General features: G+C 64.7%; 102 protein-coding genes and 1 pseudogene. 54 read left to right on the top strand and 49 right to left on the bottom strand.

Annotation, left to right across the window (positions count from 1 at the left end; all coding sequences use genetic code 11):
- A pseudogene (locus EV641_RS25565) lies at positions 1-143 on the bottom strand (glucose-6-phosphate dehydrogenase (coenzyme-F420)); the annotation flags it as partial.
- A gap of 292 nt (positions 144-435) precedes the next feature.
- On the opposite strand from EV641_RS25565, the gene EV641_RS25560 reads away from it, so the two are divergent.
- Entirely contained in the window at positions 436-1,206 is a 771-nt protein-coding gene (locus tag EV641_RS25560) for a DeoR/GlpR family DNA-binding transcription regulator (protein WP_054717590.1), read from the top strand.
- Here the strand turns inward: EV641_RS25560 and ugpC are convergent.
- The 11 genes from ugpC to EV641_RS25505 all read right to left on the bottom strand — a co-directional run bounded on the left by ugpC (position 1,201) and on the right by EV641_RS25505 (position 13,006).
- The gene (gene ugpC, locus EV641_RS25555; RefSeq protein WP_132475658.1) at positions 1,201-2,280 is read right to left on the bottom strand and encodes a sn-glycerol-3-phosphate ABC transporter ATP-binding protein UgpC; all 1,080 of its coding nucleotides are present in this window, start codon (positions 2,278-2,280) and stop codon (positions 1,201-1,203) included. The two genes, EV641_RS25560 and ugpC, sit on opposite strands and share 6 nt — an antisense overlap.
- Positions 2,281-2,312: 32 nt before the next feature.
- Positions 2,313-3,641 carry an ABC transporter substrate-binding protein gene (locus EV641_RS25550; RefSeq protein ID WP_132475685.1) on the bottom strand — a complete coding sequence of 443 codons (1,329 nt, stop codon included), beginning with the start codon at positions 3,639-3,641 and terminating at the stop codon, positions 2,313-2,315.
- A gap of 30 nt (positions 3,642-3,671) precedes the next feature.
- Positions 3,672-4,517 carry a carbohydrate ABC transporter permease gene (locus EV641_RS25545; RefSeq protein WP_241997469.1) on the bottom strand — a complete coding sequence of 282 codons (846 nt, stop codon included), beginning with the start codon at positions 4,515-4,517 and terminating at the stop codon, positions 3,672-3,674.
- A gap of 44 nt (positions 4,518-4,561) precedes the next feature.
- Positions 4,562-5,488, bottom strand: a complete 927-nt coding sequence (locus EV641_RS25540; RefSeq protein WP_054717596.1) for a sugar ABC transporter permease — start codon at positions 5,486-5,488, stop codon at positions 4,562-4,564.
- A gap of 142 nt (positions 5,489-5,630) precedes the next feature.
- Positions 5,631-6,557 carry an Ig-like domain-containing protein gene (locus EV641_RS25535; RefSeq protein ID WP_241997463.1) on the bottom strand — a complete coding sequence of 309 codons (927 nt, stop codon included), beginning with the start codon at positions 6,555-6,557 and terminating at the stop codon, positions 5,631-5,633.
- 204 nt (positions 6,558-6,761) lie between these two features.
- A complete protein-coding gene (locus tag EV641_RS25530) occupies positions 6,762-8,441 on the bottom strand; it encodes an FAD-dependent oxidoreductase (protein ID WP_132475655.1) in 1,680 nt (559 codons plus the stop codon).
- Between the two features lie 123 nt (positions 8,442-8,564).
- Positions 8,565-8,789: a dodecin gene (locus EV641_RS25525; RefSeq protein ID WP_054712891.1), complete on the bottom strand. Its 225-nt coding sequence runs from the start codon at positions 8,787-8,789 to the stop codon at positions 8,565-8,567.
- A 118-nt stretch (positions 8,790-8,907) separates the two neighbouring features.
- The gene (locus EV641_RS25520) at positions 8,908-10,131 is read right to left on the bottom strand and encodes a serine hydrolase domain-containing protein (RefSeq protein ID WP_132475652.1); all 1,224 of its coding nucleotides are present in this window, start codon (positions 10,129-10,131) and stop codon (positions 8,908-8,910) included.
- Positions 10,132-10,244: 113 nt separating this feature from the next.
- Entirely contained in the window at positions 10,245-10,766 is a 522-nt protein-coding gene (locus tag EV641_RS25515) for a DUF6764 family protein (protein ID WP_241997462.1), read from the bottom strand.
- Positions 10,767-10,865: 99 nt separating this feature from the next.
- Positions 10,866-11,939 carry a DNA polymerase domain-containing protein gene (locus EV641_RS25510; RefSeq protein WP_054712877.1) on the bottom strand — a complete coding sequence of 358 codons (1,074 nt, stop codon included), beginning with the start codon at positions 11,937-11,939 and terminating at the stop codon, positions 10,866-10,868.
- Positions 11,940-11,941: 2 nt separating this feature from the next.
- On the bottom strand, positions 11,942-13,006 hold the full coding sequence (locus EV641_RS25505) for an ATP-dependent DNA ligase (protein WP_132475649.1): 1,065 nt from the start codon (positions 13,004-13,006) through the stop codon (positions 11,942-11,944).
- Positions 13,007-13,198: 192 nt separating this feature from the next.
- On the opposite strand from EV641_RS25505, the gene EV641_RS25500 reads away from it, so the two are divergent.
- On the top strand, positions 13,199-13,804 hold the full coding sequence (locus EV641_RS25500; RefSeq protein WP_054712885.1) for a hypothetical protein: 606 nt from the start codon (positions 13,199-13,201) through the stop codon (positions 13,802-13,804).
- 135 nt (positions 13,805-13,939) lie between these two features.
- The gene (locus EV641_RS25495) at positions 13,940-14,722 is read left to right on the top strand and encodes a 3'-5' exonuclease (RefSeq protein WP_132475646.1); all 783 of its coding nucleotides are present in this window, start codon (positions 13,940-13,942) and stop codon (positions 14,720-14,722) included.
- Between the two features lie 10 nt (positions 14,723-14,732).
- On the opposite strand, the gene EV641_RS25490 is transcribed toward EV641_RS25495, so the two are convergent.
- Positions 14,733-16,097, bottom strand: coding sequence for an FAD-linked oxidase C-terminal domain-containing protein (locus EV641_RS25490; protein ID WP_054712874.1), 1,365 nt, complete (start codon positions 16,095-16,097; stop codon positions 14,733-14,735).
- Between the two features lie 100 nt (positions 16,098-16,197).
- Here EV641_RS25490 and EV641_RS25485 point away from each other — a divergent pair, with 100 nt between their 5' ends.
- Positions 16,198-16,881 (top strand): GntR family transcriptional regulator, encoded by a 684-nt coding sequence (locus EV641_RS25485; RefSeq protein ID WP_054712883.1) that lies wholly within the window; start codon positions 16,198-16,200, stop codon positions 16,879-16,881.
- Between the two features lie 31 nt (positions 16,882-16,912).
- Here EV641_RS25485 and EV641_RS25480 read toward each other — a convergent pair whose 3' ends face one another.
- Entirely contained in the window at positions 16,913-17,791 is an 879-nt protein-coding gene (locus EV641_RS25480) for a LuxR C-terminal-related transcriptional regulator (protein WP_132475643.1), read from the bottom strand.
- 116 nt (positions 17,792-17,907) lie between these two features.
- On the opposite strand from EV641_RS25480, the gene EV641_RS25475 reads away from it, so the two are divergent.
- The 11 genes from EV641_RS25475 to EV641_RS25425 all read left to right on the top strand — a co-directional run bounded on the left by EV641_RS25475 (position 17,908) and on the right by EV641_RS25425 (position 30,201).
- Positions 17,908-19,548, top strand: a complete 1,641-nt coding sequence (locus tag EV641_RS25475; protein WP_054712871.1) for an acyl--CoA ligase family protein — start codon at positions 17,908-17,910, stop codon at positions 19,546-19,548.
- A 36-nt stretch (positions 19,549-19,584) separates the two neighbouring features.
- The gene (locus EV641_RS25470) at positions 19,585-20,304 is read left to right on the top strand and encodes a TetR family transcriptional regulator (RefSeq protein WP_054712868.1); all 720 of its coding nucleotides are present in this window, start codon (positions 19,585-19,587) and stop codon (positions 20,302-20,304) included.
- A 160-nt stretch (positions 20,305-20,464) separates the two neighbouring features.
- Positions 20,465-21,622, top strand: a complete 1,158-nt coding sequence (locus tag EV641_RS25465; protein ID WP_132475676.1) for an acyl-CoA dehydrogenase — start codon at positions 20,465-20,467, stop codon at positions 21,620-21,622.
- A gap of 63 nt (positions 21,623-21,685) precedes the next feature.
- Complete coding sequence (locus EV641_RS25460) at positions 21,686-22,534, top strand: 3-hydroxybutyryl-CoA dehydrogenase (protein WP_054712865.1); 849 nt, start codon at positions 21,686-21,688, stop codon at positions 22,532-22,534.
- 238 nt (positions 22,535-22,772) lie between these two features.
- The gene (locus tag EV641_RS25455; protein WP_241997461.1) at positions 22,773-23,072 is read left to right on the top strand and encodes a hypothetical protein; all 300 of its coding nucleotides are present in this window, start codon (positions 22,773-22,775) and stop codon (positions 23,070-23,072) included.
- The gene (locus tag EV641_RS25450) at positions 23,069-24,061 is read left to right on the top strand and encodes a hypothetical protein (protein ID WP_132475640.1); all 993 of its coding nucleotides are present in this window, start codon (positions 23,069-23,071) and stop codon (positions 24,059-24,061) included. The genes EV641_RS25455 and EV641_RS25450 overlap by 4 nt, the downstream gene beginning before the upstream one ends.
- 45 nt (positions 24,062-24,106) lie before the next feature.
- On the top strand, positions 24,107-25,039 hold the full coding sequence (locus EV641_RS25445; protein WP_132475637.1) for a hypothetical protein: 933 nt from the start codon (positions 24,107-24,109) through the stop codon (positions 25,037-25,039).
- Positions 25,040-25,571: 532 nt separating this feature from the next.
- Positions 25,572-26,078 (top strand): hypothetical protein, encoded by a 507-nt coding sequence (locus EV641_RS25440; protein WP_132475634.1) that lies wholly within the window; start codon positions 25,572-25,574, stop codon positions 26,076-26,078.
- The gene (locus EV641_RS25435; protein WP_132475632.1) at positions 26,075-26,632 is read left to right on the top strand and encodes an LpqN/LpqT family lipoprotein; all 558 of its coding nucleotides are present in this window, start codon (positions 26,075-26,077) and stop codon (positions 26,630-26,632) included. The genes EV641_RS25440 and EV641_RS25435 overlap by 4 nt, the downstream gene beginning before the upstream one ends.
- Positions 26,633-27,547, top strand: coding sequence for a hypothetical protein (locus EV641_RS25430; RefSeq protein WP_054712850.1), 915 nt, complete (start codon positions 26,633-26,635; stop codon positions 27,545-27,547).
- 182 nt (positions 27,548-27,729) lie between these two features.
- The gene (locus tag EV641_RS25425) at positions 27,730-30,201 is read left to right on the top strand and encodes an ATP-dependent Clp protease ATP-binding subunit (RefSeq protein WP_132475629.1); all 2,472 of its coding nucleotides are present in this window, start codon (positions 27,730-27,732) and stop codon (positions 30,199-30,201) included.
- On the opposite strand, the gene EV641_RS25420 is transcribed toward EV641_RS25425, so the two are convergent.
- The 3 genes from EV641_RS25420 to EV641_RS25410 are packed head-to-tail and all read right to left on the bottom strand — an operon-like array spanning position 30,202 to position 33,254.
- Positions 30,202-30,903, bottom strand: a complete 702-nt coding sequence (locus EV641_RS25420) for a GTP pyrophosphokinase family protein (protein WP_054712848.1) — start codon at positions 30,901-30,903, stop codon at positions 30,202-30,204.
- Entirely contained in the window at positions 30,878-32,218 is a 1,341-nt protein-coding gene (locus EV641_RS25415; RefSeq protein ID WP_132475626.1) for an MFS transporter, read from the bottom strand. The genes EV641_RS25420 and EV641_RS25415 overlap by 26 nt, the downstream gene beginning before the upstream one ends.
- Positions 32,219-32,258: 40 nt before the next feature.
- On the bottom strand, positions 32,259-33,254 hold the full coding sequence (locus EV641_RS25410) for an aldo/keto reductase (RefSeq protein WP_132475623.1): 996 nt from the start codon (positions 33,252-33,254) through the stop codon (positions 32,259-32,261).
- 125 nt (positions 33,255-33,379) lie between these two features.
- Here EV641_RS25410 and EV641_RS25405 point away from each other — a divergent pair, with 125 nt between their 5' ends.
- Both EV641_RS25405 and ilvD read left to right on the top strand, forming a co-directional pair.
- Positions 33,380-33,943 (top strand): TIGR03086 family metal-binding protein, encoded by a 564-nt coding sequence (locus EV641_RS25405; protein ID WP_054712842.1) that lies wholly within the window; start codon positions 33,380-33,382, stop codon positions 33,941-33,943.
- Between the two features lie 25 nt (positions 33,944-33,968).
- Positions 33,969-35,681, top strand: a complete 1,713-nt coding sequence (gene ilvD / locus EV641_RS25400) for a dihydroxy-acid dehydratase (protein ID WP_132475621.1) — start codon at positions 33,969-33,971, stop codon at positions 35,679-35,681.
- 9 nt (positions 35,682-35,690) lie between these two features.
- Here the strand turns inward: ilvD and EV641_RS25395 are convergent, their stop codons facing one another.
- Positions 35,691-36,353, bottom strand: a complete 663-nt coding sequence (locus EV641_RS25395) for a serine protease (protein ID WP_132475673.1) — start codon at positions 36,351-36,353, stop codon at positions 35,691-35,693.
- Between the two features lie 82 nt (positions 36,354-36,435).
- Entirely contained in the window at positions 36,436-37,221 is a 786-nt protein-coding gene (locus tag EV641_RS25390) for a DUF6319 family protein (protein ID WP_132475618.1), read from the bottom strand.
- A gap of 189 nt (positions 37,222-37,410) precedes the next feature.
- On the opposite strand from EV641_RS25390, the gene EV641_RS25385 reads away from it, so the two are divergent.
- The gene (locus EV641_RS25385; protein WP_132475670.1) at positions 37,411-38,415 is read left to right on the top strand and encodes an adenylate/guanylate cyclase domain-containing protein; all 1,005 of its coding nucleotides are present in this window, start codon (positions 37,411-37,413) and stop codon (positions 38,413-38,415) included.
- Positions 38,416-38,433: 18 nt separating this feature from the next.
- Here the strand turns inward: EV641_RS25385 and EV641_RS25380 are convergent, their stop codons facing one another.
- Positions 38,434-39,078 carry a TetR/AcrR family transcriptional regulator gene (locus EV641_RS25380; RefSeq protein WP_132475616.1) on the bottom strand — a complete coding sequence of 215 codons (645 nt, stop codon included), beginning with the start codon at positions 39,076-39,078 and terminating at the stop codon, positions 38,434-38,436.
- Positions 39,079-39,261: 183 nt separating this feature from the next.
- On the opposite strand from EV641_RS25380, the gene EV641_RS25375 reads away from it, so the two are divergent.
- From EV641_RS25375 to EV641_RS25340, 8 genes are all read left to right on the top strand, one after another.
- Entirely contained in the window at positions 39,262-40,740 is a 1,479-nt protein-coding gene (locus EV641_RS25375; RefSeq protein WP_054807373.1) for an MFS transporter, read from the top strand.
- A 119-nt stretch (positions 40,741-40,859) separates the two neighbouring features.
- The gene (locus tag EV641_RS25370) at positions 40,860-41,792 is read left to right on the top strand and encodes a diiron oxygenase (RefSeq protein WP_054810614.1); all 933 of its coding nucleotides are present in this window, start codon (positions 40,860-40,862) and stop codon (positions 41,790-41,792) included.
- 66 nt (positions 41,793-41,858) lie between these two features.
- Positions 41,859-42,635 carry an SDR family oxidoreductase gene (locus EV641_RS25365; protein WP_132475613.1) on the top strand — a complete coding sequence of 259 codons (777 nt, stop codon included), beginning with the start codon at positions 41,859-41,861 and terminating at the stop codon, positions 42,633-42,635.
- Positions 42,636-42,806: 171 nt separating this feature from the next.
- Complete coding sequence (locus tag EV641_RS25360; protein WP_132475610.1) at positions 42,807-43,601, top strand: enoyl-CoA hydratase-related protein; 795 nt, start codon at positions 42,807-42,809, stop codon at positions 43,599-43,601.
- Between the two features lie 32 nt (positions 43,602-43,633).
- The gene (locus EV641_RS25355; RefSeq protein WP_132475607.1) at positions 43,634-44,365 is read left to right on the top strand and encodes an SDR family oxidoreductase; all 732 of its coding nucleotides are present in this window, start codon (positions 43,634-43,636) and stop codon (positions 44,363-44,365) included.
- Positions 44,366-44,396: 31 nt separating this feature from the next.
- Positions 44,397-46,067, top strand: a complete 1,671-nt coding sequence (locus EV641_RS25350; RefSeq protein ID WP_132475604.1) for an AMP-binding protein — start codon at positions 44,397-44,399, stop codon at positions 46,065-46,067.
- Complete coding sequence (locus EV641_RS25345; protein WP_132475602.1) at positions 46,064-47,212, top strand: acyl-CoA dehydrogenase family protein; 1,149 nt, start codon at positions 46,064-46,066, stop codon at positions 47,210-47,212. The genes EV641_RS25350 and EV641_RS25345 overlap by 4 nt, the downstream gene beginning before the upstream one ends.
- Positions 47,213-47,241: 29 nt before the next feature.
- Entirely contained in the window at positions 47,242-47,904 is a 663-nt protein-coding gene (locus EV641_RS25340) for a TetR/AcrR family transcriptional regulator (RefSeq protein ID WP_054712427.1), read from the top strand.
- Here the strand turns inward: EV641_RS25340 and EV641_RS25335 are convergent.
- The gene (locus EV641_RS25335; RefSeq protein WP_241997467.1) at positions 47,883-48,653 is read right to left on the bottom strand and encodes an IclR family transcriptional regulator; all 771 of its coding nucleotides are present in this window, start codon (positions 48,651-48,653) and stop codon (positions 47,883-47,885) included. The genes EV641_RS25340 and EV641_RS25335 overlap by 22 nt on opposite strands.
- A gap of 474 nt (positions 48,654-49,127) precedes the next feature.
- On the opposite strand from EV641_RS25335, the gene EV641_RS25330 reads away from it, so the two are divergent.
- Positions 49,128-50,441 (top strand): bifunctional o-acetylhomoserine/o-acetylserine sulfhydrylase, encoded by a 1,314-nt coding sequence (locus EV641_RS25330; protein WP_132475600.1) that lies wholly within the window; start codon positions 49,128-49,130, stop codon positions 50,439-50,441.
- Between the two features lie 66 nt (positions 50,442-50,507).
- Here the strand turns inward: EV641_RS25330 and EV641_RS25325 are convergent, their stop codons facing one another.
- The 3 genes from EV641_RS25325 to EV641_RS25315 are packed head-to-tail and all read right to left on the bottom strand — an operon-like array spanning position 50,508 to position 53,878.
- The gene (locus tag EV641_RS25325; protein WP_054712424.1) at positions 50,508-51,473 is read right to left on the bottom strand and encodes a TIGR00341 family protein; all 966 of its coding nucleotides are present in this window, start codon (positions 51,471-51,473) and stop codon (positions 50,508-50,510) included.
- A 30-nt stretch (positions 51,474-51,503) separates the two neighbouring features.
- Entirely contained in the window at positions 51,504-52,208 is a 705-nt protein-coding gene (locus EV641_RS25320; RefSeq protein ID WP_054712442.1) for a GAP family protein, read from the bottom strand.
- A 2-nt stretch (positions 52,209-52,210) separates the two neighbouring features.
- Entirely contained in the window at positions 52,211-53,878 is a 1,668-nt protein-coding gene (locus tag EV641_RS25315; protein WP_158289212.1) for a SulP family inorganic anion transporter, read from the bottom strand.
- Between the two features lie 221 nt (positions 53,879-54,099).
- On the opposite strand from EV641_RS25315, the gene EV641_RS25310 reads away from it, so the two are divergent.
- On the top strand, positions 54,100-56,718 hold the full coding sequence (locus EV641_RS25310) for a LuxR C-terminal-related transcriptional regulator (RefSeq protein WP_132475598.1): 2,619 nt from the start codon (positions 54,100-54,102) through the stop codon (positions 56,716-56,718).
- A gap of 39 nt (positions 56,719-56,757) precedes the next feature.
- Here EV641_RS25310 and EV641_RS25305 read toward each other — a convergent pair whose 3' ends face one another.
- Entirely contained in the window at positions 56,758-57,156 is a 399-nt protein-coding gene (locus EV641_RS25305) for a hypothetical protein (protein ID WP_054712413.1), read from the bottom strand.
- Positions 57,157-57,335: 179 nt separating this feature from the next.
- Here EV641_RS25305 and EV641_RS25300 point away from each other — a divergent pair, with 179 nt between their 5' ends.
- From EV641_RS25300 to EV641_RS25245, 12 genes are all read left to right on the top strand, one after another.
- Complete coding sequence (locus EV641_RS25300; protein WP_054712439.1) at positions 57,336-57,563, top strand: hypothetical protein; 228 nt, start codon at positions 57,336-57,338, stop codon at positions 57,561-57,563.
- A 19-nt stretch (positions 57,564-57,582) separates the two neighbouring features.
- The gene (locus EV641_RS25295; RefSeq protein WP_054712409.1) at positions 57,583-58,035 is read left to right on the top strand and encodes a DUF6069 family protein; all 453 of its coding nucleotides are present in this window, start codon (positions 57,583-57,585) and stop codon (positions 58,033-58,035) included.
- A gap of 66 nt (positions 58,036-58,101) precedes the next feature.
- Positions 58,102-60,000 carry an alkyl sulfatase dimerization domain-containing protein gene (locus tag EV641_RS25290; RefSeq protein WP_054712406.1) on the top strand — a complete coding sequence of 633 codons (1,899 nt, stop codon included), beginning with the start codon at positions 58,102-58,104 and terminating at the stop codon, positions 59,998-60,000.
- A gap of 80 nt (positions 60,001-60,080) precedes the next feature.
- A complete protein-coding gene (locus EV641_RS25285; RefSeq protein ID WP_054712403.1) occupies positions 60,081-61,277 on the top strand; it encodes an NAD-dependent epimerase/dehydratase family protein in 1,197 nt (398 codons plus the stop codon).
- 222 nt (positions 61,278-61,499) lie between these two features.
- On the top strand, positions 61,500-63,425 hold the full coding sequence (locus EV641_RS25280; protein WP_132475597.1) for a hypothetical protein: 1,926 nt from the start codon (positions 61,500-61,502) through the stop codon (positions 63,423-63,425).
- Positions 63,422-65,296, top strand: a complete 1,875-nt coding sequence (locus tag EV641_RS25275; RefSeq protein ID WP_132475596.1) for a glycosyltransferase family 2 protein — start codon at positions 63,422-63,424, stop codon at positions 65,294-65,296. Before EV641_RS25280 ends, EV641_RS25275 begins: the two co-directional genes overlap by 4 nt.
- A gap of 36 nt (positions 65,297-65,332) precedes the next feature.
- Positions 65,333-65,755, top strand: a complete 423-nt coding sequence (locus EV641_RS25270) for a DUF6325 family protein (protein ID WP_132475595.1) — start codon at positions 65,333-65,335, stop codon at positions 65,753-65,755.
- 14 nt (positions 65,756-65,769) lie between these two features.
- Positions 65,770-66,087, top strand: coding sequence for an SHOCT domain-containing protein (locus EV641_RS25265; RefSeq protein WP_054712401.1), 318 nt, complete (start codon positions 65,770-65,772; stop codon positions 66,085-66,087).
- Positions 66,088-66,143: 56 nt separating this feature from the next.
- Positions 66,144-66,797, top strand: coding sequence for a GAP family protein (locus EV641_RS25260; RefSeq protein WP_132475592.1), 654 nt, complete (start codon positions 66,144-66,146; stop codon positions 66,795-66,797).
- Positions 66,797-68,512 carry a SulP family inorganic anion transporter gene (locus tag EV641_RS25255; RefSeq protein ID WP_241997460.1) on the top strand — a complete coding sequence of 572 codons (1,716 nt, stop codon included), beginning with the start codon at positions 66,797-66,799 and terminating at the stop codon, positions 68,510-68,512. The genes EV641_RS25260 and EV641_RS25255 overlap by 1 nt, the downstream gene beginning before the upstream one ends.
- A gap of 104 nt (positions 68,513-68,616) precedes the next feature.
- Positions 68,617-69,105: a DUF1269 domain-containing protein gene (locus EV641_RS25250; RefSeq protein ID WP_054712398.1), complete on the top strand. Its 489-nt coding sequence runs from the start codon at positions 68,617-68,619 to the stop codon at positions 69,103-69,105.
- A gap of 26 nt (positions 69,106-69,131) precedes the next feature.
- Positions 69,132-70,316, top strand: coding sequence for an AI-2E family transporter (locus tag EV641_RS25245; protein ID WP_132475589.1), 1,185 nt, complete (start codon positions 69,132-69,134; stop codon positions 70,314-70,316).
- Positions 70,317-70,336: 20 nt separating this feature from the next.
- Here EV641_RS25245 and EV641_RS25240 read toward each other — a convergent pair whose 3' ends face one another.
- From EV641_RS25240 to EV641_RS25220, 5 genes are all read right to left on the bottom strand, one after another.
- Entirely contained in the window at positions 70,337-70,705 is a 369-nt protein-coding gene (locus tag EV641_RS25240; RefSeq protein WP_054712395.1) for a hypothetical protein, read from the bottom strand.
- On the bottom strand, positions 70,702-71,406 hold the full coding sequence (locus tag EV641_RS25235; protein WP_054712392.1) for an ABC transporter ATP-binding protein: 705 nt from the start codon (positions 71,404-71,406) through the stop codon (positions 70,702-70,704). The genes EV641_RS25240 and EV641_RS25235 overlap by 4 nt, the downstream gene beginning before the upstream one ends.
- Positions 71,403-72,146, bottom strand: a complete 744-nt coding sequence (locus EV641_RS25230) for an ABC transporter ATP-binding protein (RefSeq protein WP_054712389.1) — start codon at positions 72,144-72,146, stop codon at positions 71,403-71,405. Before EV641_RS25230 ends, EV641_RS25235 begins: the two co-directional genes overlap by 4 nt.
- Positions 72,139-74,409: an ABC transporter permease gene (locus tag EV641_RS25225; RefSeq protein ID WP_054712387.1), complete on the bottom strand. Its 2,271-nt coding sequence runs from the start codon at positions 74,407-74,409 to the stop codon at positions 72,139-72,141. Before EV641_RS25225 ends, EV641_RS25230 begins: the two co-directional genes overlap by 8 nt.
- A gap of 62 nt (positions 74,410-74,471) precedes the next feature.
- Positions 74,472-75,896 carry an ABC transporter substrate-binding protein gene (locus tag EV641_RS25220; RefSeq protein ID WP_132475586.1) on the bottom strand — a complete coding sequence of 475 codons (1,425 nt, stop codon included), beginning with the start codon at positions 75,894-75,896 and terminating at the stop codon, positions 74,472-74,474.
- 261 nt (positions 75,897-76,157) lie between these two features.
- Here EV641_RS25220 and EV641_RS25215 point away from each other — a divergent pair, with 261 nt between their 5' ends.
- Positions 76,158-77,822, top strand: a complete 1,665-nt coding sequence (locus tag EV641_RS25215; protein ID WP_132475583.1) for a class I adenylate-forming enzyme family protein — start codon at positions 76,158-76,160, stop codon at positions 77,820-77,822.
- Positions 77,823-77,926: 104 nt separating this feature from the next.
- On the opposite strand, the gene EV641_RS25210 is transcribed toward EV641_RS25215, so the two are convergent.
- Positions 77,927-78,802 (bottom strand): amidohydrolase family protein, encoded by an 876-nt coding sequence (locus EV641_RS25210; protein ID WP_054712380.1) that lies wholly within the window; start codon positions 78,800-78,802, stop codon positions 77,927-77,929.
- Positions 78,803-78,986: 184 nt separating this feature from the next.
- Between EV641_RS25210 and EV641_RS25205 the strand changes: the two genes are divergently transcribed.
- The 4 genes from EV641_RS25205 to EV641_RS25190 all read left to right on the top strand — a co-directional run bounded on the left by EV641_RS25205 (position 78,987) and on the right by EV641_RS25190 (position 82,875).
- The gene (locus EV641_RS25205; RefSeq protein ID WP_132475580.1) at positions 78,987-79,991 is read left to right on the top strand and encodes an ABC transporter substrate-binding protein; all 1,005 of its coding nucleotides are present in this window, start codon (positions 78,987-78,989) and stop codon (positions 79,989-79,991) included.
- A gap of 76 nt (positions 79,992-80,067) precedes the next feature.
- The gene (locus EV641_RS25200) at positions 80,068-81,048 is read left to right on the top strand and encodes an iron chelate uptake ABC transporter family permease subunit (protein ID WP_132475577.1); all 981 of its coding nucleotides are present in this window, start codon (positions 80,068-80,070) and stop codon (positions 81,046-81,048) included.
- Positions 81,041-82,123 (top strand): iron chelate uptake ABC transporter family permease subunit, encoded by a 1,083-nt coding sequence (locus EV641_RS25195; protein ID WP_132475574.1) that lies wholly within the window; start codon positions 81,041-81,043, stop codon positions 82,121-82,123. Before EV641_RS25200 ends, EV641_RS25195 begins: the two co-directional genes overlap by 8 nt.
- Positions 82,120-82,875 (top strand): ATP-binding cassette domain-containing protein, encoded by a 756-nt coding sequence (locus EV641_RS25190; protein ID WP_132475571.1) that lies wholly within the window; start codon positions 82,120-82,122, stop codon positions 82,873-82,875. The genes EV641_RS25195 and EV641_RS25190 overlap by 4 nt, the downstream gene beginning before the upstream one ends.
- Before the next feature lie 18 nt (positions 82,876-82,893).
- On the opposite strand, the gene EV641_RS25185 is transcribed toward EV641_RS25190, so the two are convergent.
- Positions 82,894-83,418 carry a ribonuclease H gene (locus EV641_RS25185; protein ID WP_132475568.1) on the bottom strand — a complete coding sequence of 175 codons (525 nt, stop codon included), beginning with the start codon at positions 83,416-83,418 and terminating at the stop codon, positions 82,894-82,896.
- 131 nt (positions 83,419-83,549) lie between these two features.
- Between EV641_RS25185 and EV641_RS25180 the strand changes: the two genes are divergently transcribed.
- The 3 genes from EV641_RS25180 to EV641_RS25170 all read left to right on the top strand — a co-directional run bounded on the left by EV641_RS25180 (position 83,550) and on the right by EV641_RS25170 (position 85,343).
- Positions 83,550-84,416 (top strand): DNA-3-methyladenine glycosylase 2 family protein, encoded by an 867-nt coding sequence (locus EV641_RS25180; protein ID WP_241997466.1) that lies wholly within the window; start codon positions 83,550-83,552, stop codon positions 84,414-84,416.
- A gap of 58 nt (positions 84,417-84,474) precedes the next feature.
- The gene (locus EV641_RS25175) at positions 84,475-84,936 is read left to right on the top strand and encodes a MarR family winged helix-turn-helix transcriptional regulator (RefSeq protein WP_054720420.1); all 462 of its coding nucleotides are present in this window, start codon (positions 84,475-84,477) and stop codon (positions 84,934-84,936) included.
- An 80-nt stretch (positions 84,937-85,016) separates the two neighbouring features.
- Positions 85,017-85,343: a hypothetical protein gene (locus tag EV641_RS25170; RefSeq protein ID WP_132475562.1), complete on the top strand. Its 327-nt coding sequence runs from the start codon at positions 85,017-85,019 to the stop codon at positions 85,341-85,343.
- Between the two features lie 4 nt (positions 85,344-85,347).
- On the opposite strand, the gene EV641_RS25165 is transcribed toward EV641_RS25170, so the two are convergent.
- Positions 85,348-86,157: an SDR family NAD(P)-dependent oxidoreductase gene (locus tag EV641_RS25165; RefSeq protein WP_054720422.1), complete on the bottom strand. Its 810-nt coding sequence runs from the start codon at positions 86,155-86,157 to the stop codon at positions 85,348-85,350.
- Between the two features lie 93 nt (positions 86,158-86,250).
- On the opposite strand from EV641_RS25165, the gene EV641_RS25160 reads away from it, so the two are divergent.
- Positions 86,251-87,090 carry an SDR family NAD(P)-dependent oxidoreductase gene (locus tag EV641_RS25160; RefSeq protein ID WP_132475559.1) on the top strand — a complete coding sequence of 280 codons (840 nt, stop codon included), beginning with the start codon at positions 86,251-86,253 and terminating at the stop codon, positions 87,088-87,090.
- Positions 87,091-87,102: 12 nt separating this feature from the next.
- On the opposite strand, the gene EV641_RS25155 is transcribed toward EV641_RS25160, so the two are convergent.
- From EV641_RS25155 to EV641_RS25100, 12 genes are all read right to left on the bottom strand, one after another.
- Complete coding sequence (locus EV641_RS25155; RefSeq protein ID WP_132475556.1) at positions 87,103-88,254, bottom strand: acyl-CoA dehydrogenase family protein; 1,152 nt, start codon at positions 88,252-88,254, stop codon at positions 87,103-87,105.
- A 93-nt stretch (positions 88,255-88,347) separates the two neighbouring features.
- Entirely contained in the window at positions 88,348-89,862 is a 1,515-nt protein-coding gene (locus EV641_RS25150; protein WP_132475553.1) for an acyl-CoA synthetase, read from the bottom strand.
- A gap of 67 nt (positions 89,863-89,929) precedes the next feature.
- On the bottom strand, positions 89,930-90,709 hold the full coding sequence (locus EV641_RS25145) for an enoyl-CoA hydratase (RefSeq protein ID WP_241997465.1): 780 nt from the start codon (positions 90,707-90,709) through the stop codon (positions 89,930-89,932).
- A gap of 77 nt (positions 90,710-90,786) precedes the next feature.
- Positions 90,787-91,617: an NmrA family NAD(P)-binding protein gene (locus EV641_RS25140; RefSeq protein ID WP_132475547.1), complete on the bottom strand. Its 831-nt coding sequence runs from the start codon at positions 91,615-91,617 to the stop codon at positions 90,787-90,789.
- A 4-nt stretch (positions 91,618-91,621) separates the two neighbouring features.
- Positions 91,622-93,574: a hydantoinase B/oxoprolinase family protein gene (locus EV641_RS25135; protein ID WP_054713500.1), complete on the bottom strand. Its 1,953-nt coding sequence runs from the start codon at positions 93,572-93,574 to the stop codon at positions 91,622-91,624.
- Positions 93,571-95,673, bottom strand: coding sequence for a hydantoinase/oxoprolinase family protein (locus EV641_RS25130; protein ID WP_132475544.1), 2,103 nt, complete (start codon positions 95,671-95,673; stop codon positions 93,571-93,573). Before EV641_RS25130 ends, EV641_RS25135 begins: the two co-directional genes overlap by 4 nt.
- Before the next feature lie 196 nt (positions 95,674-95,869).
- Complete coding sequence (locus EV641_RS25125; RefSeq protein ID WP_054713502.1) at positions 95,870-96,526, bottom strand: carbon monoxide dehydrogenase subunit G; 657 nt, start codon at positions 96,524-96,526, stop codon at positions 95,870-95,872.
- On the bottom strand, positions 96,523-99,015 hold the full coding sequence (gene cutA, locus EV641_RS25120; RefSeq protein WP_199233386.1) for an aerobic carbon-monoxide dehydrogenase large subunit: 2,493 nt from the start codon (positions 99,013-99,015) through the stop codon (positions 96,523-96,525). The genes EV641_RS25125 and cutA overlap by 4 nt, the downstream gene beginning before the upstream one ends.
- Positions 99,012-99,686 carry a (2Fe-2S)-binding protein gene (locus EV641_RS25115; protein WP_132475542.1) on the bottom strand — a complete coding sequence of 225 codons (675 nt, stop codon included), beginning with the start codon at positions 99,684-99,686 and terminating at the stop codon, positions 99,012-99,014. Before EV641_RS25115 ends, cutA begins: the two co-directional genes overlap by 4 nt.
- Entirely contained in the window at positions 99,683-100,603 is a 921-nt protein-coding gene (locus EV641_RS25110) for an FAD binding domain-containing protein (protein WP_132475539.1), read from the bottom strand. Before EV641_RS25110 ends, EV641_RS25115 begins: the two co-directional genes overlap by 4 nt.
- 87 nt (positions 100,604-100,690) lie before the next feature.
- Positions 100,691-102,130: a solute carrier family 23 protein gene (locus tag EV641_RS25105; RefSeq protein ID WP_132475536.1), complete on the bottom strand. Its 1,440-nt coding sequence runs from the start codon at positions 102,128-102,130 to the stop codon at positions 100,691-100,693.
- A 165-nt stretch (positions 102,131-102,295) separates the two neighbouring features.
- Positions 102,296-103,957 carry a PucR family transcriptional regulator gene (locus EV641_RS25100; RefSeq protein ID WP_132475533.1) on the bottom strand — a complete coding sequence of 554 codons (1,662 nt, stop codon included), beginning with the start codon at positions 103,955-103,957 and terminating at the stop codon, positions 102,296-102,298.
- 242 nt (positions 103,958-104,199) lie between these two features.
- Here EV641_RS25100 and EV641_RS25095 point away from each other — a divergent pair, with 242 nt between their 5' ends.
- The gene (locus EV641_RS25095) at positions 104,200-105,387 is read left to right on the top strand and encodes a CoA transferase (RefSeq protein ID WP_132475530.1); all 1,188 of its coding nucleotides are present in this window, start codon (positions 104,200-104,202) and stop codon (positions 105,385-105,387) included.
- Here the strand turns inward: EV641_RS25095 and EV641_RS25090 are convergent.
- Positions 105,380-106,762 carry an amidase gene (locus EV641_RS25090; protein WP_241997464.1) on the bottom strand — a complete coding sequence of 461 codons (1,383 nt, stop codon included), beginning with the start codon at positions 106,760-106,762 and terminating at the stop codon, positions 105,380-105,382. The genes EV641_RS25095 and EV641_RS25090 overlap by 8 nt on opposite strands.
- A gap of 159 nt (positions 106,763-106,921) precedes the next feature.
- On the opposite strand from EV641_RS25090, the gene EV641_RS25085 reads away from it, so the two are divergent.
- Entirely contained in the window at positions 106,922-108,112 is a 1,191-nt protein-coding gene (locus EV641_RS25085) for an MFS transporter (protein WP_132475525.1), read from the top strand.
- On the opposite strand, the gene EV641_RS25080 is transcribed toward EV641_RS25085, so the two are convergent.
- On the bottom strand, positions 108,072-108,968 hold the full coding sequence (locus EV641_RS25080; protein ID WP_132475522.1) for an alpha/beta fold hydrolase: 897 nt from the start codon (positions 108,966-108,968) through the stop codon (positions 108,072-108,074). The genes EV641_RS25085 and EV641_RS25080 overlap by 41 nt on opposite strands.
- Positions 108,969-109,055: 87 nt before the next feature.
- Positions 109,056-110,024, bottom strand: a complete 969-nt coding sequence (locus EV641_RS25075) for an LLM class F420-dependent oxidoreductase (RefSeq protein WP_054718820.1) — start codon at positions 110,022-110,024, stop codon at positions 109,056-109,058.
- Here EV641_RS25075 and EV641_RS25070 point away from each other — a divergent pair.
- The 3 genes from EV641_RS25070 to EV641_RS25060 all read left to right on the top strand — a co-directional run bounded on the left by EV641_RS25070 (position 110,023) and on the right by EV641_RS25060 (position 111,835).
- Positions 110,023-110,817, top strand: coding sequence for an MOSC N-terminal beta barrel domain-containing protein (locus tag EV641_RS25070; protein ID WP_241997459.1), 795 nt, complete (start codon positions 110,023-110,025; stop codon positions 110,815-110,817). The genes EV641_RS25075 and EV641_RS25070 overlap by 2 nt on opposite strands.
- Positions 110,818-110,984: 167 nt before the next feature.
- Positions 110,985-111,617 (top strand): hypothetical protein, encoded by a 633-nt coding sequence (locus EV641_RS25065; protein WP_132475519.1) that lies wholly within the window; start codon positions 110,985-110,987, stop codon positions 111,615-111,617.
- Positions 111,617-111,835 (top strand): helix-turn-helix transcriptional regulator, encoded by a 219-nt coding sequence (locus tag EV641_RS25060; protein WP_054718812.1) that lies wholly within the window; start codon positions 111,617-111,619, stop codon positions 111,833-111,835. Before EV641_RS25065 ends, EV641_RS25060 begins: the two co-directional genes overlap by 1 nt.
- A gap of 61 nt (positions 111,836-111,896) precedes the next feature.
- Here the strand turns inward: EV641_RS25060 and EV641_RS25055 are convergent.
- The coding region (locus tag EV641_RS25055; RefSeq protein WP_277874526.1) for a CoA-transferase at positions 111,897-112,178 on the bottom strand (282 nt) is incomplete at its 5' end.

Here is a 112,178-nt window from a genome sequence, read left to right as displayed (position 1 = left end):
TGACCACCGTTGTGCCGCCACGGCTGGAAATGATCCGACACCGTCGCCGAATCCATCCCGTGCGCCTCGGCGAGCACCCCCAACTCCACCAGTTCGCGCGGACCGAACTGCTCGGCCGATGCCTTGTAACCCAGCTTGAGCATGTGTGTGACCTCCGAAAGACGACGTCGTATGCGGTCGACCGAGGTCCGTAAGGAACCTCGGCGGTTCCAGCGTTCTTGGCAAAACTTCTATTCTCGGCAAACTTCAGGTTTCGTGACCAACTTCGCGATCACTGCGCGAGATCGCGCACGTTCTGCTAGAAATAATGCACACTTTCGCGCATAGGTGTCAACATTTATGCGCATTCTGCGTGTCGGTGCGCTATGGTCGTCACCAATCCAGCAGTACCCCACCTCGAGCACCCCACACCGACGACCGAACCGAGGAGTATTCGTGTCCGCGAGCGCACGACGACGTGAGATCTTCACTCGGGTACTCGCCGACGGTTATGTCGACGCGAAGACGTTGTCGGCCGCGCTGGGTGTCGATACCTCCACCATCCGGCGCGACCTCGATTCGCTGGCACGGGACGGCAAGGTGGAACGCACCCACGGCGGCGCAAGAGCAATCGACGGCGCGTCGTTCGAAGTCCCGTACGCACTCAAACAGGATGTGCGCCGCGCCGAGAAATCGGCGATCGCGTCGGTCGCGGCCGCGCTCGTGTCCGACGGCGACAGTGTCGTTCTCGACAGCGGCTCCACCACATACGAGGTCGCTGTCGCGCTGCGCGAGAAGTCGTCGCTGACCGTGCTCACCAACGATCTCCGCATCGCAAAGTTCGTCGCATCGTTCCCCGATGTGCGACTGCTGGTGTCCGGGGGTGAACTGCTCGGCTCCGTTTACACGCTCATCGGCGACCATGCCGTCCGGTTCATGTCGCATTATTCGGCCGACTGGGCGTTCCTCGGGGCCGACGCGATCGACCCGGCCGCCGGCATCACCAACAACAACACCCTCGAAGTTCCCATCAAACGCGCCCTGATCGCCGCCGCCGCACACACGGTCGTCGTCGCCGACCACGCCAAGTTCGGGCAACGCGCACTCGCGAAGGTAGCTGCGCTCGACGAGGTGAGCACGATCGTCACCGACTCCGAGCTCGGTGACGACCAACGCGACCTCTACGGCGACAACTTGACGATCGCGGAGGTGCCCACCTCTTCATGACCTGATACGCAGACCGGTTTCCGACGAGAAGAAGAAGACCTCACCGGATTTCGGAATCAGGTGGATCTCTTCACCGTTCGTGATCGGAGTCCGCCGATCCCATCGCACGACGACCTTCCCCGCCCCGACGGTCAGGTCTTCCGCTACCGCGTGGACGAACGACTCGGCACCCAGTTCCTCGACGAGCACCGTCCGCAATGTCCACGACCCCTTCCGCCACGCACCGACGGGGGTCCACGATTCCGGCCGCACCCCCAGCATCACGCGGCCAGAGTCGACCGACCGGGGTGCCGGAACCTGCAGCGCACCGAGTTTCGCCGCCCCTTCCTCCACCGGGACCTCGATGAGGTTCATTCCGGGAGACCCGACAAATCCCGCTACGAAGGTGTTTACGGGATCGTCGTAGAGCGTGCGCGGCGCCGCGACCTGCTGCAGCCGCCCGCCGTCGAGCACGGCGACCCGATCGCCCATCGTCATCGCCTCGACCTGGTCGTGGGTGACGTACACCGTTGTGGTCTCCAGTCGGCGTTGCAGCTCGGCGATCTGGGCGCGGGTACTCACCCGCAGTTTCGCATCGAGATTCGACAGCGGCTCGTCCATGCAGAACACCGCCGGGTGACGAACGATGGCCCTCCCCATGGCTACTCGCTGACGCTGACCACCCGACAGCTTGCCCGGTTTGCGATCGAGCAGCTGTTCGAGTTCGAGCATTTTCGCGGCCTCGAGCACACGCTCCGTGCGCTCGGGCTTCTTCATTCCAGCGTTCTGCAGCGCGAACGCCATGTTCTCCGCCACCGTCATGTTCGGGTACAGCGCGTAGTTCTGGAACACCATCGCCACATCCCGGGCCTTGGGTGGCAACCCCGTCACGTCGCGCCCGCCGATCTCGACGCGGCCTGAATCGACCGCCTCGAGACCGGCGAGCATGCGCAGACTCGTCGATTTCCCACATCCGGACGGACCCACCAGCACCAGGAATTCGCCGTCCGTGATCTCGAGGTCGAGCGAATCGACTGCCGGGCGGTCCGAACCGGGATAGCGGTGCGTGACGTTCCGGAAACTGATCTGGGCCACTGGGTTCGTACCTCTGTCTGTGAATTGTGCGCTTACAGGTTGGGGGTGATCTGACGATCGATGATCTGCTGCAGCTGGTCCTGGATCTCCGCGAACGTCATTGCAACGTCGGCGTTCTGCAGCGCGATCTTCTCGAGTCCGGTTCCGATCACCTGGTCGGCACCCGGAACGAACACGCGGGCGTAGTCCTGCGAGCGAGTGACAGCGAGCTGGTCGACGGCGGTGCGCGCGTTGGGGTTCTCGTCGAGGTACTTCTTCATCTCGTCGTTCTCGACCGCGGACTTACGGACCGGCATGTATCCGGTGTTCTGCGAGAAGTACGCCGTGTTGTCGCCGTTGGTGACGAAGTCGACGAACTTCAGCGCATTGGCCTTGCGCTCGTCGGAAATACCTGACGGGATCGCCAGGCCGGCACCGCCGGTCGGGCAGCCGGGTCCGTCGGGTGCGGGCAGGAATGCGGTGCCGAATTCGAAGGCCGCGTTGCTGGTGATGCCGGACAGGTCACCGGTGGACGCGATCGTGGACGCGAGGAGACCGGCCGAGAAGTCGTTGGCGATGTCGTTCGAGACGGACGCGTATTTCTTGGTGTGGATCATGTCCTTCAGGAAGGCGCCGGCCTCGAGGGTCTTCGAATCCGTGAACTTCAGGTCCCAACCGTCGGAGTAAGCGCCGCCGAAGGTCCAGATCGGACCCTCGAACGTCCAGCCGAGGTAGTCCGCGGCATTGCCCCAGCCGTGCGCCCACTTTCCGCTGCCGACGACCTCCTGGATGCGAGGTCCCCACTCGTCGAACTCCGCCCACGACTCGGGGCCGCGGTCGGGCAGCCCGGCCTGGGTCCACACGTCCTTGTTGTAGTAGAACAGCGGCGTCGACCGCGCGTAGGGAAGCGCGAAATGGCTCCCCTCGTACAGATAGTCGGCGAGGAGTGAGTCGACGTAGTCGCCGGTGTCGACGCCGACAGTCGAGAACAGATCGTCGAGCGGTGCGATGGCGCCGGTGATCGCATAGTTGAACCACCACACGTCGGACAGGACGACGACGTCCGGCAGGTCGCCACCGGACAGTGCCGCGTTGAACTTCTGCGACACCTCTTCGTAGTTCTTGCCACCATCGATCAGGTTGACCGTCAACTCAGGGTTCTGCGCCTGGAAACGGCTGATCAGTTCCTTCTCGATCTCGATGGACTTGCCGGGGTGATTGGACCAGAAGTTGACAGTGGTCGCGTCACCGGCCGCCCCCGAGCCCGATGCGCTGGACGAACCACTCGAGCCGCCGCCGGTTCCCGCGCACGCGGCCAACGCCGCGCTCGTCGCGACAAGACCCGTCAGCCCCAGGAAGCCGCGCCTGTTCAAATTCCTGATGTCGATACCCATTACCAGCTCCCTGAGTGTTCAGCCCTTGACCGCACCGGAGGTGAGGCCCTTGATCATGTGTCGTTGCAGGAGAAGAAAGACCACGAGGATCGGGAGCATCGCGAGCACAGTGCCCGCCATGACCGGACCCCAATTGGTGACGCCGTCGTTGTTCTGGAGCAGCGTCAGGCCGATAGGCAGCGGCGCTACGGATGCGTCGTCCGCCATGAGGAACGGCCAGAGGTACTCGTTCCACTCGTTGACCACGGTGATGATCGCGAACGCCACCATGGTCGGGCCTGATACCGGCAGCACGACCCGCCACAGCAGCCGCAGCGGGCCGGCCCCATCCATCCTTGCGGCCTCGATGATCTCGGCCGGAATCGACAGGAAGTGGTTTCGCATCAGGAACGTTCCGAAGGCGACGCCCGCGAGTGGAACGATGATGCCCTGGAAGGTATTGCGCCATCCCCATTCCGCGACCAACGCGTAGTTGGAGATGACGGTGATCTGGTTGGGCACCATCAGAGCCGCGATGATTCCCAGGAACACGAGGTTCTTGCCGGGGAAACGCAGAAATACCAACCCGTACGCGCTGAGCACACCGAGGACGAATTTCACGCCCGCGAGAATCGATGTGATGATCACCGAGTTGCGGAGGAACGCGAAGAACTCCACGGACTGCACGGCCTCGGAGTAGTTCTGGGGATGGAACACGGCCGGCCACCAGGTCACCGGGATCGTATAGATGTCCGGGCGCTCCTTGAAGGAGGTCATGACGATCCAATACAGAGGCAGTCCCACGATGATCAGGACACACAGCATGGCGGCATAGCCGAACACCTTCACGAGACGTTCGCGGCGCGCGTGGGTGTCGGCGTCCACCGGCTCGGGTTCGACGTAGGTGGTGGGACGGTCGGCGAGAGCGGTCACTTATGATCCCCTCGATCCATGATGCGGACCTGGTAGACGGTCACCGCGAGCAGCACCAGGAACATGATGGTGGCCACGGTTGCCCCGTATCCGGCGCGGAAGTTGCGGAACGACTCGTCGTAGATCTGGAACACCATGGTGGTGGTACCGGTGCCGAGCGGTCCGCCGCGCGTCATCACATTGATGATGTCGAATACCTGGAACGAATTGAGCAACACCGTGATCGACAGGAAGTATGTGGTCGGGCGAAGCTGAGGCAGGATGACCCTGCGGAACGTGGTCCACCCGGACGCCCCGTCGATCGCTGCGGCCTCACTCAGTTCGGAGCGCAGTCCCTGCAATGCGGCGAGATAGATGACGAACGTGTAGCCGAGGTTCTTCCACAGGTAGGTCAGTGTCACCATCACCAACGCCCAGGTCGGGTCCTGGTAGAAGTTGGGCGATTCGATTCCGATCCGGGCCAGAACGTCCTGGACGAGGCCGAAGTTCGGATCGAAGACGAACTGGAAGGCGACACCGACGGCGGCGCCCGAGATGACGAACGGCGCGAACAGCGCGGAGCGGACCAGATTGCGGCCGATCAGCTTCCGATCGAGGAGCAGAGCGAGGCCGAGCCCGATCACCATCGAGCCGATGACGGCGGCCGCAGTGAAGAAGAGTGTGTTTCCGACGATCTGCCAGGTATCGGATCTTCCGAACCATTCACGATAATTGTCGAATCCGATGAACGTCGAAGTGGGACTGGAGATGTTCCACTCGAAGAACGAGAGCCGGATGTTGTCCACCAGGGGGCGATAGGTGAACAGGATCAGCAACGCGACGTTGGGTCCGACGAGCACCGCGAACAGCGCGTAGTCGGTCCACGGACGGCCGCGTAGACCGCGGCTCGTCTGCGGCAGTGTTCGTTCCGGACTCGATGGCACCGAGGCAGTCTGTCCGCCATCTACGAACAGGTGGTTACGAAAAGAAGGCGCCCCCTACCCTTCCGAGCGAATGTCTCGTTCGTCTCGGAAGATCGAACCGATTCACTCGCTCGGTCTGGTAGGGGGCGAAACTCGGCGCTCGCTAGAGGTTCCAGTCTCCGAGGCCGTCCCAGCCGTTGAGGACGCCACCGCCGGTGTTCTGCACGATCACCGGGTCGCCCTTGCGGGCATTCTCGTAGAACCACTGGCCGTCGGCGGTGCTCACATTGAGGCAGCCATGGCTGGTGTTGGTGTTGCCCTGCGCCCATTCGGACCACGGGGCGGCGTGGATGAAGATGCCGCTGTTGGACATCCGCGTCGCGTACTCGACGTAGGTGCGATAGCCCTCGGGGTCGTCGACGGGCACACCGTACGTCGACGAGTCCATGTACATGTCGCGGAACTTGTCGCCGACGATGTACGTGCCGTTCGGGGTTTCGTGGCCGGGCTTGCCGAACGAGGTCGGCATGGTCCGGACCACCTCGCCGTTTCGGGTCACGGTGATCGTCTTGGTGTTGTCGTCGGCCACGGTCACGAGGGCATCGCCGATCGTGAACGAGGAATGCGCCCCGCCGGCCCGGACGTCGACGGTGGTGTGCGCGGGCCAGAACTCGAACGGCTTCCACCGCACCTGCTGGTCCGACGCCCAGTAGAAGTGGCCATCGACGGCCGGCTCCGAAGTGATCTTGATGGCACGTTCGGCGGCAGCGCGATCGCCGACGGGTTCGTTGAACCGGATGATGATGGGCTGCGCGACGCCGACCGTTTCACCTGAGGACGGATTCAGGGCCGGATCCGAGAACGGTGCCGCCGGCTCAGGGGCCTGCGGGATCGGGAGTTGCGGTGCGCCCGGGATCGCCGGTGCGAGACCCTCGATCAGGTCTTCGACACTCGGTACCTCCGGGCCGCCCGGCCACAGCGGCGCGGCAGCCGCGGGGCCGGCCATCGCGAGTGCGACTGCGCCGGCACCCGTGAGAGCGGCGACGAAGCGGCCGACCCGGCGCGTGGCACGGTGACGACTCTTGGGCATGGACTGCTTCACAGACATCGACAAATTACCCATCGTTCGACGGTGCGTCGCGTTTTCACATCCCCGACCGCGGCGCTGGCGTACCTGGTCATTACACACACCGACCCGGCGTCGAGCAATTCGGGCAGCGGAGCGAATGTGCCGTTCACACTTGGGAAGGAGATGAACGGCACATTCATTCAGTGCGATTCGAGACCGTGCGTGTCAGGCATCGGGCCTCGACGCTGCGAGCATTTCCTCGATCGAGACGAACTTCAGGCGCGACCGCCCGGACGCCTTCCCGCGTGCGCGTTCCTGCTTGTCGATGGCCTGCCAGCCCTTGTAGTCGACGTACTCGGGGCGACGCTCGGCGATCAGCGCGTCGAGCTTCTCCCGATCCGCGACAGGTTCGGCGAGACGACCCGCGATGAAGTCCTCGACGACTTGCGCGACGGTCTCGGCCGAGCACTGCTTGTTGGTGCCGATCACGCCGCTCGGGCCGCGCTTGATCCAGCCCGCTGTGTAGACACCCGGGACGGGGTTGCCGGTTTCGAGGTCGACGACCTTGCCCGACTCGTTCGGGATGACACCCTTCTTCTCGTCGAACGGGAGACCCTCGACGGGTGTGCCGCGGTATCCGATCGAGCGGAGCACGAGGCCGGTCGTGAGTGTTTCGGTCTCGCCGGTGGGGCGGGCGTCCAGCCGGCCGTCGGACTCGACGAGTTCGTTGCGTTCGAGGGTGATCGACTCGACCTCGCCCTCGCCCGCGATCTCGACCGGCGACGCGAGATACCGCAGCACGATGCGCTTGTTGTCGGGGTTCGGGGTGTTCTGTGCGTACCCCTCGACCTGGCGCATCTTGAGAGCGATCCGAGGCTCGACCTCGGGATCGTCGAGGACGGCCTGACCGGCCGCATCCAGTTCGATCTCGGTCGGGTCGACGATGACGTCGATACCGTGGAGCTGCCCGAGAGCGAGCAGTTCGGGGTTGGTGTACGCGGCCTGGATCGGGCCGCGACGACCGACGACGACGACCTCTCGGATGTTCGAGTTCCGCAGCGCCTCGACGGCGTGCTCGGCCATGTCGGTGCGAGCGAGGTCATCGGGGTTCATGACCAAGGCGCGTGCGACATCGAGTGCAACGTTGCCGTTGCCGATGATCACGGCGCGTTCGCCGGACAGGTCGAACTGCCGGTCGGCGTAGTCGGGGTGGCCGTTGTACCAGGCGACGAACTCGGTGGCGGCGTGCGACCCTACGAGGTCTTCGCCGGGCACACCGAGCTGGCGGTCGCTCGATGCGCCGACCGCGTAGATCACGGCGTGGTGGTGCGCGAGGAGTTCGTCGTGGGTGATGTGCGTGCCGACCTCGACGTTGAACCAGCACTGGGTGTTCTTGTGACCGATAGCGCTGCGGAAGACGTCGCCGACACCTTTGGTGGTCTGGTGATCCGGCGCGACACCGGCACGAACCAGCCCGTACGGAGTGGGCAAGCGGTCGAACATGTCGACCCGGACGCTCGAATGCGAGACGAGTTCCTGCGCCGCGTAGCACGCGGCCGGACCGGATCCGACGATCGCGACGCGCAGCGTTCCGAGATCGGCCGGGATCTTCTTGCGGCTACGCAACTCCGGCCAGTCGGGGCCGATCGGGTACCGCTCGTAGTACGCGGCGTTGATCTCGAGGTACGGCTCCTGCTCGGGAGTGATCTCGTTGTCGGCGAAGATTGCGTCGACCGGGCATTCGTCGACACACGCACCACAGTCGATGCAGGTCTCCGGGTCGATGTAGAGCATCTCCGTCGTTGCGAACGGCGCCTCGTCGGGTGTCGGGTGTATGCAGTTGACCGGGCAGACTTCGACGCATGAGACGTCGTTGCAACATGCCTGGGTGATCACATAAGCCACTTCGCTACCTGCCTGAGAGTGCCGGGTGGGGTCGTCGGAACCCCAGACTATAACACGTTACAGATTTGGTCGAGAATCATATTATCCAAATCTTAGCAGGCCGCTCCCGGTGGCGAGAATGCGCTATTCGGACAATTCGTCGCCGGACTCGATCCGGAATCCGATCTTGAGCGTAACTTGCGTGTGCGCGACAGCACCGTCATCGATGTGGCCGCGCGTGTTGACGACTTCGAACCATTCCAGGTGGCGCGTCGTCTCCCCGGCCCTCGCGACAGCCTTGGCGATCGCGTCGTCCACCCCGACCGTCGACGATCCGACGACCTCGATCACTCGGTACACATGACTCATGGCGGCGCTCCTCACATAATCGGCACAGAGCATGAATGCCCTGCTCCGGATACTGCCCGCCTCGCCCTGCTCTTCGTGCCGGAACGGGAATCTCCGCCGCACGTCGAGGCAGGGGCACTCACGCTTTCCTTGCCAGGTCGCGTGCCTGCGCGCCGAGGCGGGCCAGGCGCAGATCGCCGAGCGGGATCGCACCGGCGCCGAGCCGGTTGGTGGTGAACGCGAGCGACAGACCCGACTCGAGGTCGGCGAACGCTCCCGAACCACCCACTCCGTAGTGCCCGAGTGCGCCCCGCGGCCGCTCGGTGCTCGCGAAGACGGGCTGGTGGTATCCGAGTCGCCACGCCATCGGGACACCGAGGACGTAGTCGTGGCTGCGACGGCGCACCCTGCTCATCTCGGCGATCGTCCCGGGATCCAGGAACCGCCGACCGTCGAGTACTCCCCCGGCCGCGATCGCCCCGTACATCCGTGCGAGAGAACGCGCCGTGAACACGCCGTTCCAGCCGGGCATCACCGCATCGTGCACCGCCGGGTCGCGGACGAGGTCGTCGAATCCGTCGGGCATCCCCGCCTCCGCGAGCCCGCGCGTTGGTCCGATCCTCGACAGCACCGCCGCGCTCACACCCCAGTTCAGCCCCATCGGACTGATCCGGGGAAACAGCGGTGCGATGCGGTGTCGGTCGCCGGCGGGAACCCGGTACCAGAAGTCGCGGGTGCCCAGTGGCCGGGCAATCTCCTCTTCGACCACGTCGACGAACGGCTTCCCGGTGACCCGCGCAGCGATCTCCGCGACCAGCCAGCCGTAGGTGACCGCGTGATAGCCCGATCCGCGGTGACGACGCTTGTCGGGATGTGCCGCGGCGAGCGCGGCGACCGTCCGGTCGTAGTCGAGGATTCCGTGAGTGCCGGGTACGAGACCGCGTACGCGGTGCAGACCGGCGCTGTGGGTCATCACGTCGGCGACGGTGATCGAGTCCTTGCCGCCTGCCGCGAACTCCGGCCAGTACTGCGCTACGGGGGCGAAATAGTCGATCAGGCCGCGCTCGGCGAGTCTGTGCACGACGGTCGAGGCGACGCCCTTGCCCGTAGAGAACGACAGCGTCATCGTGTCGCGGGTCCAGCGCCGGTTGCGATCGGCCCATCCTGCCCAGATGTCGAGGACCATCTCCCCGTGCAGATACGCGGTGAGCGCTCCGCCGCCGTGCTGCGGCTCCTTGTAGAGGGCGAAGAAGCGGTCGGCGAGCGGTAGGAACCTCGAGTCGACGTGCATTGCGGTCGGGGGCAGTTCTCGGACACCGTGCCCGCGTGAAGCCTGCTCACGGTCGATCGCCCGGACGCTCATCGGTACCTCCGCTCGGATGTTTCCGACACGCTACGTGCCCACACGGGTCCGGGGAAGGCCTTACATACAGATTGTCGGCAGTCCGGGAATTATCGGACCACGGGTTTCTCGGACTACGGCGCTGTCGCGTACTGGAAGGATCCGTACACGACGCAGCCCTGGCCGGTCGTGAGGTTCGCCGCCAGTGCCATCTCTCCCACGCACAGGACCGGATCGGTAGCGTCACCGATGAATGCCTGCGACCTCGGACCGGTCGCTACCAATGCGGTACCCGGCTGATCGAGCACACCGAGCGCGAGGGACTCGGCGCCCACGCCGACGGCGGCAAGGAGTCCTCCGGCACTCTCGGCAGCTCCGACACCACCGTCGAGACCGACGGCTCCGACCCTCGAATCCCCTCGGGAATCCGCGAAACCCACTCCGCCGCCCCCATGGCTCCATGCGCCTCCTGGCCCCTCGGTGTTCGCACCACATGCTTCGGTCCCGAGGATCTCGACGGATTCCATCGGGGCACCGGGAGGGGCCGAGCAGGTCAACGATTGCGCCGGCGCCGCAGCCAGCAGAGCACCACCGATTGCCGCAGCCAGCGCCATGCCTACCACCGACACCCGGCCCGACATCTTTGCCCAGGTCACACCTGCGGCCCTCCAACGGTCAGAAGAACTACCTTCGGGTAACAGTTTAGGGAGGTTCGTCCTGTCATGCTCCACAGCGCGGTCACAGCACAGTCTCGGTCAGGTGTTGTTCCCGCCGCTTTGCCCACTCTTCAACTCCCGGTCACGACTGGGTTGCACTCGCTTCGGTTCGCCCGGCATCTTGGGGTGGTTCGGCGGGTAGGGCAGATCACCGAGCCCGGCAGCCTCGTCGCGGTCTGCCATCTCGAGGAGAACATCGATCGAATGCGCGGCATCGTCGAGCCCGGACATCGGATCGGGTCGCCGAGTCAGTAATGCGGGTACCGTCGCGATCGTGAAATCGTCCGGCTCGGCGTTGGCGAGTTCGTCCCAGCTCAACGGTGTCGACACCGTCGCGATCGGTGTTCGCCGCACCGAATACGCCGACGCGATGGTCTTGTCACGCGCATTCTGATTGAAATCGAGGAAGATCCGCTCACCGCGCTCTTCCTTCCACCAGGCAGTCGTCGCGCGGTCATCACTGCGTCGCGCCACCTCCCGCATCAGCGCGATCCCGGCGCGGCGCACCCCGACGAAGTCCCATTCCGGAACGATCCGCAGATAGATGTGGATTCCGCGGCCACCGGACGTCTTCGGGAAACCCGTCAACCCCAATTCGTGGAGCAGCGGCCGCACCACATCGAGCGCGACCGCGCGGGCGTCACCGAAATCCGTCCCCGGCTGCGGGTCGAGGTCGATCCGGAGTTCGTCGGGCCTGTCCGTGTCGCCGCAGCGCACTGCCCACGGATGGAACGTCACACATCCGAGGTTGGCCGCCCACACCACATCCGCCGCCGAACGCACGCGCAGCGCATCGGCCTTGCGACCGGACGGAAAGGTGATCTCGCACGTCGCGACATGGTCGGGCCGTTTCGCGGGTGCGCGTTTCTGATAGATCTCTTCACCCTCGACACCATCGGGAAAACGCTGGAGATGGGTAGGGCGATCCCGGAGCGCATCGAGAAGCGGTGCACCCGCGGACGTCGTGATCGCACGGTAGTACTCGACGAGGTGACGTTTGGTGCCGCCCTCCGCACCGAGCCTGGGGAAGTAGATCTTGTCGGGGTTCGACAGCCGCACGGGCACACCGTCGACGTCGAGTTCTTCCGCGGGTGATCGTTTCGCTGTCGCCACCGTCAATCCTCCGTCCGGTCCAGTACATCGGCAAGGTCGTAGCGCACAGGCACCTCGAGTTGGTCGTACGTGCAGCTCTGTGGGTCGCGGTCAGGTCGCCAGCGGAGGAATCTGGCCGCATGCCGGAATCGCATCGCCGTCTCCGGAGTCCCCTCCATCTGGTCGTATGCGACTTCGAGCACCCGTTCCGGACGCAACGGGACCCAGCTGCGATCGGCCGCCGAACGCCATCTCGTCTGTTCACCGTCGGCGACCACGTCGTCGCCCACGCGCAGCGGTTGCAGCTCGGCGAGCAACTCCTGACGCCTGACCGTGGTAAACGCGGATGCGCCGCCGACCATCGCGAGTTCGTCACCGTCGTACAGCCCCAACAACAGTGAGCCGACCCCGTCGATGCTCTTGTGTTTGCGGTATCCGATGAGCACGCAGTCGGCGGTGCGTGCATGCTTGAGCTTGATCATGTCGCGTTTGTCGGGGCGGTAGATCCCGTCGAGCTTCTTCGCGACCACGCCGTCGAGACCAGCGCCCTCGAACTCCTCGAACCACCGCATCGCGGTCGCCGCGTCGGTGGTCGCGGCGGTCAGATGGCAGCTCGGGCCGCCACCGACGGACTGCTGCAACCTCGCACGACGACCGGCGAACGGCTCCTCCATGAGGTTGTCGTCGCCGAGAGCCAGCATGTCGAACCCGATGAATTGTGAGGGAGTCGCTTCCGCGAGTATCGCGACACGGCTCGCCGCCGGATGGATCCGCTCCGACAACGCCTGCCAGTCCAGCCGTGTACGACCATCGCGTTCACGCGGCACGACGATCTCTCCGTCCACCACGCAACGCTCGGGAAGTTCGGCCCGCACGTGCTCGACGAGCTCCGGGAAATACCTGGCGAGGTCCTTGCCACCACGCGATGCGAACACGACCTCGTCTGCATCACGGAACACTATGGCGCGGAAGCCGTCCCACTTCGGCTCGTACGACCACTGCGCCGCACCGGAATCCGGTTGTTCCGGCACCTTCGATGAGGCCTTCGCCAGCATGGGCGCTATCGGCGGTACGACGGGCAGATCCATGATTCTCATCGTTGCATCCGGATGCGCTGCGCGTGCTGGTTGCAACCGATCAGCCTTTTCACCGACCCATTTCACAACGTCGACATAAGGCCCATGAACTCGATCACACCGATGCTTGTTTCGTGAGGTCGGAGAGGGTGTTCAGCAACCATCGCGCGAAGCGAACAATCCAGTTCCGTACTCTGTGCAGCCATGATCACTCTTCGCCGTGCGGCCGGTCTTGCTGTCGCAGCCGTTGCCGCAGTGTCGTTGGTCGCCGGCTGTTCCGACGATGTGGAGCTCCGGGCCGTGCCCGAAGCCGGCTCGTCGGCGACGGAATCGTCGGCCTCGCCCAGTTCCTCGCGCACGACAACTTCGGCTCCGACCACCTCGGACAGCCCGTCTGCGTCCGATCTCGATCTGGAGGTCGACGCCGAGATCGGCGACTGCGTCCTGCTCGGCGGCACCGTCGACGACGCCACGATCGAAGAAGCAACCTGCGGCAGCGACGACTCCAACTACCTCGTCGTCGACATCGTGACGACGAGCGACGAGTGCAATTCCGACCAGTCCTACTACGAGTCCATCCGCGGCAACGAGCTCGGCGCGCTGTGCCTCGATATCGACTGGCAGGTCGACGATTGTATGGATCTCGGCGGTGAAGACCCGAAACGGATCGACTGTTCGGAGACAGCCATCGAGGGCGAGAAGGTCACCGAGATCCTCGAAGGCACCACCGACGTCAACGACTGCTCCATCTCCGACAGCGGCTTCGTCTACGAGGAGCGCGAGATGGTCGTGTGCGCAGACTCGTTCTGAGTCGTTCCCGACAGACTCGTTCCGAGTCGTCCGCCAGCAGTCCCGACTCGACCGCGGCCGGACTTGTCGGTGCCGGCAGACACAATGCCGGATGAACCACCGACCATGTCCATCGAACGGATAGGGGAACTGCCTGTGACGCCCTGGCCCGACCTACCCCTTTGCGCGTTCGACCTAGAGACGACCGATCGCGACCCGAGGACGGCCCGCATCGTCAGCGCCTGTGTCGCGACGTTCGACGGGGAACGCATCCACTCCCGCACGTGGCTGCTCGATCCCGGCATCCCTATTCCCGCCGAGACCACCGCCATCCACGGCATCACCGACGAACGCGCCCGCGCCGAAGGTATGGACTACCGGGCCGGCTATCTCGAGATCCGCGAGGCGCTGCTGGAGGCGTGGCGCCGGGGGCACATCGTCGTCGCATTCAACGCGAGCTACGACTTGACGGTGATGGACGCCGAAGGGACGCGCCTCGGACTACCCGCCCTCGGGTTCGGGCTCGTCGCCGATCCGTACGTCATCGACCGGGAAATGGACCGCGGACGGTCGGGAAAACGCACGCTCGCGGCGGTGTGCGACGCATACGGGGTGACGTTGTCGTGCGCGCACGAAGCCGAGGCCGATGCACTCGCCGCCGGTCACCTCGTGCGCGCGCTCGTCGCTCGCTTTCCGCAGCTGGCAGACCTCGACATCATGGCCGATCAGGCCGCGTGGCACGCCGAGCGGCAACGGAATTTCGCCGTGTATCTGGAAGGCCTCGGCCGCGACTCCACCGATGTCGACGGCGGTTGGCCGTTACGCGGCGCCTCCAGCGTCGACGTGCTCGAACGCCCCGCGAGCACCGTCGCGGAGCCGTGGACGACGCGACTTCGGCGACGGGCCCGCGCGTTCTTCGAGCGGTTTCGTCGCACGTAGGGTCTTCCGGCTAGATCCCTCGTCCTGGGTTGAGGATCGAGGTGGGGTCGAACGCGGCCTTCACCTTGCTCATCAGTTCGCGCTCCACCGATCCGACCATCTGCTCGAGGTACGGCTCCTTGAGGACTCCGATGCCGTGCTCGCCGCTGATCGATCCACCGAGTTCCAGGCATTCCGCCACCATGTCGTCGAATGCCAGCCGTGCGCGGCGCGTGTGGTCGTCGTCGGCTGCGTCGAACACGATGGTGGGGTGCAGATTGCCGTCTGCGGCATGTCCGAACGTACCGATCACGAGGCCGTGTTTCTCAGCGATCCGCTCGATCGCCGACAGCATCTCGGGCAACCGTGGAACCGGAACCGCGAGATCGTCGAGCAAGGTACTGCCCTGGCGTTCGAGGGCAGTCAACGCGACCCGGCGCGCATGCATGAACTCCTCACCCTCGACCGGGTCGTCGGTGTCGTACACCTCGGTTGCGCCGATCTCCGTGCACACGGTGGCACACGTCTGGGCCTCGGCACCGGCTTCTCTGCCGTCGCACTGAATGAGCAGGAGCGCGCCCGCTGATTCGTCGAGTCCCATGTGCGTCATCTCGTTGACTGCGGTGATCGTCGTGCGGTCCATCAGTTCGAGCAGGCAGGGTTCGGCGCGGTCGCGGATGGCCAGCACCGCTTCGATCGCCTGCGCCGTCGACGGGAATGCCGCGACGACCGTCGACGCCGCGGTCGGTGCCGCCCGGAGCCGCATGGTGGCCTCGACGATGACGGCGAGTGTCCCCTCCGACCCGACGAGCAACTGGGTCAGGTTGAGCCCGGCGACATTCTTCCTGGTCACTGCGCCGGTGTGGATGATGCGCCCGTCGGCGAGTACGGCTTTGATCCTGGCCACGTGGTCGGCGGTGACTCCGTACTTCGCGCAGCACGTGCCGCCCGCGTTGGTTGCGAGGTTGCCGCCGATGGTCGAGATGGCGCGACTTCCGGGGTCGGGCACGTACCAGAGTCCGTGTTCGGCGACCGCAGCCGCCAGGTCGCCGTTGATCACGCCCGGCTGCACCGTCGCGGTCCGCGCAGCCGTATCGATGTGAAGGATCTCGTTCAGCTTCTCGACGCTGAGCACGATGCATCCATCGAGCGCGTTCGCGGCCCCGGCCAGGCCTGTTCCTGCGCCGCGCGTCACCACGGGCACACCGTATCGGTGGGCCCACTTCATCGTTTCGACCACGTCGTCGGTGTCGCGTGCCCGGACGAGCGCCAGCGGCATTCCCGCCTCGGTCAGCAGCGACTGGTCGCGGCGGTACGCGAGCATCCGATCCGGGTCGGTGACGAGCGCGTCGCCGAGTGAGCTGAACAGGTCTTCGATGTGCGCGGAACCAGCCATTCGAATATTGTCAGACAAGTACACTGGACAGTCAAGGATGCAACTGGCGCGGCGTGGAAGAATCGCGCACCGATTCGACAGTGGAGCGAAGGAGCCGGAGATGGCGGGACGGGTCAGAACTCTGTCGATCGTCGATGCCCTGACCGACGAACTGCGGGGACGGCTGTTCTCCGGCGAGCTCGCACGGGACGACACACTGACCGAAGCCGAAGTCGCGCGGCTCTACGAAGTGGCACGGCCGACGGCGAAAGCGGCCATAGAAAAACTTGTCGGCGAAGGGCTCCTCCAGCGCAGCGCCCACAAAACCGCCCGCGTACCGAAACTGGGACCCGCCGACGTCCGCGACATCTACAACACTCGCGCGCACCTCGAATCCACAGCACTGCGCTACTTGGCGCAGGGCTCATTCGTTCCCGACTCTGCTGTCGCCGCCAACGGCGAGATCTCCGCGATGACCGACTGCACACCGCTGTCGGTCGTCGAACCCGACATGCGCTTCCACACCTCACTGGTGGACGCCATGGGAAGCCCTCGGACGAGCAGGATGTTCGGTTCCCTCGTCTCCGAGGTGCGATTGTGCATGGTCCAGGTTCAGGGCCAGCACCTGCTGACCACCGCGAGTATCGCTGCCGAGCACCGTCGGATACTCGATGCGGTGGCCTCCGGAGACGGCGACCTGGCGGTCTCGATCCTCACCGATCACCTCGGGCGCGCACGCGAACGCCTTGTCGCGGCTCTCGGTGGCGTCCCCGGCCCGGAGGCCGAGCTCCCCGCACCGGCCTGACGGACTGCCTGTTTTACGGACTGCCTGGTTTTCAGAGCAACAGCCCCTGGCGACGCGCCTCCACGACCGCTTCGTGACGACCGTGCACCTCGAGTTTGGCCAGAATGTTGCGCACGTAGCTCTTCACAGTCTCCGGACTCAAGGACAGCCGCTCGGCGATCTCGGCGTTGCGGCAGCCCAGGGCCACATACCCGAGCACGTCCTGTTCGCGCGAGGTCAGGTGGACGGTCGGTGTCGGCATCCCCGCGCTGCCGAGAGCTCGCAACTTGCCTTCGATCCCCTTCAGCCGCGATTCCAAGCCGGGGTCGTCGGCCGCGGCCGCAATCTCACGCAGCTCCAGATAGCTTGCGGTGATCGTGTCGGACACCGTTCGCGGTAGCCGGTCACCGTGTTCCGGCTCGACGCCTTCTCCGACGTTGCCGAGCAGCGCCACCCGTCGATCGACTTCGTCACGGATCTCGATCTCCCGCGCCAGCGCGCGGGCCGACTGCACGAGTCGGTCGGTGACGGCGTCTCCGATGGATCTGGGTGTCCGGAGACCGCCGTACATCGCGGCGCGGGTCTGCCCGCGCACTACGACAGGTACCGCCAGCAGCGACTCGATCCCTTCACCCGCGACAGGTCTGTCGTAGTCGTGGGTGATGCGCGGGGAGGTGAAGTAGTCGGCCACCGAGCCCGGACGCTGCTCTGCGATCGCCCGCCCACCGAGTCCCCGTTCGGAACTGATCACGAGGTTACGGAGGAAGCGTCCACGAGTTCCGACGTACCCGGACAACACCAGGTCGGCGCCGTGAACGGTGCCTCCGAACAGAATGGGAAGGTCCGTCGCCTGCTTCAGCGACCGCAATTCGGCGCGAAGCGTGTCGACGTCACTCGGCCGAAGCAGATCGGCCCGGTCCGCAGCACTCACTGGTCGGTTTTCCTCCTCCGAACACCCTCTTTCTAGGGTAGCGGCGCCGATTCCGTGATTCGTAGCCTCGACGGGATCCGGTGTTGCGACGATCACACGCGACGCCGACTTTCCCGATGACCCCGGAGGTTTCCGTGTCCACCGCACTCGACAGTTCTGCCGCGCCCGCCAACCACAGCCAGCTCAGCCCGCTGCGCTTCCTCGAGCGTTCGGCGGCGGTGTTTCCCGATCGCGCCGCCATCATCTACGGCGACCGTCGGTACACATACGCGGAGTTCGCCGACGAGACCCAACGTCTCGCCAGGGTCCTGAAGAGCCGGATCAAGCCCGGCGACCGGGTGGCCTACCTGACACCGAACGTGCCCGAGACTCTCATCGCGCATTTCGCGGTGCCGCTTGCCGGCGGGGTGCTCATCGCGTTGAACTCCCGGCTCGCCGGTCCGGAGCTCGACTACATCTTGGGTCATGCGGAAGCGTCGCTGCTCTTCGTCGATTCCGAATTCGTCGGCTCGCTCACCGGCGTCGATGTCCCGACGCTCACCGATATCGTCGAGATCCCGGATTCGACGGTGCCGGCACCCGAGGTTCCTGCCGGTGTGATCACCGCGCGCTACGACGAGTTCCTCGCGCTCGCCGATTCGCTCGACGACAGCCCGCTGCCGTGGAGCGTCGACGACGAACTCGGCGTCATCACGCTCAACTACACGTCGGGCACCACAGGGAAGCCGAAGGGCGTGATGTATTCGCACCGCGGCGCCTACCTCAACTCGCTCGGCGAGACCTTCCACAACGGGTTCACCGGACAGAGCAAATACCTGTGGACGCTGCCGATGTTCCATTGCAACGGCTGGTGCACGCCGTGGGCGGTCACCGCGGCGGGCGGCACGCACATCTGCCTGCGGGCGGTACGCGCCGACGCGATCTGGGATGCCATCGACAACTTGGGCGTGACCAACCTGTGCGGGGCTCCCGCGGTGTGCTCGACCATCGCGAACGCCGAGCAGGCACACCCACTCGACCGGCCGTTGCACATCACGACCGCGGGTGCGCCGCCGTCGCCGACGGTGATCGCACAGCTCGAATCGATGGGCATCAGGGTCGTGCACGTCTACGGCCTGACCGAGGTGTACGGCCCGTACACGATCTGCGAGTATCAGGACTCGTGGGACGACAAGACCGGCGACGAACGCGCCACACTGTTGTCGCGACAGGGTGTCGGCATGCTGCAGGCCGAAACAGCGCGGATCGTCGACGACAGCATGAACGACGTGCCCGCCGACGCCGAGACCATGGGTGAGATCGTGCTGCGCGGCAACAACGTCATGCTCGGTTACTACAAAGATCCCGATGCCACCGCCGAGGTGTTCGCCGGCGGCTGGTTCCACACCGGCGACCTCGGTGTCATGCATCCCGACGGATACATCCAGCTCAAGGACCGCGCCAAGGACATCATCATCTCGGGCGGCGAGAACATCTCGACGGTCGAGGTGGAACAGGCGATCATGGCGCATCCCGCGGTGATCGACGTCGCCGTGGTCGGTGTTCCCGACGAGAAGTGGGGTGAGCGGCCGAAGGCGTTCGTGATCCTGAAGAAGGAACAGTCGGTCTCTGCGGACGACCTCATCGCCCACACCCGCAGCCTGCTGGCGGGCTACAAGGTCCCCCGCGACATCGTCTTTCCGCTCGAACTGCCGCGCACCTCGACCGGCAAGATCCTCAAATTCGAACTGCGTGCGGCGGAAACTCCGAGGTCTTGACGTGGCGAGGGCGCGGACCTTGGATACTCGGTCACTATGACGCATGGATCGGTTCCCACTCGTCGCACCGAGGCGGCGGGGCCTGATCCCGCCCAGTTCCGGGTGCACGTTGTCACCCAGGCAATCAGGCTGTTCTCGCAGCACGGCTACGAATCGACGACCGTCGAGCAGATCGCTGCGGCGGCGGGAGTCTCGCGTCGCACGTTCTTCCGGCAGTTCCGCTCCAAAGAGGACGTGATTTTCGCCGACCACGAGTCTCTGCTCGAACAGGTGTCGGAATACCTGTCGCGCGACTTCGACGACCCGTGGGCTGCCGCCTGCGACGCCGCGCAACTCGTGTTCGGCTACTTCCGCGACCGGCGCGACCTGTCGGTGTGGCGGTACCGGGTCGTGCAACGGGTGCCCGCACTGCGCGATCGCGAACTCGTGACGACCTACCGCTACGAGCGGTTGTTCACAGAGTTCCTGCGCCAGGCGGTGCCGGGCGAGAAGCCCATCCGGATCGTGAGCTTCGCCGCAGCGGTGACCTCGGCGCACAATTTCCTGTTGCGGGCGATGATTCGCGGCGACGACACCGCGACCGCGGAGGTCCTCGATCGGGAGTTGTACGACATCAGGCGCACGTTCGGCGTCGTTCCGGGTGCAGACTCGCCCTCCACCACCGAGGCACCACGTGCCGTGACGGTGGTGACATATCCCGCGGGAACGTCGCCGGCCGAGGTCGCCGAAGAAGTGCGGCGCACGCTCGGCGGATAGCACCTTCCCGCTCCACTGGGCCAGCTTCTCCATTGACCTGGCACTCAGTGCCGTGGTTAGAATTGGATGATTCCGCGACGTTGCGCCCCTCAGCTCAGATATTGTGGGCGCAGATCCACCCTCTGGAATGGCACCGCGTGCCGATTGGAGTTCCGACCTCATGGCCCTCAACGCCGATTTCGATCTGTTCAAGCTCAGCGAAGAACACGACGCGCTGCGCGAGGCGATCCGCGCACTCTCCGAGAAGGAGATCGCGCCTCACGCGAAGGATGTCGACGAGAACTCCCGCTTCCCGCAGGAGGCGCTCGACGCACTCAACAAGTCCGGCTTCAACGCCATCCACGTCCCCGAACAATTCGAAGGTCAGGGCGCAGACTCCATCGCCGCGTGCATCGTGATCGAGGAAGTCGCCCGCGTGTGCGGGTCCTCGTCGCTGATCCCGGCCGTCAACAAGCTCGGCACCATGGGACTGATCCTGCGCGGCTCCGACGAACTCAAGGCCAAGGTCCTGCCGGACATCGTCAACGGCGCGATGGCGTCGTACGCGCTGTCCGAGCGTGAGGCCGGCTCCGACGCCGCGTCGATGCGCACCCGCGCGAAGGCGGACGGCGACGACTGGATCCTCAACGGCTCCAAGTGCTGGATCACCAACGGAGGCAAGTCCACCTGGTACACGGTCATGGCGGTGACCGATCCCGACAAGGGCGCCAACGGCATCTCCTCGTTCATGGTCCACAAGGACGACGAGGGCTTCGTGGTCGGGCCCAAGGAGAAGAAGCTCGGCATCAAGGGCTCCCCCACCGCCGAGCTGTACTTCGAGAACTGCCGCATCCCCGGCGACCGCATCGTCGGCGAGCCGGGCACCGGCTTCAAGACGGCGCTCGCGACCCTCGACCACACCCGGCCCACCATCGGTGCGCAGGCAGTCGGCCTCGCCCAGGGTGCGCTCGACGCCGCGATCGCCTATGTCAAGGATCGCAAGCAGTTCGGCCGCCCGATCTCCGACAACCAGGGTGTGCAGTTCATGCTCGCCGACATGGCCATGAAAGTCGAGGCGGCCCGACTGATGGTCTACACCTCCGCAGCTCGCGCTGAGCGAGGCGAAGGTAACCTCGGCTTCATCTCGGCCGCCGCCAAGTGCTTCGCGTCCGATGTCGCCATGGAGGTCACCACCGACGCCGTTCAGCTGTTCGGCGGTGCCGGCTACACCACGGACTTCCCGGTCGAGCGCATGATGCGCGATGCCAAGATCACGCAGATCTACGAGGGCACCAACCAGATCCAGCGCGTCGTCATGTCGCGCGCTCTGCTTCGCTGACACAGGTCGGTTAGGTTTGGACCAGCTCGAACATCACACTGATCAGGAGTCTTCGTAGTGGCTGTGGAAAAAGTAGGCGTCATCGGCGGCGGCACCATGGGTGCCGGTATCGCAGAGGTGTGCGCGAAGGCCGGTAGCGACGTGCTCGTCAAGGAGACGACCGAGCAGTTCGCCGAAGCCGCGCGCGAACGTCTCGCGAAGTCGATCGGACGCGGCGTCAAGTCCGGCAAGATCACCCAGGAGGACGCCGACGCGATCCTCGCTCGTATCAAGGTCACGCTCGATATGGGCGAGTTCGCCGACCGCGACCTCGTCATCGAGGCCGCACCCGAGATCGAGTCCCTGAAGGTCGAGATCTTCGCGGAGCTCGACAAGATCGTCAAGCCCGAGGGAATCCTCGCAACCAACACGTCGTCGATACCCGTGATCAAGATGGCGCAGGCGACGCAGCGTCCCGGCAAGGTCGTCGGCGTCCACTTCTTCAACCCGGTGCCGGTGATGCCGCTCGTCGAGATCATCTCGGCACTCACCACCGACGAGGCCGCCGCCGACACGGTGTTCGAGTACGCCAAGAACACCCTCGGCAAGACCGCCGTGCGCGCAGGCGACCGCGCCGGCTTCATCGTCAACGCACTGCTCATCCCGTACCTGTGCGACGCGGTGCGGATGCTCGAGTCGGGTTACGCAACAAAGGAAGACATCGACGCCGCGATGAAGGGCGGCTGCGGTTACCCCATGGGTCCGCTGACGCTGCTCGACACCGTCGGACTCGACATCGCGCTCAACGCAGCACAGTCGCTGTACGACGAGTTCGCTCAGCCGAACTATGCGCCGCCGGCGCTACTGCGTCGCATGGTCGAAGCGGGCCGTTTGGGCCGCAAGACCGGTGAGGGCTTCTACAGCTACAAGTAGTCCCAGCAATATCTGTCGAGTCCTGTCGGTCCACTCCCGGACCGGCAGGACTCGCATTTGTTCCACTCCTTCATATCTCACGGTCGATCCCACCTGCACGGACATATACAACCCGAACGAAAAGTTGCACCTGTCCGAAGCTGTTGCGGCAATCCACGACCGGGACCTGAAAGCCCCTCCACCCGCTCTGCTATCGTCACGCCCGGACACATCGGGGGGTTCTGTCGGGGGGACAGTCGTGACGTTGAAAGTAGATCCGCAGGCACTTCATGCGTTCGCCGCATCCGTCAGTGGCGTAGCCGACGCCATCGGGGAATGGGATATCGGCGCTCCGTACGCATACTCGCAATCAGCACTCCCCGAAACCGGTTTCAGCGACACGGGTGCGCGCGGTCACCTCGCAACCGCACAGGCACTGGCCAACATCCGTCAGCGTCTCCTCGAAGTCACCGACATCTCGAACGGTGCGGCAGACGACTACGAGATCGCCGAGACCGACTTCGTCGCAGCACTCACGGCGATGGACCTACCCCGGTGAGTCCCGGCGTCTCCGCCGTCAAATCCTGGAACCCTGACGCCCTCCGCGCAACCGCTGACGAGCTCGATGTGCTCGTCGACAAACTCGACGCCCGTATGAAGGGCCTACTCAACGATCAGGACGCCCTCGCCGAGCAGTGGAAAGGCGACGCCGCCAACGCCGCCGCCCTCCGGGTCGTCCGCGAACGCTCGCTCGGCAGCGCCATCGCCGGAGCGCTCCTGCAGGTCGCCGACGCCTACCGCATCAGCGCGCCGATCATCGAAGGCGCCCGGATGCACGTGGCCGGGCTGGTGCAGGCGGCCGAATCTCAATCGTTTACGGTGCACGACAACGGAATCGTCGACGCAGCGAGCCAGATCGCACTACTTCGCATACTGCTGCCGTCCGGCGCGACCTACGACACCGCAGCACTCCAACTCGAACGCCAGGCCGCCGAACTGAGTGTCGCGCTGGTCGACGCACTCCAGCAAGCCACGACAGCCGCCAACGACGTAACGGGTCGCATCAACAACACAATCGCCGTGCTGGAAGATGCCGCCAAGGCAGCAACACCGGGCGAAGTCATCCGATCCGACGATGGCACGTTCTCGTGGGTACCGGACGTGTCCGCCACCGTTGCCGCGTCCACGATCGGACTCATGTCCGAGGTGACCGAGAAGACATTTACGCGGGCAGTCGTCTCCGCGGGAGACGACGTAGCGATCGGAGTATCGAAGGGACTCGGCCCCTTCGCCGCAGCGATTGGAACGATACCGGCGATCAACAACGACATCGAAGGAGGCATGGATCCTACCAAGGCTGTGATGACAGAGGGTGCAGGCGCTGCCGCAGGCCTCGGAGGAACATACCTTGGCACAAAAATCGGTGGGACTCTGGGAACCATGATTGTTCCTGGCGCAGGGACCGCCGTAGGAATCATCGTCGGTGCGGCAGTCGGCGGGTTAGCAACATGGGTGACGTCGAAATACCTTCAGAAGAACTGGGATTGAGTCATTGACCGAATTTCGACGGAAGTTTGTCCAAGGAGAGCCGACATGCCTGCACTGAACCACGCCACGAATCCACCAGGACCCGAAGAGTCCCCCGCTGGGTACGGCCGCCCGGAATGGCCGCAACCGTTCCGTCCGGCTTTGCTGATGGGCTCGGTGGGAATGTCGGCAATCACGGTACTTGGCTTCTCGACCGCCGCAGAAAGCTGGCGGAGTGGGTATCCTTTGGCCACCATCGGATACGGTGGCGGCGCATCGATGATGGCGATGCTCACCGTTGCGATGCTGCGCGAGGCAGGATTTCGGCTCATAGGACTGTCGGGCAAGATTCGCCCAGTTCAAGACCCAACCCATGGCAATGGAGTATCAATTCCGACGAGCCGCATGCTGGCCCCTCTCCTGATCGCCTTGCTCGTCGCCGCCGCGGCCTACGGTGTCGCCGCGTCTGTCGGTTGGTTCATAGGCGTGGACGAGTCGCTGCTACCGGATGGGCGAAACTCTCGTACGGGGGCGATCTACATGGCCACGCTCGCGGCTGTTGCGGTCACGCTCGCACTGTTCGCCTCGTGGATCAGAGTCGACATCGTCGTAAGTATTTACGGCGAGGGCGTCGAACGTTACTCCCGTCGACGCATTCTGCTATCCACCAAGGAATCCGAGGTATTCGTGAGATGGCAGGACATTACGCGTATCGATGGGCGAACCATCGACTCGTTTCAACACCCCGGCATCGACCTACAAACGTCTTCTGCCATCCCGAAGAAGCTGCGAACGCCGCATGACGGAGAGTACAAGATCGCACTCATGGCCCACGCTCTGACCTCCGAACCCAACACGCTCTTCGCACTGCTGAAACGCCTTCACGAGAACCCGGACGACCGGAAACTCATCAGCGAGCCGAACGCAGCCGAACTCCTGAGGCCCCCTCCACTACTCGAACGCTTTCGCATCGCTCGCACCCTGAAGAGAGAAGCGTGAAACCTTGGTCGCACAGGGGTCGGCTCAGCATCCTCCCTCGGGTCGGGACCCTTCTTCACAGGGTCCGGCGTCGAACCAGCATCCCTGTATCGGGTTCCCATCGAGTTCAGGAGTGAGGGTGCCCCGAAACCCATCGTATTCGCTCAGTGACCACATTCGTTCCTCCTACGAAGCGCCGTGGCCGCAGCGCCTCGAGCGAGGGAAACTCATCGCCGCCGCAGTTTCACTCCCTTTGGCGGCAGTATTCAGCGTCTTCGCGTTGGAAGGTGTTCGGAGGAACGAGCCCGACACCGCGGTCGGATTCGCGGGTTTCACCCTCCTGATGTCGACGGCCGCTGGAATCGCGCTCTCAGGGGGTGGGTGCCGCCACCTCACTGTGTCCCGGCGCGTGACCCGAAACCAGAACAGTGAGCACGAAAACGGCATCCACATCCCTCACAAACGAGATCTGCTCGTGATTCTCCTACTGTGCAGCCTCCCGATTGCCACACTCCCCGCGCTACTGCCCCATCAGAACCAGGGCGACTTCACCTTGCTCGACGAGGTGTTCCTACGCATCGGCGGACCAGTGGGTGCGGCCGTTCTCGGAACACTCTCACTCGCCATTTTCATCCTCTCTCTGGTCATCCGAACGCCGACTTTCCTCGGGATCTACCCCAACGGGCTTCATCTCGTGGTGCGTCGCCACATACCCTTCTTCACGAGTACAACCGAGCAGGTCATCGAGTGGGATCACATCGAATCGATCACCCCGACCCTCTATTCCGGGCCGAACAGCAATTCCCCCACACGCCACCCTGTGATCAGAATCGACGGTGAGGTCGTTGATCCCCGAACCGGAGACAAAGTGAGCAGCCTCGAAGTTCCCGTCTATCGCCTGACCGGGGAACCGAATACCATCTACAGATTGCTTCGCTTCTTCCACGAGAACCCCGACAAGCGAAGCATTCTGAGCGATTGCGATTCGATTGAATTCCTGCGGCCACCCCCGCTACGCGAACGCTTCCTCGCCGCACGCACCCAGGGGGGAAAGGTGTGAACCCTCAGAACCCGACCCCAGAAACCCTCCGTACATACCTCGAAAGTCACGAAGTCGAGCTCATCGCCTGCCCTCCCGAGGAACCGGGACACCCGCACGTCACGATCCCAACTCCGGCCGGGTGGACCCCCGTACCCAACGAAGTGTTCCCCCACGCATACGCGGTCCTCGTCGCGCCCGAACACACAGAAGACGGATGGACACCCAACGCGGTGCTACTCCATGGCCGCCTCTCACGCTGGCGCCCCACCGACGAACTCCTCTATGCCGCCGCATCCGAATGCCGCTCACTCCCCCGGTGGTCCGAATATCATTCCGACACCGACAACTTCGATTCCCATCGCTCGGTTGTCACACGAGGCATCTACAACGTCGGCGATGCTTGGTTCGACGCAACAACTCGATTCCTCGTCGTCGATGTCGAATACGACCGGTACCTCACCCAGCTGACCGTTACCACACGGGCTGAGCCCGATGTGACACTCGCCTCCGACGCATCGACGATTCACCGCGGGTTGATGGTTGTGGATACGCACACCGAATTGGATCGATAGATGGACAACCAAGAAATGGTGCACGCGGAGGCCAAGGCGATACCCAACTGGCCTCAGAGATTCCTCCCCTTCAGACTTGCAGCGGGCTTGGCATCCGCGTGCGGCTTCGTCTTCATCGCCGTCCATCTACCCGAAATGCTCTCGGACGACGATATCGGAATCTGGTGGTTGGGCATCTTCGCCGCCATTGCCTTTGTGTTTCTGACATACTCGCTTATCGAGGCCTCCGGATTCTTCTCGATAGGACTGAGCCGCCGCATTACAACGCACGCGGACATCGAACACGGCCCCTGCATCGAAATACCCACGGGGAGAAAAACACTCTTACTGGCCGCCCTGATTGCAGCATTGGTGACACCGGTCGGCGCTGTCATGATCTACGCCTGGGCAGCACACGCAGACGCAGTATTTATCCCACGCGACGAAGTGGCCGAGCACGTTCCGTTCATCGCCTCGACCGCCGTCGCGACACTGGTGATCGCACTGCTCCCGCTGGGGATCCGCAGCACCACGGTGAGATTGCACGAGGACGGAATCAGACGTCGCGTGACGATCCGCAGACTCCGTGTTCGCACTTACGACACATTCGTAAAGTGGGACGACATCGAGGATGTCGTGTCCGACGTGTACACCGTCCACGCAAAGGGTGCAACCATCCACTACCCGATGATCCGACTGCGCGTGCCAGGTCCGGTACCCACCGTGAAGCTCGTGCCGTTCGACGAGGAGTACGAGATTCTCACTGCGTACGTGCTGGTGAGCGAACCCAACGCGCTCGTCGAATTGATCCGGCGCCTGCACATCCGGACGGAAGGCCGGCACCTCGTCGCCCGACCCGACTCCGTCGAACTTCTGCGGCCGGCGCCGCTGTTCGATCGGTTCCGAGCGGCGCGTGGAGTCGAGACGCGGTGGTGAATCGGGTCTCGCCCGGATCCGCCGACCCGCACACAAATCGTGGGTTCGGAGGCTACGATCTAACTCATTGGTCGACACGCATCCCGGTGAAGCACGTCTCCGAAAATGATTTGTGCCGCAACGTAGATGCATGCCGAACCTCCTGTGGAAACCGGTACTCAAGTCAACCCCGTGGAGCGACAATGACCGACAGCTGGCTCTCTCGCGACCCGTTCGACGACATCTTCGAACGATTCTTCAGCTCCGGCGGACTCCGTCAACCGCAGGTGCAACGGGTGGATCTGAGCCGGTTGCTCAACGACGATGCGAAACAATTGGTCTCCGAGGCCAGGAAGGCAGCCACGGAGTGGGGCAGTGCGGAGCTGACCCCCGAACATCTTCTGTATGCCGCCACACTCAACGACCCGACTCGCGGCGTGATCAGTGGTCTGGGTCTGGATCCCGATGCGGTCGCAGAGCAGATGCGCTCCCTTGCCGGAGACGAAGGCGAAGGCAGCGACGGTGAGCGGGTCACGCTCAGTCCTGCGACCAAACGTGCCCTGAGAGTCGCCCAGCAGCAGGCCGGACAGTCCGGCATCAGCTACATAGGTCCCGAACACATCCTCTACGGCATTGCCGCGAACAGCGAGAACCCGGCTGCTCACGCGCTGGCGGGCGCCAAGCTCGATACCGGCGGTCGCCGCGACACATCACAGAGCACGACGCCCACACTCGACGAGTACGGCAGAGATCTGACCGCAGAAGCTCGCGCGGGCAACGTGGACCCTGTGGTCGGGCGCGCAGACGAGATCGCGCAGACCATCGAGATCCTCTCCCGTCGGCGAAAGAACAATCCGGTCCTGATCGGTGATCCCGGCGTGGGCAAAACCGCGATCGTGGAGGGTTTGGCGCAGCGAATCGTCAACGGAGACGTACCGTCGACGCTGGCCGATCGACGCGTCGTAGCTCTCGACGTCGGTTCGCTGGTCGCGGGGAGCAAGTATCGCGGCGAGTTCGAGGAGCGGTTGACGAAGATCCTCGACGAGGTTCGCGAACATTCCGACGAGTTGATCCTCTTCATAGACGAGTTGCACACGATCGTCGGCGCGGGCAGTGGCGGCGAAGGCTCGATGGATGCCGGCAATCTCCTCAAGCCGGCCCTCGCGCGCGGAGAGTTGCACGCGGTCGGCGCGACCACGATCGACGAGTACCGCCGCTACATCGAGAAGGACGCGGCGCTCGAACGGCGATTCCAGCCGGTGATGGTGTCCGAGCCGTCGGTGGACGACACCATCGAAATTCTGCGCGGACTGATCGACGTCTACGAGGAACACCATCAGGTGCACTACACCGACGAAGCACTGGTGGCTGCAGCCGAACTGTCCGACCGGTACATCACCGACCGCTTCATGCCCGACAAAGCGATCGATCTGGTCGATCAAGCCGGGGCTCGAGTACGTCTGCGCACCAAAACGCCCGATGCGGACACCCGTTCGCAAGAGGAAGAACTGGCGCGACTCGAGCGGGAGAAGGACACTGCGGTTGCCGCCGAGGACTACGCCAAAGCCGGCGAGTTGAAAGACGAGATCGCTGCCCTCGAGGAGCGCGTCGGATCGAGCGGCTCGGCGTCGACACCGCAGGTCGAGGTCGTCGACATTGCCGAAGTGATCTCGCGACAGACCGGCATCCCGGTCTCCGAACTGACAGCAGAAGAACGCCAACGGCTCCTGGACCTCGAGGACGTGCTCCACGCTCGCGTGGTCGGGCAGGAACAAGCAGTCTCAGCAGTGGCCGAAGCGGTGCGCAGGGCGCGCTCAGGCTTGTCCGACCCGAACAGGCCGATCGGCTCGTTCCTGTTCCTCGGCCCCACCGGGGTCGGCAAGACCGAACTCGCGAAGGCGCTTGCTGCGGCCGTGTTCGGTGATGAGGACCGGATGATTCGCTTCGATATGAGCGAATTCCAGGAGAAGCACACCGTCTCCCGTCTGGTCGGGGCTCCCCCGGGCTACGTCGGGTACGAGGAGGCAGGGCAACTCACGGACAAGGTTCGCCGTCAGCCGTACTCGGTGGTCCTGTTCGACGAGATCGAGAAGGCGCACACCGATGTGTTCAACGTGCTTCTTCAGCTCCTCGACGACGGCCATGTCACCGACGCGCAAGGCCGCACAGTAGATTTCAAGAACACCATCGTCATTCTCACCAGCAACATCGGGTCCGACCTCATCCTGGCCGACACCAGCGGAGACATCGAGACCCTCACCCCGAAGCTGATGGAACGACTGCACTCCCATTTCCGGCCCGAGTTTCTCAACCGCATCGATGAGACGGTGGTGTTCCACCGGCTCGACAAGGCACAGCTGCGCGAGATAGTCGACCTGATCCTCGACGGGACCCGGCGGCGGTTGCGAGCCCAAGACGTAGATCTGGACATCACCGAGAGCGCGGTCGACTGGCTGGTGGACACAGGGTTCGCACCGGAGTTCGGTGCTCGCCCGTTGCGGCGGACCGTCCAGAAGCAACTCGACAACAGGCTGTCGAACCTGCTGCTTGCGGGAACACTCGGCGCGGGAGACACGGTGCGAGTCGACACCGGCCCTGACGGTCTGGTGCTCGAGACGGTCACCAGTGGAGACGACCGGCAAGACCCCGAGGACGATTCATCGGCGGAGGACTGATCAGCTGTCGGTCTGCCCATGCACCCGGTCGTGCAGCGCCTCCATCTTCACGTCGAGGTCGCGGGCGGTTTCTGCAGCAACGCGGAGTTCCTCACGCAGTGCATCCGGCACCGCGCGGTCGTGCTTGTAGTAGATCTTGTGCTCGAGACTTGCCCAGAAGTCCATCGCGACCGTGCGGATCTGGAGTTCGACGTAGACCGACTCCATGCGGTCGGACATGAACACGGGGATCTCGACGATCACGTGGACACTGCGATAGCCGTTCGGCTTGGGCCGGGCGATGTAGTCTTCGATCTCGACCACACCGACGTCACCTTGTCGCGTGATCATGTCCATGATGCGGTAGACGTCCGAGGTGAAGCTGCACGTGATGCGGATGCCGGCGATATCGCGGACGTGCTCACGCACGCCTTCGAGCGTCTGGGGAGCACCCTTGCGGCGTGCCTTCGCGATGATCGACTCGGGCGACTTGAGTCGCGACTTGACGTGCTCGATCGGGTTGTAGTCGCGGGCGTAGGTGAACTCGTCACGCAAGATGTTGATCTTGGTCATCATCTCGTCGATACCGAACTTGTAGACCATGAGAAACCGAGTGAGCTCGCTCTTGAGGTCCTGCAGCGATACCGGCGGCCGAGCGGAGACATCCTCCGGCTCGTCGGGTAGGGGCACGCCCTGTTCAGGACCGTCCACCGTCGTTGTCACTCGGTTCCTCCTCGATGTGTTCCGCTATCGAGTCTGCCAGCTCCTCACGGCGGGGCTCGGTTCTCGCTCGCAATATCTGCCGCAACGTGCGCGGATACACACCTGATTCACGCCTCGCCTTCTTGCGGGTGATCAGCACACCTACGAGGGCGAGCACCCAGATCGGGTATTGCGCGAGCCACGCGACCCGGAACGAATCGAAGCCGTATCCGCCGAACGTGTCGAGCAGTACACCCATCGTCTGGACGACCAGCAACGTCGCGAGGAAGCCTCCGATGTTGACGATGCCCTGTGCGGTGCCGAGCGCAGTCGACGGGTTGAAGGTGCGCGCATAGTCGAATCCGACCATCGACCCCGGGCCGCCGACAGAGATGACGATGATGAGCAGCACCAGCAGCCAGATCGGCGCCGGTCCCGGCAACGCGAGCACGACCGTCCACGCAGTAGCGCACGCGATGATGATCGACAGCACCAGCCAGGATCGGTGATTCGGGAAGCGGCCGGTGAGGATGCCGAGAATCGGGCCGGCCGCGATCGCGGTGGCCACCGACACCGTGAGCATCGAGCCGGCTGCCGCGGCCGACAGGCCCTGCGCGGATTCGAGGTACGGCACACCCCACATCAAGGCGAACGTGGTCACCGAGAACTGGGTGCCCATGTGGGTGAAGAACCCCAGCCGTGTACCCGGTCGACGCCACACGCCGCCGATCTGACCGAGCACATTGCGCAGTCCCGCGGCCGGGACCTCCAGGTGTTCCCCGGTCGGAGCGTTCCGTACGACCGCGACCACCAGGACGCAGGCGAGGACCCCCAACGCCGCGGCGCTGGCATAGGCGGCGGTCCACCCCTGACCGGACAGGATGAGCACGAACGGAACAGCCGACAGTACCTGTCCGAGTTGCCCGAGGATGCCCGTCAACTGCGACACCACCGGAACCCGGCGGGGAGCGAACCACACCGGTACCAGCCTCAGCACCGAGATGAACGTGAGAGCGTCACCGACCCCGACGAACACACGACCGGCGTACGCGATGGGCAGCGAGTCGGTGACAGCGAGCACGAACTGGGCGACCGCCATGATGGCGGCACCCAACGCGATGATCTTGCGCGATCCGAATCGGTCCAGCAGAACTCCGGCGGGAATCTGCATGCCCGCGTAGACGATGAGCTGCAACACCACGAACCCGGACAACACGGACGGGGAGATGTCGAAGCGCTCGGTCGCGGCCAGGCCCGAAACACCGAATGTCGTGCGGTGCAGGACTGCGACAAGGTAGGCGAAGACACCGACACCCCAGACCAGCCATGACCTCATGGGATATACACGATACGCCGGAGTTCGTTAGGTCGGTTAACTACTCGCGTCCGAGCGACACCCACGTCGGGTCCGAAGCCCGCTCACCGACCACCTCACCTGCAAGAGCGTCGAGACGCGCGACCTGGCCGTCCGACAGTGTTACGTCGAGTGCACCCACATTTTCGGTGACGCGCGCAGCGAAACGGGTACCTGGGATCGACACCGACGGCAGACCGAACGCGCGAGCCTTCGCATCGAGCCACGCCAGAGCAACCTGCGCGACGGTCGCGTCGGCCTCATCGGCGACGGCGCGCACCTTCGCACGCAGCTCCAGGTTCGCGGGAAGCGCGCCTTCTGCAAATCGCGGGAACCGGTGCCGCAAGTCACCGTCCCCGATCTGTCCCGGCTCGAACGCGTCGGTCAGCAAACCGCGGCTGACAGGCGAGAACGGCACGAAGCCGATCCCGAGCTCGGCAGCCGTCGGCACCACGTTGCGTTCCACATCGCGCGAGATGATGCTCCACTCCGACTGGATCGCGGCGATCGGGTGCACGGCGTGCGCGCGCCGCAGCTCCTCGCCGGTGGCCTCGGAGAGACCGAGGTGGCGCACCTTCCCCGCCTTGACCAGCTCGGCCATCGCTCCGACGGTCTCCTCGACCGGAACCTCGGGATCGACGCGGTGCAGGTAATACAGATCCACCACGTCCACACCGAGCCGCTGCAGTGACTCGTCGATGGCCTCGTGCACGTAGTCGGGGCGTCCGTTGATCGACCGGTTGTCCTTCCCGAGACCCCCGACGAGACCGAACTTCGTGGCCAGCTGCACTTCGTCGCGGCGATCACACAGCAGCTTCCCGACGACCTGTTCACTCGTGCCGCTGCCGTAGATGTTGGCCGTGTCGATGAAGGTGACGCCGATGTCGACCGCGTGGTGCAGCGTCGCGAGAGCCTCGTCGAGATCGACCGCCCCGTAGACCGGGGCAACGGACATGGCGCCGTAGCCCTGGGCGCTGACGGTCAATCCGGGTGCGAGCTCCACGGTGGGGACGGGCATCGAGCACTCTCCTCGAGTAGACGAACACGGAACACGACAATCTCTCCGATCCTTCCGCACATTGCCCCGCCGCGCAGGTTCGAGAATCACCGTGATTCGAACCCCGCCGCGCCTAGGCTGGATCCATGGCGATCGACTGGACCGAAATGCAGCGCACCGCCCGGAGCGAATTCGACGCGCGGCTCCCCCGAATCACCGACTGGTCCGCTCCCACCCCCGACACCGAGTGGACCGTCTCCGACCTCGTACGACACATGGTCGACGAACAGCGGTGGGTCGCGCCGATCCTGGAAGGGCGCACACTCGCCGATGCAGAGGCCACGCTCGAACCGATCCGCGACGACCTCGCCGCAGAATGGCACCGATACGCGGAGAAAGCCACCGCCGCGTGGGAGACCACCCCGCTCGACGCGAACGTGCACCTGTCGTACGGCACCGTCAGCTGCCTCGACTACCTCAAACAGCAGGTCGGTGACATCGCCGTGCACACGTGGGATCTGGCATGCGCCGTCGGTGGCGGCGACCGGCTCAACCCCAGCCTGGTCGATGCGGTGTGGTCCGAGCTCGAGCCGCAGCGTGACATGCTTGCGTCGAGCGGATTGTTCGCGCCTCCCGTCCCGATAGCCGACGACGCTCCCGTGCAAGACCGGTTGATCGCCCTCACCGGTCGCGATCCCCGACAGCCGTGACCCCCTCCCGAAAGCAGAGAACGCCATGAGCGACCGGTCTTCCTCCGGCTCCCCCGACATCAAGCCCCGCAGCCGCGACGTCACCGACGGTATGGAGAAGACCGCATCGCGCGGGATGCTGCGCGCCGTCGGGATGGGCGACGACGACTGGGCCAAGCCGCAGATCGGTGTGGCCTCGTCGTGGAACGAGATCACACCCTGCAACCTGTCGCTGGACCGTCTCGCGCAGTCCGTGAAGGACGGGGTGCACGCGGCCGGCGGGTATCCGCTCGAGTTCGGAACCATCTCTGTCTCCGACGGCATCTCGATGGGCCACGAGGGAATGCATTTCTCCCTCGTCTCCCGCGAGGTGATTGCCGACAGCGTGGAGACGGTCATGCAGGCCGAGCGTCTCGACGGGTCGGTGCTGCTCGCCGGGTGCGACAAGTCGCTGCCCGGAATGCTCATGGCTGCCGCGCGGCTCGACCTCGCCTCGGTGTTCCTGTACGCAGGTTCGATCCTCCCGGGCATCGCGAAACTGTCCGACGGCACTGAACGCGACGTGACGATCATCGACGCGTTCGAAGCGGTCGGTGCGTGCGCGCGCGGGTTGATGTCCGAAGAGGATCTCGGCGCGATCGAGCGCGCGATCTGTCCCGGCGAGGGCGCATGCGGCGGGATGTACACGGCGAACACCATGGCCAGCGCCGCGGAAGCCCTCGGCATGTCGCTTCCGGGCAGCGCGTCACCGCCGGCCACCGACCGCCGTCGCGACGGGTTCGCACGACGCAGCGGACAGGCCGTCGTGGAGATGCTGCGGCGCGGCATCACCGCGTCCGACATCCTCACCAAGGAAGCCTTCGAAAACGCTATCGCGGTGGTGATGGCGTTCGGCGGATCCACCAATGCCGTGCTGCACCTGCTCGCGATCGCCCACGAGGCCGACGTCGATCTCACGCTCGACGACTTCGTGAGGGTCGGCGCACGCGTCCCGCACCTCGCCGACGTCAAACCGTTCGGTCGGCACGTCATGAAGGACGTCGACCACATCGGCGGAGTTCCGGTGATCATGAAAGCCCTGCTCGATGCCGGTCTTCTGCACGGCGACTGCCTCACCGTCACCGGCGCGACCGTCGCGGAGAACCTTGCGGGGATCGCCCCGCCCGATCCCGATGGAAAGGTGTTGCGCGCTCTGAACGACCCGATCCATCCCACCGGCGGCATCACGATCCTGCGTGGATCCCTCGCACCGGGGGGCGCGGTGGTGAAGTCGGCGGGCTTCGACGAATCGGTCTTCGAAGGCACCGCGAGGGTCTTCGAACGCGAGCGTGCGGCGATGGATGCCCTCGAGGACGGCACCATCACCGCGGGCGACGTGGTCGTCATCCGGTACGAAGGCCCCAAGGGTGGCCCGGGGATGCGCGAGATGCTCGCGATCACCGGCGCCATCAAGGGCGCAGGCCTCGGCAAGGACGTCCTGCTGCTCACCGACGGACGATTCTCCGGCGGCACCACCGGCCTGTGCGTCGGGCATGTCGCGCCCGAGGCCGTCGACGGCGGCCCCATCGCGTTCGTCCGCGACGGCGACCGGATCAGGCTCGATGTCGCGAACGGGCTGCTCGATGTCCTCGTCGACGACGCCGAAACAGCGACGCGGCGACAGGGCTGGAAGCCGCTGCCGCCGCGCTACACCAAGGGTGTACTGGCGAAGTACACGAAACTCGTCGGATCCGCATCACAGGGCGCTGTGTGCGGGTGACTCCTCCGGTCAGATCGGCCGGAACCCCGCACCGGCGCCACCGCGCGCATCGATGTCGGCCATGATCACGTCGATGTTCGTGCCGACCTCGGGACCGACGCACGGCGCCAGCAGGTAGGCGTTGACCATCGCGACCAGGGTGGTACCGACGACGAGCGGTGCACCCGAATCGCCCTCGATGACGCAGACCTGAGTCCATGTCTCCTGAGCGCCGAAGACGTCGCCCCACACGATGCCGCAGGTGTTGCCGGTGGTGCGGCCTTCCTTGCAGGCGATGTTCGGGAATCCGGCGGGGGTACCGAGCCCGGTGATGGTGACGTTGCCGATGCGGTTGACCGGGGTGACCCTGTCGCCGTAGAACTCGATGACCGCGTAATCGAGGGTCTCGTTCGTCGACACGATGTGGCCCAGTGTTCCGGCATCGATGGCCTGCTCGGACTTGACCGTCATGCCCGGTTCGCCGCAGTGCGCCGCCGTGAGTCCGACGAGCCGACCGGCCGCGTCGTGTCCGATCGTGGTGAGCGTGCAGTCGTACACATTCTCGTCGCCGTGACCGAGCGTGATACCCGATCCACCGCCGAGCACGACCGGAGGGGCAGCCGTGGCTACCGCCGCACCGCTGCCGACCAGGGCAATCGCGGTTGCGAATACCACAGCAAGTCTTTTGAACATCATTCCCCTCCAACGCGGTCTGCCCCGACCGTCTCCGCGGTCAGCGTACTAGAGCGCCGTCACCGTACTAGAGGTTTACGCACTATGCGGGGTTGGAACCGAGACTTTCGAGCGCTTTCCGGGCTTCCTCGAGTTCGCGACTCAACTGCGCGACGCGTTCCTCCACGGTTCGGCGTGCCTCGTCGATCACCGAGTGCACGGCATCGATCGCGGTCTCGTCGCCGAGTTCCTTGACGGCGCGTTCGACGGCATCGGGTGCAACCGCCGCGGGCTTACCGATCTTCCGCGTGCCCTGTGCGACAGCGACCGTCCATTCGTTCTCGGGGTCGATCGTGACGGTGATGCTGATGGCTGCGGGCTTCTTGGCGCCTCGTTTGGCCGGGGCCTTGGGCTTGGCCGGCTCGGCGCCGGCCGCAGACGGCGGATTCGCAGGAGTGGAGGTCACTGTGGTCTTCTCCTTGGCTGCCGGCCGGGAGGCGGGCGGTGTGGGTTCGGTTTTCGCAGGGGGAGTTTTCGCAGGGGGAGTTGTTGCTGCGGGGGGCTGCGCCGCCGGAGGCTTCGGGGCGGGCGACCTGGTCGCAGCGGGCGCCTTCGCGGCGGCCTTTTTCGGCGACGCCTTCGTCGCCACATCTCGGGTGAAGCGCAACTCGTCGGTTTCGAAGGGGAGCTCGTCGTTGACACCCTTGGGGCGGACGGTGACCGTGGTCCCCTCGATCGAGATGACTCGCGCCGACGTCCCCGGCTCGATCCCCAGACTGGAAATCCCCTCGACGAGATATACCGTGGCGCGGCGCCCTTCCGCGAGGGCGGAGCTCAATTCCGTGAGTTGATCCTCGGTCAGATGGTCCGCACGTCTACGGGGCGGCATGCCACGTCCTTTCTCGGCTCTGCTGTGCGATCGACGGCGCCCACTCTCGCACATCTGTACGACACCCTGTCCGTCCAGAGGCATCCTGATCGCCTCGTCACAACGGAACCCGACGTGTGCCCCGGACCACGACAAGGAAGGATGTCGGGTGTGAACTCGCCGGAGCAACGACCGCAGCCCGGCCCCGACATGCTTGCCGCCATTCAGAGGGAGCTCGAACGCAGCCTGCTCGGGGGCGAACGCCGTTATACGGTCGACGAGGTCGCCACGATGGCAGGCATGTCCCCCGCGCGGGTCCGACGATTGTGGCAGGCGTTGGGATTCACTGTCGATCCCGAGCCCGACGCGGAGATGTTCACCGACGGCGACGTCGGTGCGCTACGGGATATCGCTGCGATCGTCGGTAGCGGCGTGATCGACGAGAACCTCGAGCTCTCGGCGGCCCGGTCGCTCGGCCAGTCGATCTCACGACTGGCCGAATGGGAACTGACCCTGTTCAACACCCATCTCTTCGACAACCTCGTTGAGGAGCATTCCGATGTCTCGGCCGAGGAGATGCCCGATCTCATCGATGCGCTCGTGCAGCAGCTGTCGATGCGGGCCGAAACCCTGCAGAGCCACATCTGGCGGCGTCACATCGTCAGTACCACGGAGCGTTCCGTCTGGCGCCCCGAGGGAGACGCACCTCTGCGCGAGGTCGTGGTCGGATTCGCCGACATGGTCGGCTACACGCAGCTCACCCGTCGCATCGATGCGGGGGAACTCAACGAACTGCTCGAGTACTTCGAATCCGAGGTCACCGCGGCCATCACCGGACACCACGGGTGGGTCATCAAGACCGTGGGCGACGAAGTGATGTTCGCGGCGGAGGATCCGGCCGACGGCGCGCGGATCGCGCTCGAACTACAGGAGACCTTCGGCGCGAGCAAGGACACACCGGAGCTCCGGGTGGGCCTGGCGTGGGGGCCGGTGCTGGCACGCTTCGGCGACCTGTTCGGTTCCGTCGTCAACAACGCTGCCCGCCTCACCGGCGCGGCCCGGCCCGGCTCGATCCTGGTGGACGAGAAGCTCGCCGCCGAGCTCGATCCGGACGAGTTCCGGATCCAGCCTCTGCGCAGGCTCAGGGTCAAGGACTTCCGCCGGTCGCGGCCGTTCGTCCTGCGGGCGCCTGATCGACGACGCTGGTCTCTCTGATCAGAACCCCGGTATCACCTAATCCTTCGCCGCGCGACGAGCCGCGAGGAAGTCGTCGACGATCTGTTCACATACCTCGCGGCCGATGGGCGGCAGGGTGACGAGCCGGTTGAACACGACCGGGCCGACCAGCTGGATGAGAGCGAGGTCGTAGTCGAACTCGCCGAGGTCCTCGTGCGCGGACTCCGTGCCGAGCACACGGTCGAACGACGAGCGGTAGCGCTCGACGAGTTGCTCGCGCAGCGACTGTAGTTCGGGGCGTTCCTGCGCTTCCGGGTCCGCCGGGCGGCTCGCGTGGACGAGTTCCGGCCCCATCCCGAGCCAGCACATCGCGGCGAGCGGAATGGGTACTTCCTCGACGATCCGCGCCTGGCCGATGAGCAGTTCGACGAGCTGTTCGCGCAGGTCGGCGTTCTCCGGCACGGGCGGGGCCGGCGGGATCAACCGTGCGAAGGCGGCGGCCACGAGCTCGGTGCCGTTCGCGAAATGCCGGTAGAGCGTCGCGCGACCCACCCCGGCCCGGGTTGTCACGGCATCGATCGTGACGGCGTCGGCGCCGCCCGTGGCGAGCAACTCGGTGGCGGCATCGAGCAGCCGTGCTCGCGACCGCGCTTTCCGGGGATCGGGTTCTCGGGATGTCTGGACATCTTCGCGTGCGCTCACATCCACAGTTTCTCTCGTCTCCGTCCGGGCCTGGTTGTGGAACTATCGTTTCCGTTACGATACCGACAGTCTCGTTTGTGGTTCCACGACTCCTGCGCAGTTCCACAAGCCCACCGTCACGCTCGGAAGGCAACCGTGTCCGAAGCATCAGCACCTCCGAAGTCCGAGATTCCCACTGCTCGCATGACGCGTGCACAGCTGTGGCTGCTCGTCGTGGCCTGTTCTTCGGTGTCCGCGGTGATTGCGGCGATGGCGGCACTCAACACCGCGTTGCCCGACATCGCCGTCGAGACCGGGGCAACGCAGAGTCAACTGACATGGGTGGTCGACGGTTACACACTCGCGCTCGCGGCACTACTGCTCCCGTGCGGCGCCCTGGGCGATCGGTTCGGTCGACGCGGAGTCCTCGTCATCGGTCTGGTGATCTTCGGGCTCGGGTCGGCGCTACCGCTGATCACCGACGGTCCGACATGGTTGATCGCGTCGCGAGGTATCGCCGGCGTCGGAGCGGCTCTGGTCATGCCGGCCACGCTGTCGCTGATCACGACGGGATTCTCGCCGGAGCACCGAGCACGAGCGATCGGGATCTGGGCCGGGGTGGCCGGATCCGGGGCAGTCGTCGGCATGATCGTCTCCGGAGTCATCCTCGAATACGCCTCGTGGAAGTTGATCTTCGGTGGATTCGCTGTCGCGTCCCTCGTCATGGTCGTGATGTCACTGACGATCCCGTCATCGCGGGCCGAGAATCCCGGGCGCTTCGACATCGGCGGCAGCATCCTTGCGATCGCGGCAATCGGCCTGTTCGTCCTGGGCGTGATGGAAGGGCCTCATCGAGGCTGGCTCGACCCGGTGACACTGGGTTGCATCGCTGTCGGCGTCGCGGCCGCCGTCGGGTTCGTGTTCGCCGAACTGCGGGCCGCCGAACCGTTGCTCGATATGCGACTGTTCGGCAACCGCGAATTCGGTGTGGGCGCCGCCGCTCTGAACCTGCAGTTCCTCGCAGGGTTCGGGCTGTTCTTCCTGATGGTGCAGTATCTCCAGCTCGTCCAAGGCTATTCACCGCTGATGTCGTCCGTCGCGATGACTCCCATCTTCGTCCTCGTGATGATCATGTCCGTCGCGGTACCGCTGATGCTCCGATGGATCGGACTGCGCATCCTCATGAGCGTCGGCCTTGCCTTGATCGGGGTGTCGCTGATCTTCCTCGGCATGCTCGACGCGGACTCGTCGTACCTCGATGTCGCGCTGGCGATGCTGGTAACGGGTGTCGGCGTCGGATTCTGTACCGCGCCCGGAACTCACGCGATCGTCTCGAACACCCCGGAGGACCAGCAGGGTGTCGCATCGGCCGTGAACGATGCGACCCGCGAGATCGGTGCGGCGATCGGTGTCGCCGCGGCGGGCAGCGTCCTCGCCGCCGCCTACGGGAACCGGATCGCACCGACCGCGGAGATGCTCCCGGAACCTGCGCGGGGAGCCGTGGAGGATTCGCTCGCCGCTGCCCTGCAGGTTGCAGAACAGGCCGGTCCGCAGGGCGAACAACTCGCCGCACTCGCCCAGGACGCATTCCTCGAAGGCATGCAGCAGGCATCATTTGCGCTCGCGGCGGTTCTGCTGGTCGGTGCTGTCGGTGCGGCTTTCTGGGCGCCGCCGCGCAGCTGAGGCCCCCTTCCAGAACCCACAATGCCCATCGCCGATTCGGCGGTGGGCATTGTGTCGTGGGCGCGATCACTGTAGCCTTCAGTTAACAGTTACTCATCGTCACACTTAAAGGTGGAGGCATGACCGCATCGTTCACCCGCGAGAACAGCAAGGGTTTCGTTCCAGGACTCCCGATCTCCGACCGCGAGGACACTGCGCGGCGCCTGCTCGCATCGTCCGCCCGCAAGTCGTACGACCCGGTGATCGAGGTCGACTGGGACGCACCGATCCCCGACGACAAGTTCGGCATGACACCGGAGTGGAGCACGCTCTACGGCACCGTCCTCTGGGACGAACTCACTGATGAACAGCGCATCGAACTGACCAAGCACGAAGCCGCCAGCGTCTCGAGCGTCGGTCTGTGGTTCGAGATCCTGCTCATGCAGATGTTGCTGCGCGACGTGTACGGCCGCAACAAGCACTCGAGCCATGTGCAGTTCGCGCTCACCGAGGTCGCCGACGAGTGCCGTCACTCCGTGATGTTCGCGCGGGCCGGCGAACGCCTCGGAATGCCCGGCTACGGTCCCCCGAAGTACATCCATCACCTGGGACGGCTGTGGGGTCACTACTTCCGCGGCGCCAACGCCTACGCCTCGGTGATGGCCGCCGAGGAGATCCTCGACATGATGCAGCGCGATTTCATGCGCGACGAGCGCGTGCAACCGGTCACCCGCGCCGTGAGCAGGATCCACGTCCTCGAGGAAGCCCGGCACATCCGGTTTGCTCGCGAAGAGGTCACCCGGCGACTTACCGGCGCGAGCCGCGCGCGTCTCGCGATCGAGCGCGTCAACACCGCGGTGGTCGTGTACTTCGTCGTCAAGAGCATGATTCATCCCCGCGTGTACACCAACGCCGGCCTCGATCGTGATCGCGCACTCGCGGAAGCCAAGGGCAACAAGCACCACCACGACAAGGTGCGCAAGTCCGGCGCCAAGCTCATGACGTTCCTCGACAGCGTCGGATTGGTCGGCGGGCCGTCGAAGATCCTCTACAAGAAGGTTCATCTGCTCTGACCGAGACGGCCCACTGAGCGGAACTGCGCGGCCGAACGATCGGCCGCGCAGTTACTCTCCGATCCCATGAGCATCTCGAACCCGGCCGACTTCACCGGACACGCAGTCGTCGTCACCGGCGGCACGAAGGGCATCGGCTTCACCATCGCCGAGACCTTCCTCGCTGCAGGCGCCGATGTCCTGGTGTGCGGGCGGTCCGAGCCCGAGGCACTCCCGGAAGCGGACGGCCGCACGGCGTCGTTCTTTGCCGCAGACATCCGTGACGCCGACCAGGCGGCGGCCGTCGTCGATTCGGCGGCCGCCGAATTCGGTCGTCTCGACGTACTGGTCAACAACGCGGGCGGCTCCCCCGACGCGGACGCCGCGACGGTCTCGACACGATTCTTCGACCGGATCCTCTCCCTCAACCTTTCTGCGCCCTTCTATGCAGCACAGGCCGCGAACCGCGTCATGAGCGCCCAGCCCACCGGCGGCTCGATCATCAACATCGGCAGTGTGTCGGCCCACGACCCCCAGCCTGGCACCGCCGCATACACCGCAGCCAAGGCCGGCCTGCTCGCACTCACCAAGGCGCTCGCGCTCGAATGGGCGCCGATGGTGCGGGTCAATCACATCACGACAGGCCTGATCCGTACCGAAGCCGCAGCTCACGTCTACGGTGACGACGGCGGCGCTGCGGTGACGAAGACCCTGCCCATGCAGCGAATGGCCGTGCCCTCCGACATCGCGGGGGCGTGCCTGTACCTGGCCGGGCCCCTTGCGTCCTACGTCAACGGCGCCGATCTCGCCGTCCACGGCGGGGGCGAGGTACCCGCGCGCTACATGGCGCTCAATCCTCGGTAACAAGTCCCGATAGCCCACACTCCCCGCCCCCGGCGCCACCGCAGTCCGGGGGCGGTTTCGGCTGCGCACGCCACCATCGAGCACTGTGACCCTTGACACTCAATTTTAATGAATGTACCTTCAGCCTCAATGAATGAGTATTCATTCTCTCACTTCGACAAGGGAGTCACCATGGCCGACTTCGACGACATCACCTACGAAATCGACGGCGCCGCCGCGATCATCACCATCAATCGCCCCGAGCGTTACAACGCCTTCCGCGGCAAGACCGTCGAGGAACTGATCAAGGCGTTCCGCGCCGCGTGGGCCGACACCCGCGTCTCGGCGATCATCCTCACCGGCGCCGGAGAGAAGGCATTCTGCACCGGCGGTGACGTCAAGCAACGCGCCGAGACCGGCGACTACGGCCCCACCGAGAGCGGCATGTTCGAGATCGGCAACCTGCACAAGCTCATCCGCGACGTCCCCAAACCCGTCATCGCTGCCGTGAACGGAATCGCCGTGGGCGGTGGGCATGTCCTGCACGTCCTGTGCGACCTCACCATCGCCTCCGAGAACGCGAAGTTCGGCCAGGCCGGGCCCCGTGTCGGATCGTTCGATGCCGGCTTCGGCTCCGCCTTCCTCGCCCGCATCGTCGGCGAGAAGCGCGCACGCGAGATCTGGTACCTGTGCCGCCAGTACGACGCACCCACCGCCGAGCGCTGGGGTCTCGTGAACTGGGTGGTCCCCCAGGACAAGTTGCTCGACGAGGCCAAGGCCGTCGTCGCGGAAATCGCCGAGAAGAGCCCCACCGCGATCCGGTTCCTCAAGCAGTCGTTCAACGCCGACACCGATCACCAGGCCGGTCTGAGCAACCTCGCGATGTCTGCACTCGACCTGTTCGGCAAGTCCGACGAAGGTCTCGAAGGCGCGAAGGCATTCGCCGAGAAGCGGCCCGCCGAGTTCGCAAAGTACGTCAAGGCCTGACCGTCTCCTTCACCCCCGAGAGGACCATTCACATGAGCAACATCGCACTCGTCACGGGAGCCGGTTCCGGCATCGGCAAATCCATTGCGCTGGCCTTTGCCGCTCGGGGCGACAAGGTGATCGCCGCCGACCTCGATCTCGCGGCCGCCGAGGCCACCGCGAAGGAGAACCCGGACCTGATCACCGCGCTGCCCGTCGACATCTCCGACCGCACCCAGGTGGACGCCCTCCGCGAACACACCCACGCGCAGGTCGGCGTCCCCAACGTCCTCGTCAACGCTGCCGGATGGGACCGGACCGACCAGTTCCTCAATGCCACCCCCGAATTCGCGCAGAAGGTCGTGGCGATCAACTACCTCGGTCCGGTGAACATCTGCAGCGCCTTCCTGCCCGGCATCATCGAGGCCGGCAACGGCGGGCGGGTCATCAATCTGGCCAGCGACGCCGGTCGCGTCGGCAGCTCTGGTGAATCCATCTACGCCGGCGCCAAGGGCGGTGTCATCGCACTCACCAAATCGCTTGCACGAGAGATGGCACGGCACGGCATCAACGTCAACTGTGTATGCCCCGGCCCCACCGACACACCGCTGTTCCAGTCACAGGACGAGAAGCTCAAAGCAGCACTGATCAAGGCGATTCCATTCCGCCGGCTTGCCCGCCCCGACGAGGTTGCCGCCCCGGTCCTGTTCTTCGCTTCCGACTCCGCATCGTTCATCACCGGACAGGTGATCAGCGTCAGCGGCGGCCTCACCATGGCCGGCTGAGCACGCACTCACCAGGACAGGACGAGAAACCATGACCGCGTCGTACAACGCCCGGGCCTACCGGGAGTATTTCGAGAACGACTTCACGTATCTCAACGGATTCCGGCGCAACACCGGGCGTTACGCGCACCGGGTCGCCCTCACCGACCCCGATTCCGGGCGGCAGTGGACCTACAAGCAGCTCGGCGAACGAGTCGACCGGATTGCAACCGGCCTCGCCGACGCAGGCGTCCGGAGCGGCGACGTCGTTGCATACCAACTCTTCAACGGAATCGAGTTCGCCGAGCTGTACCTCGCGGTGCAGGCCGTCGGCGCTGTCGGCTCACCCGTCAATTTCCGTCTGGCCGCGGGAGAGACCGCGCTCGTGCTCGACACCAGCACACCGAAGGCGTTCGTCTACGACACCGAACTCACTGCGACTGTGCAGGGGGCACTCGAACACTCGTCGCATACACCCGGTGTGATGATCGCGGTCGGCGACGGCGAGACCGTCTCGGTCCCGGGTGCCAGCGCCATGCGCTATCAGGATCTCCCGGCCGACCGGGTCGCTTTGCCGCCGCTGCACCGGACCGTCTGGGACGAGACCACCCGCCTGTACACGTCGGGCACCACCGGCATGCCCAAGGGCGTCCCTCTCAACAGCATGATCGAGGTCCTCAGCGCGCACGACGTGATCATGCACTTCCCCCTCGGCCCCGAAGACAAGACGCTGAACATGACCCCGTGGTTCCACCGCGGTGGCCTGTACTCCGGTGGACCGAACCCGACGTTCTACATCGGCGGGCAGGTCGTGCCGCTACGTACCTTCGATCCCGATCGGGTACTCGATCTCGTCGAGGAGCTGGGCCTGACCTTCCTCATCGGCGCACCCACGAACCTCGCGATGCTCGCCACCGCGCAGGAGCAACGTGCCCGCGACCTGTCGACACTCCGCGGCATCGTCACTATGGGTGCTCCCCTCGAGCGCGACGCCGCGCTCCGCTACCAGAAGGTGCTCAATCCGCGAATCTTCAACGGGTACGGCAGCACCGAGGGGTTCTGGAACACCTTCCTCCGTCCGTCCGATCTCCCCGAGCACGCCGGGACCGCGGGCCGCGCCTGCACCGACGACGACGTTCGCGTCGTGCACGTGTATCCGGAACGACTCGCCGATCCTGATGACGTGGTCGCACGCGACGGCAACGAGGTAGGCGAGGTCATCGTCCGGTCACCGAAGTGTTCCAACGCCTACTTCGATTCTCCGGACCAGGAGAAGGCCAAGTTCCGGAACGGCTGGTTACACATCGGAGACCTGGCGACCTGGGATGCCGGCGAATTCGTCACGATCGTCGGCCGCAAGGACGACATGCTCGTCTCCGGCGGAGAGAACGTACATCCCGTCCAGGTCGAAGAAGCACTCAATCAGCACCCGGGCGTGCAGGACTCATTGGTCGTCGGTGTGCCGGACCAACGGTGGGGGCGCATCGTCGTCGCCTATGTCGTCGCGTCCGACCCCGACCTGACCGTCGAGGCGCTCGACGCGCACTGTCGCGCTCACGACCTACTGTCCTCGTTCAAGCGGCCGCGAGCATACCGGTTCGTCGATTCCCTCCCGGTTTCGGCAACGGGAAAGAAGCTGCACTACAAGGCAACCGCGACCGCAGCGAACGAATTCACCGACGGCCACTTCACCGCCCCTACCGCTACCGGGATGATCCGATGAACACCGCACTGATCCACGAATCCGAACATCTCCAGTTCCGCGAGGTCGCACGAGGCTTCGTACGCGAGAAGATCACACCCGTCCACGAGGACTGGGAGCGCGCGAGCTGCCTCGATCGCTCCCTGTTCACCGAGGCAGGCAAGCTCGGCCTGCTGGGCTTCTCGGTCCCCGACGAGTACGGCGGGCCGGGTGTCGACGACTTCCGGTACAACGCCATCTTGATCGACGAGATCAACCGGGCCGGTCATGCCGCTGCCGGTATCGCGTTCTCGCTGCAGAACGATGTAGTGCTGCCCTATCTCACCGACATGACCACCGACGAGCAGAAGGCACGCTGGCTGCCGGGCGTCGTCAGCGGCGAGACAGTCCTCGGCATTGCGATGACCGAACCCGGAACGGGTAGCGACCTGACAGGCATCCGCACGTCGGCGGTCCGCGACGGCGACCACTACATCGTCAACGGCTCGAAGACGTTCATCTCCAACGGACAGAACGGTGACCTGTTCGTCGTCGCGACCCGCACCTCCGACGACCCGCACAAGGGCCTGACGTTGCTGGTGGTCGAGGCCGACACCCCCGGCTTCTCGCGCGGTCGCAACCTGGAGAAGATCGGCCTGCACGCTCAGGACACCAGCGAGTTGATGTTCACCGATATGCGTGTGCCCGTCGCGAATCGCCTGGGCGACGAGGGACAGGGTTTCTACCAACTCGTCCACAACCTGCCTCAGGAACGCTTGTCGCTCGCGGTGGGAGCCGTCGCCGCAGCCGAAGGCACCTTCGAGGCGACACTCGCCTACGTGCGGGAACGCAAGGCCTTCGGCACCTCGGTGTCCGGATTCCAGAACACCCAGTTCGTACTGGCCGAACTGTCCACCGAACTCGATATCGCACGCACATTCCTCGACGACTGCATCGCCGAGCACGTCGACGGCAGGCTCACTGCCGCCCGCGCCGCGCGGCTCAAGTGGTGGACCACCGAACTGCAGGTGCGGGTCGCCGACCGATGCCTCCAATTGCACGGCGGCTACGGTTACATGCGTGAGTACGCCGTGTCGCGGGCATTCGTCGATGCCCGCATCCAGACGATCTACGGCGGTACCACCGAGATCATGAAGACGATCGTGGCCAAGGATCTCGGGATCTGACGAGGACGGCGGCGCGACAGGAGCAGGACATGACCAGCGACCAGGACGAACTGTCCGTCGACGACGCGGTGCGGGCGGTACGGACGGATTCGCGGCGGCGTCAGGTTCTTCGCGCGGCCGCGACGGTCATGCAGCGGACCGGGTTCCACCAGATGTCGATGCAGGCGCTTGCCGACGAAGCGGGTGTCAGCGTCGGTCTGATCTACAAATACTTCGGGGGCAAGGAGGACGTCCTCCTCGCGACGATCATCAGCATTCTGGAATCGTTCCGCGACCAGCTGGTTCCCGCCATGGAAACCGCGGGCGCCGACCCTGTCGAGCGGCTCGTCGCGGGCATGCGGCGGTACATCGAGATCGTCGACGAGAACATCGATGCCGTGACGTTGACCTACAGGGAAAGCCGCACACTCGATCGCGCCGGACGCGACCGCATCAAAGAACTCGAGGTGTCGACGTCGGCGCCACTGCGTGACGTTCTCGAAGACGGCATTGCCGCAGGCCTGCTGAACGACGTCGACGTCGACCTCATGGTGTTCGACCTACTGCTTCTTGCGCACGGATGGGCGCTCAAGCATTGGCACTTCGGTGCTCTCTACTCGTTGGACGAGTACATCCGCCTGCAGATCCGTTTCGTGCTCAATACGATTCTGCCTGCCGAACGCCGCGACGCTTACGCCCACCTGGTCCGCTGATCCTCGCCCCCGCACGCGAGCGCGCTGGAGATCTTCCTGGCGAAGTCGGCGACCAACGGTGCCATCCATTCGAGCTGGATCGCGCGCACGCCACCGGCCAGCGACACACTCGCGACGATTCCGCCGGTGCCGCGCAGGGGCGCGCCGACACTACCGATTCCGACGATCGATTCTTCGCGGTCGAACGCAATGCCGTGGCGCTTACGGACCCGATTCAGCTCCTGGTGGAGGACCACCCGGTCGGTGATCGTGTGGTGCGTGGCCGGGGCCAGCCGGGAGGGATACAGGCTGTCGACCTGTTCCGGGTCGAGCGTCGCGAGCATGGCCTTGCCGCCTGCTGTGGCATATGCCGCCGTACGGCCACCCACCCGCGTCGGCAGCCCGGCAGCGCCCGCGCCACCGACCTTGTCGAGGCAGTACACCTGTCCCCCGTCCAGAACGTCGAGATGCACGACACCACCGGTTTGCATAGCCAGTTCGTGGAGGTGCGGTGCCGCGCATTCACGGAGGCGGTCGCGGTCGATGTCGCCACCGAGGCCGAGTGCGCGGGAGCCGAGCCCGTAGCCGAGTGCACTGTGTTCGAGCCAGTCGAGGCGGACGAGCTGTTCGAGGATTCGGTGCACGGTCGATCGGGGAAGTCCTGATCGGAACGTCACCTCTTCGAGGGTGAGCCGCGCAATGCTTGCGTCGAAGGCCTCCAGGATGCGTGTCATCCGCTCGACCATCGAGGGTGGTGGGGTGCGCAGCATCGTTGCGTCGGCCTGCGCGAATTCCGAATCGATGACAGTCAACGTGCCCTCCATTGCTAGTGGTGGGGTGCGGAACACGAGCAGAACTGAAATTGGTTACTGCACGATAGACGCAAGGATCGCCCCCTGACGAGAAGTAGAGCACACAGAGTGTATGTGCGCTACGGATGCAAATACATCGGCGCGTCGCAGGGCATTTGCCTGCGCACTGGTAGAGGTCCTCGATTACGACTATCGTCACGATCGTGAGCAGGACGTACGAACAGTCGCCGGGACATCCGTCGGCGCATGTCCATGCCCGAAAACTGTGTATCTGCGGGTGCCAGGCCCGCTGACCGCCCGCACCCACACCCTCCGGTCCCACGACCCGGCCGGCTCGAAGATCGCTGCGCAGGGTTGCGGACCGTAAGGTCGGCACATTCTCTGAAATCACGAGCCTTCAGAACCACCCGAGAAAACCGGAGCCCGAAACCCATGAGTGACACCACGCCCGACGCTGTCGATCCGGCCGCCGACTGGAACTTCGAGACGAAGCAGATCCACGTAGGACAGCCTGCAGGTGGCGACACCAAAGCCCGGGCGCTTCCGATCTACCAGACCACGAGCTACACCTTCGACAACACCGACCACGCTGCCGCGCTGTTCGGTCTCGCCGAGACCGGCAACATCTACACCCGCATCATGAATCCCACCCAGGATGCGGTCGAACAGCGCATCGCCGCCCTCGAAGGCGGCGTCGCTGCGCTGCTGCTCTCCTCCGGTCAGGCCGCCGAGACCTTCGCGATCCTCAACGTCGCCCAGGCAGGCGACCATGTCGTCGCGAGCCCCTACCTGTACGGCGGCACCTACAACCTGCTGCACTACACGCTCACCAAACTCGGCATCGAGACCACCTTCGTCGAGGATCCGGACGATCTCGAGCAGTGGCGCGCAGCCATCCGCCCCAACACCCGGGCGTTCTTCGCCGAGACCATCGCCAACCCGAAGAACCACATCCTCGACATCCCCGGCGTCTCCGGTGTCGCACATGACAGCGGCCTGCCGCTGATCGTCGACAACACCGTCGCCACCCCGTACCTGATCCGCCCGCTCGAACACGGCGCCGATATCGTCGTCCACTCGGCCACCAAGTACCTCGGCGGACACGGCACGGCGATCGCCGGCGTCATCGTCGACGGTGGCACGTTCGACTGGACACAGGGTCGCCACGAGGGATTCACCACCCCCGACCCCAGCTACCACGGTGTGGTCTACGCCGACCTCGGCGCACCCGCGTTCGCCCTCAAGGCGCGTGTCCAACTCCTGCGCGACCTCGGCTCCGCGGTGTCACCGTTCAATGCCTTCCTCATCTCGCAGGGGCTCGAAACCCTGAGCCTGCGAATGGAGCGCCACGTCGCCAACACTCAGAAGGTCGCGGAGTTCCTGGAGCAGCGTCCCGAGGTCAGCTCTGTCGCCTATCCCGGCCTGAAGTCGTCGCCCTGGTACGACCGCGCCCAGCAATTGGCTCCCAAGGGTGCCGGCGCGATCGTGGTGTTCGAACTCGCAGGCGGCATCGACGCCGGTAAGAAGTTCGTCAACGCGCTGACCCTGCACAGCCACGTGGCCAACATCGGCGACGTGCGCTCATTGGTGATCCATCCCGCGTCCACCACACACTCGCAGTTGTCCGCCGAGGAACAGCTGGCAGCCGGCGTCACTCCGGGACTCGTCCGCCTCGCCGTCGGGATCGAGCACATCGACGACATCCTCGCCGATATCACCGTCGGTCTTGAGGCCGCAGGAAGCTGATCCGGCAGACTCGTGCACACGGGCCGGGGAGGGCACGCGCCGAGCGTCCCTCCCCCCGCCCATTTCTCACTGCGTGACCCGGCCACCGACCGTGTGCACGACGACGACATCGAGATGCCACGGGACGAGGTTGTCCACTGCCTGCTGGAGTTCGTCCACCGGAGGTAGCCCGTCGGGTGCCAGGACATGAATCGTCGCCGTATTCTGCTGCAGGGAAACGTCGGTGACCTGAGAATTCGGGTCGTCCCCGAGCCAGGTCCCGGTGGCCTCCGCGATTTGGCCCGCCCACAACGACGACAGCGAATTCACCACCATCGGTGCGGCGACGATGATCAGGGCGACGGCAAGGACGGCGTACGCGCGGCCGCGTCGAGCTTCACCTGCCCCGGCTTCCCTGGCAAACCCTACGATGACGAGCACCACTGTCGCGGTGACGATCATGGCCACCATGTTGGAAGCAAACAGCACGAACGCACCGAACGCGAGCCCCGGCGCCCCCGACCCGAGACAGACGCCCACCACCGCAAGCGGCGGCACCAACGAGATCGCGATTGCCACACCCGGGAGCACGTCGCTGACGTCGCGCCGCGTGATAGCAACGACGCCCACCAACCCGGTTGCCAGCGCGGCGGTGAGATCCATCAGTTTCGGGGACGTTCGGCCGACCACCTGCGAGTTCGACAACACATTCGTCGGATTGGGAAGTAACTGCGACACCAGGAATCCCACTGCCACCACCAGCACGATTCCCGCGAGAACCAGCAGCAGGCTCCGCACGATCAGCTCTCCACGGCCCGACGCGACTCCGAGCCCCACACCGAGGATCGGCACCGACAGCGGTGCAACGATCATGGCGCCGATCACCGTCGCGGTCGAATCGCCCGCGACACCCGACGCTGCGATCACCGCGGACAACGTCAGCATGATCCAGAAGGCCGAGCGTTTCGATGCAGACTCTCCCGCGCTGAGATCGAGGCGATCGACAAGTTCGTCGAGCGTCCGCCGCTGACTGTCCGGAACCAGTATGCTCATGGCCGATCCCCGCTCTGTCGGATGACGAATTCACAAGGTGTTCAGCGCCTTACCGAACTGCATTATCGCGAGCAGCACGAGCAGGGCGACGTTGAGAAGTTTCGTGTGCGTTGCGATCCAGGTTCGCAGGTCGGTCAGCGGCTTCTGCGCACGCTCCCCGCGGATCAGGAGGAACAGGACGGGCACGGCAACAGACGACACCGACACGATCACGAAGGCAATGGCGGTGACCCACACGACGTTGCCCGTCAGCCCACTGAGCCTCAGGGTGAGGGCAGCCGCAACCGCACACGACAGGTCCACGGGATTCAGCACGAACAGGCCGACTCCGAGACCGAAGCTCTTGCCCGGGCCGAATTCCGAGATCGCCCGGAACATCGTCGGGAGTTCCGGCGTCGGCTCGGCGCCTTCCGCACGTTCGGCACTGATCTGCTTGATCCGTTGCGACGCAACGAACATTATTCCGGCACCGACCGCGAAGACAAGAGCGAGAGTCAGATGCAGGATGGGAACCCACAACGGCGGATCACGATGCTCGTGCACGGCGAGCCGGCTCAGGATCAGATATGTCACCCCGACCGCGGAGCACGCACCGAGTACCCACCCTGCAAGGAATGCAAGGCTGTTCGGCCGTGCTCGTGCCGACAGCAGGACCGCAACCACACCGATGATCGCCAGCGGGCTCATGATGATCCCGAGCGCGAGTGGAATCAGCTGAACCACCACACCACTCATGTTCACTCCTCGTCAGGTGAATCCTGCTGAGCGGCAAGCCAACGCATGCCCTCGTCGAACGCATGCAGGGTCGAGCGACCCAGAACGGATTCGGCCTCGACCACGGTGATGCACGGAGGAAGCCCGACTTTCTCGCGATACCTACTCATCAACACCGGATCCACACCACTGACATACATGTGCCCGCCCCGCTCGTCGAGTCTCCTCGCATACTCGACCAGGGCTTTCATGAACGTGACTCCGACGGTGACGCGTCCGCGCAGTCGCAGCACCACCACAACCCTGTCCGTTGCGTGCGGCAGTTGGTTGGCAAAGTTGTGTGCCCCTGCGTAGAGCAGACTCCCGTAGACGTCGAGCACTGTGACGTGATCCGAGTGCAGCACGACGGGTGGGTCGAGTTCGCGGAGCCCGCCGTCGTCGGTCGGTTCGAGCTCGACGATGCGCATATCGATCGAGTCCCTGTTGAGCTGTAGCACCAGCGACAACACGACACCGACACCCACCGCCGTCGCCACGGGAAGCAGCAGGGTCGCGAGCGCGGTGATCAGTAGGGTCACGCGCCCGATTCCGCCGGCGCGGAACACCGATACGATCTCGCGCGGCCGGATCGACATCACGGCGGCGTAGATCAGCAGCGCGGCCAGGGCAGGCATCGGAACCCGTCCGATCAATCCTCCTGCTGCAAGGACGAGCACGAGCACGAATACACCGCGGAACACCGCGGCCCACCTGGTGCGTGCCCCCAATGCGATATTGAGCGAGGTCGCCGACACGGAGCCCCCGACCGGCATCCCCTGAAAAAAGCCGGACACGACATTGGCCAGCCCCTGCGCCGAGAAATCATGGGAGACCGCATCCCGTTTCCGGCTCGGTTCCGGTACGGATTCGCGGACGCCGACGCCTTGAACCAGCACGATGAGCGCGACAGATGCTGCGCCCGCGATCAATTCGGGACTCAACAACGACAGTTCGGGTATTTCGGGCATCGGAAGACCTGTCGGGAGGTCACCGGTCTCTCGAACCTGCGCGACATCGTCGAACCACGGGAAGAAGACGATGACACTGGGAATCGCGATGGCCCCGAGCGCACCGAGCGCGACGAAACGGGTCCGGCCCATCACGCCCACCACGGTGAGTGCAAGAACGCCGCACACCAGCGACGCGAGGTCGATGTGTCCGAGTTCCGTCACGAGGTCGAGCGCCTTGGCGAACGCTGAGGGCCCGCTCGTGGAAACGCCGATCATCGTCGGGACCTGCGAAATGAGGATCGTCGCGGAGATCCCCGTGAGGAAACCGATCATCACGGAATGCGAGATGAAGCGTGCGTAGCGAGCGACGCGCAGTGCCACTGCTGCCCACATGAGCAGGCCCCCGAGGATCGTCAGGAGGACCAGCGCCGAGTCGCGGTTCTGGGCGGGAACACTTTCCAGAGCCGAGCCCGTTGCGAGGGCGGCCGCACTCGTCGTGGTCACGACCATCAGGGGGGTAGCGGTGGCGAGCCCTCCGAAGAACGCACCGGATGAACTTGCATAGAGGCCGTAGACCGGATTGACGCCTGCAAGCAACCCACACGCCATCCCGTCCGGGATCGACGAGATTGCCCCGCCCAGTCCGGCCACGGCATCGCGCCAAGTGTGGGCACGCCGCGGACCGGCTTGCTTCGCCGGCACTGTCCCTCCTCGGCTCGTGGCCTGCACCCACCGTCAGGCGGCACACACAACCGTAGTGAGAGCGACTCTCCCGTCGGCTCACCCGGCGAGGATGAAATGTCATCGTTGTGGATCCTTGCTGGGTCGTGCACTCATTCCGTTCATCCCCCGAGATCGGTTCGACTGCGATAAATTCGGACGCGGGGACAGATCCTGGGAGAAGAAATCTGACAGTTTCTCGAATGGGAGCCGCGGTGCTGCTCACAACCAGCGACGACAGTTCTACAGGAGCCGCGGGCCGAGGCGTTCGATTGATACCTCGGCTCGCAACGGAGCCGGTCCACCGGCATCAACTGTGCGCCCACTTCGAGCGGGCCCGGACGCTCGGCGGGGGCGTCGTGCTCGTGTGCGGCATGGCCGGAACCGGCAAGACCGTCGCAGTGACCGAATGGCTGCGCTGCTCTCATCTGCCTGCATCGCAGACACAGGTCGCATGGGCGACGATCTCCGAGGAACACAACAATCCCCGAGCATTCTGGGACGAACTACACCGGTCGTTCGGCGATTGCCCACCCTGCCACGGCGACCAGGTACCGAGGACGCGGGCGGAGATATTCGCGCAGTGGCTCGGCGAGATCGGTGGTCCGGTCGTGCTCGTCCTCGACAACGCTCATGCCGTCCACGATCCGCTGACGCTGTCCGGGTTGGCGCATCTTCTCGAGATACTTCCCGAGCACGCCACCGTGGTGCTGACCTCCAGATTTCCACCGCCGATACCGTGGCACCAGCTGGATCTGACCGGAGCTCTTGTACGGCTCGATGACGCCGTCCTGGCGTTCGACCGCGACGAGACCCGCCGTACGCTCACGGCGGGCCATGTCGTGGTCACGGACGCCGAGCTCGATGCGGTCGTGGCACTCACCGGTGGGTGGGCCGCCATGGTCCGCTTCATCGCGCTCCTGTTGTCGGCGCGCGGCGACAGCAGAGAGGTCCTGGAGTCGGCCACCGCATCGGATCACCCGGCAATATCCGATTTCCTCGTAGGAGAACTACTCGACACCATCAGCGCGGAGCAACGCGAGTTCCTGATGCGAACAGCGGTTGCCGATTCGTTCGATGTAGATCTCGCCACCGAACTCGCAGGCCCCGAGGCGGCACGAATACTCGCGGAGATCCTCGCCGCAAATTTTCCGATGTCGCACACCGGAAGCGCCGGATCGGAAATCTACAGCTACCACCCGCTGATGCGTTCACACCTCAAAGCGGAACTCGACCGGACGCTCGGCCGTGACGGGGTCCGCAGGCTCGAACTCAAGGCAGGTGGTTGGTATTCCCGGGCCGACGAACCGGTCCAGGCCATCCGATATGTCACCGCCGCGCAAGATCGCTACGCGCTGTCCAAATGCATCCTCGACCTGGGGCCCAAAGCAGTGTTCGGACCGCACGGTGCCGCATTTCTGAAGGCCCTGGATTCCGCACCAACCGACATCGCGGACGACCCCTTCGTCCATCTCCTACGTAGCGTGCATGCGCTGGCTCTCGGCGTCCCGGTCGAAGCCGACGCATTTCTCCACGCCACGTCCGTCCGCTCGTCCGCCATCTGCCCCGCAGAAGTCTTGGACCGCTTCCATCACGCCGTCGAAATCGACATCCGCAGCGCACTCGGAGACGAGGTCGTCGAGGTCTCCGCGCCGGTAGCACCCGGGGCCCATCGCGATATCGAGTCCTATGTAGCGGTCCAGCAGTCGAAGTGCGCAATGATGCGCGGTGATCCAGGCACGAATGATCGCCTCCGCGCCGCCGCCAGCCTGGCCGAGCACGCCGGCAGCATTCGCCCTCATCTGGAGGCGCTCATGCTGCTCGCCCTGAACGAAGGGGCTCGCGGGCACGTGTCCGCGATGGGTGCGCGCGCCCTCATCGGTGTCGAGTACGCGCGGAGTGTCGGTCTGTCGGGGTCGGGCGATGCCGACCGGTGCGCAGTGATGTGCCGCTACCATCACTTTCTTCGCGGAACCAGGCCGCCGGAAGGAATCGATCGGCCACTCGGAATGTCCGTCGGCATCGATGGACTGTCGTCGCCTCTCGCAGGGTGGGACAGCTACGCGATGTCGCAACTCATTGCCTTCCACCAGACCACCGACAAGGTCTCAGCTGCTCGCAACATCGCCGACGGGGTGCTGACCGCTCTGGCCGACTCGCGGATGAGTGCCAGGTCCGTGCCGATCATTCCATTCGCCACCCGAGTACTCGTGGCCGTCCACGAACTCGATCAGGCCCAGCGGATCATCGAGGAGGCAACACGAGTTCTGGGGCGGCGCCCCCACTTCGACCTTGCTGCTGCAACTGTCGAACATGCTCGTGGACGCTCGGCACGTGCCCGGGAACTGCTGGATTCCGTCCTGGACCATAGGCTCGACCACGGGGTCTGCGAGGTCGAAGCCCATGTATTGCGAGCGGTCCTCCGTGCAGCGTCCGACCACGAATTCGGGGCGTACGACGACCTCGAGACCGCGCTCACCCTCGCCGAACCCGAGCACCTGATCCGGCCGTTCCTCACCATCGGTGACGCGGTGGCGCTGCTCGACACCCACAGTGGCCGCTTCGGCAGGCTGGATCCGTTCGTTGAGAGCATCCGGACGCACCCCGACGCGCCCCATGCTTCGACGAACGTCGTTCTCACGCCCGCCGAAGCGCGCGTGCTCAAACAGCTGCCTTCTCCGCAGACCACTCAGGAAATTGCGCACGCTCTGGCGCTGTCGGTCAACACCATCAAGACACATCTGAGAGGCGTGTACGGAAAACTGGGAGTGTCGTCGAGGGGAGATGCCATCACAGCCGCTCGGCTGACCGGCCTGCTGTAGTACAGCCGTACCGGTCAGCCCGAGAGGCCTGACAGAAGTTCAGCGATCGGGGTCCCATGTGGCCACGGCCCAGATCACGACGATGTCCAAGGCGATGATCAGGATCGACCACATCGGGTAATACGGAAGCCACAAGAAATTGGCGATGATCGACAGGCAGGCGAGTACTATCGCCGCGAAGCGTGCCCACGTGGCCCCCGACATCAGCGCAAACGCGGTGATCACCACGAGAATACCGACGATCAGATGGATCCAGCCCCACGCCGTCGTGTTCAACTCGAATATGTACTCGGCGCCGACCACGAACAGTTCGTCGGTAGCGATAGCAGAGATCCCCTGCAGGATCGATACCACGCCGACGACGAGCAGGATGAGCGCAGCCGCGATCGACGTGCCGGCCGCGAAACCTTGTTTGACGCCTCCATCGGACGAAGACATAGTCGATTCCCTTCGTGTGTGGTTCGGACCTGAGCACGGTCCGTCACGCTCCATTGCACGCGGGCTCCCGGGATCTCACATCGCCCGCGACAGGTGATCTCTCGAGGTTCACCACTTACGGGTGAAGCGCAGTCGACGCCGGGCGCGACATTGTGGGGTGCACCACGAGAGGAGCGGCGATGCAGCCAGATTCGTGGCCGAAGGGCGTGCGATATTCGTTCACCGTCGCCGGCACGCTGTCCGAACGCACGCTCACCGCGTTTCCGGAACTGAACGTGTCCGACATTCCCGGTGCGTACACCATGCTCTACGGCTCGATCGCGAGTCCGACCGAGTTACGCGGGGTACTAGCACGATTCGATGCGCTGGGGATCACCCTCATCGAAATGAGCCGACTTCCCGACTGATCGAGAGAGGATTCGCTGAATGTCCCAGTACAATCCGGACCGTACGACGAACGCAGTGGACGTAAAGAAGCTGTGGTCGGGTGGCCTCGCTACCGCCGTCGTCGCAGCTCTCGCGGCCGTCGTGGGACTACTCGTCATCCGTGAACTGCTCGACGTCCCGGTGATCACCCCGGAAATACTGTTCGGGCGATCCCAGGCCGCCAACCTTGCGGTGCTCGCCGCCATTGCGGCACTGGTCGCGACAGGCCTGCTCCACCTGCTCATGGTGTCGACACCGAGTGCCACGAGCTTCTTCTCTTGGATCTGTACTCTCGCCACCGTCGCCGTCGCGCTGTGGCCCTTCATGTTCGACGCGACCTTGGCCTCGAAGGTATGCAGCGCCGTGCTCTACCTTGTCGTCGGTACCGCAATCGTGTCACTCCTGTCGGGTGTCGCGCGATCGGCAGCGATCTCCCGGCCTATCGGTCGATGAGGGGCCACGGCGAATTCACCTGCTCTAGGTGATGGCACTGCACGGAGACGGCAGCACGATCGATACATGACGCATCATCAGGACGCCACAACCACTGTGTCGAACAAGAATTCGGAAGCACAACGGACCCTACCGTTCTCGAATAATCAGGACTTCTCCGACGCCGAGCGCGGGTTCATCGCCTCCCTGGAGCCCGGGGTGGTCAAGGATGCGTCGGGGAACACCGTGTGGGACAGCGATGCCTTCGCGTTCCTCGAAGGAGAATGCCCGCCCACCGTCAACCCGAGTCTGTGGCGCCAGTCGAGGCTCTGCGCAATGCAGGGGCTCTACGAGGTCGCCGAGGGTATCTACCAGATCCGCGGACTCGATCTGTCGAACATGACCATCGTCGAAGGCGACACCGGCGTCATCATCATCGATCCGCTCATCTCCACCGAAACCGCCGCCGCAGGGCTGGGCCTGTATCGCGCGAACCGAGGAGAGCGTCCCGTCACCGGCGTGATCTACTCGCACTGCCACATCGATCATTTCGGTGGCGTCAAAGGTGTCACCACCGAGGAAGATGTCGAGGCGGGGCGCTGCCCCGTGGTGGCCCCGGTCGGGTTCGTCGAACATGCGGTCGCCGAAAACGTGTACGCGGGGACCGCGATGGCGCGGAGGTCCGCGTACATGTACGGGGCAGCGCTTCCGCGTGGCGCTCAGGGATCCATCGGTGCTGGTCTCGGACCCACGAACTCCACCGGCACGCCGACGCTCATCCCCCCGACCGTCCACATCGATCACACCGGACAATCCGAGGTGATCGATGGGGTGCGCGTCGAATTCCAACTCACGCCGGGCACCGAGGCCCCCGCGGAGATGAACTTCTACTTCCCCGACAAACGTGCATTGTGCATGGCCGAGAATGCGACCCACACGCTGCACAACCTCCTTACGCTGCGCGGTGCGCTGGTCCGCGACCCGCACGTGTGGTCGAAGTACCTGACAGAGTCGATCAACCGCTACGCATCCCGCACCGATGTGCTGTTCGCGTCGCATCACTGGCCGACGTGGGATACCGAGCGCATCACCGACTTCCTGTCGGTGCAGCGCGACCTCTACGGTTACCTCCACGACCAGACGCTCCGCGCCATGAACAAAGGTTCCGTGGGTATCGAGATCGCCGAGGACATCGACCTGCCCCCAGCCATCGAGACGGCCTGGCATACGCACGGCTACTACGGCTCGGTCAGCCACAACGTCAAGGCGATCTACCAGCGCTACATGGGCTGGTTCAACGGCAACCCGGCCAACCTGTGGGAGCACCCGCCTGTCGCATCCGCGAAGCGACACGTCGAGTTCATGGGTGGCGCGCAGGAAGTCATCGCGAAAGCACGAGGTTCGTACGATGACGGCGATTTCCGCTGGGTTGCACAGGTACTGAACTACGTCATCTTCGCCGATCCCGACAACACCGAAGCGAAAGCGCTCCAGGCCGACACCCTCGAGCAACTCGGCTACGGTTCCGAGAACGGAACCTGGAGGAACTTCTTCCTGATGGGCGCGTACGAACTCCGCAACGGAGGCATCGGCACACCGCTGTCGACCGCATCCCCCGACATTGCCGGTGCACTCACCGTCGAGCAGGTCTTCGACGCCCTCGCTTTGAGGGTCGACGGCCCCCGAGCATGGGACGCGCAGATCACGATCGACTGGCGGGTAAGCGATCAATCGATCACCCATCGAGCTCAATTGCGAAACGGGCTGCTCGTCCACTTCGACCTCGGGGACGCGGATCTCCCGGCGCCAGATGCCACCTTCACACTCACGAATCGAGAACTGCACGAAGCCCTGCTCGGCGGCGCGGATCTGAATGCCATGGTCAAGGACGGATCGGTCGAGGCAGACGGCAATGTCGCCGTGTTGGCAGAGCTGGTTGGATATCTCGATTCTCCGGACCCGGACTTCGCGATCGTGACACCGTAGACACCACGGCACGGCCCCTGACGTTTCGTGCACTCGTCAGGGGTCGTGCCGTCATACTCACTATCCGGCAGAGGCGACCCATGAACCTGCTCATCCTTGGCGGCGACGGATTCTGCGGCTGGCCGACCGCACTTCATCTCTCCGCACACGGACACGACGTCACGATCGTCGACAGCTTCGTGCGGCGACGCATCGACGATGAACTCAGGGTTCGGTCACTGACACCCATACGGCCACTGCCCGAGCGCCTCCGCTCGTGGAGGGACGTCACAGGCAGTGAGATCGACTTCGTGGAAATGGATCTTTCCGAGGACTATTCGTCGTTGACGGAGCTTCTCGCGACGAAGCGACCGGATGCCGTGGTGCATTTCGCCGAACAGCGTGCAGCGCCCTATTCGATGAAGTCACCAGCCCACAAGCGCTACACCATCCAGAACAACGTGGCCGTCACCCACAATCTCCTCGCAGCCGTGGTGGAGCTCGGGCTCGACACCCATATCGTGCATCTGGGCACGATGGGGGTCTACGGCTACGAATCGGTGCCGATGGATCTTCCCGAGGGGTATCTGACCGTCTCGTACCCCGACCGCACGGGCCGGAATCACAGCAGGGAGATCCTGTATCCCACACAGCCGGGCAGCGTGTACCACCTGAGTAAATCGTTGGATCAGTTGCTCTTCCAGTTCTACGCGAACAACGACGGTCTCCGCATCACCGACCTCCACCAGGGGATCGTGTGGGGCACACAGACCGACGAGACCGCGCTCGACCCCCGGCTCATCAATCGATTCGACTACGATGGAGACTACGGAACCGTTCTCAATCGGTTCCTCGTCGAAGCTGCGATCGGATATCCCCTGACCGTCCATGGGACGGGCGGACAGACCCGCGCCTTCATCAACATCCGCGACACGGTGCGCTGCATCAAGCTCGCAGTGGAATCGGGTGCGGAGGTGTCGGGGCGAGTACGCGTGATGAATCAGGTGACCGAGACACACCGAGTATCCGATCTGGCCCACCTCGTCGCCGATATCCTCGGCGCCGAGGTCGGGACCGTGTCCAATCCGCGCGCAGAAGCCGACGAGAACCAGCTCGACGTACGAAACGACCAACTCGTGGGCCTCGGGCTGCGGCCGATCGAGCTCGCGACCGGCCTGCTGACGGAGTCCCTCGAGATCGCTCAGAAGTATGCGGATCGCGTCGAGAGAGATCGCATCCCCTGCACGTCCTTCTGGAACAGGAATCGGCAGGCCTCCGCTGAGCGTGCTCACAGTTGAATGATCGCAAACCCTCGTCGTGAGGTGGACGAGAATAAACTGTCGGCCCGCAACGACAACTCGCGAGGATTGGGGTTAGAACACGATCGCACTGAATTCGAATCTCTTGATGGCGCGGTTACAGATCACGCGACGATATACAGACGGCATCGCCCGAAATCGCATATCAGCCAAGTAGTTCTGGGACGAACGCCGTAGGTCAACCGGCAAGGGGCGGGTCACTTGAGCGACGACGAGCACAACGAGGGCACACCGGCCGCGGGCCGGTCGGACTCCGATCCGGCCGGTAAGGGCGGCTCGGAGAGATCCGAGTACTTCACCGGTGAGAAAGGGCGTACGGTTCCCAAGGCTGCGTGGTGGGTACTTGCGGTGGCACTGGTGGTCCTATTGGCATTCTTCCTGGTCAGGCCAGCGTGGTTCACTCGTGACGCGGACGAGAACAGTTTGCAGGTGCCGGCAGATCGCCACTTCGTCAAGACTCTCGCCGGATCCGGTCATGCCGACGGCGTGTGGCTGACCGACGATTCGCCCTCGACCAGCTATCTGGTGACCTTGCCCGCCGATTCGGGGCGCAGCCAGACGCGTCTCCATCTCGCAGGTACCTCGCAGATACCTGACAACAGCACTGTGTTCCTGTCGGTGTCGATGGACGGGCAGCAGGTGTTCAACAACAAGCTCGCAGCCGGAGAAAACGAGATCGAGACCTACATCGACGTACCCGAACAGATCGCGGCCGACGGCCAGGTTCGTGTTCAGATCCGCGCCGAGGGCACCCGACACGACGAGACCTGCACTCCGGATCATTCCGCCGGTCTGCAGATTCACCTCGATCCCGACTCGACGGTCGAGGCCGCGCTCGACGAACCGATCCACACGGTGCGTGACGCGGTGGTGTCGTGGGATCGCAACGTGACCATCGTTCTGGCCGATCAGGACGTCAAATGGCGCACTGCTGCCGCGCAATTGGGCATCGCGCTCACCCGGGCAGGCCACGAGGTCACCTTCGCGTCGGACGTGCCCGAATCGGATGGACGCAGCACCATCCTGGTCGGTCCGGACGGCGCCCTACGTGAAGAGGGGTGGGCAGGGCCGGACGACGCGGCCGAAGGAATTGTCGTCGGCCGGCTCTCCGACTCTCCCGTGTTGGGTGTCACGACACCGGACGGTGGGCAGATCTCGCGTTATCTCACAAGTCCCGCTGTCACAACCGCCGATGGTGCGGATGCAGATCCCACAGCGATATCGACTCCACCTCTCGGTGGCGATAGGGTGCCCCTCGAAGCTCTGGGTACCGACACGTCGGTCGGGCAGATCACCGAGACCCGTCGCTGGAGGGTCGGTTACTCTCTCGCCGACCTACCGGAAGGCCGTTTACCGCAGTCGGTTTCTGCCAACTTTCAGTTCCCGGCTTCGCCCGACGACCTGAGATGGATTCTCAACGTCGACCTCAACGGAACTCTGGTCGCCAGTCGAAACCTCATCGACACCGCGGGAAGGGCGACGGTTCCGCTGCCGCCGGAGCGCCAACTGCTCGAGAACACGCTGACGCTGTCGATCGAACGCGACCGCGATCTCGGCGGCTGCGACGTACGAGTGACCAGTTACCCCATCCAATTACAGGCCGACTCCACCCTCGACCTGGGTGCCGACCCCGGAGCCGGCTTCACCGCAGTATCCCGGACCCTGGCACCCGGATTCTCCGTCTACCTTCCCGGCGAGTCCGGCGAGAATGTCATCGAACAGCTCAACGCGATCATCCCCACGCTCACCAAGTTCACGCCCGCCGACGAGAATCCCGATTTCCGGTGGAACGAAGATCCGGCAGCCGGTCAACCGTTCATTCTCGTCGGCACGGTACCCGACGTCAGTCCGCTCGTCGGCCTGACCGACGGCCGGATCGTCGCCGGCTCGGACAACGCCGCTCTCGATATTCCTGCGTTCGACAACGGGCTCATCGTCGAGACAGTGACCAGAGCCGGCGGGCCAGGCGGCGTGATGATCCGGTCTCGAGGCATTATCGGACAGACAGAACTGCCCGACTTCGGGCCCGAGACAGCGCAGGTGATCACTCCGCAGGGCAGCTTCACGATCAACGGCGACGGTACAGTGGCGACCGATACGCCACCGCGGCAGGATCTCCCACGATGACCCATGTGTCGGAGGGACGACCGTCGACCGGGGACAGTGACCACACGGCCATTGCAGATCATTTCCGGTCGGTCGACAGCGCTCCTGCCGACTATGCGGTCAACCGACCTGCCAGTGGTACCAACGGGTTTCTCGTGACACTGGTCGGGCTGTCGATTCTCGTCATGTGCCTGCGCACCTTCCTGATCCACTCCGGACTTGTCTACGTTCCCCGCGATCTGGTGTTGTTCTCGGAAGGGCGCGGCAACGTCGAGTTCCCCTTGCGCATGTTCATCGTCCTGTTCTTTCTCACCTACGCACTATTCGCGTATTCCAATCGCTGGCGTCGGCTCTTCATCGGGTTGAGTCTGCTGGGCAAGTTTGCTGTGTTCTGCCTGGTTGTCGACACCCTCAGTGGCTTCTTGCAGCACGTCGGCGTCGTCTCGATCTCGATGTTCGCCGGGCAGATGATCTCAGGGCTCGCGGCGCTGGCCATCTTCCCGCACACGCTGATCCGGCAGGCTCAGTTGCCCCCGCAAGGGCCGGTACCTGATGCGCCTGCTCGGATTCCGCTGTCCTCGTTCCTCAAACTCGCGTGCTGTTTGATCATCTCGATCGCCGTTGCAGTGCTGGCGATCCACGTACTGTCCGGAGTGGTCGACGTTCTGAAGAACTGGGCGATCCTGGGTGGCATCGGCGCCGGAGTGTTCCTGATGCAGCAGATCCTCGCCTCCACTACCGCAGTGCTGGGATTCCGCACGCTCAGGAAATCCCGCGAACTCCATTTCTCCCCACCGGCGGCCATTCTGGTGCCGGCACACAACGAAGCACACAGTATCGGCGCCACCATCTCGTCGGTCGACGAAGGGGCAGCCACATATCCTGGGCGAATCCACCTGTACGTGGTCGACAACGCTTCGAGCGACACCACCCGTGAAGTCGCCGAGGAAGCCCTGCGGGACTGCAGCCACATCACAGGCGAAGTGCTGGACTGCCCCACCCCGGGTAAGGCGATCGCCTTGAACATGGGCATCGACACCATTCGTGAGGAATTCATCGTCCGCATCGATGCCGATACCGTGATCGGGCCGGGTTGCCTGGAGCACGCGATTCGTCACTTTGCCGAATCCGATGTCGGTTGTGTCGGCGGGATCCCGATGCCCGCGGAAGAGAAGACCTGGATGGACAAGTGCCGCCTCATCGAGGTCTATATGCGACACGGCTTCTTTCAGGTCTCTCTTGACGGATACGACGGGGTGATGGGGATACCGGGTATGTTCGCCGTCTACCGGCGTAGTCAGCTTCTCGAAGTCGGCGGCATGGTCCAAGGCATGAACGGCGAAGACACCGACATCTGTATGCGCCTGACCGCGGCCGGGTATCGAAGCGTCGCTGATCCGAACGCTGTGTACTACAGCGAGACCCCCGCTTCTTACGCGCATCTTCTCGAACAGCGCACACGATGGTTTCGCAGCATTTATCACCTCACCGCGCGCAACCGAGCGATGCTGTTCGATCGGCAGACCATGGTCGGTACTTTCGTTCTCCCCTTCAACCTCGTCAATGCGGCCCGTCGCGCCATGCTGGCCCCATTGATCATGTATGCCGTAGTCGCCGGTGTCGCCTTTCACTCCACTTTCACCGCGATGCGATGGCAACCCATCGTCGCAACCCTGCTCGGAATGTCGATGATCATGACCGTCGTCGTCTGTCTCATCTGGCGTCCCAGTTCGATCAAGTACATACCGATGTACCTGGGTTTCCGTGTGCTGCGAAGCTACTTCACGCTCGGTTCGACGCTCAGCCTGATCTATCCGCCCATGCATCCCCGGATACCACGCAACCCTCGGGTTTTTGCCCGCGGCGGGCGAAACCTCATCCGAAAAAGGTGAAGCGGACAACCGGACATCAAGGAAAGGATCGAGTACATGACGCAGCCAGCCGCCATCGGACCCGTCGAAATGGTCGTCCTGTCATTCCCCGGAACTCGGATCGACCCAGCCGTAACCGCAGCCTTCGCGGAGGTGGTCGACCGTGGGTATGCCACGGTGCTCGATCTCATCTATCTGGCCAAGGACGACGACGGCTCGATCACCCAGATCGAGATCGACGAACCACTCTCCGAGACCGGACTCGACGGTCTCACCGTCGACCCGCTCGGTCTGGTCAGCGATGAAGACCTCGACGTCGTCCGCTCATCGATGGAGCTCGGCACGTCGGCGGTGGTCATCGTGTACGAAGAGACGTGGGCACGCAGACTGGCCGGCGAGGTCCGGCAGGCCGGGGGTGAGGTCGAACTGCATGTCCAGGTACCGAGGGATGCGGTCGAGGCCGCATTGTCGGCAACGTAGAGAAAGGCAATCCCATGGTCTTCCGCAGAGGACGGGTCGGTCGTCCGGGTCTTCTCGGCACCGTCGCGCGCACCGCAGTCATCTCGGGCACCGCCACCGCCACGTCCAACGCCATCAACCGGCGCGGTCAGCAGCGCGCAGCCGAGAAGCAGGCCTACACAGAGCAGCAGGCTCCTCCCCCACCACAGGACTATCCTGCCCCGGCTCCTCCCGGTCCGCCCGCATCGTCGGACGATCTGGTCGCGAAGCTGAAGCAACTCGGCGAACTCCACACCGCCGGTGTCTTGTCCGATGACGAGTTCGCTGCAGCCAAAAAGCAACTCCTCGGATGAGATTCATCCGATACAGGTGATCCGGACCGCGTCACAGCACTGATTGACTTACCGTCATGGGCGCCACAATCGGAGAAGTCCTTCCCTTGGCCGTGGGTGTAGCGATATCACCGATACCCATCGTGGCCGTGATCCTGATGTTGTTGTCGCGCAATGCACGGGCGACCAGCGCGGGGTTCGGTCTCGGCTGGCTTGCCGGGATCCTTGTGGTCACCGGTATCGTCATTCTCCTGGCCGGTTCGATCACCCCGGACGACGAAGGCGGATCGTCCACCGGCTGGGTCAAGGTGGTCCTCGGCATCCTCCTGATCGTCCTTGCCGTCAAGCAGTGGCAATCCCGCGCGGACACCACCCCGCCCAAGTGGATGCGGGCCATCGACGAGTTCACGTTCGCCAAGGCCGCCGGTCTCGGGCTCCTCTTGTCTGCGGTGAATCCCAAGAACCTGCTGCTGTGCGTGTCGGCGGGAGTCGCCATCGGCACCGCGGGACTGTCGGCTGGTAGTGCGGTGGTGACGTGGCTGGTCTTCACGGTCCTGGCTGCCTGCTCGGTCCTGGTGCCGGTCGTCGGATACGCGTTGGCGGCACAGCGGCTGGCCGGCCCACTCGATGCCACCAAGACGTGGCTTCAGGCGAACAACCACATGGTGATGGCGATCGTCCTGCTGATCATGGGTACGGTGGTCCTCGGCAAGGGCCTCGGTGGGGTGTAGTGACTCCGCAGACCTCGCCCACCTGGCTGCTGTTCGGATCGTTGCAGGGCTATCGCCGATCATGGATCCGCCCCGACGTCATCGCCGGCCTGACGGTCTGGGCGGTCCTCGTCCCGGAGGCACTGGCCTACGCGACAATCGCGGGGGTTCCTCCGGTGGTAGGCCTGTACGCGGCGATCCCCTCTCTGATTCTGTATGCGGCAGCGGGCAGTTCGAAGCATCTCGTCGTGGGCCCGATGTCGGCCACCGCAGCACTGTCGGCGGCGATCATCGCTCCGATCGCCGGCGCCGACGACGGCAAGTTCATCGCGTTGTCGGCAGGGTTGGCGATTGCCACCGGAATCGTAGGTCTGATCGCCGGGTTCGCCCGCCTCGGATTCGTCGCGTCGTTCATCTCCGAACCGGTGCTCAAGGGCTTCATCGTCGGACTCGCGTTGACGATCATCATCGGGCAGGTGCCGAAACTCTTCGGAATCGAGAAGGCCGAAGGGAACTTCTTCGTCCAGGCGTGGGGCGTCGTCCGAGGTCTCGGCGACACCGAGTGGCGCACCCTGGGAGTCGGCGCTCTCTGCCTCGTCGTCGTCCTGGGTTTCAAACGATGGCTGCCACTCGTCCCCGGCGCGCTGGTCGCGGTGGCCGTCGGCATCCTTGCGGTAGCAGTCTTCGGTCTCGACGACAAAGGAGTGGCCATCGTCGGGCACATCGATTCTGGTCTGCCGACACTGGGCATACCCGACGGGCTCGGATTCCACGACTACATCGACCTCCTCGGGCCCGCCGTCGGTGTTCTGCTGATCGGATTCGCCGAAGGCCTGGGCGCGGCGAAGACGTACGCGGTCAAGCACGGCTACACCGTCGATCCCAACCGCGAACTGCTGGGCCTCGGCGCCGCCAACCTCGGATCCGGTTTCAGCTCGGGCATGGTCGTCAACGGCAGCCTCTCCAAGACCGCTGTCAATGGCGGCGCGGGAGCGCGAACTCAGGTCAGCGGCCTCGTGGTCGCCGCCCTGGTGGTCCTGACGCTGCTGTTCCTCACCGGGCTGTTCGAACAGCTGCCGGACGCCGCACTCGCAGCCATCGTGATTGCGGCGGTCGTCGAACTGGTCGATTTCGCTGCGCTGCGCCGCCTCTACCGGGTGTGGACCGACCGGCTGGGCAGCATCTACGGCGTCGCTGCGCGAGAAGATTTCGCTGCGGCGATCGCGGCAATGCTCGGCGTGCTGCTGTTCGATACGCTTCCCGGACTCGTCATCGGCATCGGGGTGTCGATGTTGCTGTTGCTGTACCGGTCGTCCCGACCGCACGTTGCGTCACTGGTTCGCGAGGGCGACCGGTGGGTGGATGTCACAACACGCCCGTCGAGCGACCTTGCCGCCGAAAGGTCCGACGTTCTCGTGGTCCGGGTCGAGTCCGGACTCTATTTCGCGAACTCCGACTACGTGCACCAGCAGATCGAGGCGCGCTGCACCGCCGAGACTCGGATCGTCGTCCTGGATGCGGAGACGTCCCCGTTCATCGATGTCAGTGCCGCACAGATGCTTTTCGAACTACGCGACACGCTCGCCGGCAATGGCATCACGCTACGTATCGCACGCGACATCGGTCAATTCGGTGATGTGCTGGACCATTCGAATTCCGCGGTCACACCGATCGCGGTCTATCCGACCGTCCGTGCCGCCGTTGCCGGCGCAGACCCGATTACCGACACGGACTGACCAGTCCCGCAGGATCTCACCCTCGCCGTATGAAGACCCGAAACCGGGCCGCACCATAGCGTCGAGTTCGACAGCATCACCACGTCACCGAATCGAGGAAATCCATGGCCGGAACCCTGACCGTATGGAAGTTCGATACCGAAACCGGCGCCGACACTGCCGTCGAGACGTTGAAAGACCTGCAGCGTCAGGAACTCATCACCGTGCACGACGCCGCCGTGGTCAGTTGGGCCGAAGGCGCGAAGAAACCGAAGACACGCCAGCTGAACAACCTCGCCGGGATCGGCGCTCTGGGCGGTGCCTTCTGGGGACTGCTCTTCGGCATCCTGTTCTTCATTCCTCTCATCGGTGCCGCAGTCGGAGCTGGGATCGGAGCCCTGAGCGGTTCTCTGACCGATGTCGGAATCGACGACAGCTTCATCAAGCAGTTGAAGGAGAAGATCACTCCGGGCACGTCTGCCCTGTTCGTCTTGACCTCCGACGCGACCCTCGATCGAGTTCACGACGAGTTCAAGGGGCAGAAGGCCGAATTGATCTCGACGAACCTCTCCCATGATCAGGAAGCAGCCCTGCGCGAAGTCTTCGCCGAATAACACAGCGTCGACCAGGAGGAATCCGGATGGGCTCCCGATACACACCTGTGAACACAGAATCGGCACCGCTGCCCTGGACGATTCCTCGGGGGTTGATCGTTCTCCTTGCCCTGGCAGCCACCGTCGTTGCGGTTGCCGGGGCAAGGGCGCTCTCCGGCCTGCTCGCCCCACTCTTTCTGGCATTGATGCTCACCATCGCGGTGCAGCCGATTCAGACATGGGCGCAGCGCCGCGGCATTCCGGCGTGGGCGGGGATGCTCGCTGCCCTGGCAGCCGTCTACGCGATCCTGCTCGGTTTGATCGGCGCACTTCTGCTTTCGGTCGCGCAATTGGCCACAGAACTCCCGCAGTACACCGACAGCATGAACAACCTGCTCGACGGAGCTCGTGCGCAGCTGAGCAGCGCCGGCATCGACGACGATCGCATCGCCAGCACGCTGAGCAGTCTCGATCTCGGGAAGCTCGTAGGCTTCCTCGACGGGCTTCTTGCCGGACTACTCGGCGTGGTCTCGAACCTCGTCTTCATCCTGGCGCTGTTGCTCTTCATGGCGGTCGACGGCAGCACCTTCGGGCAGCGCATGCGCATCGTCGACCGGATGCGTCCTGATATCTCCTACGCCCTTTCCGCTTTCGTCGGCGGAACACGTAAGTACCTGATCGTCTCCACGGTCTTCGGTCTCATCGTGGCGGTGTTCGACGGTGCCGCGCTGTGGCTGCTGGGTGTGCCACTTCCCATCCTGTGGGCGCTGCTGTCGTTCATCACCAACTACATCCCGAATATCGGCTTTGTCATCGGACTCATACCGCCCGCGATTCTGGCGTTGCTCGACGGTGGACCGGCCCTCATGGTGTGGGTGATCGTGGTCTACAGCGCCATCAACTTCGTGATCCAGTCGATCATCCAACCGAAGTTCGTCGGCGACGCCGTCGGGTTGAGCGTGACAGTGACATTCCTGTCACTGGTGTTCTGGTCGTGGGTACTGGGGGCACTCGGAGCACTTCTGGCGGTGCCGTTGACGCTGCTGGTGAAGGCCCTGCTCATCGATATCGACCAATCCACGCGATGGGTCGACGCGCTGATCGGCGATTCGTCCGACGCCTCCGAACCCGGGTCGGACCCCGACACGTCCGACCCGGACAGATCCGAAAAGCCCGGCGCCCCCGACGATGCTGCAGAACCAGAAGCGCAACATGTCAAGGACCCGGGCTGACCGGCTTCGCCGTCACGTCGTCAAGATGTCTTGGGCGCGAGCGCCTCCGCCATCCTCTCCGCCTGAGCGTTGCTTTCGAGAAGCTGCCGGACGAGCCACAGGCTCAGTACGCGGGTGACCGCCGCCGCGAGATACACCGCCATTCCGATCAATGTGATCGTCACGAAACCGATGCTCAACAGCTGGTACGAGAGCAGGTCGCGCGAATCCGATAACGTCAGCGATGCGATGTACACGATGAAAGTGGCCACCGCACCGATGATCATCAGCGCCAAGCCGATGTACTTGCTCCTCGCCCCACCTGATCCGGCGCCGGCCGAATCAAGACCCAGCGACGAAACATCCTTCTTGAACTGTTCACGCCGTTCATCGACGAGAGTCATGGTCATCCTCCTAGATAACTGGTAGACAGTGCTTCTTCGATCTCCGCCGGATCACCGGTGCGAACCACTCGACCCTGCAGCATCAGTGCGGCACTGGTCGCGATGGGAAGCACTGCCCGCGCAAACTGCTCCGCGACGAGAATCGAAACACCCTCGGCTGCGAGCTCACCGACGATGTCGTAGATCTGCGAGACGATTCGAGGGGCAAGGCCCATCGACAGTTCGTCGAGCAGCAGCACGGTCGGGTTGGTTCCCAACGCACGCGACAAAGCGAGCATCTGCTGCTCGCCACCCGACATCGAGCCCGCAAGCTGGGTTCGCCGCTCACCCAGAATCGGAAATCGGGTGTACGCAACCTCTTCGAGATCGGGGAGCGAAACACCGGTTCCGGTAGCGATCCACAGGTTCTCCCGCACCGTCAGGTTCGGAAAGACCCCTCGCCCTTCCGGGATCGAACAGACTCCCAGGCGTGCCAATTCTGCCGCGGACGCGCCGTTGACAACGCTTCCAGCCAACCGGAACTCTCCCGAACCCACCGGATGAATTCCGGAACACACCTTCAGCGTTGTCGTCTTACCACCGCCGTTGGGCCCTAGCAGCGCGACGACAGCTCCCGGTTCCACGACTATGTCGACGCCGCGGAGAACCTCGATCGATCCGTACGCCGCTCGCACATCGACGAGTTCGAGCAACGGTTCAGTGCTCATACCGCCTCCTCCTCGGTTCCGATGTACGCGTTGATCACTGCCTGATCGTTCTTGATCTCGTCCGGGTCGCCGCTGGCCAGAATCGCGCCGTAGTCGAGCACGTGGATCGTCGAGCACAGCTTCATCACCAGAGGAATGTCGTGTTCGACAAGGCAGATCGAAAGCCCTTGCTCTGCAAGGCTGGTGAGCAGGCCGGCGAACTGCTCTGTTTCCTGCTCCGTCTGGCCGGATGCGGGCTCGTCGAGCAACAGAACCCGTGGGGATGTCATCAGCGCTCGCGCCACCTCCACCACACGAGCACGTCCGGTGGGGATGTCGGAGACGTCCTTGTCTGCAATATCGGCAAGTCCGGTGAGCTCGAGAAGCCGGTCCGTCTCGGATTCCACATCGATACGCGTCCGGGTATTGGCGTTGTGGATGTCGCCTGCCACGCGCAGGTTGTCCCGCACCGACAGCGACACGAACAGTTCGAGTCGCTGGAAGGTGCGGGCAAGGCCCTGCCTGGCGCGCTTATACGGCGGAGCCGAGGTGATGTCTCGGCCATCGAGGAACACCTTGCCGGTGGTCGGCTTCTGTAGGCCGGTGATGGTGTTGAACAACGTGGTCTTACCAGCACCGTTCGGGCCGATCAGCCCGGTGATGGTGCCGTCCGCGATTCCGATGCTCACATCCTTCACGGCCTTGTGACCGCCGAACTGAACTGTGATACCGCGTGTTTCGAGAATCGGCGTGTCAGCCATTGGTGACCAGCTCCTTGTCGCTCCGTGTGGGAGAGGCCGCCAGGTACCCGTCGATACCGAGTTCACGGTCGATCTCGTCACGCACCTGATCGCTGTAGGGAACATCGAGACCCACCCGCTCCGGGACCAGCGGAGCACGCCGCTTCGCTTCCTCGGCGCCGAGTACCGCCTCGGGCATCAGCCATTGCCCGACGACCGGGAGCATGAACACCGTCGCGATGGTGATCGATGCGAACCACCAGTTGTCCAGGGCACCCACCAACGCGAGGATGTAGGACAAGAGCACCACGGCCGCGCCGCCGATGAGCACCGGCTTGGCGTTCGCGAGGTGACGATAGCCTTCGACGACCTGGTGGACGCTGCCACTGGGGTTGGCTGCGACACCGATGCCGATCAGTGCCGGGCTCACCGCGGCGACATTGCCCAGGAAGTTCCACATGTCGGCATGTCCAGGTTGCGCCGCAGCCAGGTTCGCGAACGAGGTCATGATGACCGCGAAACCGATACCCGACATCAGACCGCCGAACAATGCACCCGAGACGTAGCCGATTCCCGCGACGACGGTGAGCATCAACAACGACAGGCTCACCATGATCGAGAAGCTTTCGTTCGACACCGATCCCATCGCGCTCGCCATGAAGAGACCGCCGAGTCCGGCGATGCCGGACGACAGCGCGAAGACGCCGAGTTTGAGCCGGACGAGGCTCTGCCCGAGCATCGCGGACGCCGCGGGGCTGTCCTTCATCGCGGCCAGACGCCGGCCGTAGCCACTGTTGCGCAGGGCGATCACACCCACGCCGAGTACGGCGAAGAGGACCGTCATGGTCATGAGGAACACGGTCTCGTTGCGCAGATCGAGTGGTCCGACCTTCAATGGCGGGATCGCGATGTTGCCGTCGGTGAAGATCGAGAACCGGACACCGAAGAGTTCACGCTGGGTGGTGTCGCGCAGCACCATGTTCGACAGGAACACACCGAATGCCATGGTCGCCAATGCCAGATACAGGCCGCGGAGCCGCAGCGCAGGCAACGCGATCAAACCACCGATCACCGCCGCCGCGGCGACGCCGAGCGCCACGCCCCACAAATTGAGGTGGGCGGCGAGTCCGGCACCCGATATACCGAAGTGGAACGCAACGATCGTGGAGATCGCGCCGAACGACACCGGCGCAAGGTTCATCTCGCCTGCGTATCCGGTAAGAAGCGTCAACGACAGCGCGATGATCGCGAATGTCATACCGATCGTCATCGTCGTCACCGCCGAAGTCACCATGAGCAAGCGGATCGCGTAGACGATGATCACCAGCGCCACTGCCCACGCCACCGCCTTCCGTACCGACGGCACGTGGTAGCGCTCGCGGGTTCGGGTGACCGCACCGCGCAGGCGATCCTGAGGCAGCACGATCAGCACCACGAACAGCGCGATCATCGGCAGCGATACACGGAAATTCGACGTCCAGTTCCAGGAGGTCGGGAAGTACGCGAGTACGTAGGTGGCCGCCAGACCCAGGAAGATCGCTCCGGCGAATGTTCGAGGAATACTGCGCAGGCGGCCGAACATCGCGGCGGCGAAAGCGTCGATGACGAGCAGCGTCAGCATGTTCGCTTCGAGAGTGCCGCCGTTGATGGGGGTGATCAGGATGCCGGCGAGTACCGCGAGAGTCGATCCCAACACCCACGACAGCGCGGCGAGGCGGTCCGGGTCGTGTCCGTTGAGCCGCAACAGATCCGGATCGTCGACGACGCCGCGCATCGCCACGCCCGTACGGGTGCGGGTGAACATGATGCGCATGCCCACTGCGATGAGAATTGCGACGGCGATGCAGATCAGTTCGTGGTAGCGGATGCCGACGCCGAGGATCTCGATTCCGCTCTGGTCACCGAAGAACATCGCCATGGTGCGCGGTTCTTCCGGATGCCAGAACCAGTGCGAGATGGAGACCATGCCGAGAAGGATCGAGACGGTGACGACGATCTTCGTCACCTCGGCCGTGTCACGCATTCCGCGCATGATGACCGTGTAGAGGAAGAGGCCCATGAGCGGGCCGAGGAGGCCGAGCACGATGAGTAGCGCCACGGGCGTGGACAGGCCCCAGCCGACTTTGAACTGCCAATAGGCGAAGGCCCCGAGCATCGCCTGCGCGCCGTGCGCGAAGTTGAAGATGCCCGATGTGTTGTAGGTGAGAACAAGGCCCGATGCTGCGATCGCATATACCGATCCGAGCACCAATCCCAGAACTGTGAAGGTCAAGAAGGTGTCCATACGAAAACCTCTGCTCGTCGGTGCCGGCGGCGCGTACGCCGCCGGCACCGGTCGTCATCGGATCAGGAAACCGGCCTGATGACGTTGGGATTCAGGTACTTCGTTGAGATGCGGTCGGGGCCGAGCTCGGTTCCCCAAGTGCTCGCGTCGGTCGCAACCAGGTAACGGTCGTCGCACTTGAACGTGCCCGCCTCCGCAGGGAATGCCTGCGAGAACTCCGCACCTGTCATCGTGGTGACCAGGCCACACTTGGCCGGCATGTTGGCACCCGGATCGGTCATCGCGTGCAGTCCGCCGCCGTCCCACTCGTGGATCTTCGACAGTTCGTCGACCATGCACTGGCGAGTCAGGTCCGAGCCGCATTCTTCCGCGGCGGTCGCCCACAGCAGGAACGACGAGGTCGCCTGCATGCCGAGCAGCGCGGTCTTACCGCCCTTCTCACTGATGATGTCGACGTAGTCCTTCACAGCAGGAACAGTGTCGGCGGACTCGATCATCTGGAAGGTCATACCGGCATTGAGGTTGTCGAGCAGACCACCGTTCGCGCCGTTCCACTCGCGAGCAGCGTCGCCGTACCAGGTGGCCTCACCCATGAGAATAGGATCGATTCCGACCTGGTCGAGAGCCTTGACGAAGTTGAACTCGGCGGGCACCGGCGACCTCGACGTCCACAGGCCCTTGACGCCGCATTCCTTGTACTTCTCGGCGAACGGGACGTAGCTGGACTCACCCTCGTAGTTGAGGGTCACGCCGCAGTCCTTCAGACGGAAGCCCGCCGCCTCCGCGATCGAGCGGATCTTGGTGGTCGAGGTGATGATCGTCGGCATCGTGGAGTTGATGACGTCGAAGTCGTTCAGCATGTCGGGGTGCATTTCGGCCATCTGGAACCACTGCGACCCGTTGGCGAAGTCCACAGGGAACGGCACACCTTGGAAGGTCATCGGCCCGTTCGCCGCATCCGGGGAGACAGTGAACGCCGGGACCGCCGCAAGGTTGCAGGCGACACGGGTCTGCTCGGACGTCTGATCCATCGCGAAACCATGCCCGACCAGCATGAACTCGGCACCGCAGGCGTTCTGCATGACGGCGTTCGCCTGAGTCATCGCGCCGTCGTAATAGGTGCCCACGATTCGCCGGCCGTTGATGCCGCCCTGCTCGTTGCACCAGTCGATCATCGCGGAAACAGCGTCGCCCATCTCCTTGTTCAGGCCCGGGCTCTTGGTGTAGCCGCTGTCGTCGCCGTAGCCGATACGGATTTCCGTGTCGGTGACGCCCTGATCGGTCGATCCGGCGGCATCTCCTGCACCACAGGGGGACTCGAGAGTTCCGAATTTCACGTCGGACGGCGCGGCGGCCGCTTCCGCGGCAGCGACAGGAGCCATGCCGGCAGCAGCCGGATCCGTCCCTCGATCCGACGCACAGGCCGAGGTCACCGCCATGGTGGCGGCCAAACCGGCCACCAGTTTGGCCGCAGTACTTCGTTTCACGATGTGGAGCTCCTTCGTCCGGGGCGCGCGCCGAGAATGGCGAGGATCGGGACCTCGCGGCGGCATGTCGGTGCGGCGAAAGTAACCAGCGTCATGCAACGGACATCCCGGACTCCCGGTGAGTGGGACTCCGAAGTGATCGTCACCACAGCCCACTCCCGGTCAGTGGTAGCGATCACGCCATACTGGACACCGAGCGTGAGATCGTCGCCCGGCAAAGTTGCTCAACCCCCACGGCGACACCAACGAAAGGCGATCGAAGTGACAGCACCAGCGGACGTCCAACAGATGCTGCAGAAGGTCGTATCCCAGCTGACAGGACCGGGCGGACGGTTCGAGATTGCTGTGGAGGAAGTTCGTGGTAATCGCATCCCGGTGATGGTCAATCGCGACCGGCGCGTCAGCGATGTGATCGCGAAGTCGAAGGAGTGGGGCGACCGCGACTACATCGTTACGGCCGATCGACGCATGACCTTTGCGCAGCACGCCGACGCGGTCGCTGCGCTGGCCACAACTCTGCGCGACGACTACGGCGTGGGCAAGGGCGATCGGGTCGCACTCCTCGGAGCCAATTCTCCCGAGTGGATCGTCGCGTTCTGGGCGGCGCAGGCCCTCGGCGCGATCTCTGTCGGACTCAACTCGTGGTGGGTGCCCGCCGAGATCGCCTACGGTGTCGACCTCGTGAAGCCGAAGGTGATCGTCGCCGACGCGAAACGCGCCGCGTTGCTCACCAAGGCGGAAGTGTCCGGGTTCGACCTGCTCTCGATGGAGGAGGATGTGCCTCGCATCGTCGCCGCGGCATCCGGCGCCGAACTGCCGGCAGCCGACGTCGCCGAAGACGATCCCGCCGTCATCCTGTTCACCAGCGGCACGAGCGGCCGGCCCAAGGGCGCCGTGCACTCCCAGCGGAATCTGCTCGCCGTCATCGACTACCACCGTTTCAACGATGCAATGATGTCGGCCATGTACGGGCGTCCGTACGACGATTCCACGCCGAGCGACCTTCGCTACCTTCTGACGTCGCCGCTGTTCCACATCGCGAGCCTCCACAATCTCGCTGTTCCCCGGCTCGCCACGGGTAGCGCTCTCGTCATGACCGAGGGCGCCTTCGACGTCGACAAGGTCTTCGCCTTGATCGAACGCGAACGCGTCACCAACTGGGGCGCCGTCCCGACCATGGCGTCACGCATGCTCGACCATGAGAACACCGACAAGTACGACCTGTCGTCACTGAGTGCATTCGCGCTGGCATCGGCGCCGTCGTCGCCTGCCTTCAAGAAGCGGTTGCAGGAGAAGTTCCCCTTCGCTCAGCAAGCACTGGTGGACAGCTACGGCCTGACCGAGTGCAGCACCGCAATTGCGGTGGCAACCGCACCCGAGATCGAAGCGTTCCCCGGCACGCTCGGCAGTCCGATCCTCACCGTGAGCATGGAGATTCGCGACCCGTTCGGAGAGAAGGTCGACGAGGGTGTCGAGGGTGAGATCTGTGTCCGTAGCCCGTTCGTGATGCTCGGCTACTGGGACAACGACGCCGCGACCGACGGTGCGATCACTTCCGATGGCTGGCTGCGGACCGGCGACTTCGGAACGCTGGAGAACGGCAGACTCCGGTTGACCGGCCGACGCTCGGATCTGATCCTGCGTGGCGGCGAGAACGTGTACCCGACCGAGATCGAGCAGGCCCTCGACGAGCATCCGGATGTCCAGGAATGCGCAGTCATCGGTGTCGACGACGACGACCTCGGGCAGGAGGTCGGTGCGGTAGTTGTACTTCACGCAGGCAGCAATGCCTCCGAAGACGATCTTCGGGACTTCCTGAAGGAACGTCTGGCCTACTTCAAGGTCCCGAAGACCTGGAGGGTCACACAAGATCTGCTGCCGCGTAACGCAACCGGAAAGATCATCCGGCGCGACCTCAGCGTCTGACACCGGTCGGGTCGCACCGCCGAACGTCTTCACAAGAGAAAAAGGCAGATACAGAACTCCGGAAGGTCTGTATCTGCCTTTTTCCGTTGCATCGGGCGGCGCTGCTATCCCAGGCCGAACAGTGCGGCGGCGTTGTCGTGGCACACCTGACGTACCCACGCGGAATCCGGCGCGAACCGCTCGATCACCTCGAGTTGGTGGAGGTAGCCGTACGGGATATTGGGGAAGTCGGTGCCGAGAAGAATCCGCGACCGCAGGGCATCGAGCCTGGGCAGTGCCGCCTCCGGAAACGGCATGTCCGCTTCCACGAAGTCCGTGAACGCCATCGTCGTGTCGAGATACACGCGCGAGTATTCGTCCGCGAGGTCGAGAAATGCCTCGTACTCCGGCATCCCCATGTGGGCGATGATCACTGCCAGGTTCGGGTATCTGCGCATCAGTTCGGCCATCGGTCCCGGTCCGGTGTGGGTACCGGGCGCCGGCCCCGACCCGCAATGCACCACGATCGGTAGCCCTTCGTCCTCGAGCAGTCCCCACACGTCCTTCAACTGCGGATCGAGTGGCGTGTAGTCGCCGACCTGGATGTGGGATTTGAACACGACCGCACCGGACGAGATCGCCTCGGCGACATAGGAGGCCGCGCCCGGTTCGGGATAGAACGTCGCGGTGTGCAGGCAGTCCGGGGTGCGGGCGGCGAAATCGGCCGACCACGAATTGAGCCACGCCGCCATCTCCGGCCGATGCGGGTAGAGCATCGACGTGAAGTACCGGACACCGAACGCGCGCAGTCGCTCGACGCGCTCCTCCTCGGTGTGCCGGTAGGTGATGGGCCAGGTCCGTCCGACGAGCGGTCCTGCCGTGTCGAAGTACTCCCAGACCTTGTCCATCACGTTCTTCGGCATGAAGTGCGTGTGGACATCGATGAGCTCATCGATGCCGTGCCGCCGACGGAACTGCGCAATTTCCTCGACTTCGTTCACTCAGCGACCGTACCGCGGTGGATGAGGCTTCCGTCCGTGCACCCGCCGCCAGCCGAAAGCACGAGTTCAGGGACGGATCCGAAGCCGGACTAGCAAAGTTTCCGGGTTAGGTTATGCTAACCGTTTTATAAGGTGTCCCAAAGGCCTTACCCAACCCTTTGTAAGCAAGCAGCAAGGAAGTTTGATGAACGCATCCCGCCTGTACCGAGGTGCCGTCCTCGGCACACTGGCTGCCTTGGCCCTGACTGCATGTTCGAGTGATCCCGCCACCGAGACCACCGACGATGCCGCAACCACCATCACGGTGGAGGACAACTTCGGCACCCAGACGGTCACTGTGCCCCCGCAGTCCGTGGTCGCTACCGACAACAGCACGTTCGAGACCCTCGACACGTGGGGCATCCCTCTCACCGCAGGCGCAGTCACCCTGATGCCGGACACGATCTCCTACACGGAGGACGAGAGCATCATCGATCTCGGCTCGCACCGGGAGCCCAACCTCGAAGCCGTTGTCGCCGTCGAACCCGACCTGATCATCAACGGCGGCCGCTACGGGCAGTACCGCGAGAAGTTCCAGGAACTCGCACCGGACGCGACCATCGTCGAGGTTGCTCCTCGCGACGATGAGGCGTTCGACACCGAGCTCAAGCGCGGCGTCACGGTCCTCGGTGAGATCTTCTCGAAGCAGGACGAGGCACAGGCACTGAGCGATGCGTTCGACGAGTCGATCGCGCGGGTCAAGGCCGCCTACTCGCCCGAGCAGAGCGTCATGGGCCTGATCGTCTCCGGCGGCGAAATCGGTTATGTCGCCCCGAGCACCGGCCGCACCATCGGTCCCATGTTCGACATCTTCGGTCTCACCGCTGCGCTCGAAGTTCCTGAAGGAACCGACGACCACCAGGGCGACGACATCTCCGTGGAGGCCATCGCCGCCTCCAACCCGGGCCTGATCATCGTCATGGATCGCGACGCCGCTGTCGCCTCGGATGAGGCCGGCTACCAGCCCGCCGCGACCGTACTCGAGAACTCTCCCGCACTGCAGAACGTGCCTGCGGTCCAGGAAGGCAACATCATCTACCTGCCCGCCGACACCTACACCAACGAGAGCATCCAGACGTACACGGAGTTCTTCAACTCGCTTGCGGACCTGCTCGAGAAGAACGCGGCACCGAGCACAGAGAACAACTGAGTCACAGCGTCGAACGCCGTGTGCCCGGCCCGCTGGCCAGGCACACGGCCGACGTGATTACAGAGCAGAGAACGACATGACCACGCAAGCTCCACTCGCCCGGACTCGGGACACGCTCTTCGACTGGAAACTCCTCCTGGGCTTCCTCGGGGTCGGCGTCCTGCTGATCGCGTCGCTGTTCACCGGTGTGTTCGACATCTTCGGCGGCGACTTCGGCTGGGAGATGTTCAGCATCACCCGGATTCCCCGCACGATAGCGCTGGTACTGGCCGGTGCGGCGATGGCGATGTCCGGCCTCGTCATGCAGCTGCTCACTCAGAACCGCTTCGTCGAACCGACCACCACCGGCACCACCGAGTGGGCGAGCCTGGGCCTGTTGATCATGCTCATCGTCTTCCCCACCGCGGGTCTCATGCCCCGGATGATCGGCGCCATCGTCGCCGCTTTCATCGGAACGATGGTCTTCTTCCTGTTCCTGCGGCGGGTGCAGTTGTCGTCGTCGCTGATCGTTCCCATCGTCGGCATCATGCTCGGCGCTGTTGTGGGTTCCATCACCACATACATCGCCCTCGCGACCGACAAACTCCAGAGCCTGGGCATCTGGTTCGCGGGGAGTTTCACGTCGATCATCAAGGGCCAGTACGAAGTTCTCTGGGTGGTCGCCGTCGTCGCGGTCCTTGTGTTCATCGTCGCCGACCGGTTCACGGTCGCCGGACTCGGCGAGGACGTGGCCACCAACGTCGGCCTGAACTACAACCGCATCATCCTTCTGGGCACCGGCCTCATCGCGGTCGCCACCGGCGTCGTCACCGTGGTGGTGGGCGCCCTCCCGTTCCTCGGGCTGATCGTCCCCAACATCGTGTCGATGTTCCGCGGCGACGACCTACGCAGCAACCTCCCGTGGGTGTGTCTGCTCGGCATCGCTATCGTGACCGTCTGCGACCTGATCGGCCGGACGATCATCATGCCGTTCGAGATCCCGGTGTCGCTGATCCTCGGCGTCGTCGGCTCCGTCGTCTTCATCGCCCTGCTTCTCCGGAGCCGTCGCAATGCCTGACACACAAGCGCCTGTCACAACAGATCGTGGTGCGGCCGTCGTGACACCGCCCACCCCGGCTGTGCAGAAACGACACACAGGTACCGGAGCCTTCTCCACCGTGCGACAACAACGTCGCTACTGGATCCTCGTGGGTGTCCTCGCCCTCCTCTCCGTCGTGATCGCCGTGGGATTGGTGGCCTGGGACAATCCGGTCCAGTTCGGGACTGCGGGTTACTGGCGGATCACCCGGATGCGCGCCACCAATCTCGTCGTGATCCTGCTCGTCGTGGTGTGCCAGGCAGTCGCGACGGTGTCGTTCCAATCCGCGACGAACAACCGCATCATCACGCCGTCGATCATGGGGTTCGAGGCACTCTACGTCGCGATTCAGACCGCTGCTGTCTTCTTCCTCGGCGCCGTCGGGGTGACGACGCTCCAGGGTGTGCCGCAGTTCGCCTTGATGCTGGTGCTCATGGTCGGCTTCGCGCTGATGCTCTACGGGTGGTTGCTGTCCGGTAAGTACGCGAACCTGCAGGTGATGTTGCTGGTCGGCATCGTGCTCGGTGGCGGACTCGGCTCCGTCGCGACGTTCATGCAGCGCATGCTCACGCCCAGCGAGTTCGATATTCTCACCGCCAAGCTGTTCGGCTCGGTGTCCAACGCGGACGCGTCCTACCTACCTCTGGCGATCCCGCTCTGCGTCGCCGCAGCGGGCACGCTGTGGTGGCGTTCTCGCAGGCTCAACATCGTCGCACTGGGCAAGGATGTGACGACCAATCTCGGCATGAACCATCGCCGCGAGATCATCCTCATCCTGTTCCTGGTGTCGGTCCTCATGGCCACCACCACGGCTCTCGTCGGCCCCCTGACCTTCCTCGGTTTCCTCGTAGCGACCCTGGCCTACCAATTCGCGAACACACACGACCACCGCTTCGTGTTCCCGGTGGCGATCCTGACCGGATTCGTCATCCTCGGTGGCGCCTACTTCGTGCTGAAGAACATCTTCTACGCCGAGGGTGCCGTGTCCATCATCATCGAGGCCGTCGGTGGTACAGCCTTCCTCTACGTGATCCTCCGGAAGGGCAGATTATGATCGAGATCAAGGGACTCCGTAAGGAGTACAGCAGCACGGTCACGATCGGCGAGATCGACCTGACCATCCCCGCAGGCGGTATCACAGCCCTCGTCGGACCGAACGGAGCGGGCAAGTCGACGATGCTGACGATCGTGGGCCGGTTGCTCGGCGCCGACGCCGGAACCATCGAGATCGCCGGCTACGACGTCTCGAGCACCAAGTCGAAGGACCTCGCGAAGATCGTCTCGGTGCTTCGCCAGGAGAACCACTTCGTGACCCGGTTGACGGTGCGGCAGCTCGTCGGTTTCGGCCGGTTCCCGCACTCGAAGGGCCGTCTCACCAGCAAGGACGAGGAGGCCATCACCCAGGCCATCGAGTTCTTCGGCCTCACCGACCTCGAGCACCGCTACCTGGATCAGCTCTCGGGCGGGCAGCGGCAGCGCGCCTACGTGGCGATGGTGCTGTGCCAGGACACCGACTACATCCTGCTGGACGAACCGCTCAACAACCTCGACATGAAGCACTCGGTCCAGATGATGCAGCATCTCCACAAGGTGGCCGTCGAACTCGGGCGCACCGTGGTCATCGTGCTCCACGACATCAACTTCGCCGGCCACTACGCCGACCGGATCTGCGCGATGAAGGACGGCAAGGTCGTGGAGTTCGGGACCCCCGACGAGATCCTGGTGGACGAGGTCCTCACCGGAGTGTTCGATACCCCCGTCACCTGCGTCGACGGGCCGAACGGCCGCCTCGCCGTCTACTACTGAGCAGAGCGTTCGCTGGACTCAGAACAGAGTCATTTCGGCATCCGCGGTGGGCGAGGCATTCTTGGGCTCGACCGCTGCGGGCGCGACCTTCGGGACCTCGATGGGGCCCGGCCGGGCGGCGGCCTCGCGTGCTGCCTCACCGGCAAGCTTGTCGGCGACCTCGTTGAAGTGATTGCCGACGTGCCCACGCACCCAGCGGAACCGCACTGGCCCCTTGCGCTCGGCGATCTCGCGGTCGATGTCGCGAACCAGATCGAGGTTCTTCACCGGGGCACCCGAGGCCGTCTTCCAGCCCTTGCGTTTCCAGCCGGGCAGCCACTCGGACGCACACTTGATGGCGTACTGGGAATCGGATTCGATGATCATCGGGTCGGAACCGGGATGTGCGCGAAGCGCTTCGAGCAGCGCCCGCAATTCCGCGATCTGATTGGTACCGGAGCGCTCACCCCCCGATGCACTGGGGCCTTCGTGATTGACCCACGCCCACCCGATGGCGCCACCGGGATTGCGCAAACAGGATCCGTCGGTGCTCACGATGATCATGTCGCGAACCATAGCCTTTCCGTCCGACACCGTCTAAACCCGAGTTTCGTTCACGGGCGTACGGTGATTCGGTGCCCACGTCCACGTTCACCACGGACACCCGTATAAGAGTGCCATGGCCCGTCGACCTCATGTCGACGCTACTGCCTCTCCAGCGTGGCGCGTGGGATCCATGTCACCGCACCGACGGCGCTGCGGTGTGGCGGGTGTCTCGGATGGAGTCAGGTCCGGTGACGTACCGCCTGACCCAGGACGGTCCGAACGGAGCACGCGCACAACTGTGGGGCCCCGGTTCGGCAGAACTGCACGAACAGCTCCACGCACTACTCGGTGCTCATGACGACCCGTCCGGCTTCGCACCCGAACATCCCGCGCTCGTCGAGGCCCACCGGCGCTTCCCTGCACTGCGGATCACACGCACCGGACGCGTCTTCGAGTCGCTCGTCCCGGCCGTCCTCGAACAACGGGTGCACGGCGTCGCGGCGTTCGCATCGTGGCGCCGCCTCGTCACCCGTTTCGGCGAACCCGCCCCGGGCCCCGCACCGACAGGTATGTGTGTTCCGCCGGGCGCCCAGGTGTGGCGGCGAATCCCGTCGTGGGAGTTCCACAAGGCGAACGTCGACCCGGCCCGGGCGCGCACGATCGTGCGGTGCGCGCAGCTCGCCGACCGTCTCGAGCGCCTGTGCGACGACCCCCCGGACGAAGCCCAGCGGAAACTGAGGACCCTGCCGGGGATCGGAGTGTGGACCGCCGCCGAGGTCGCGCAGCGCGCGTTCGGCGACGCCGACGCACTGTCGGTGGGCGACTTTCACCTGGCGAACGTCGTCGGCTGGTCGCTGCTCGGCGGACCGCTCGACGACGAAGGCATGGTCGAGTACCTCGAACCACTACGTCCTCATCGCTATCGGGCGGTGCGCTTGATCGCCGCATCCGGTGGGTATTCCCGAGTGCCGAAACGCGGGCCGCGCACGCCCATCACCGACCACCGCGGACGGTGACAGGGACGCGCCTCATGGAACTTTCGTCCCAGGCATCGCCGAACGTAGACTCCGTCGCATGCCCGCCATCGATGCCCCGACCGGTCCGGCCCGACTCGAGCATCTCCCCAGCTTCCTGCTGAGCCAAGCCGCGCTTCACATCCACCGCGTCGTGTTCGACCGCCTCGACGCCTCCGATGCTCGCGGACACCATTACCGAGTGCTCGCCGCGCTCGACGAGTACGGGCCGTCCAGCCAGGTCGATCTGGGACGCCGATGCGGTCTGGATCGCAGCGACGTGGTGTCCGTCGTCGACGCACTCGTCGATCGGCACTTCGTCGAACGCGCTCCCGACCCGAGCGACCGGCGCCGGAACATCATCAGCCTCACCCGCCGAGGACGGAACCGGCTGTTCGACCTCGAGCTCACGCTCACCGCGGTGCAGGACGTGGCGTTCGCGCCACTGGATGCGGACGAACGTGCGCAATTCACTGCGATGTTGACCAAGCTTGTGGGGCATCACTCCCGCACCGACCGGTAACGATGCGACCTCCGTGGTCGTAGGCTCGAGAGGTGCAGACAACCGGAGATCCCGGAGCACCGCCTACGAAAGGACCACGCGTGCAGGCCAAACCATGCCGAGAATCACGAGTCATCAAGACCAACAGGGTTTTTCCCAATGACGTCAACGATCACAACACGTTGTTCGGCGGGAAGCCGATGAGCGACGCGGAAGACCTCCGCAGCGCTGATCGCCGGATCGCCTTCCTGACGTTCGTCGCGATCGACGACGCCGGCCTACCCGCCCAGGTGCCACCGGTACTGCCGGAGTCCGACGAGGAGCTGCAGCTCAACAGGTTCGGCGACGAACGCGCCGAGACCCGCCGCGCGCACCGTCAGCAGAGTCAGAAGATGGCCGAATACCTCACCACGAGCCGCCCCTGGTAATCGATCAGTCGGCGGTGATGTCGGCAAGCAACTCGTCGACTCGACGACGTGCCCGTTCCACGACGCCGATTCCCGGCGCCACATGAACGCGTCCCGCCTCGATCGCCGCGAGAGCAGACTCCGCGACTTCGCGAGGTGTGAGGACATTGCCTCCGCCGATACTGCGCATGGATCGCTGCGCACCGCCGGTGGGTAACGAGATCGCGCCGAGCGCAGCGGAGTTCGCCCCGAGCGCAGTGTCGACGAGGCCCGGACACAGCACCGTCGCGCCCAGCCCGGGAGCGGCCTCCTTCAGCTCGATATCGAGGGTTTCGGTCAATCCGACGACCGCGTGCATCGTCACGGTGTAGGGCGTGCGCCCGGAGAGCGGAGCAAGACCACCCGACGACGCGGTGTTGAGGAAATGGCCCGTGCCCCGTTCGAGGAGCAGTGGTGCGAAAGCCGTGATTCCGTGGATCACACCGCGCACCTTGACGTCGATCATCCGCTGCCACGTCTGCGCGCTCTGCTCCCACAGTGGCGCCGCCGGGCACACTGTTCCCGCGTTGTTGCAGACGAGGTCGACGCGTCCGTACACCTCCATCGTCCGCTCGGCGAGCGCACGAACGGAGGACTCGTCAGCGACATCCGCGAGCACGGCCGTGACCTCACCGCCCATGCTCTGTAGGGAGGATTCCGCTTCCGCCAGACCGTCCGATCGAATATCGGAGATCACCACCGAGACACCTCGGGACACGAGGGCCTCCGCGAGGCCGTACCCGATCCCACTCGCCCCGCCGGTGATCACGGCGACTTGTCCTTGTTCGATGCGCATCGGGGGCTCCACCTTCTTCATCGATTTCGGCCTCGACCGGCCAGGGAAGCCGGCGACCTTGATTCATCAGCCTCCAGAAGTATAGTTCTGAATATGGAGAATGCTGTTCTTGGCCAGGTTGCACTCGTTACCGGAGCCAGCCGAGGCGTCGGAGCGGCCGCAGCCCTCGCACTGGCCGATGCCGGCTACGCGGTGGCCTGCGCCGCCCGGTCCACGCGAGACAACCCCCGCCGCACCCCCGGCACACTCGACGACATCGTCGAAACGATCCGAGCGCGAGGAGGCACAGCGATTGCCGTGCCGGTGGACCTGTCGGACCGCGAGCAGGTCGGTGCCATGGTCGAGCAGACCGTTGCCGAACTCGGGCGGCTCGATGTCCTCGTCAACAATGCAGGCGTCACGTTCGTCGGCGACATCGACATCCCGTTGCGTCGGCACGACCTCGTGATGGCGATCGACCTCGACGCCCCACTGATCGCAATCCGCCACGCCGTCCCGCACCTGCGTGCAGCCGGAGAGGGCCGCATTCTCAACGTGTCCTCACTGGCAGCCCTCAAACCGGTACCGGGACTGATGTCCTACGGGATCGCCAAGGTAGGTCTCGAGCGGATGACAGTCGATCTCGCCCGCCAGCTCGCGGCAGATAACATCGCGGCAAACTGCTTCCGCATCGACTCCCCGGTCGCATCGGAAGGCACGCTGGCCAACCTTCCGGACGTCGACCACAGCGGCTTCGCACCGAGCTCCGAAGCAGCAGAGGGCATCCTCTGGATGCTCGATCAGCCCACCGACTACTCCGGGCAACTCGAGAGCATGACCCACCTCGCTCACCGCGAGGGGATCATGCCCACGGCTGCCTCGCGACCCCTGACCCCGATCGAAATGTTCACCGGTGTCCACGACGACCAGCCGAATGTGTTCGTGGACGGGTAACTCCCCGAATCCCTACAATGACCGTGCGATAAGGGATTTCATCACTTCGTTCGCGCCGGCGTAGATCCGCTGAACCCGTGCGTCCTCGTACATCCGCGCGATCAGGTACTCGCGCATGTACCCGTAGCCGCCGTGCAACTGCACGCATCGGTCGATCACTTCGCACTGCTTGTCGGTCAGCCAGTACTTGACCATTGCGGCGTCGGACGCGTCCAGCTCTCCTCGCAGGTGCTTCTCGATGCAGTAGTCGAGGAACACGCGGCTGGTACGCGCGATGGTCTGACACTCGGCGAGTTCGAATGCGGTGTTCTGAAACTCGAACAGGCTGTGCCCGAAAGCCTCCCGCGACTTGGTGTAGCGGACGGTCTCCTCGACCGCGCGTTCCATCGCGCCCGCGGCCTGCGCGCCGATGATGAGTCGCTCCTGCACGAGCTGCGCCATGAGCTGACCGAATCCGAGACCTTCGGATTCCCCGAGCAGGTTCGATACCGGCACGCGGACGTCGACGAACGACAACTCGGAGGTGTCGGCCGCATGCTGGCCGACCTTGTCGAGCACCCGGCCCACCGAAAATCCGGGGGCGTCGCGTAGATCGACGATCAGCAACGACACGCCCTTGGCACCGGCCTTCGGATCCGTCTTGACGGCGAGGACGATCACGTCGGCCGACGAACCGTTCGTGATGAACGTCTTGCTGCCGTTGACCACGTAATGGTCGCCGTCGCGGATCGCGCTGGTCTTGATCGCCTTGAGGTCGGATCCGGCGGTCGGCTCTGTCATGCCGATCGCGCCGAGGATCTCGCCGGTGGCCATCCCCGGCAGCCACGCCCTCTTCTGTTCTTCGGTGCCGTACTCGAGGATGTAGTGCGCGACGATGCCACTGTGCACCGAAACGCCGAATGCGAGGTCGCCGGAGTAGCCCTGCGCTTCGAACACCGCGAGGTCGTGCGCGAATGTCCCTCCCCCGCCGCCATATTCCTCGGGGACCGAGCACAGCAGCAGGCCGAGCTCGCCGGCCTTCGACCACACCTCGCGATCGATACGACGCTGTGCGTCCCACTTCTCGGCGTGTCCCATGACCTCGCGTGCGAAGAAGTCGCTCGCGAGTTCGTGGACGGCGCTCACTTCGTCGTCGTACCACGCGGGCACATGCTTGTTCACCATGGACTGTTCCGATCTTTGTGGCCGAATGTCACCTTCGGTCAGTTGAAGTGACCGAAGGTGGCATTCGGCCAATCAGGCAAGGGCGGTGGACTATTACGAACGCAGCTCACGCTTGAGTAGCTTGCCGCTCTGGTTCCGCGGCAGGGTGTCGACGAATCGCACCGCCTTGGGCACCTTGAAGGGAGCGAGGTTCTGCTTGACGTGGTCGATGAGCTCACGCTCGGTGGCGGACTGCCCGTCCTTGAGCACGACGACCGCGGTGACGGCCTCGATCCATTTCTCGTCCGGGGTGCCGATCACTGCGACCTCGGCGACCGCGCTGTGCAGATAGAGTGCGTCCTCCACCTCGCGGGACGCCACCAGGATGCCCCCGGTGTTGACGACGTCCTTGATGCGGTCGACAACCGTGATGTAGCCCTCGGTGTCGCGCGTGACGAGGTCGCCCGAGCGGAACCAGCCGTCGCGGAACGCTTCCTCGGTGGCCTCCGGATTCTCCCAGTAGCCGAGACACAGCTGCGGCGACCGGTACAGCACCTCGCCGGGTTCACCGTCGGGCACATCGTTGCCGTCGGTGTCGACGACCCGGGTTTCGACGAACAGGATCGCCTTGCCGCACGACGACGGCCGCGCCTCGTGATCCTCAGGTCGCAGTACGCACGCGAGCGGACCGATCTCCGACTGCCCGAAGCAGTTGTAGAAGGCCAGGTCCGGATAACGTTCGCGTAGCCGGTTCAGCACCGTGACCGGCATGATCGACGCACCGTACTGGGCCTTGCGCAGCGACGACAGGTCGCGGGTATCCAGATCCGGGTGGTTGGCGAGCGGCACCCACACCGTCGGTGCGAGGAAGAGCGACCCGACCGACTCCTCCTCGACCATGCGCAGGATCGCCGGGATGTCGGGTGCAGGCAGCAGGCGGATCGTCGCCCCGATCGCCAGGTACGGGAGCATGAACACATGCATGGCCGCCGAGTGGTACAGCGGCATGCAGATGAGCGGGTTGTCGTCGGGTGCGAGGTCGAGCGCGACGATCGACGACGTGTACTCGAACACAAGCGCACGATGGGTCATCATGGCGCCCTTGGGCTTCGACGTGGTGCCGGATGTGTAGAGCAGCTGCACGAGATCGGTGTCGGCCACGTCCGCCGGGGCGACGGGGACATCCCCGGCGGAGGCGAGTGCGAGCAGCGAGTCGTCCGTGTCGCGCAGAGGCAGGGAGATCTGGGCGGGTACGTCCGGGAACACCTGATCGACGTTCTCCTGCAGGGCAGGGTCGACGAGTACCGCCCGCGCACCCGACTGCCCGAGCAGGTAGCTCAGTTCCTCGCCGCGCAACGCGTAGTTGATGGGTACGTGTACCAAGCCCGCGCGGGCGGCGGCGAGGTAGCCGATGACGTAGGCGTCGGAGTTGGTGCCGTATGCGGCGACGCGATCTCCCGAGCCGAGCCCGAGCGACAGGAGGTGTGCAGCAGCACGCGACACCGCATCGTCGAGTTCACGGTAAGTGACCGTGCGGTCCTCGAACCGCAGCGCGACACGATCAGGGAAGCGTCCGGCAGAGCGTCGGACGATGGCATCGACGGTGCTCGAGCGGGGATCGGGGCTCATATCGACGAGGTTATAGGACGTCCAACAATCGGTCCAGACCCAACTGTCGATCGGGGGCGGAAGTCCCTCAACGGTCCTGCCACACCGGCGCCCGCTTCTCCACGAAGGCCGTCATGCCTTCCTGTGCATCGCAGATCATCGCGTTCTGGGCCATCGTCTCGCCCATCGCCTCGTACGCCTGATCCTGAGGAAGGTCGATCTGTCGGTAGAACGCTTCCTTGCCGATCTTCAACGTCGCGGGAGAGGCGCCGACGATCTTCGAGGCCAGCTCCGTCGTCGCGGTCTCCAGCCCTTCCGGGTCGACGACGAAGTTCACCAGACCCCAGTCCGCGGCGGTGTGTGCGTCGATCGTATCGCCGGTGAGCAGCATCTGCAGTGCGCGCTTGCGTCCGATCGCGCGGCTCACCGCAACCATCGGTGTCGAGCAGAACAGACCGATCTTGACACCCGGAGTACCGAACACCGCGGTCGACGACGCCACCGCGAGATCGCAGGACGCGACCAACTGGCATCCGGCCGCGACCGCCGTGCCCTGTACCGAGGCGATCACCGGTTGCGGGACCGACTGCACCGTCTGCATCATCTCGGTGCACGTATCGAAGACGGCCCGCTCTTCCTCGAGGGTGCGACCGATCATCTCCCGCAGATTGTGTCCGGCGGAGAACACCGGCCCCTCGGCGCGGATCACGATCACCCGAACTGCGGGTTCGGCCGACAACGTCTTCAGCCCGAGCGTGACCTCGCGCATGACTGCCACCGACAGCGGATTCCGCTGCTCCGGACGGTTGAGGGTGAGCACACCGATAGCGGTCGGTTCGTCGACCGCGATCAGCACGGACGCGGGCAGGGTCTCATCGGCAGAGCGGCCGTTCGCGTGGTGATCCGTCACAGCACTTTCCTACACGACGCGAGCGGAGAAGGACCTCACATCGCACGGACCAGCTCGGCAACGCCGAGGGGCGCACGCCCCAGGAGCCCGCGTAACTGCGCACTCCCGGCAGCGAACCCGTGGCGGTCGTAGAAATCGAACATCGCTGCGAGACGCGCGCGGGCGTCACCGCTCAGCGACTGCGCGTGCCGTTCCTCCCATTCGGCGACCGAGATGCGGGTCGGATTCACCGGGCGGACGGCCTGCTCACACAGCTGCCGGACACCTATCGCTTCGGGTCCGCCGAGTTCGTAGGTGGCGCCGTGATGGACGGCAGCGCCCTCGACCAGGACGCGCGCCGCCGCTTCGGCGACATCGGCGAGCGCAACGAACGAGAACGGCGCGTCGAGGTCGTACGGCACCTCGAGGGTGTCCACCGACCCGTCGAGTACATCACCGAAGTTCTCCGCGTACACACAGGGTTGCAACACCGTCCACTGCACACCGCCGAACGTGTGCAGCATGTCCTCGCAACGCGCCTTGTCGAGATGGTGGGGCATCTCGGGTGTATACGGCCACGCAACGGAGTGGTAGACGACGTGGTCGACACCCGCCTCCACGGCAGCGACCAGAACCCGCCGCAGCAATGCCGGCTCGTCGGGGTGCACGTTGGGTGCGATGAAGTAGACGCCCCGACATCCCGACAGTGCGTCGATCAGACCGGCGCCGGTCTCGAGATCGACGGCCCGATCGCCCGTCCGCCGGGCGGTATGCACCACCCGGCGGACGGACGACCGCCCCTCGAGAGCCGACACGAGTGCGGTTCCCGTCTTCCCTGCGGCGCCGATCACTGCGAGATCGACGCCGGAGGCAGGTGCCGAAGCCACGCTCTCAGTTCCCAACGAAGTCGTACTCGGCGAACTTCGCTCCTCCGGAGAGCCTTTCGTATCCGGGGCCACGATCGAAGAACGGCTCTTCCGCGGCGCGACCCGATCGCATCCGGGCACGCAACGCTTCGGTTGCCTCGGTGTCCGCAGCCGGGCTGTCCACGGAGCCGTCTTTCAGGACGACACCGTAATCGTCGCGTGCACCCTCGACGGACACCTTGCGCCACAGGATATCCCGAACGACCTCGTCAACCGGCCGATCCAGCGGGTCACCCCAGCCGCCACCACCGGTCGTGCGGATTCGCACCACTTCGCCGGCCTTGATGGGTTCGGCGTCGGTGAGTGCCTCGAATTCGCGCTCCTCGGACGTGCCCGGATTCAGCACGACGGAGAACGAACGCCCGGCCTTACCGCCCTTGACGCCCCAGCACGCGAGGATGGAACGGTCGGCGATGGACATGAAGTGCGCGTCCTTGAGCATCCGGATGTGCTTCTCGTATCCCAGACCACCGCGATACCGTCCGGCTCCGCCGGAATCGATAGCCAAACCGAGCTTTTCGACGATGAACGGGAATCGGCTCTCGGTGAACTCCGTCGGCAGATTGCGGGAGTCGGGCACCACATGGATGGTGTCCTCGCCGTCCGCATAGTTACGTCCGCCGGAGCCGCCGCCCAGCACCTCACGCATGAGGTACGAGTGGCCTTCGAAGTCCTCGCCGTACACACCGGTGTAGCGGATCGTCTCCTGGTCGGCGGGCATGTTGCCGTCGACGGCCTTCGCGACCACACCGGCCAGCACACCGAGCAGGCGCAGGATCACGAACGTGCGGGCGTTGGTGGGCGCCGGGAAGATCGGCGTGATGAGCGTGCCCTTCTCGGGGAACTTCATCTCGATCAACGGCACGACACCCTCGTTGACGTCGAGTTCGGCCATGCGTTCCGGAGTGTCGGCCAGGTTGCGGAGGATCGGAGCGAGCCACTTGATGAGGAAGTTGCCGTCGGCGTAGTCACCGCAGTGGTTGATCGGCCCCTTCGCCTGGGGCCCGGTGCCGGTGAAGTCGAGGATCAGGCGTTCCCCACCCTCGTCTTCGGGGCCCGTCTTCGTCAGGGTGATCCGCTGGACGTGCAGCATGGGTTCGTCCACGCCGTCGTGTTCGGCGTAGTCCTCCCAGGTGTACTCACCCTTCGGGATCTTGCTGAGGATCTCGCGTCGGTAGGTCTCCGTCGTGGCATCCATCATCGCGTCGAAGCAGGACTCGACGGTCTCCACGCCATACCGCTCGAACAGTTCCGTGAGGCGCCGCGCACCCATGAGGCACGCCGAGCATTCGGCGTCGAGGTCTGCGGCCAGCGCGTCGGGTGTCCGTGAATTGCGGGTCATGATACGCAGCGCCGCCTCGTTGGGAACACCCTGGTCCCACAACTTGATCGGCGGAACCATCAGGCCCTCCTCGAAGACCGTGGTGGCACCCGACGGCATCGATCCCGGGCAGCAACCACCGATATCATCGTGGTGACCGAACGCCTGCACGAATGCCACTACCTTCGGCTCGGTTTCACCGGGGCGGGTCGCGAACACCGGCACGGTGACACACAGGTCGGGCAGGTGCCCGATGCCGCCTTCGGACAGGTAGACGTCGTTGTGGAAGAACACGTCGCCGGGTTTCATGGTGTCGAGCGGGAAGTCCCGCGCCACCGGGTGCACGAGAGCCGAATACGAACGGCCCGTGAGCTTCCGGAGATTCCGGTCGTGGATTCCCGCACGGAAGTCGTGAGCGTCTCGGATCATCGGCGATCGCGAGGTCCGCGAGATGGAGGTCTCCACTTCCATCTCGACACTTGCGAGGTAGCCGGCGACGATCTCCACGAGTACCGGATCGGGTGAGGCACCGTCGGCGTCGGTCAGCCGATAGGGTTTCGCCGCCTGCGCTGCGGCGGAATCGAGGATCGCGGTCATCGGTTCGCTCCGTTCGTGTCGGACGTCTTGGTGATGCGGATGTTTCCGAACGCATCGATGTGCGCGCGGAATCCGGGATGGACGGGAATGGTGGAGCTGAACTCCTCGATCACGGCGGGACCGTCCAACTCGTCGCCGGCACCGAGCAGGGCGCGATCGTACACGCGGGTGGTGACCCACTCGTCGAAGTACGCCTCGCGGGTGCCGGTCACAGCGACGTCGGCGCCGCGGCCCGCGGCGATCTCCTTCAGTTCCGGACGCTTGATCGGTCCGATACCGCTCACGCGGAGGTTGACCCATTCCACATGCTGATGCGGGTCGCCGCAGAAGTCGTAGCCGTAGAGTTCGCGGTGGGCCTCGTGGAATCGCGCGGCGGCCTCGTCCATCAGTTCCTGGGTGACCGGCCCGTCGCCGAGCGGAACCCGTACTTCGAAGGCCTGTCCGAGATACCGCAGATCGGCGGACCGCGCGTAACGCCGCTCGTCGGGAGCGAACCCTTCGTCGGCGAGCGCGTGCTCGGCCTCCACGGCCAGCGCGTCCAGCCCGGACTGCAGCTCCGCTACCTGCAGCCGGTCGTGCCGGCTCACGTGTGTCTGCACGTAATCGTTGCGGACGTCGACGGTGAGCAGGCCGAACGCCGAGACGTTGCCGGGGTTCGACGGCACGAGCACATCCTTGAGACCGAGGATGTCGATGAGGCGGCACGCGAGCAGCGAACCGGAGCCCCCGAAGGTGACGAGTGTGAAGTCGCGGACGTCGAGACCTCGTTTGACGGTGACCTGCCGCAACGCATTCGCCTGGTTCCACGCCGAGACTTCGAGGATGCCCGTGCCGCACGCTTCGAACTCGAGACCCAGTCGGCGGGCGAGTTCTTCGACACCCTTACGGGCGAGTTCGGTGTCGAGGGGGATCTCACCACCGAGCAGGTGCGGCGGGATGCGGCCGAGCAACACGTGGGCGTCGGTGATGGTCGGCTCGTTGCCGCCCTTGCCGTAGCACAGTGGACCGGGGTCGGCGCCGGCCGATTGCGGGCCGACACGGAGGGTGCCCTCCGGAGTCATCCACGCGATCGAGCCGCCGCCGGCTCCGACGGTGACCACATCGATCATCGGGATCTTCGACGGGTACATGCCCACTCGGCCCTCGGTGGTGAGCGCCGGTTCGCCGCCGACTACCACGGTGACGTCGGTCGAAGTACCGCCGCCGTCACACGTGAGCACCTGGTCGACCCCTGCGACACCCGCGATCAGAGCGGCACCGAGCGCACCTGCCGCAGGCCCGGACAGGACCGTCGTGATCGGCTGGTTGACAACCTCTTTCGCCGACAGCACGCCGCCGTTCGACTTCATCACGTAGAACGGGATGTCGCGCGATTCGCCCTCGAGCGAGGAGAACTCTCGCAGACGGTTCGCAATGTTGCTCACGTAGCTGCGGATGTTGGGTTTGACCGAGGCGTCGACGAGTGTCGTGATGGATCGCTCGTACTCGCGGTACTCGCGCAGCACCTCACTGGAGATACTCACGGTCGCGTCGGGGTATTCGGCGAGCAGGATGTCGCGGACACGGCGCTCGTGGTCCTGGTTCGCGTAGGAGTGCATCAGGCACACACCGATGGTGCGCACCTCGCTCTCCCGGAAGAACTTCGCTGCCGCACGGACGTCGTCCTCGTTCAGCGGGCGAATCTCTTTGCCCTCGAAGTTGAGTCGTCCACCCACCGTGCAGACCCGGTCGGCCGGGACGATGCGGTCGGGCTTGACCCAGAAGTAGGAGTTGCCGTAGCCGTCCGGAACGGACTGACGCGCGATCTCGAGGACGTGCTCGTAGCCCTCGGTGGTGATGAATCCGAGGTGTCCGACCTTGCCTTCGAGCAGTTTGTTGGTCGCAACAGTGGTGCCGTGACTGACGGCCCCGATCGCATCGCCGGTCTCGCCGAGCTTCGCGAGCACCTTCTCGACGCCGGCGAGGAAGCCCACCGCCGGGTCCGACGGGGTGGACGGGGTCTTCGTCGTGACGATCGCACCGGACTCGTCGTCCACGGCCACGATGTCGGTGAATGTTCCGCCGGTGTCGATACCGACCCGAATCTTCCTGGATCCCACACTTCCTCCTGGGTTCGTTTCGCCGGTTCCTACCTGACGCTTGGTGATATTCCACCCGCTGCGCGACGCCGATTCTTTGTCACATATCGCCGAACTCACCGCCGCAGGTTGGGGGGTCGTGCACCTCCCGCCGCAGATGCGACGACACCCCAGGTCCACAGACCCAGGGTGTCGTCGTATTCGTGCCCGCCGGCCGCTATCTGCGCGCGAGAATCGCGCCCACGACGACACCGGCGAGAGCGATGCCGGCACCGACCCCCACGGACGTGAGCACTGTGACGACCGACGTACCGCCGCCGGTGCACGCAGGCACGGCAACCGCTGGGGGCTGCCTCGTCGACGCCCCGGCCACGTCGGGAACCGCGGCCGGAATCGTCTCCGCAGGAGCTGTCTCTTGGGTTACGGCTTCCGGGATTCCGTTCGCGATCACCCCGTCGATACCGTTGAAGAACACACCGGCCATCTTCTTCGCGACACCGGTGATCATCCGCTGGCCCACGCCACCGACCATGCCGCCCACGACCGCGTCGGCGTCATAACTCAGGACCGTGCCACCGTCACGTTCTTCGAGCCGGACCGTCACGTCGGCCTTGACCGTTCCCGGCGCGCCCGAGCCCGATGCGGTCATCACGAACGAGTCCGGCCGATTCTGCTGGGACAGAAGTACTTCGCCGTCGTAGGTGCCCTTGATCGACGCGACGCCCGCGGTGATCGACAGCTTGTAGTGGTTGTCGCTGATCTGTTCGAGCGACTGCACACCCGGGATGGTGGCCGCGAGGACACGACCGTCCTGCAGGCTGTCGTACACGACTTCCGGCGGTGCCAGCAGTTGTGCAGTACCGGCGATTCTCATTGGTTCTCCTTGCTCCGGGTCGCCGCGTGGGTCAGACGCAGCTCGAACAACTCCGAGGGGGAAATCGGCATGGACGTGATCGGGATGCCCTCCGCGTCCTCGATCGCGGCGGCGATGACGGCCGACGTCGGTATCACGCCCGCCTCGCCGGCGCCCTTCATGCCGAGGGGGTTGAGTGCGGACGGGGTCACCGTGTGATCCATCTCGAGGGAGTCGGGCATCTCGGTGACGAACGGCATCAGGAAGTCCATGTACGACGCGTTGAGCATCTGACCGTGCTCGTCGTAGACGATCCGCTCGTACAGCGCACCCCCGATGCCCTGGGCCACCGCGCCCATCACCTGACCTTCGACGATCCGCGGGTTGATCACGTTGCCGCAATCGTGCACCACCGCGTACTTCCGCACGTGGATCTCCGCAGTGACGGGGTCGGTTTCGACGATTGCCGCATGGACACCGGACGCGAACGTCGATGTGGGCGGCGAGTAGTAGCCGGTGGCCTCGAGTCCCGGCTGCTCCCCTTCGGGGACGGGTGGCACCGTCATGTCGGTGTCGGCCTTGGCGAACCCGGTTGCTTGACGGGATGCATCGTCGAACGCGTACCGCAGCGGGTTGGAGAGCACGGCGACCACTCCGAGCGGAATCGACGTCCCCTCCGCGCCGGGTTCGGTGCCGGCGACACAGACGTGTCCGCCGCGCAGTTCCAAGGTTGCCGGGTCGACGTGCAGGTGTTCGGCGGCGATCTTCTTCGCCTTCTCCGCCACCATCTGTGCCGCGACGTGGAAGGCCGATCCGGACATGACCGCGCCGCGCGAGGCGAAGGTGCCCACGGCGTAGCCGAACCGGCGGGTGTCGCCGGTGACGATCTCGACATCGGACACCGGGACCCCGAGATCGTCGGCGACGATCTGCGCGAACGACGTCTGATGCCCCTGGCCCTGGGTCGTCAGGCCGGTTGCCGCCTTGATCTTTCCGGAGGTCTCGACGAGCACGTGCGCACCTTCGTACGGGCCGGGTCCGGTGCCTTCGACGTACGCGCCGATACCGATGCCGACGGTACGTCCGTCGGCCTTCGCCTGTTTCTTGTACTCGGCGAAGCCGTCCCAGTCGATGAGTTTCTTGAGCTTGTCGATGCCGGCCTGGTAGTCGCCGGTGTCGTAGATGAGCGGGCGGCCGTCCTGGAAGGTGAGATGGAAGTCGTACGGCATCTCCTCGGGCCGGATGAGGTTCGCCTCCCTTACCGCGATGACGTCCTTGCCGAGGTACTTCGCGATCGCGTCCATCGACCGTTCCATCGCGAACACCCCCTGCGGCCGGCCCGCGCCACGGTAGGGCGTGACGATGACAGTGTTGGTGTACAGCGAATAGGCGTCCACCCGGAACGATTTCGGCTTGTACGGGCCGAGAACCTGAGTGGAGGTGTTGAGGATGACAATGATGCCGTACGGCAGGTAGGCGCCGTTGTCGTGCCAGAGGGAGAAGTCGAAGGCCAGAAGCCGGCCCTCGTCGTCGAACCCGATGGTCACCTCGTGAACCTGCCCGCGTTCGTGCGCGCTCGAGATGAAGTGTTCACGCCGGTCTTCGACCCATTTGACCTCGTCGGAGATGCCGGCCTGCCCGAGCCTGCGAGCTGCCCACGTCACCATCACTTCTTCGGGCCACGGGTGCACGATCTTCACACCGAAGCCGCCGCCGACGTCGGGGGCTATGCAGTGCACCTTGTTGTGCGCCAAACCGAGCCTCGCGGCGATCGCGGCACGCGCGGAGGTGGAGGTCTGCGTGGAGGTCCAGAACGTGAGGGCCTTCTCGTCGTCGTCCCAGCGCGCGTAGACGCCCTTGCCCTCCATCGGCATCGACGCCGACCGCTCGATCTCCAGATTCAGCGTGAGGCGGTGTGGCGCAGCCGCGAGTTCGGCGTCGACGTCCCCGAAACCGTGCTGCAGGTGTGCGGCGACGTTGTCGGGCACATCGGGGTGGACGCTGTACTCGGCCCGGCGGGACACGTCGATGCCCACCACCTCGGGCAGCGTCTCGTAGGTGACGTCGATGAGGGCGCATGCGTCCTCCGCGATGTACCGGTTGTCGGCGACGACCATCGCGATGGCTTCACCGACGTGGTTCACTTCGTCTTTCGCGAGCGGATACCCGTTGCGGGGAGCGGTGATGGCAGGATGCGGAATCAGCAGTGGCAGATTTTCCGCCATCTCCGGGGTGTCGTCCACGAGATCGTCGTACGTGTAGATCGCGTGGACACCGGCCACGTCGAGGGCGGCGTCGATATCGATGCCGGTGATGCGGGCGTGGGCGTGCGGTGACCGGACGAACGCCGCGATGAGCGCGCCCTGCCCCAGGTCGTCGAGGTAGCGGCCCTGGCCACTCAGAAGACGGCGGTCCTCACTACGTGGGATGGGCTTTCCGAACGACTTGCCGTCCTTGCCGGCCAGGAGGTCCGCTGCGGTGCTCGCAACATGGGAAGTGGTGGCGCTCATGCGGGTCCCGCCTTTCCATCCACCGGGCGGGTGGTGCCGCGGACTTTGCCGTCGAGCGAGGCGCGCGCCGCTTCGTCGTCGGGTCCGAGCGGTGATCCCCCTGCGCGTTCCCGGGTGATCTCGGCGGCACGGAGGACTGCGGCGCGGATGTTCTGGTACCCCGTGCACCGGCAGAGGTTGCCCGCAATCGCCTCGGTCGCTTCTTCACGGGTGGGCGAGGGATTCTCCTCCAGATAGGCGGCGATCGTCGTGACGAAACCCGGTGTGCAGAAACCGCATTGCAGACCGTGACAGTCCACGAAGGCCTGCTGCACGGGGTGCAGTGTGCCGTCGGGTTCGACGAGACCCTCGACCGTCGTCACCGAACGTCCTTCGAGACTCGCGGCGAGGACCAGGCAGGATCGGACAGGTTTGCCGTCGAGCAGCACTGTGCATGCACCGCACACACCGTGCTCGCATCCGACATGGGTGCCGGTCTGGCGCAGATGGTGCCGGATCGCGTCCGAGGCGAGCGTTCGGGACGGCAGCACGACCGTCTGCGTGACCGCATTCAACGTGAAGGTCACCGCCACGTGCTGCTCGCCGGTCTGGGCCTCCAGGTCGTTCACCTGCTCGTCGAGGGTGCGAGCCGGTGCGCGCCCCCTTCCGCCTCGCGGCATCGTGCTCGTCATGATCTTCCTCCTGTCGGCATCGGCATCGGCTTCCGCGTCCCGTCGTGGGCGGCGTCCCGTGCGGCGGCGAACCCGACTCGCCCTGTCAGTGCCGCGACCAATTGCGACCGGTAGCGGGCGGTGGCGTGGATATCGGCGTCGGTCTCGACGTTCTCGCGGGCAATCTCCGCGAGTTGCTGCCACAGGGGGTCGCGGTCGTCGGTTGCCGATGCTCCGCGCAGGGTGTCGCTGTAATCGACGACCTGCCCGAGCTCACCGGCGGACACGTAGGTCACCCGAGCGCCCACGACGAAGCCGTCCTCGACCTCCACCTGTGCTACCACACCCACGAGTGCGTAATCGCCGTGACGGCGGGCGATTTCGTCGATTGCGGTGCCGACACCAGGCCGGGCCGGTGGCACCGTGACACTCGTCGCGATCTCGTCGGGCCCGAGGGTGGATTCGAGCGGACCGGCGAACAACTCGTCGGCCCTGATCTCCCGTACCCCACGCACCGATCGCGCCGTGAGTGTGCCACCGAGCAATGCCAGCACGGCGGGCATCTCCGCGGAGGGGTCGGCGTGGACGATCGACCCCACCGTGGTGCCGCGGTTGCGAATGGTCGGGTGCGCCACCAGGCTCAGCGCCCGGCCCAGGAGCGGCTGCACCGTCGCCGCCGATGCGTCTGCTTCCAGTGCGCTGTGCGTGACCAGGGCATCGAAGGTGACCCCCAGCTCCGGCGACGCCGTCACTGCGTCGAACCGCGGTATCGATCCGATGTCCACGACGTGTGCCGGCGCGGCGAGCCGCATCGACAGCAGCGGTACCAGCGACTGACCACCGGAGAGCACCTTGCCCTCAGGGGTGACCCGCGCAAGCATCTCGCAGGCCTCGTCGATCGACCGGGGCCGGTGATAGGTGAGTGGCGACGGTTTCATTCAGTAGATCCTGCCCGCATCGTGCAATCGTTGATTGGTGAAGAAGTGACAACGCTCACGTCTATTCTCTGTCAAAAGTAATCGGCGTCACGCCGGCTGTTCCACCCGCTCCCGGGTGGCTCCCCCGTCGGGGTCGGTGTCGGGTTCGCGATCCGCGTCGTCACCACCGCCGACGGGGCCTGCATCGTCCTTCGGGGCGATCACTCGACACACGTGGTAGAGAACGATGACGACGATGGTGCCGAGCGCGATGCCACTGAGCGAGAAGGTGTCGGTGAAGCGCAGCGAGGTGTCGCCGATCGCGATGATCAGGCCCGCCGCGACCGGCATGAGGTTGAGCGGGTTGCCGAAATCGACTCCGTTCTCCTTCCAGATCTTGGCACCGAGCAGGCCGATGATTCCGTAGAGGACGACGGTGATTCCACCGAGCACACCTCCGGGAGTGGCGGAGATGACAGCACCGAACTTCGGGGAGAAGCCGAGCAGCATCGCTATCACACCGGCGGCGGCGTACGCCGCGGTCGAGTACACCTTCGTCGCTGCCATGACGCCGATGTTCTCCGCGTACGTGGTGGTGGGTGAACCACCGACACCTGTCGCCATCGCGGTGGCGAGGCCATCCGCCGCGAGGGCGCGTCCCATCATCGGGTCGAGGTCGGTCTTGGTGATCTCGGCGACGGCCTTGACGTGACCGGCGTTCTCCGCGATGAGGGCGATCACGCCGGGGAGCACGAGCACGATGAACGTGAGACTGAACGACGGCGCATGGATGCCGACGATTCCGTTCGCCTCGTCGGTGAACGGCGGCAGGCCGACCCACGACGCCGACGCCACACCATCCCAGTCGACGCGGAAATGCTCGGTGACGGCACCGGCGGTGGCGTCGTACGACGTGATCGGTCCGGTGACCAGGTCGAGGACCCACGAGAGCGCGTAGCCGAACAGCAGCGACAGGAAGATCGCGACCCGGCCGAGGAATCCGCGGAGTACGACGCTGGAGACGACGAGCACCACCATGACGATCAGCGCTACCCACTGATCCTGCGGCCAGTAGGTTCCGGCCACCACGGGGGCGAGATTGAATCCGATCAGCATGACGACCGCACCCGTCACGACGGGTGGCAGCACCTTGAAGACCACCGACCCACCGAGGAAATGGATCGCCACGCCGATGGCCGCAAGGACGAGGCCCGACACCATGATCGCGCCCGTCACCTCGGCGCTGGTACCGCCCTGCGCGTGGATTGCGGCAATGCCACCGACGAATGCCGCCGAGGTTCCGAGATAGCTGGGGATCCGCCCTTTGACGACGAGCAGGAAGAACAGCGTGCAGAATCCTGAAAGCATCACCGCAAGCTGGGGATTGAGCCCCATGATGATCGGGAAGACGAAGGTGGCCCCGAACATCGACACCACGTGCTGACCACCGAGTCCGATGGTGCGGCCCCAGGTCAACCGTTCGTTCGGCGCGACCACCTCCCCCGGTGCGATGGTCTTTCCGTCTCCGTGCAACGTCCATATGGCCATGGCGGACCTTTCAGGCAGAGAGTGTGGTGCCAAGAGAGTCGACGTGGATTGTTACGGTTGTGTTGCCGCTCACACATGCACCCGGATAGGCGGAAACGTTAATTGAGAGGGGGCGTTCCAGGGTGGGAACAATCTGCCAGTGCGGGAGGGCAGATATTGGCAATATTAGGAATTGATCCCGCGCATGGCGATGATCTTGAGAGCGAGTGAGAGGTCGAGACGCAACTCTGGATGCGCGGTGAACAGGCCGAGCATCTTCTCGAGCTTCGCGACCCGGTATCGCAACGTGTTGTAATGAAAATGTAACTGGCGCGCGGTTTCTGCGATGTTGATGTTCGTCGCGAGCAGCACTTCGAGGGTGCGTCGCATGTCCTGGGCTTCCGCGGTGTCGTCGGTGAGCTCCTTGAGCGTCTCCCTCGCGAACGACTCGAGTTCATCGGGGTCCTCGACGAGACTGAGCAGCCGGTACACACCGAGATCGTCGAAGTGCGTGACCGCCCATGTCCCGGATATCTTGCGCCCCACTTCGAGTGCGGTTCTGGCCTGGTTGTAGAGCGCCGGAAGGTCGGCCGTCGAGGACGCCGCCCGCGACACCCCCACTCCGAACGGACGGCGTCCACCGCCCCCGGCACCTCGCACCTGTGCGACGAGTTCGTGCACGAGTGTCATGGTGTCGCTCCCCTCGCCCATGATGATCACGATCTCGGTCGCGAGCGCTGTCACGGCGGCTCCGGGGTCACGCCCCGCAACGGCACCGACGAACGCCCTCGCCTGCCGCTCGACGACAGGCAGGCGCGCGGGCGCAGGCGGCGCATCGTCGTCGACGACGTCCGGCTCGACCGCAACGACCACCATGGGCCGGTCGAGATTCCAACCGAACATCTGCGCATGCACGATGACCTGCTCGGGATCGCCACCGCGCCCGCGCAACAGGTCGCGGACGAAGTTGGCGCGGTGCTTCTCCTCGACCGCCGACACTGCCAGTTCCCTACTCACCACGAGCGCACACACCGTCGCGGCCTGCTCGACGAGGTACAGGTCAGCACTCGTGAGAGTGCGCCCCGGAGAGAACAGTACGAGTCGGCCATGGTCGATGCCGTTCGCCGAGATCGCTGCGATCGCCACGTACTCGTCGTCGAAACGATGCAACCCGAGCCCGCCGTCGAGGGAATCGGTGCGGACCCGGCCCGTCGGGTCGAGCGCCGCAGTCGACGCCAGCCAGCAGAAGTCCGCGTCTGTTCCTGAACGGCAGGTCTGCCGGCCGTCCGGGGTGGTGATGAGCACTGCTCCGCCGAGGCTCTGCGCGACACCGTCGGCGAGTGCCTTGTGTCCCCCGCCCGCCATCACGATCTCGAGCAACCCACGGCGTAGATGATCGGCTCTCAAGACCGAGTCGACCTGTGTTTTCGCCATCTCCGCGAGACCGCGTGCGAGCTCGTGGTCGGCAACGATGTCGCCGGGGGTCGTCACGATCGGAAAGGCGACAGCGTCCGCGATGCCGTCCGGAAGCGCGCAGTCTTCGTCGAGCCGCACGACGAGACCGGCGATCTCGTTCCGAGCCAACCGCGCCGTGAATTCGCCGATCGTTCCTGCGAGGCGTCGGAGCACGGTGGTCGAGGTGACGAGAAGCTGGTTCGGACGTAACCACGGGCCTATCTCCGGAAGCATCATCACGGCGATGCCGGTGACGTCACGGGCAGTGGCCACGTCGCCCGCGATCACCGTCGGCGCATCCAGAAGTCCCGACGCAACGACATCGGCGAACGGAGTCGGGGCGACGATCGCGTGATGGGTGCAACCCGAGTCGGCTTTCGGGGAGGCTTTCATCTTCCGCACCGTCACAGCAACACCCGTTCACCTGCCAGTCGTTCGTCCCGCCGGGCGCGAGACTCATGACCATAGATTCCCGAGACAGCGCCGTCAACACCGACACTCACAGGGATGGTCGACACTCGACGTCAGACGTGCGCCTCGGGAGCACCAGCCACAGAATGCGCCGAAATCATGGGCACCCGCTTGTACATTGTCGCCGTCGCGGTGTGGTACCCCACTGGACCATCGTCGTGACGATGAAACCACTACTCCACGGTGTCCGCGTTCTCGATCTGTCCCGAGCCCTCGCCGGCCCCCTGTGCACCTCACTGCTCGCCGACTTCGGCGCCGATATCATCAAGGTCGAATCCATCGGCCGGGGCGACAGCTCGCGCCAGTGGCCTCCGTTCGACGGATCCGACAGCCTGTACTTCGCATCGGTGAACCGGAGCAAACGGTCCGTCGCGCTCGATATGCGCACTGACGAAGGGCGGAAACTACTGCGCCGTATGGCTTCCGAGGTGGACGTGATCGTCGAGAACTTCCGGCCCGGTGTACTCGCCGCAATGGGACTCGACCAGGACTCACTACGGCGCGACAACCCCGGCGTGATCGTGATGAGCGTCAGCGGCTTCGGCCCCACCGGACCCGACCGATTCGCACCGGGCCTCGACCAGGTCGCGCAAGGTATGTCCGGACTCATGTCCGTGACCGGCGGCGGCGACGACACACCCATGCGCGTCGGCGTGCCCATCATCGACACGGTCTCGGGAATCTATGCGGCACTCGGCATCACCGCCGCACTCGTCGCCCGCTCGCGCGACGGTGAGGGCCATCACGTACAGACATCACTGATCGAATCGGCCTTGTCGATCATGACTTTCCAAGCGCAGGACTATCTCAGCACGGGAAGGGTTTCCGAACCCAACGGCAACACCCACCCGACCATCACCCCGTACGGCTGCTTCGACACCGCCGACTGCCCGATCATCATCGCGACCGGTTCCGACAAGCACTGGGAAGCACTGTGCGTCGTCCTCGGTGACCCCGACCTTGCGAAGCGACCCGACTACGCCACCGGCGTATCCCGCCTCGAACACCGCGACACGCTCACCAAGGAACTCCTCGAACTGCTGTCACACAGGTCGGCGGCCGAATGGGTGACAGCGATGCGTTCGGCCGGAATTCCGTGCGGTCCAGTTCATTCGATCGACCAGGCCTTCGCCGATCCACAGGTGCAGGCGCTGGACATGGTGCAAAAGTTAACTACCCCCGACGGGAAGGACCTGCCGCTGTTGCGCGGGCCGTTCTGGGTCGATTCCGAAACACTGCCGATCCGGAATGCGCCGCCGATGGTCCTCGGCCAGGACACCGACGCCGTACTCGCCGAATTCGGTGTCGGCGAAGCCGAACTCGACGGATTGCACCGGGCGGGCGTCATCTGACCCGGGCGACTCGGCACAGCCGCGCTGCCACCGACAGCGCGACGTGTTCGTGGAACGGACGGGCGACGAGCTGCACGCCGATCGGCATGCCGTCGCCCGTCTCTCCCACCGGCACCACCACCGACGGAAATCCCGCGACACTGATAGTGCGGCAACTCGCCAACACCTCCTGCCAAGTGAGGGAACGACCATCCACGTCGAACCGATCGCGCCCGAGAAGCGGAGCGCCGATGGACGCAACCGGAAGCACCAGAAGATCCCCCATCTCGGCGAGCAACCGCTGCACGAACCGAGCGCGGGTGGCCCACAGCTCCTCGACCTCGGCACTGGACTCGGCGCGTGCCGCGGACAGCATCTGCCGGATGCTCGCGCCGAACGTGTCCGGCGCGGCCGACGCGGTGATGTCGGCGTGCGTCTGAGTTGCCCGCAGCCGTCCGAACAAGTCGTTTCCCTGAGCGAGCGCGGACCCTCCGTAGCGGCGCGCACCGAGCCTGCCCGCCACCTCCGTCACGGCCGCGACGATGTCCGCCGCGACCGGCACTGTTCCTTCACCGGGCGCCCACGTGATGTCCAGGCGGTCGACGTCGACACCGGCCGGGTCCATCCACGCGATGTGCGGCTCCGAGACCACCCGCAGGACGAGGACAGCCTCGTCGAGGCTGCGCGCCATCGGACCGATGGTCTGGAGCGCGCCGTGCACGGTGACGGGATTCGCCAGCAGGTGATCACCGGCGACAAGCCCGGGATACTGACCGTCGGCGCAGACCCGGCCGATCGTGGGGCGGATCGACGCGAGGCCTGTGCAGTGCGCCGGCCAGCGCACAGACCCGCCGAAATCCGTGCCGAGTCCGAGCACGCTCATGCCCGATGCGATGGCTGCCGCCTCACCGCCACTCGACCCTCCGGGCGACCGTGGCAGGTCAGGTGTTCCGAGCGGGTTCACTGTCGGTCCGAAGAGTTCGTTGTCGGTGAGACCGGACGTGCCGAACTCCGGTGTGTTGGTCTTCCCGATCAGGATCGCCCCCGCCGCCTTCATCGCCGCCACCGCAGGTGCGTCGACGCCGGGCACATTATCGGCGAGAGCCCGCGACCCGGCCGTGGTGCGAACCCCGGCCGTGGTGACGAGATCCTTCACGGTGAACGGGACCCCGGCCAGCGGACCCGGTGGCTCGCCGCACGCGAGCCGGTCGTCGAGCACGTCCGCGTCGCGACGGGACTGCTCGGTCGCGACGGTGACGATCGCGTTCAGCTGCGGATTTCTGTCACCGATGTGCGCGAGGTGCTCCTCCACGACCGCGCGCGCCGAGACTTCTCGCCGGTGCACCGCACGCGCAATCGCGTGTGCGTCCGCGCCGACCCAGGTACCCGTCCTCACACGACCGTTCGTCTCCACGCGTCCTCCTTCGTTCCGATGGACGTGAACGCTAGGTGTGAGTCGGCGGGCTCGCCAACGTTCAGTGTCCACAGGATCGCGAACGCCAGGCTGTGAAGAGTTGATACGTCGATGTGTGGGCGCACCTGACAGGATCGGTCCATGTTTGCGCCGTGGGCCCGTCTGTCGTTCGCTGTCTTCGCGGTGAGCTGGGGCGCCAATCAGTTCGCCCCCATGCAACTCGTCTACCGCGAGCATCTCGGTCTCGGTAGCGGGTCATTCACCGCCATGCTCGGCTCCTACATCCTGGGACTGATTCCCGCGCTGCTGTACTTCGGCCGGGTCGCCGATCGGATCGGCCGGCGTCCGGTGATCCTCGCGATGGTCCCGGTGAGCATCGTGTCGTCGGTGGTACTGCTTCTCGGCGCCGAGTTGCCACTGTTGCTGTATCTGGGCCGGGTCCTCGCCGGCCTTGCATCGGGGATGGCGTTCGGCGCGGGCACCGCCTGGATGAAGGAACTGAGCGTCGACGCGGGCCCCGGCGTGGGTGCGCGGCGCGCGGCGGTGTCGCTGTCGGCGGGATTCGGATGCGGAGCGCTGTTCGCCGGGCTCATCGCACAGTGGCTGCCGGCACCCGAGGTGCTGACCTATGTCGTGCACATCGCGCTGATGGCAGTGGCTCTGGTGCTGGTGTGGCCGGTGCCCGATGGCCACATGCCCCGAACCGTGCAGGGTTCGTGGCGGCTGTCCATCTTGTCGAACCCGCGGTTCCGGTGGGGTGTGGTGCCGTGGGCCCCGTGGGTGTTCGGTTGCGCCACAGTCTCATTTGTGACGCTTCCGCCGCTCGTGTCCGACAGCGTGAGCGAGTTGTCCATCGCATTCACCGGCACGATCGCTGCGCTGACCTTGCTCACCGGCGCCCTGATCCAGCCGTGGGCACGGCGCATGGCCCGGCATGACGAGACCCTCGGTGTGCGAATCGGTGTCGGGATCGGCGTCCTGGGATTCGCCGCGGGCGCCGGTACCGCATACGCAGACGGGCCGTGGTCGGTCGTGGTGATCCTCGCCGCAGCTGTTCTCCTCGGCGCGGGCTACGGCATCCTGCTCATCTCGGGCCTCGTCGCCGTGGAACACATCGCACCTGCCGACGAGTTGGCCCAGAGCGTGGCAGTCTTCTACTGCCTGATCTATCTCGGCTTCGCGGTGCCGTTCGTCATCGCGCTCGCCGCTCCGCACATCGGATTCGGGGCGTGTTTCGCCGCTGCCGCGGCGCTGATGTGTGCGGCGCTGATCTTCGGTCGCCTTGTCCGGATCAACCCGCCGGGGCGAGAGCACCGTCGCGCACACGTGTGAGCAACCGGCCGAGTGCTCTCGCGACCGCGTCCGCGCTCTCGGAGAGCACGCGGTGTCCTGCGCCGGGAATCCGGACCAGTTCGGCGCCGGGGAGGTGCGAAACGATCGCTTCCGAGTGGGTGATCGGCACGAAACGGTCGGCCGTTCCCGCTGCCACCACGACGGGAACCGCCGCGAGTGCCCCGATCGCGTCGTATTCATCGAGCACCGCGAACGCCGCCAGCAGCCGCGACCAGGTGACGACGGATGTCTCGTTCGCGAGCACCATGCCGAGCATGCGCAGCCAAGAGTCCTCGGAGCGTCGTCGTCCGAGCATCGTGCACACAGCGCCGCCGGCTCGCTTCGAGCGCTCCATGGTCCGCGGTGCCCGTGCCACCGCGCGGTGCAGGAATGACGTGGCGGGATGTCTCAGATACCGGCCGACCCCGTCGTCGGCGAGCCCGCCCGCGGCCGTCGACACCAGCGCGAATCCCACGATCCGAGTCCCGATCGTCGCAGGCTGGAGTCGTGCATATGCCAGCGACACCATGCCGCCCATCGAGTAACCGGCCAGCACCACCGGGCCGCGAGGCACGAGCGTGCGAAGGACGGAGTCGAGGTCGCGGGCCAGCTGGTCGAACGTGAACGACTCGACATCACCGATGCCGGAACTGCCGTGTCCGCGCTGGTCGTAGCGCACGGTTCGGACCGCAGGCGCGCCCAGTCGCTCGCCGACGCCGGTCCAGCACGCCGAGTCCTGACAGTGGCCGTGCACGAACACGACGGTGAGCTCGGCATCGGCCGGACCGTCCACGTATGCGACAAGTGGCACACCGTCGTCGGCGGCGACGGTGAACCTGGAAGGTGAATCGAACATGAACAACTCCTCGAGCGACCTGCTCGATTATTCGTGTCCTCGTTCCCTTCCGTTAACTGTCGCTACCGAATCGTGACGCCCAGGACCTCAGCGTGGTGCGAGCGCCCGGATCATCGGTGCCGGATCGCCGTCTGCGACGAGCAGCATCGCGGGGGTGGTGACTCCCGCCTCTACGTAACGTTCGACGTGTTCGCGGCACGCGTCGGGGTGTCCGTGCACGATGAGTTCGTCTACGACATGGTCGGGAATCGCCTCGAGCGCGGCCTTGCGATCGCCCTCCGCCCACAGCCGCCACATGCCGGCGAACTCGTCGGACCGTCCGAGGAACTCGTGGAAGGCGCGGTAGACGGGCACGTTCATGTACGCGGCGATCATGCGCCGGCCCATGGCTCGGGCGGTGTCGGTGTCGTATCCGGGGAGCACGAAGATCCGCGCGACGATGTCCTTCCCTTCACCGCCCTCGTGGACGTACGGCGCAACGGTGCGGACGTCGTCGGCCGACAACCAGTTGACGATTGCCCCGTCGGCTTCCTTGCCGGCGAGTCGCAGCATCCCGGGTCGCAGGGCCGCGAGCAGCACGGGCGGAGCGGGATCCGCGACCATCCCGGCGCGAAAACCGTCGACCGAGAAGGTGTCGTACTCCTGGGTCACCTTCTCACCGGCCAACGCCGACTTCAGGAAACGCAGCGTGTCGCGGGCGCGCTTGTACGGCTCGTCGAAGGGAATACCGTTCCACTTCTCGACGATGACGTTGGACGACGTACCCACACCGAGCACGAAACGGCCCGGAGCAGCGGATGCGAGGGTCGCGGCGGACATGGCGAGTGTGGCCGGGCCGCGGGTATAAACGGGAACGATCGCGGTGCCGAGCCGCAGCGTGGGCGCCCACACGCTCGCGAGTGCGAGCGGGGTGAAGGCGTCGGCCACATTGGCTTCGGACGACCACACGTCGGTGTAGCCGAGGTCGGGAAGCTCTTCGATGATGCTGCGCTGATCGGCCAGGGGGATGCCGTCGAGGGGAACCGTGAGTCCCCACCGTCGTGTCTTGTCGGTCATGGCCGTCACATTAGAGCAGATCCCCACAGGTCACACAGCATCCGTATGCTGGCTCGTTGTGCATATCGGTCAACTGTGGCGGTATCCGGTCAAGTCCTTCGGAGGTGAGCGGCTGCAGTCCGCGACGATCGAATCCGACGGTCTCCGAGGCGACCACGTGTGGGCGGTCGTCGATGCAGAATCGGGCACCGTGGCAACCGCGAAGAAGTTCCGTCGGTTCGGTGTTCTGCTGACGTGCGGTGCGCGCCTGACGGACGAGGCCGACCCGCGGGACCCGGCGGCGCTGGAATTGACGTTCCCCGACGGCACCGTGATGCGCGGCGACGACAGCGGCGTCGACGAGATGTTGTCGGATCTGACGGGGCACGCCGTCCGGCTCGAAGCCAAGGCCCGCTCGTACGACGCGGCTCCCCTGCATGTGGTCACCTCGTCGTCGGTGAATGCGCTGGACACGGGCGATCCGATCGAGGTCGCGGTGCGCCGATTCCGGCCGACGATCGTCGTCGACACCGAGGGCACGGACGGTTTCGTCGAGAACGACTGGTTGGGTGTTCGGCTCGGGCTCGGCGACGTTGTCATCGAACCGAACAAGCGCACCGATCGGTGTGTGATGGTGACGCTCGACCATCAGGAGATCCCGGCTCGGCGCGAGATGTTGCGTACCGTCATGTCGCGCAATCGCGTACTGACCCGCGAGGGCGGCAAGGAAGCACCGTGCGTCGGTGTGTATGCGCAGGTCAGTGCGCCGGGGACCATCCACTGCGGCGACCCGGTCGCAATTTCGAACGCCTGACCCCCGGCGCGCACTTGGGAGACAGAGGCAACCCGTCGGCAGGCAGTATCCGTCCGAAGCGGCTGCGGTTTCGACATCCAACACTAGACATATCGTTTGTCGATGTGTATAACGATTATCGATGCATCGATAATCGATATGGGCCTTTACGAGGCGCGGGAGCAGACATGGACACCACCGACACCGGACCGATCACACCGACCGACACGTCGAAGAAGGAACGCCGCGATCTGTGGGCGTCGATCGCGGTCTTCGCCCTCACCGGCGGTGTCGTTCTCTACACGTACGTCGCCGGACTCCTCCGCGAGCTGAGCGACGGGATCGTCACAGCACGCGTCGAATTCGATCAGCCCCAGGCACTCACGTCACTCGACGGCGTGGCGATGCAACTGGGGTCGCCCTCCACCATCGACGTGGCGACAGACCAGCTCTCCCCCGTCACTGTCGGATTCCTCCGTAGCGCCGACACACTGCAGACCTTCGGCTATCTGGTGGTACTGGCGCTGCTGACCTGGATGGTCGTGCGATTCGCCCGCGGCCACCTGTTCGACCGCCTCGCGGTGCGTCTCGTCGCGGTCTCCTCCATCGTCGCGGTCGCGACCATCCTCGTTCCGCAGTTCCCCCGAACACTCGGCACCAACATGCTGCTTCGCGACGTGGAGGCTCGCGAGATGATGGACACCGCGACGCTCGGTCCCGAATTCTGGTATGGCTATGTGTTCTGCATGGCACTGTCGGCGGTCGCGGTCGCGCTGCGCATCGGAAGCCGCATGGCTCGGGACAACGAAGGCCTCATCTGATGCCTCCCGAAACCGAACATGCCGTTCGCTGCCACCTCGACACCTTGCTGGCCGATCGAGGTATGACGTTGGCGCAGTTGGCCGAAGAGGTGGGGGTGAGCGTCGTGAACCTGTCGGTGTTGAAGAACGGTCGCGCCCGCGCCATCCGGTTCTCCACCCTGACAGCACTATGTAGAGTCCTCGATTGTTCTGTGGGAGATATTCTTTCGATCGAATGACTACAGATACAACGATACCCGGGACCTTGTGGGTCCCGGGTATCGTTGCGTGGTCCGGCCATCAAGCCAGTGGCGCTCCTGTTGCTGCGCGGACCTGCTCCTCGGTCACGCCCGGCGCGCACTCACGCAAGGCCAGACCATCGTCGGTGACATCGATGACAGCAAGATTCGTGACGATCCGCTGCACCACACCCTCACCCGTCAACGGAAGCGAACACTTCTCCACGATCTTCGGATCACCCGACTTATCGGTGTGCTCCATCAACACGATCACCTTACGAGCACCATGGACGAGGTCCATCGCACCACCCATACCCTTGACCATCTTGCCGGGCACCATCCA

This window comes from Rhodococcus sp. SMB37 (assembly GCF_004345605.1).
Classification (GTDB): domain Bacteria; phylum Actinomycetota; class Actinomycetes; order Mycobacteriales; family Mycobacteriaceae; genus Rhodococcus.
This window is presented reverse-complemented; position numbering and strand designations above follow the sequence as displayed.

Excerpts from the sequence above, each read along its gene's own strand:
- EV641_RS25125 (WP_054713502.1), bottom strand. The coding sequence starts at position 96,526 with ATGAGAATCGCCGGTACTGCACAACTGCTGGCACCGCCGGAAGTCGTG.
- EV641_RS25060 (WP_054718812.1), top strand. The coding sequence starts at position 111,617 with ATGCCTCCCGAAACCGAACATGCCGTTCGCTGCCACCTCGACACCTTG.
- EV641_RS25070 (WP_241997459.1), top strand. The coding sequence starts at position 110,023 with ATGGCCGTCACATTAGAGCAGATCCCCACAGGTCACACAGCATCCGTA.
- EV641_RS25335 (WP_241997467.1), bottom strand. The coding sequence starts at position 48,653 with ATGCTGCGCACCCCACCACCCTCGATGGTCGAGCGGATGACACGCATC.
- EV641_RS25095 (WP_132475530.1), top strand. The coding sequence starts at position 104,200 with ATGAAACCACTACTCCACGGTGTCCGCGTTCTCGATCTGTCCCGAGCC.
- cutA (WP_199233386.1), bottom strand. The coding sequence starts at position 99,015 with ATGAGCGCCACCACTTCCCATGTTGCGAGCACCGCAGCGGACCTCCTG.
- EV641_RS25410 (WP_132475623.1), bottom strand. The coding sequence starts at position 33,254 with ATGCCCGTCCCCACCGTGGAGCTCGCACCCGGATTGACCGTCAGCGCC.
- EV641_RS25330 (WP_132475600.1), top strand. The coding sequence starts at position 49,128 with ATGAGTGACACCACGCCCGACGCTGTCGATCCGGCCGCCGACTGGAAC.
- EV641_RS25100 (WP_132475533.1), bottom strand. The coding sequence starts at position 103,957 with ATGAAAGCCTCCCCGAAAGCCGACTCGGGTTGCACCCATCACGCGATC.
- EV641_RS25285 (WP_054712403.1), top strand. The coding sequence starts at position 60,081 with ATGAACCTGCTCATCCTTGGCGGCGACGGATTCTGCGGCTGGCCGACC.
- EV641_RS25425 (WP_132475629.1), top strand. The coding sequence starts at position 27,730 with ATGACCGACAGCTGGCTCTCTCGCGACCCGTTCGACGACATCTTCGAA.
- EV641_RS25115 (WP_132475542.1), bottom strand. The coding sequence starts at position 99,686 with ATGACGAGCACGATGCCGCGAGGCGGAAGGGGGCGCGCACCGGCTCGC.
- EV641_RS25265 (WP_054712401.1), top strand. The coding sequence starts at position 65,770 with ATGGTCTTCCGCAGAGGACGGGTCGGTCGTCCGGGTCTTCTCGGCACC.
- EV641_RS25180 (WP_241997466.1), top strand. The coding sequence starts at position 83,550 with ATGTCGACGCTACTGCCTCTCCAGCGTGGCGCGTGGGATCCATGTCAC.
- EV641_RS25500 (WP_054712885.1), top strand. The coding sequence starts at position 13,199 with ATGATCACTCTTCGCCGTGCGGCCGGTCTTGCTGTCGCAGCCGTTGCC.
- EV641_RS25360 (WP_132475610.1), top strand. The coding sequence starts at position 42,807 with ATGGCCGACTTCGACGACATCACCTACGAAATCGACGGCGCCGCCGCG.
- EV641_RS25275 (WP_132475596.1), top strand. The coding sequence starts at position 63,422 with ATGACCCATGTGTCGGAGGGACGACCGTCGACCGGGGACAGTGACCAC.
- EV641_RS25390 (WP_132475618.1), bottom strand. The coding sequence starts at position 37,221 with ATGCCGCCCCGTAGACGTGCGGACCATCTGACCGAGGATCAACTCACG.
- EV641_RS25105 (WP_132475536.1), bottom strand. The coding sequence starts at position 102,130 with ATGGCCATATGGACGTTGCACGGAGACGGAAAGACCATCGCACCGGGG.
- EV641_RS25355 (WP_132475607.1), top strand. The coding sequence starts at position 43,634 with ATGAGCAACATCGCACTCGTCACGGGAGCCGGTTCCGGCATCGGCAAA.
- EV641_RS25225 (WP_054712387.1), bottom strand. The coding sequence starts at position 74,409 with ATGGACACCTTCTTGACCTTCACAGTTCTGGGATTGGTGCTCGGATCG.
- EV641_RS25260 (WP_132475592.1), top strand. The coding sequence starts at position 66,144 with ATGGGCGCCACAATCGGAGAAGTCCTTCCCTTGGCCGTGGGTGTAGCG.
- EV641_RS25370 (WP_054810614.1), top strand. The coding sequence starts at position 40,860 with ATGACCGCATCGTTCACCCGCGAGAACAGCAAGGGTTTCGTTCCAGGA.
- EV641_RS25200 (WP_132475577.1), top strand. The coding sequence starts at position 80,068 with ATGACCACGCAAGCTCCACTCGCCCGGACTCGGGACACGCTCTTCGAC.
- EV641_RS25520 (WP_132475652.1), bottom strand. The coding sequence starts at position 10,131 with ATGAGCGTCCGGGCGATCGACCGTGAGCAGGCTTCACGCGGGCACGGT.
- EV641_RS25250 (WP_054712398.1), top strand. The coding sequence starts at position 68,617 with ATGGCCGGAACCCTGACCGTATGGAAGTTCGATACCGAAACCGGCGCC.
- EV641_RS25525 (WP_054712891.1), bottom strand. The coding sequence starts at position 8,789 with ATGAGTCATGTGTACCGAGTGATCGAGGTCGTCGGATCGTCGACGGTC.
- EV641_RS25340 (WP_054712427.1), top strand. The coding sequence starts at position 47,242 with ATGACCAGCGACCAGGACGAACTGTCCGTCGACGACGCGGTGCGGGCG.
- EV641_RS25290 (WP_054712406.1), top strand. The coding sequence starts at position 58,102 with ATGACGCATCATCAGGACGCCACAACCACTGTGTCGAACAAGAATTCG.
- EV641_RS25165 (WP_054720422.1), bottom strand. The coding sequence starts at position 86,157 with ATGCGCATCGAACAAGGACAAGTCGCCGTGATCACCGGCGGGGCGAGT.
- EV641_RS25065 (WP_132475519.1), top strand. The coding sequence starts at position 110,985 with ATGGACACCACCGACACCGGACCGATCACACCGACCGACACGTCGAAG.
- EV641_RS25305 (WP_054712413.1), bottom strand. The coding sequence starts at position 57,156 with ATGTCTTCGTCCGATGGAGGCGTCAAACAAGGTTTCGCGGCCGGCACG.
- EV641_RS25320 (WP_054712442.1), bottom strand. The coding sequence starts at position 52,208 with ATGAGTGGTGTGGTGGTTCAGCTGATTCCACTCGCGCTCGGGATCATC.
- EV641_RS25325 (WP_054712424.1), bottom strand. The coding sequence starts at position 51,473 with ATGAGCATACTGGTTCCGGACAGTCAGCGGCGGACGCTCGACGAACTT.
- EV641_RS25155 (WP_132475556.1), bottom strand. The coding sequence starts at position 88,254 with ATGGTGAACAAGCATGTGCCCGCGTGGTACGACGACGAAGTGAGCGCC.
- EV641_RS25110 (WP_132475539.1), bottom strand. The coding sequence starts at position 100,603 with ATGAAACCGTCGCCACTCACCTATCACCGGCCCCGGTCGATCGACGAG.
- EV641_RS25405 (WP_054712842.1), top strand. The coding sequence starts at position 33,380 with ATGGCGATCGACTGGACCGAAATGCAGCGCACCGCCCGGAGCGAATTC.
- EV641_RS25475 (WP_054712871.1), top strand. The coding sequence starts at position 17,908 with ATGACCCCGGAGGTTTCCGTGTCCACCGCACTCGACAGTTCTGCCGCG.
- EV641_RS25080 (WP_132475522.1), bottom strand. The coding sequence starts at position 108,968 with ATGTTCGATTCACCTTCCAGGTTCACCGTCGCCGCCGACGACGGTGTG.
- EV641_RS25415 (WP_132475626.1), bottom strand. The coding sequence starts at position 32,218 with ATGAGGTCATGGCTGGTCTGGGGTGTCGGTGTCTTCGCCTACCTTGTC.
- EV641_RS25135 (WP_054713500.1), bottom strand. The coding sequence starts at position 93,574 with ATGACCGCGATCCTCGATTCCGCCGCAGCGCAGGCGGCGAAACCCTAT.
- EV641_RS25295 (WP_054712409.1), top strand. The coding sequence starts at position 57,583 with ATGTCCCAGTACAATCCGGACCGTACGACGAACGCAGTGGACGTAAAG.
- EV641_RS25075 (WP_054718820.1), bottom strand. The coding sequence starts at position 110,024 with ATGACCGACAAGACACGACGGTGGGGACTCACGGTTCCCCTCGACGGC.
- EV641_RS25430 (WP_054712850.1), top strand. The coding sequence starts at position 26,633 with ATGGACAACCAAGAAATGGTGCACGCGGAGGCCAAGGCGATACCCAAC.
- EV641_RS25160 (WP_132475559.1), top strand. The coding sequence starts at position 86,251 with ATGGAGAATGCTGTTCTTGGCCAGGTTGCACTCGTTACCGGAGCCAGC.
- EV641_RS25235 (WP_054712392.1), bottom strand. The coding sequence starts at position 71,406 with ATGAGCACTGAACCGTTGCTCGAACTCGTCGATGTGCGAGCGGCGTAC.
- EV641_RS25345 (WP_132475602.1), top strand. The coding sequence starts at position 46,064 with ATGAACACCGCACTGATCCACGAATCCGAACATCTCCAGTTCCGCGAG.
- EV641_RS25190 (WP_132475571.1), top strand. The coding sequence starts at position 82,120 with ATGATCGAGATCAAGGGACTCCGTAAGGAGTACAGCAGCACGGTCACG.
- EV641_RS25465 (WP_132475676.1), top strand. The coding sequence starts at position 20,465 with ATGGCCCTCAACGCCGATTTCGATCTGTTCAAGCTCAGCGAAGAACAC.
- EV641_RS25365 (WP_132475613.1), top strand. The coding sequence starts at position 41,859 with ATGAGCATCTCGAACCCGGCCGACTTCACCGGACACGCAGTCGTCGTC.
- EV641_RS25395 (WP_132475673.1), bottom strand. The coding sequence starts at position 36,353 with ATGTTCAAAAGACTTGCTGTGGTATTCGCAACCGCGATTGCCCTGGTC.
- EV641_RS25195 (WP_132475574.1), top strand. The coding sequence starts at position 81,041 with ATGCCTGACACACAAGCGCCTGTCACAACAGATCGTGGTGCGGCCGTC.
- EV641_RS25085 (WP_132475525.1), top strand. The coding sequence starts at position 106,922 with ATGTTTGCGCCGTGGGCCCGTCTGTCGTTCGCTGTCTTCGCGGTGAGC.
- EV641_RS25175 (WP_054720420.1), top strand. The coding sequence starts at position 84,475 with ATGCCCGCCATCGATGCCCCGACCGGTCCGGCCCGACTCGAGCATCTC.
- EV641_RS25150 (WP_132475553.1), bottom strand. The coding sequence starts at position 89,862 with ATGAGCCCCGATCCCCGCTCGAGCACCGTCGATGCCATCGTCCGACGC.
- ilvD (WP_132475621.1), top strand. The coding sequence starts at position 33,969 with ATGAGCGACCGGTCTTCCTCCGGCTCCCCCGACATCAAGCCCCGCAGC.
- EV641_RS25300 (WP_054712439.1), top strand. The coding sequence starts at position 57,336 with ATGCAGCCAGATTCGTGGCCGAAGGGCGTGCGATATTCGTTCACCGTC.
- EV641_RS25375 (WP_054807373.1), top strand. The coding sequence starts at position 39,262 with ATGACGCGTGCACAGCTGTGGCTGCTCGTCGTGGCCTGTTCTTCGGTG.
- EV641_RS25445 (WP_132475637.1), top strand. The coding sequence starts at position 24,107 with ATGCCTGCACTGAACCACGCCACGAATCCACCAGGACCCGAAGAGTCC.
- EV641_RS25385 (WP_132475670.1), top strand. The coding sequence starts at position 37,411 with ATGCTTGCCGCCATTCAGAGGGAGCTCGAACGCAGCCTGCTCGGGGGC.
- EV641_RS25270 (WP_132475595.1), top strand. The coding sequence starts at position 65,333 with ATGACGCAGCCAGCCGCCATCGGACCCGTCGAAATGGTCGTCCTGTCA.
- EV641_RS25485 (WP_054712883.1), top strand. The coding sequence starts at position 16,198 with ATGGCGGGACGGGTCAGAACTCTGTCGATCGTCGATGCCCTGACCGAC.
- EV641_RS25505 (WP_132475649.1), bottom strand. The coding sequence starts at position 13,006 with ATGGATCTGCCCGTCGTACCGCCGATAGCGCCCATGCTGGCGAAGGCC.
- EV641_RS25490 (WP_054712874.1), bottom strand. The coding sequence starts at position 16,097 with ATGGCTGGTTCCGCGCACATCGAAGACCTGTTCAGCTCACTCGGCGAC.
- EV641_RS25470 (WP_054712868.1), top strand. The coding sequence starts at position 19,585 with ATGACGCATGGATCGGTTCCCACTCGTCGCACCGAGGCGGCGGGGCCT.
- EV641_RS25240 (WP_054712395.1), bottom strand. The coding sequence starts at position 70,705 with ATGACCATGACTCTCGTCGATGAACGGCGTGAACAGTTCAAGAAGGAT.
- EV641_RS25350 (WP_132475604.1), top strand. The coding sequence starts at position 44,397 with ATGACCGCGTCGTACAACGCCCGGGCCTACCGGGAGTATTTCGAGAAC.
- EV641_RS25205 (WP_132475580.1), top strand. The coding sequence starts at position 78,987 with ATGAACGCATCCCGCCTGTACCGAGGTGCCGTCCTCGGCACACTGGCT.
- EV641_RS25245 (WP_132475589.1), top strand. The coding sequence starts at position 69,132 with ATGGGCTCCCGATACACACCTGTGAACACAGAATCGGCACCGCTGCCC.
- EV641_RS25185 (WP_132475568.1), bottom strand. The coding sequence starts at position 83,418 with ATGATCATCGTGAGCACCGACGGATCCTGTTTGCGCAATCCCGGTGGC.
- EV641_RS25535 (WP_241997463.1), bottom strand. The coding sequence starts at position 6,557 with ATGCCCAAGAGTCGTCACCGTGCCACGCGCCGGGTCGGCCGCTTCGTC.
- EV641_RS25310 (WP_132475598.1), top strand. The coding sequence starts at position 54,100 with ATGGGAGCCGCGGTGCTGCTCACAACCAGCGACGACAGTTCTACAGGA.
- EV641_RS25230 (WP_054712389.1), bottom strand. The coding sequence starts at position 72,146 with ATGGCTGACACGCCGATTCTCGAAACACGCGGTATCACAGTTCAGTTC.